This is a genomic window from Clostridium sulfidigenes (assembly GCF_000732635.1).
Lineage (GTDB): Bacteria > Bacillota > Clostridia > Clostridiales > Clostridiaceae > Clostridium_J > Clostridium_J sulfidigenes.
Window position 1 is genome coordinate 57,672 of sequence record NZ_JPMD01000028.1, and the last position, 97,388, is coordinate 155,059.

Here is a 97,388-nt window from a genome sequence, read left to right on the forward strand (position 1 = left end):
TTTAACATTAATTCTCATTTCATCCCATAGATTCCTTTATTTTGCCTCTTTCAATTCTCTACAATCCTTATGATGAATTATATTTTTCTCCCAGGCTCCTTTTCGATACATTATATACCCCAAAATACATATTATAAGATTGCTAAAACTCATAGAAAACCATATGCCTACAGAACCTATATTTGTAAAATTTTTGAATAGTAATATCATAGGAAGTCTCACAAACCAAAGTCTTCCCACTTCCATCTCCATAGAATATCTAGTATGACCCGATCCCTGAAATACCCCTTGCAATACACTGAATATACCCATAAGTGGCATAGACCATGCTATATATTGCAAATATGTTATCCCCTCTGAAATTACCATCATGTCGTCCTTAGACTGCATAAAGAAACCTATAATTTGTTTGTCAAAAGCTAATAAGACAATTAATCCTAAGACAGAAAAACTGATAGTAAGCTTTATGGCTTTTACAAAGGCTTCCTTGGCTCTTTTTAGTTGGTTACACCCTAGATTTTGACCTATAATAGACGTAAGGGCTGCTCCGATTCCCATGGCTGGTTGAATTACAAGAGATGTAATTCTATTTACCATAGCAAAAGCTGCTAGTGTAGCTGTGCCATAGGATACTATAAAACCATTTAAAGCCATAAATCCTAAGGCTGAACCAGATTGTCCAATAGAAGATGGAAGGGCAACTGATATGATTTTCTTAATTATTTCTCTATCAAATCTAAAGTTCTTAAAAGAAGGTCTTACCTTAGATGATCTTCTCATCAATACATAAATTCCAGCTATTGCTAAAACAGCCTTTGACAATAGAGTTGCTATAGCTGCTCCTGCGATTCCCATATTAAATGTAAATATAAATATTGGATCTAAAATCATATTGAGAACTGCACTAATTGCACTAAGGACAGTTGGAAATACTGTATTTCCCTCTGCATTCATTATGGAGTTAAAGTTAAAAAATAAAAACATAAAAGGCATATCTAAGAAGGTAATTCTTAGATATATTATACTATTTCTTGCTAATTCACCTGTTCCCCCCATTACTCTTACAACAAAGGGAGATATTATATATCCTACTATAGCAAATAGTATTGAAGATAAAAAAGATACTACCAAAAGCTGACTTGCATACTTATTAGCCTCTTCATATTTATCAGCTCCTATAAACTGAGAAATGATAGATGTACCTGCTATAGATAAGCCCATTCCGATAGATATAAATAAAAAATTAACTGGCCAAACAAATCCTGTGGCTGCAAATTCTACTGATCCAATTTTACTTACCCATAGTCCATCTACTAAATTATATAGTGTTTGTATTAAATTATTTATCATAATAGGAATTGCTAAGACACCTATTACTTTGTATAAGTTATCATTCAAAATAAAACTTCTTTTATTCTTAACCATGGTCCCTCCTAAATCACATTTAAATTTCTTATTACTACAATATATATTATATACCATTGATACTATTAATTTCTATAAAAAACTTAGGATGTCGAAATATATTTTTTTCTAAATAAAACAGTGTATATTTTATGACTTTAAATTCATCATCAATATACACTGTTCATTTATTTTTATTTATATTATATTACATATTATAAAATAAATTTTGTGAAGGATACTCAGCATCGCAAGTAACATCTATACCCAGTTTTCTAAATATTTGCTCGTCACCAGTACTTAGAATAGTAGTAGAGTGAGCTTGACACCCTTTAAGCTTTATAAGTTTTTCTAAAGCAACTTGAGCCATAGGATTAGTAGCAGCACAAATGCTAAGGGCAATCAGTATTTCTTCTGAATTTAAAGATGTATTATTACTTCCTAAAGCATTGGTTTTCAAACTTTTTATAGGTTCTAATACCACTGGTGAAATTAAATGAATCTCATCAGATATGTTAGCTAGGTACTTTACTGCATTTAAAATAGCAGCTGAAGATGCATCCATTAGCTCTGAACTTCTACCTGTTAAAACAGTACCATCTTCAAGTTCTAAGGCTACCACAGGACAAGCATCATTTTTGTTTGCTTCTAATTTAAGCTTACTAGAATATTCTCTAGCAGGAATGACTACTTTTCTATCCTCTGGTTTAAGATTTAAACTTTCCATAATTATTTTAATTCTTTGGAAAACCTCTGCATCTACATATCCTTTTTTATATTCAACACTAGTTTTAAAGTATCTTCTAATTATCTCCTGTATAGAAGCTTCCTTAACAACTTCATCATCAGTAATTCCAAATCCTACTCTATTAACTCCCATATCTGTTGGTGATTTATATATAGATTCTTTTCCAGTTATCTTCTCAATAATCCTCTTTATAACTGGGAACATCTCAATGTCTCTATTATAGTTTACTGCAACCTCATTGTATGCATCAAAGTGAAAAGAGTCTATCATATTTACATCTTTAAGGTCAACAGTAGCTGCTTCATAGGCAATATTTAAAGGATGTTTCAAAGGCACATTCCATACAGGGAAAGTTTCGAATTTAGAATATCCAACAGCATTTCCTCTTTTATTCTCATGGTATAATTGATTTAAACAAGTAGCCAATTTCCCGCTTCCTGGTCCTGGTGCTGTTACTACTACTATTGGCTTAGTAGTTTCTATATATGGATTCCTTCCATAGCCCTCGTCGCTTACGATAGTTTCAACCTCTGTAGGATAACCTTTAATAGCTTCATGCTTATAAACTTTAATACCTCTACGTTCCAATTTATTTATAAAGATATTAGTAGCTGGTTGACCACTATAACGAGTTATAACCACACTATTTACCTGTAAATCATATCCTCTAAGATCATCAATTAATCTTAGTACATCCATGTCATATGTAATTCCAAAATCGCCTCTTATCTTATTTCTTTCAATATCACCAGCATATACACATATAATTATTTCTGCCTTTTCTCTAAGCTTATGAAGTAACTTTATTTTTGCATTTTCATCAAAGCCTGGCAAAACTCTTTTAGCATGCATATCAAATAATAGTTTTCCTCCAAATTCTAGATAAAGCTTATCATAATTATTTACTCTCTCTAAAATATATTTTGATTGTTCTTCCAGATATTTTTCATGATCAAATCCAATTTTCATCTTTACACCTCATCCTAATAATAAAACATTCATATTATTATTACATATTTTCATCATTAGTAAAACCTAAATTAAAAATTTTTAATTTTTTTGTTAATTCTAAATTTGATGTTTATGATTTATTTCTGGATTTTATGCTTTTAAAATTTCTGCTTTTAACTCCTCCATTAATTCCTTTACTGTAACTATACTTTTTATCCTATGGGCATTGTCTCCACAAAATACTAAAGCTTCATCCATATTTCCCTTAACACCATTTATTAGTGCTTCACTAATGCAATAAGGAGTTTCTTTTGGATTACAATGAGATATACATCTATAGCATTTTTCCACCTTCAATTTCCCTTTAAAAGTATTCTCTACAAATGGATTACATATAGCTCTTCCTGGTAACCCTACAGGGCTATCTACTATAACTATATCATCTTCTTTTGAATCAACATAAGCCTTCTTAAAATTTTCTGATGCATCACATTCTACTGTTGCTACAAATCTAGTTGCCATTTGAACTCCATCTGCACCTAGTTTTAGGTATTTAGCTATATCTTTTCCATCGTATATACCTCCAGCCACTACTACTGGAATTTCCTTATTATACTTTTCTCCATAAATTTTAGTTTCATTAATTATATCTACTACTTCTTTATCAAAGGCTTCTTCAGTCATATTTATATTTTCTTTTTTAAATCCTAAATGTCCTCCTGCTCTTGGTCCTTCAACTATAACCATGTCAGGGGCTACTTTATCATGTCTATCCCAAAGCTTCAAAATAACTTTGGCTGACTTTAAAGAAGATACTATTGGTGCAACTTTTACTGAAAAACCTTTAATTAACTTTGGTAATTCCATTGGTATTCCAGCTCCTGAGATTATAATATCTGCACCACCTTCTATGGCTGCCTTAACATGCTCTTTATAATTATTCATAGCGACCATTATATTAACTCCAATAACTCCTCCATCAGTAGCTTTTTTTGCTAATAAAATTTGTTTTTTTAATGCTCTAATGTTAGCAGCTAAATTATTACTTTCAAAGTCCTCTTCATCATATCCTACTTGTGCTGCAGATATAACTCCGATTCCTCCTTCATTAGTCACTGCTGATGCAAGTTTTGATCTAGAAACTCCTATCCCCATTCCACCTTGAATTATAGGCATAGGTACAAATATATTTCCTATCTTAAGACCTTTTATATTCATAAAAACACTACCTTTCAAATTAAGATATTTTACTTTGAATTTCAAATACTTTGATAATCAAAGTTTATTTTATTATAAGCCATTTTAATAATTGATGCAATAAGTATCCTAGTGGAATATATATAATTAACTCATTCTTCATAAAAAATCTACTATTATATTTATAAAGGATTACAAAAATAAAAGAACTATAACATAAAATCATATGTATAGTTCTTATTCTTAATATTTTTCTTTATTTATTGAATTTTACCTTTTAAAATACTATTTATCTTTTTAGAAGTATCATCTATAAACTTATCCATTTCCTCTTCATTAAGATATATAAAATTCTCCTTAGTTTCTTCATTATCTCCTAAATAATATTCTGTTATATAGTTAACTTGCTTCATTAAAGCCCCTTTAGGAAAATAATCTATATAATCCGGTACCTCGTCTATATTTTTGAATATAGTATGAAAAATAAAATTAGGATTTTTTTCTAAGTATAAAAAATCTAATCCATACCAATCCTTTTTTATGGTCCAAATAAAACTTGCATCCTCTTTTAATTTCTTATTATATAAAGCATTTTTCTTTTTTTCATTGAAAAACTTAGACCATTCAATATCTGTAAGCAAGTGTATATAATATCCAAGGACATAAGAATATTTTGAGTATTCCATCAAATTATTTTTTATATACTTATCAAAAAACCTCTCTGCATCTATATTATTTTCTTCATTAATCCAATGAGTAATTTTTTTTGGTGGATTGAAGCTACTCCAATCTTCATTCGGAACTCCAGAATCTGGACCAACATTTCCAAGTATAAATGCTATAGAATCTAAATCATCCATATTCTTCAATATATTTTCTGCAATTCTAAGATGAGCTATCCAAGTTGCCATTAAACCCCTCCTTCTTGTACTATCCTATGACCTCTTGTTCATTAACTATAGTTTTTTTAGACTTTTTGGCTATAGCCATCATAAGACCTAAAGCTATTGATAAAAAAGCCGAAGCAACTACTCTATACTGTGGTGGCATTAAAAATACAAGGGTATGACATGGAATCCAGAAAAATGGAATTGTTTTTAACATACTAAACCCTATGAGCATATTAAAATCAATTTCTTTAACCAAATCATTTATAGTTACCTTTTTCATCCCTCTATATTTAACATCAATATATAAATCACAAAACTTATGAAATAAAAACATAAAGGGTGCAAAAGTAATATTCATCATAGCACTTGTTAAAAATGCATGTCCAAACTTTGAGCCATGGAAAGGTAATCTGCCTATATCTTGTGCAGCTAACACTCCTTCTGAATATAGTGTAAAGGCTAAAGTTATCATCATTCCAATTATTCCCCATATAATTGCTTTAAAAATTAATCCTTTAGTCTTTTGCCACTGTCCATGTAAAATTCTAGCTCCCAACATGTCTCCCATGGTAGCTAAAACAAAGAATTTAAAAAAGCCACTTATATATGGATATGCTTGTGTCATAGCCATAAATACTTCTCTAGTTGTTGGAACTACTAAAACTGCAGCCCATAAAAGTAATAAACCTCCCCATAAGTAATCCCCTAATTTCATTTGATTATTCTCCCCTTTTCTACTGTATCTTTAAAATTTGTTATTTAATAAATATTATAACGTTTTCAATTCCATTTATCTACAATAAATTTTCATTTTTCAGAAACTTTTTATAAGTTGAAAATCTAGCTTAGTTATGTTACTGCATTATTACACTTATACCTATATTTTATATATCGCTTCATTGAAGTATATTTAATTCTTTAATATAAAAATAAAATCTATAGGTGAATGGATTGAACAATCAAAATTTCACAGTGTTAGCTTGCTTACTAGAATCACATCGGATGTAGGAACAATATCTTCAACAATATTAGATACTATTCCTAGCATTATATCTTTGCTTATAACCTTTATAGCTTCCTTTTCTACTCTTATTTATTTTGCTCCATCCGTAGCAATTGTAGCAGTAATAATAGGTCCTATATTGCTTTTAATTAGTCGATCCTTTGGTAGAAAACTAAAAAAATTATATAAAGAAATACAAGAAGAAGATATAAAATATCTCTCTTTCATTCAAGAATCCATTCAAAACTTAATGATAGTTAAAACCTCTTGTATGGAGAAACTTAATGTAGGTAAACTTCATCTAATACAAAAAAACAAATATGAGTTAGCTATGAAAAATACTAAACTTAGTGTTCTTTCAGGAATATCCATGGGATTTTGTTCTACCATTGCTTATTTCTCTATATTTTGCTGGGGTGCTTTAAACATTTCAAAAGGATTAGAACCCTATTGAACTTTTACCGCTATGATACAACTCTACAGTAATATTCAAAGTCCTATTTCTTGACTTGCTAACACTTTCCCAGTCCTTTTATAATTTCATAATTGTAATATATAAGTTTAAATATTACGGAAATTATAAATAAATGTAAATAATTATTTATAATTATTTACATTCCATTTTTTATATGGTACACTATATTTAAATTGTTAGATAATAATAATTATTAAATAATAACTTACTTTTAATGGTAATGTTATAGAATAAGAAAGTGGGGAATAAAGATGGGAAATCTAAAAGGAACTAAAACAGAAGCTAATTTAGCAACAGCATTCGCAGGAGAATCTCAAGCTAGAAATAAATATACTTTTTATGCTTCAAAGGCTAAAAAAGAAGGATATGAGCAAATCGCCGCTCTTTTCACTGAAACTGCAAATAATGAAAAAGAACATGCAAAAATATGGTTCAAACTTCTTCATGATGGCATAGGTGATACTATGGAAAACCTTAAAGATGCAGCTGCTGGTGAAAACTATGAGTGGACTGATATGTATGCTACTTTTGCAAAAGAAGCTAGAGAAGAAGGCTTTGATAAAATTGCAAACTTATTTGAAGGTGTAGGTAAAATTGAAAAAGAGCATGAAGAAAGATATTTAGCTTTATTAAAAAATATTGAAGACGGAAAAGTATTTGAAAAAGAAGAAAAAGTGGTATGGCAATGCGCTAACTGCGGATTCATCTATGAAGGAGAAAAAGCACCAAATGCATGTCCTGTTTGTGCACATCCTCAAAGCTACTTCCAATTATTAGCTAAAAACTATTAATATTAAAATAAGAAGGGTATTGAATCAAGAATTAATTCTAGATTCAATACCCTTGTTTAATATGTTTTATTCTATATTAAAGTCTTATTCTATAGGCATTAACTTTTGATATATTTCACTTCTATACCTCTTATCTAAAAGCATTATGGTACCCTTATCTTCTTCAGTTCTAATAACCCTTCCCATAGCCTGTATAACTTTGTTCATTCCTGGAAATGTATACGCATAGTGAAATCCTGGTTCCCCTATTTCGTTAAAATATTCTTCTATTAATTTTCTTTCAAAGGATATTTTAGGTAATCCAACTCCCACTATAATTGCTCCCTTAAGTCTATCCCCAATTAAATCTATTCCTTCTGAAAATACTCCTCCTAGAACTACAAAACCTATAGTTCTCTCCTTACTATTTTTATCTACATCCATCAAAGAAAATCTTTCCAAGAATTCTTCTCTTTCTTCCTCTGTCATAACACTTTCTTGTAAGTATATATTATGTTCACTAAAATTCTTACAGTAAACTTCATATACTTTTGTCATATATTCATAGGAAGGAAAAAATACTAAAAAGTTTCCCTCATAATTATTTAGAGTTTCATTGATATATTTACAGATTGGGTAATAACTTTTATCTCTGTACTTGTATCTAGTATCAATGTCATATTTTAGAATCAAATTTCTATTTTCTGGTGGAAAGGGAGACTGAAGTTTTATGCTATAACTTTTATCATCTCCACCTAGTAGATTTTTAAAATAATTCATTGGAGACAGAGTGGCTGAAAAAAATATATTACTTATATTACCTTTTATACACTGTTTTATCACATTGCTTGGGTTTAAACAGAATATTTTTATCCGGATATCCATATCTTCATTATTACAGTATAGTACAAAATCCTCTGAAAATAACTCTCCAATTCTAATAAAATCTAAGAAAGAAAAATATACATTTAAAAATATTTCATCTATGGTTTCACCACTGTGTTCTTTTAAATAATTTTCACCTTCTGTTGCAAAAAGCCTGAAAAGAACTAGCATTTCTCCAGGGCCTTCATCTATTATTATATTGCCCTTTTCACCTATTGTATATTCCTTTAGTTTCTTAATTATTTTATTTATTATACCTATTAGTTTTTTATTTTTATATTTAAATTCTTTTTTTAATTCTTTCAAATCACTTTCTTTTATCTCAGCAGAATACATTTCTCTTCCACGGTCTACTAAATTATGTGCCTCATCAATAAGAAATATATATGGTGTATCATCAAATGCCATTCGCTTTATCATAGCTTTAGGATCAAAGAAATAGTTATAATCACCTATTATAAAATCACACCAAGCAATTAAGTCTAAGGAAAGTTCAAAAGGGCATACTTTAAATTGCCTGCTGTACTCCTCAATAATCTGTTGATTAAAAACTTCATTGTTTTCTATCATAGCTAATATGGCGTCATTAACTCGATCAAAATGTCCCTTTGCATATTCACAGGCATCGCCATTACATATTCTTTCCTCTAGAAAACAAATCTTATCTTTTGCAGTAATAGTTAATGTTCTAAGCCTCATACCAGAGCCTCTTAATATGTCTAAGGTATTTTCAGCCACTCCTTTAGTAATATTTTTTGCTGTAAGATATATAAGCTTAACTGAATTATTTATAGTAAAAGACTTTATTGCAGGAAAAATTGTTGAAATAGTCTTTCCTGTCCCTGTAGGTGCTTCAATATAAATATCTTTTTTCTCTTTAATAGTTCTATATATATTTATAGCTAGTTCCCTTTGACCCTTCCTATAATTTTCAAAAGGAAAATCTAACTTTTCAATAGAGTTATTTCTTAGCTCTATCCAACTACTTTGAAGATGAATCCACCTTGTATACCTGCCCATCACTTCATTGAAAAATTCCTTTAGTTCTTCCCTTAAAAAAGTTTTTGAAAAGGTCTTTGTATGCAAACTTTCTCTGTGACAATATATAAGATCTATATCTATTTCACTTAGGTTTTCTTCTTCACAATAGATGTGCCCATATAGTTTTCCTTGGGCCCAGTGAAGAAAGTTTTCATTTTCTTCAAGGGTAAGTAAGTCCTTCATGGTAGTCTTTATCTCTATTATTTTTACTCTAGTATTATTATCTTCCTGTGAACTAGTAATAATAACGCCATCGGCTCTACCTTCTAAAATAATGTTTATTTCTTTATAGGATAACTCTTTTGATAGATACATCTCATTAATATAGATCTTCTCTTCAGATTCATCACATTGCTCTTTAAGTTCCTTTTGTATGACTTTGTGAAGCCTAGTTCCCTCTTGAGCTGATGCAATACCACCTATTCTATCATCAATATCCCCTTGTCTATAAATAAACTCTATTAAATTTCTAACAGATATTCTCATATTATTTTCTATCATATTCTTCTCCTAATAGGTAGATCCATGATTAAACCTAGGAATTACTTATTTTGCTTCTGGGTTTCCATCTCTTCAAAAATTTCATTTAAATATTCCCATCTTTCTAATAGAAAGTTCAATTCCTCTTTTAATCTATTTTGATCTTCCAACAACTGTTGTAGCTTTACGAAATCACTTCCACACTGATTTATCTCAGCCTCAATTAATGTAATATTTTCTTCTTTTTTTTCAATATCATCATCTATGGTATCAAATTCTTTCTGCTCTTTAAATGTAAATTTTAATTTAGTTGACTTTTCTTTACGATTTTTATTTTCATCATATTTCTTTTCTTTGTTAGTACTTGATGTAGCAACTTCTTCTTCAGCCTTTATATCCCTATACTCTTTATAATCACTATAATTTCCTACAAGCTCTAAAATCTTTCCTTGTCCTTCAAAGCTAAAAATTCTATTGGCAATTCTATCTAGGAAGTATCTATCGTGGGATATAGCTATTACCGTACCATTAAATCTATCCAAATAGTCTTCTAGGATTGTTAAAGTCTGAATATCTAAATCATTGGTTGGCTCATCTAAAAATAATACATTAGGTGCTTCCATTAGTATTCTTAAAAGATATAATCTTCTCTTCTCTCCACCAGACAATTTAGATATAAAACTATGCTGCATGGTTCCATCAAATAAAAAGTTCTCTAACATTTGAGAAGCAGTAATTTTACTTCCATCATTTGTAGTTATATACTCAGCTATTTCTTTAATATACTCGATGACTCTCATAGTTCCATCTAATTCTATATTTTCTTGGGTAAAATATCCTATCTTAACAGTTTCACCTTGTGTAACTTCTCCCTTATCAGGCTTAATCTTCCACTTATAATATTCAATAAAGTAGATTTACCCATACCATTATTCCCTATAACTCCTACTCTCTCTTCCTTAGTAAAGATATGACTAAAATCCTTTATAATTACCTTATCTCCAAAGTCCTTGCTTATATTATCAAGCTCTAATATCTTCTTTCCTAACCTTGAACCAGCTGTATTTAATTCCATTCTATCTTCATCCATCTTATAGGATGTTTCTTTTAACTCTTCAAACCTATCAATCCTTGCCTTTTGCTTAGTAGATCTAGCTTTAGCTCCTCTTTTTATCCAAGCTAACTCTTTTCTGTAGAGATTCTGTCTTTTACTTTCAAGAGCCTCCATAAGCTGCATTCTCTCTGCTTTTTTCTCTAAAAATACAGAATAATTTCCTTGATAAGAATAAAGCTCTCCCCTATCTAGTTCAAAGATCCTATTAGTAATTCTATCTAAGAAGTATCTATCGTGGGTTATCATTATAACCCCACCTTTTCTTTTTTGTAATAGCTCCTCCATATAATCAATTATTTCATTATCCATGTGGTTAGTAGGTTCATCCAATATTAAAAGATCACAAGGAGTTATTAGCACATTACAAAGCCCTACTCTCTTTCTTTGCCCTCCAGAAAGCTTTCCCATTTTAGCATCAAAATCCGTTATACCTAACTTTGTTAGTAATGCTTTTGCCTCGCTTTCTATTTGCCAACCTCCTAATGCGTCAATTTTACTAGTAAGCTTAAATAACTGTTGTTGCAGCTTTGAGTTATCACTATTGGTTTTTAGTTCTTCTAATACATGTTCATACTCTCTTAGTACTTCCATTATTTCCCCAGCACCATTAAAAACATGATCAATAATCCTATCCTCTGGATTAAACTCAATATGTTGAGGTAAATAAGATATGTTCAGTCCATTCATCTTTGTAATTGTACCAGAATCCTCTTGTTCTATTCCTGCAATTATTTTTAATAATGTAGACTTTCCAGCTCCATTTACACCAATTATTCCAACTTTATCTTCTGATGTTATGGTTAGTTTCACATCTGTTAATAATGGTTTTTCACTATAACTCTTATATATATTTTCAAGTGTTATTAAATTCATATGTATCATCCTCTATTCTTAGCTATGTTTAATTATTTATTTTCTTTTTATAATATCTTCTATTTATAAAACCTTTCCTATGGACATTATACCTAATCGAGAAAGAAATAAAAACCTCTAGATACTATTATTATCTAAAGGTTTTTACTTAATATTTAATATTTATAGGGACTTTATACTATATCGCTAATCAAATTTATCCTAAAAAATATAACTTTCATAAAATAAAACTATAAGAAATATGTTATACCGCTACATCTTCAGGCTCTTCTTTCTTTTTTTCACCTATAGTAGATAAATTAATTCCTAATCCTTTTTGTATTATTCTAATAATTGGAAGAGAAATTAAACCATCTACAACGTGATGAATTATAGTTCCTATTCCTGTTACAACAATTGATAAAACTATATTACCTGTAAATATAAGTACTACTAATCCTTCAAAAATTCCATGTATTGGTGCTGTAAAAGCTACAACTTTACCATAAGACATTTTTTTCATAATCATTTTAGCTCCAATGTATCCTACTACTATATGAGATGATGCTCTCATTGCCACAATTGGATCTCCTATAGCAAATAAAAAACCTACCACTGAACCAATTCCAACTACTACAGCCTCAAAAGGTCCTAAGAACATAGCAATAAACATAGGTACGTGTGATGCCAAAGTTGCAGAGAATGGTGGTATATATACCCTAAGAAAAGGCCCAAATATTACTGGTATTATAATAGACATAGCTATTAATAATGAACTAATTACCATCTTTTTTAGATTTGTTTTCATTTTTATCCTCCTACCTATACTGTATATACATTAGTATATATCATAAAGTTACAGTTGTAAATAGAAAGTATCCATTATAAAAAAACAATGGATACTTTCTATTTAAATCAGTTATAAATTTGACCTTTTTTTTCTTTTAACGCTAATAATAACTTATCACATGTTACAGGTATGCTATACATTCTAACTCCTACTGCATCATATATGGCATTTAATATAGCTGGAGCTGTAGGTATCATTACAGGCTCTCCTATTCCTTTAGCTCCATAAGGACCTGATTCCTCAAATTCCTCCACAAAATAAGTATCTATATGTGGTACATCTTTACTGGTTGGTATTATATAATTTGAAAAATTTCTATTTTTTATAGAACCTTTTTCTATTTCTATTTCTTCCATAAGTGCATAACCTATTCCCATGGCAACTCCGCCTTGTGCCTGACCTTCTGACGAAGCTGGATTTATTATTTTTCCTGCGTCATTTACAGCTATAACTTCAATTATGTCAACCTTGCCAGTTTCATCGTCTACTTCAATAGTAACTTTTTGTGCTCCAAAGGTATAAGGCCAATAAGGATTACCTTCACCAGTTTCCATATCAATTTGTGAAGTTTCTGCTTTAAAATAACCTTCTGTCTTTACTGGAATTCCCTTTTCTTTCATTTGCTTATAAAGGAGCTTTATTTCTTCTTTATTAATACAGTTATCGTTTGATCTACTTAAACCTTTATTAAAATTACTTCTAAGTTTTTTACAAGCATCATATACAGCATTTCCTGTATTGTAAGTTTGTCTACTTGCTGCTGCAGTACCACTATCTTTTACAAAACTAGTGTTATCATACATTACTTTAATTAGATTTTTATCTATTTTTAATGTTTCTGTAGCAATTTGCCACATCACACTTATACCACCAGAACCTACATCTGAAACTTCCACATATACTACAATTTCACCATCTTCCCTAAGTTCTGCTGTTGCTCTTGATTCATCAGGAAACCCATTTCCATACCCAGTACCATAAAATATAGTAGCATACCCTACACCACGGTTCTTCATATCAATTTCACACCTTCTTTTAAATTTCTACTCCATCAAGGTCTGCAAGCTTTTCTATACATTTTTTAAGACCTACACTTGATTTTAATACTTGACCTGTAGCAGTTTTATCTCCTACTTTTAAAGCATTTATATATCTAAATTTTAGTGGGTGAATCCCAATCTTTTCAGCTAACATATCCATCTGACTTTCTGTAGCAATAGGACATTGTGTTGCTCCAAATCCTCTCATTGCCCCACTATATGGATTATTGGTATATATAGCCATGGCTCTTATATCTACATTCTTTATATTATATGGACCGGTAGCATGTACTGCAGCCTTTCTTAATACATTTATCCCCCATGAAGCATATGCACCAGTATCCCCATAGATTCTAGCTTTTAATGCACAAAGTTTACCATCTTCTCTCACTCCTGTTTTCAAAAGAATTTTCATAGGGTGTCTTTTACTATGGGATATAGTAGATTCTTCTCTATCATAAACTACCTTAACTGGTTTTTCAGTCAAATAAGCTGCAATTGCCGCGTGACATTGTGGATTAATATCTTCTCTACCTCCAAAGGCTCCACCAATAGTCATATTTCTAATTCTAACCTTTTCTTCCTCAATATTTAAGCACCTAGCTACCTCTTCTCTATCATAATGTGGATATTGAGTTGCAACATATACTTCTACCACTCCCTCTTCATCAACTCTGCTTACAGATGCCTCAGGCTGTAGAAAAGCATGTTCTACCATAGGAGTATTATACCAGTTCTCTACTATATATTTAGCTTCCTCAAATCCATCATCAATATTCCCTTTTTTTATCTTTAAATCATAAAGTAAATTACTTTCTTCACCTAAAATTGGAGCATCTTCTTTTAAAGCATCCTCAATATTAAAAATGCCCTTAAACTCTTCATACTCTATTTTCACATTATTTAAAGCGTCTTTTAAAGCTTCCTTATTTTTAGCAACTATTATAATTATGGGATCCCCTACTCTTTTAATTATATCTTTCACAAGAGTAGGAATATCCTTAAATACAACACCATGACTTATAGCTCCTGGTATCATAGTATAATCTATGACCATTTCCACATCTTCCATGGCTCTTATTTCTTCCATATTTATACTTTTAACTTTTCCATAGGGAATTGTACTTCTTTTTACTCCAGCATATAACATACCTTCAAATTCTAAATCGTCAGGATAAATCGATTTACCTAGTACTTTATTGTATACATCTGGCCTTATAAGTCCTCTTCCAACAGACTCCATTGCAACCTCTCCTCTAATTATTTTTCAACTTGCTTTGAGCTAAAATTATGCCTTGAACTATTTTGTCATAACCTGTACACCTGCAAAGGTTTCCTGAAATACTTTCCCTTATTTCCTCTTCAGTTGCATCTATGTTTTTATCTAGTATAGCTTTAGCACTTAGTATCATTCCTGGAGTACAATATCCGCATTGAACTGCTCCTACCTCCATAAAAGCTTCTTGAATGGGATGTATTCTGTTATTACTAATACCTTCTATAGTAATTATTTCGCAACCATCTAAAGTTGCCGCTAGTAAGAGGCAAGAATTCACGATTTTACCATCTAGAATAACAGTGCAAGCACCACACTCTCCTTCTCCACACCCTTCCTTTGTTCCTTTTAGCTTAATTTCGTCCCTTATAAAATCTATTAGTCTCATCATACTATTTATATTTCTTTTATATTTAATTCCATTTATTTTTATATTTACTTCTACCACAACATACCTCTTTTCTATAATTTAAAATTATATCTACTTCTGTAAAGCGTTATCTAAGGCTCTTTTAAATACACCTTTAATTGCCTCCCTTTTAAAAGGCATAGTTTTCCTACCCTCAATGCTTTTCTCTACTATACCTTCTAAATATTCTAAAGCTTCTTCAGAATATAGCCATTTAATATCTTTTCCCAAAGACCTTTCTTCTAACTCTTTAGCCCTAAAGGGATATCTTCCAACTGCTCCAAGACATATATTTATAGCACAAATCCTATCTTTTTTTATTTCTAAATTTACAGCAGCACTTACTCTTGAAATGGCTAAAGAATTTCTTTTACCTAACTTGTAATAGCCACTTATGTTTTGTGTTTTAGGTATAATAATATGAGTTAATATTTCATTTTCTTTTAATCTCTCTTCTTTATAATTTTCAAAATATTCTTCACAACTTACTCTTCTTATTGCTTCTTCTGATTCTATAAGTAATATTCCTCCTAAACTAATTATACAAGGTATTATATCAGCTGCTGATCCTCCATTAGCAATGTTACCTCCAACCGTGGCTACATTTCTAATTTGTGGTGATCCCATAGACATACTACAATTTAAAAGTAAATTACAGTAATCCTTTATAATATTATTTTCAATTAAATCACTAAAAGTCACCATAGCACCAATATATATTTCATCCTTATCATCTACTATTTTTTTCAAATCTGAAATTTTTTCTAAGGAAACTATGGATTCGCACTTTACTTTATTTCTTTTAAAGTCTAGAACTAAGTCTGTTCCCCCAGCTAACAGTTTAAGATTAGAATGATCTTTCATATATTCTTTAACTTCTTCTATAGTTTTAGGACTGTAAATTTTCAACACTTTTACTCTATACCCCCATTCATATATGTTTATTCAATTTATTCATTTTATTCAAATTTATTACATATAATTTCTTAAAAAATCTTCTATATTAAATATATAGAAGACTTATTTTACTGTAATGATATTATTTTATTTTGTTTTGTTGCATGCCGTTAATATCATCTCTTCTGCAACTTGAAAATAATCATCTAAATCAAATTTCCCTTCGTCGATTAAGTACTGTAATGAAGCCCCTAACATTAAGGATACCATTACAAAAGGAATATTTTTCATAGTTTTATCATCAATTCCTTCTTGTTCTTCTTTAGAAAAAGTCTCTTCTATACTCTTTCTCCAGATATTAAAGGTATTTTGAAATATAGTCCTTATCTCTTCATTTACAGTTCCTTGAACCCAATAATCAATTTGGGCATATTCCATCTTTTTATTTATTAAAATATCATCTTTTTTCTGTTCAAAGAACCCTTGAATATTTTCAGTAACAGTTTTAGCTTCAGTATCTATATAGTTCTTACGACCCTTAGAAAACTCCTCTTGTATGCTATTAAGTAATGCTACCATAATATCATTCTTAGTAGAGAAGTGATAGTGTAGGTTAGCTTGGCTCATATTAGCCTCCTTAGCAATTATATGCATACGAGTTCCACTAATTTTTTCCTTAGATACTACTTCAAGTGCCGCTTTAAGTATCCTCTTATCCACATCTTTTTCCATGATTAACCTTCTTTCTCACTTAACCCTAATTTCATCTAAAAGTATATAGTTTTTAATTTACCTATATGGCTCATCTATAATCTTTCCAGCCACATACCTTTTAATGATATTTTTAGGATTTCCTGTGTATATAAATTTTTGTAATCTTTCTTGTATTGATAGTTTTTTGAAACTTTTTAATGAACTATCATCTATAACTAATGCATCAAATTCGTAACCTTTTTCAAAGCTACCAACCTTTCCAAAGAAACTTCCACTTCCCTTAGTTGCTAAATAAAACAATTCAGCTGTATTTAGTGGTGCTTCTTTTTTACCACTTTCAAGCCATTTAATGTTTGATGCTTGTGCACTGTCTACCATTACGTTGCACATAGACAAGCTATGTCCTCCGGATATGTCAGAAGCAAGTCCAATTGGTATTCCTTCATTTATAAATTTTCTAATTGGAGCTATACCACTTGCTAAATTGGAGTTTGAATTTGGACTATGAGCTACAAACACTTTATTTTGCTTAAGCATTTCTATTTCTTCATCTTCAAGTAATACGCAGTGAGCCATAATTGTTGGTTGATTACCAAGAAGCCCTGCATCTTTATAAATACTGGCATAATTTTTATACTCTGGATGCAAGGATTTTACAAATTCTATTTCATCTTTATTTTCACTTAAGTGTGACTGTACTGGTATTTTATATTTTTCAGCTAAGTCACCTAATCCTCTTAATAATTTCGTAGTACAAGTTGGGACAAATCTAGGAGTTATAATTGGTTTTACACGTTCATACTTATCCCCATATTCATTTATAAAGTTTTCCGTATCTTCAATAGATTTCACTGAATCTTCTCTTAAAAATTCTGGACAATTTCTATCCATATTTACCTTTCCTACATAAGCACCGAGTCCTGAATGGTTTAAGATATCCATTAAGAGCTTTGTTGAATCTAGATGTACTGTGGTAAATATACAACTTCTAGTAGTTCCATTTTTCCAAAGTTCTCTTGCTAAACTAGTGTATACATCTTTTGCATAGGTTGTATCCCAGTACTTTTCTTCCTCTGGAAAAGTATATGTCTCTAACCATGGCATTAATTCCTTGTCTAATCCTAACCCTAAATTAGGAAATTGAGGTCCATGAAGGTGCAAATCAACAAAACCAGGAATAATTAATTTATCTCCATAATCTATTACTGATGCGTTTTTAAGTTCTTCTGGTAATACTTCATATACTCCCTTTATTATCTTATTCACTAGTACCACATACCCATTTTCGATTATTTCATATTCTCCAAAGTTTTTGGTAAAAATAATGTTTCCTTTTATTGCTTTAATCTGGCTCATCACATTCCTCCTTAATTAAATTATCATATTCAAACTATAATTTAATCTTTCTACCTAGTGAACTCTTTTTCTTCTTATTTCTTATAAAATGTATCTTCTAGAGGTAAAGTAGTTCGGAATTTATGATCTAGCATATAGTAAGCTCCTTGAATTGCCGGCGCTGTTGGGATAGATGTTATTTCTCCTATCCCTTTTGCCCCATAGGCTAAATCACTAGTATTCTTTTCTATTATTATAGGTAATATCTTAGGAACTGCTGGAGCTCTAAATAAACCTAAAGTTCCAAATTTAGCTATAGGTATGCAATTATTAAGTGGATAATCCTCTGTTAAAGCATATCCTAAACTCATAACAACCCCCCCCTCAATTTGTCCTTCCACGTTTATAGGATTGATTGCTCTTCCTACATCATGAGCAGCAACTATCTCTTTAAGTTTACCATTTTTATCAAGTATTGCAAGTTGTGTTGCATACCCATAGGCTACATGACTAACAGGATTTTCCTTTGGAGAATTTATCGGGTCTGTTATTCCCCTGTATTCTCCATAAAATTCTCTATCATTTAAAAAATTCAAAACCTTATCTGTATTATTTAAGAGCCATTTTCTAATGATACTACGATCTATGCAACTTTCTTTTGCATAGTTTATTAATTTTTCTTCACTATATTGCTTCATCACTTCTTCCATAAACTTCATCGTAGCAATCCTAACAGCCTCTCCTGTAAACAATGTCTGTCTTGAAGCTGTAGTTGTTCCTGAATTAGGTGAATCAAAGGTATCAGGAAAACCTATTGCAACTTTATTGGGTGATAATCCAGTAATTTCACAAATTATCTGTGTCATTATAGTACCTATGCCTTGCCCTATACAAGCTGCACTAGTTCTCACATTGATAACTCCATCTTTTATGACTAGGTTACACCTACCTATATCAGGAAGTCCAACTCCTATTCCACTATTTTTCATACAGCAAGCAATTCCTACAATTTCATTGTCATAATATTTATCTTTTACAGCTAGTAACGTTTCTTTAATTGCTGTACCTGAATCAGCTATCTGACCATTAGGAAGTATATCTCCTGGTTCTACAGCATTTCTATATCTAATTTCCCAGCTTGATATACCAACCTTTTCAGCTAAAAGATTTAAATTACACTCCCCTGCAAATACAGATTGAGTTACCCCAAATCCTCTAAAAGCTCCTGCAGGTGGATTATTAGTATAAACTGCTGTGCCAGTGATATCAACATTATCACATCTGTATGGCCCTGCAGCATGGGTACATGCCCTTTGCAATACTGGTCCTCCTAAAGATGCATATGCTCCAGTATCGGCAACTATATTAGCTATAAAAGCTGTTAATTTTCCTTCTTCATCACATGCTGTAGTTACTTTAATCTCCATAGCATGTCTTTTAGGGTGAATCATTATGCTTTCTTTTCTACTTAAGGTAATCTTCACTGGCATTTTTATAATATATGCTAGTAAAGCTGCATGATGTTGAACACTCATATCCTCTTTTCCACCAAAGCCACCTCCAACATATTTACTAATACACCTTATTTTTTTCTTAGGCAACCCTAATAGTTCTGATATTTCTCTTTGCTCATCATAAATTCCTTGGGAGCCAGTATAAATCAGCACTCCATCTCCATCCGGCATTGCCAAGGCACTTTCCGGTTCCAAAAAAGCATGCTCTGTGAATGGAGTTGAATAAGAATTAGTAACTATATATTTAGAGTTTTTTAATGCATCCTCAATATTACCTCTTCTAACTCTTTCATTTCTATATATATTTCCTTCAGGATGAATTCTTGGAGCATCATATTTCATAGCCACTTCAGGTTTCGTTAGTGGTACAAGCTCTTCATATTCTACTTCTATAAGCTGTAAAATTTCCTTTAAAGCCTTTTTTGATTTTGCAGCCACTAGTGCTATAGCATCTCCCACGTATCTAGTTTCTTCTCCCACTGCTATTAAAGCTGGCCAATCTTTTGAAATATGTCCAATATATCTATTCCCAGGTATATCCTTTGCTGTTAAAATGGTTATAACATTAGGATGATTTAGAGCTTTATCTATATTAATTTTTTTAACCAGTGCTCTTGGATATTTTGTTCTTAATGCGGAACCATATACAAGCCCATCAACCTTCATATCATCAACATATATAGCAGTTCCCAAAATTTTATCCATAGCATCAATTCTTGTTAACGATTTTCCTATAGAACCGTTTCGTTCTAAATCAAAATTTAGTTTTCCCTGCAGAAAAATTTGTGCTGCTAATTCAATTGCTTCTATTATCTTTACATAGCCTGTGCATCTGCATACATTTCCTTTAATAGCTGCTTTTATCTCATCTTTAGATGGATTTAAATTTCTATTAAATAATCCCTTAGCACTAATCACCATGCCTGGAATACAAAATCCACACTGAACTGCACCAACCTTTGAAAAAGACCATGAAAATACTTGTTTTTCGAATTCTGATAAACCCTCAACAGTTTGTACTTCTTTGCCATTAATTTTTTCAAGAGTATTTATGCACGCCCTTCCTTGAACTCCATTTATTAAAACCATACAAGCTCCACAAGCACCTTCTCCACATCCATTTTTAACTGATGTTAAATTTGCTTCTTCCCTTAAGTATTCAAGCAAGTTCATATTTTCTTCAAATGAAATATTTTTTCCGTTTAGCACAAACTCATACATAAATTCCCTCCTAATAATTTACTAATGTATAAATTCACCAACATATTATATAGCTGAATAGGACCCATCAAATATAATATAAACTCAGGGTCCTAGCATATTTAAATTATAATGTATGCTTGATTACAAGGCTATAAAATTTACTTTTATTTCTTATAAGTTTTTAACTTTTTCATTAAATTTCTCTATTAATTTATCTAATTCTGGTGCCATTTTATGAAGTCTTCCCCAATAATTATCATAGTCATACCATTGAGCATTTAATTCATTTAATTCATATTGCTGTTGTTCTATCCATGTATAATATTTCAAATTATGAATTCTCTTCTTAGCCGCATAAGTTAGCTCTTCCATAGAATCTGTTTTTATACCTATAATACTTCTGTTGTAATCAACCATAGCATCCTTTTCTTCATATTTATGACCCCTATTTTTTTCCATTTCTTCAAGTCTAGATTGATACATTTCTGCTGAGTCTGTAAGAACAGTTAATACCATATCATTTTCGTCAAGCTCATAGTACTTTGCAAATTTTATTGCAGATATTATATTGGCTGCTCCAGAAATACCTATCCATGTAAGCTTTTCTATAACTTCTTCTGACACTCCAATGGATCTTAAATATTGTTGACCAACCGGTTCATTGAATAGTCTAAACATAGCTAAGCTATCATTGTCATCTATAGCGATAACCATATCTGTATTTTTTACATTATGAATCCAAGGTACATGCTTATCTCCTATACCTTCAATTCTATGATCACCAAAACCATTATTTAAAAGTGTTGGACATTGAAGGGCTTCCCCAACTGCAAGTTTAGCTCCTGGATATTTATCTTTAATGAAATCTCCGCTTCCTAAGGTACCTGCTGAACCTGAAGTTAAGCAAATACCAGCTACTTTTCCATTATCTCCTTTTTCATGTTCTATTATGGAAACCATGGCATTACCAGTTACTTCATAATGCCAAAGATGATTTCCAAGTTCGCCAAATTGATTAAATATAACAACATTATCTCTAGTTCTTCTGAGTTCCCAAGTCTTATCATAGATCTCTTTAACATTACTTTCACATCCTGGAGTTGCAATTACTTCTCCAGCTATGCTCTTTAGCCAATTAAAACGCTCTTTACTCATATTCTGAGGTAGAATAGCGATTGATTTACACCCTAGTAATGTTGAGTTATAAGCCCCTCCTCGGCAGTAATTTCCAGTTGATGGCCAAACAGCTTCATGAAACTTTGGATCAAATTGCCCTGTTACTAGTCTTGGTACAAGACAAGCATAGCTTGCTCCAACTTTATGAGCTCCTATAGGAAAAAACTTTCCTGACATAGCAAAAATCCTAGCTTTAACTCCTGATATTTCTTGTGGTATTTCTATATAATTAGGTAATGTGTTATATAAACCGCATTCTTTAATTGGCTGATTATACCAAGATATTCTAAATAAGTTGATTGGATCAATATCCCAAAGGCCAGTTTCGGCAAGTTTATTTTTAATCTCTTCTGGTATTTTATTTGGATCCTTCATTTGAGCAATAGTAGGAATAATTATATTTCTCTCTTTTGCACTCTCTGCTGTTTTTAGAATTTGATCCTCATTAACTTCTAAATCTATTAATTTATGCATTTTATATCCTCCTCAAAATCTTTATAAAGGAATTCATTATCATTTAGGACAAACATTTTAAATATTCAATCAATTTATTCATATCCGGCTTTATTAAAGCTGGCTTATTAACTGCTTGTTGAGCTGATTTTATATCCTTAAGACCACTACCAGAAACTACAATAATCACCGTTTCATCTTCTCTTATTTGGTCTAGTTCAACTAATTTTTTAAGTCCAGCAAAACTAGTTACTCCTGCTGGTTCCCCAAATACTCCAGTCTGCCTTGCTAAGGTTGTTATTGCACTTAAAATTTCTTCATCACTGACATCAATAGCAATCCCATTGCTTTCCTCAAGAGCATTTAAAGCTTTATATCCATTTCTCGGAACTCCTACAGATATACTATCTGCAATAGTTACTGGTGGTATATAACTAAATGCTCTTATTCCATTTCTATAAGCTCTATTAACTGGATTAGCTCCTTCTGCTTGTACTGATACCATTGTTGGAAGCCGATCTATTAAACCTAGTTCATAAAATTCCTTAAACCCTTTCCATACACTAGATATGGAACATCCATCCCCCACAGACATAATTACTTTGTCTGGCACCTTAAAGTTTAATTGCTCGCATATTTCAAAAGCAGCAGTTTTTTTCCCTTCTGCTAAGTAAGGATTTATGGCACAACTTCTGTTATACCAACCAAAATGATTCACAGCTTCTAAACAAAATCCAAATGCTACATCATAATCACCATCTACTAAAATTACATCACTTCCAAATACTAGAAGCTGTGTTAGTTTTGCCTCTGGAATGTTTTTAGGAACAAATATATAGTTTTTTATTCCCATACAAGCTGCAAATCCTGAAAGAGAAGAAGCTGCATTGCCTGTAGATGCTGCACACATAATATCTTTTTTTAGTTCTATTGCTTTGGCCACACCAATAGCTGTAGCTCTATCCTTAAAAGATGCTGTAGGATTCCTACCTTCATCCTTTACATATACATTCTTTATATTTAATAACTTTTCTAATCTATTGGCTTTATAAAGTGGTGTTCCTCCTATTTGTAAAGGTGCCATACCTTCTCTAGATTCCAGAGGAAGAATAGGAATATATCTCCAAACATTCTTATCTTCATTTCCCTTTAGATGTTCCTTAGTTAATTCCCTTTTAACTAAGTCCATATTATAAACTACATCTAGTGTTCCTTCTATGCCACAGTCTGGGCAGTGATACATTACTTCTTCTCCAACTTTCTTACCACATTTAGAACATACTAATCCCTTAACTTTTTCCATAATCCCACCTCAGTTTTATTGACTTAACCTCTAAAAATCCTTTCTCCTTCCGTCCAATGAGTAAGTGCGACTAACCAAATCATAGATTTGGAGTTGTATTAAATGAAACTCCTTCTCCTTCGTCGAATGAGTAAGTGCGACTAACCAAATCATAGATTTGGAGTCTTACTTACAGTATTCTTTTACGTAGGTAATTGGAATTAAAGCATACATAGCTGCACATTTTACAAGTTCATCTTTCCAGGTTAATTCATTTGGTGCATGAGCTTGATCTTCATGGCCTGGACCAAAACCAACACAAGGTATACCATACCTTCCCATTATAGATACTGCATTAGTCGAAAATGTCCACTTATCTACTAATGGATCTTCCTTAAACAACCCTTTATAAGAATCGATTAAAGTTTTACAAGCTGGATGTGATTCTTCAAGAACCCAAGTTGGAAAATAGCACTCTGTTGGATAGATAAGTCCTGTATAGGCAGGTCTTTCATAGGTATACATTTCTACTTTAGCCTTAGCCTCTTTTACTGAAGGTAATTCTCTTATTTGATCTAAAGCGTATTCCCAAGTCTCCCCATTAGTAAGTCTTCTGTCTATGGAAACAGTACAACCATCAGCTACTGCACATCTAGAAGGTGAAGAAAAGAATATTTCTGAAACTGTTAAAGTTCCTTTTCCTAAGAATGGATCATCTATTAATCTTTTATTTAACTCTTTTAATTCATTAAGAATAGGACCCATTTTGAATATCGCATTATCTCCTCTTTCTGGTGCTGAACCATGACAACTAATTCCATGAGTTGTCACTTTTATTTCCATTCGCCCTCTGTGCCCTCTATAAATATTAGTTGAAGTTGGTTCTGTTATTACTACAAACTCTGGTTTTATCTTGTCTTCATTTATAATATATTGCCAGCATAATCCATCACAATCTTCTTCCTGTACAGTACCTGTAACTATTAGAGTGTAATCATCTTCTAAATTTAAATCTTTGATTATCTTACCCGCATAAACCATTGAAGCCATTCCACCTTCTTGATCTGAACCACCTCTACCATAAATAACTTCATCATCTTCATAACCCTCATATGGATCATTAGTCCAATTATTTATATCTCCAATTCCAACAGTATCAATATGAGCATCCATAGCAATTACATGTTTTCCATGTCCTATATACCCTAGTACATTTCCCATCTGGTCTATTTCTACTTTGTCAAAACCTACTTTTTCCATTTCCTCTTTAATTCTTAAAACTACTCGCTTTTCATCACAACTTTCACTAGGAATAGATATCATGTCTCTTAGGAACCCTGTCATATCAGCCTTATAGTTTTCTGCTAACTTTAGAATTTCTTCTTGGCATGTAATTTTTGACATATTTAAATCCTCCTTTAAATATAAATATATTTTATTTTTCAACCATTATTTCAATAATTTAAATACTTACTAACTAATTAATTAGTTAATTCAAATAAAAACCTATATAATTCAATACAATTAACCTGCATTATAATCTAATTTATTGGTATTACTAAATAAGTTTAGTAATACCAATAAACTAGAAAATTTTATTTAGTTTGCTACAGATAAAAAGGGTTTAATAGATTGAAAGTATAATATTCCTTCTAGAACTGATCCACCTATAGTTCTTGACTTATCAGAAATAGTATTGCAATTACTGATCTCATCATGCCTTGGATCTACATCTGCAATTTTTAACCCCTTTGTAATATAAGTGTTATCTCTAATAATGCCTCTTAGCACTCCATCAATTTTAGCTTTTACTTCTAAATCATCTATTAGTGCTATAGTTTCATTAGCTTTAACTATATCTCCTATTTGTCTTATATTCTTAATTTTTCCTTCATAAGAACTATAAATTACTCTTTCCTTTGCATAACCACATATAGATCCTGGTACTCCTGTATCCTCTAAAGCATATCCATCAAATATTAATCTTCCCAAACTATGTCCTCTCATGGTCTCTACTACTACATTTACATCTATACCTGCTTTAAATCCAGGGCCTAATGCAATGGTTATAGGTGCCATATCTATAGTGGTACCTAAATTTTTTTTCGCTAAAATTGCATCAACTACAGCAATAGGCCTAACCGTTTCAATGAGCTTTCCATATCTATCAACAGCTACCGGAATATATCCCATATCCCAAGCTTCTAGTATTTCATCATAGGTTCTAACAAGAACACCCTTCATACCTTCAATTGTTGTTTCACCATCAAATACTGCCTCACTAAAAGATACATTTCTTCTAATACTAGAAGGTATCTCTATCTCAAGTACTAGAACTTTAAATCCACTTCTATGAAGTTTTTGTATAGTACCTGAGGCAATATCGCCTCCACCTCTTACAATTATTCTATTATTTATCACCAAATCGTCCCCTTGCTTAATGATAATTTGATTGTAATAATTCTATATAATCCTTTTCTGTATCAATATCCCAAAGAAAATATTCTTCATCTACTTCCACAAAAAATATATTATCCTCATGATTTTTTAAAATAGTTTTTCCGCCCAAATCTCCATTAAGTGCTAAAAGCTCATTTCGATACTTCCATGGAAATATTACAGGATTTCCTCTTCTACCTTTATAAATTGGTACAATAAACTTATCTTGATTTTTTTCAAATTCTTCGATAAGTTTATTTATAAGACTCTCATTTAAAAAAGGTTGATCCCCTGTAATAAAAGCATATCCAGATATTTTAGATGCAGCTTTCAACCCAAGTTTTATAGATTGACTTTGTCCCATATATGCCTGGGAGTTTTTAACTACTTTTAAATCTCTAGTCTGAGCTAACTCTGCTATTGTTTCATTGCCAGTTACTACAATTTTATCTTCTAAATTACTTTTATTTACTGCATCTAAAACATATTCTATTAGATATTTACCCTTATACTTTAATAGTAATTTATACCTTCCCATCCTAGTACTACGGCCTGATGCCATAACAATCCCAGTTACCACATTGAATCCCCCTTAAAGCTTTTCTGTAGATTCTTCATATATAACCCTATATGTTTTATTTAATAAACTTCCAATAAGTATTCCGTCTAATAACTTTAATTCTTTATTTTTTATTGTTATATATTCTATTAGATTTTCTAACTTCTTAAAGTCCTCTTCTTCTACCTTATTTATAAATAAAATTCTTCTACCTTTGGAGTTTTTAAATAATCCTTCTTTTTTAAATATTAAAGCTAGCAAATCTTCTTCATTTATACTATCTCCTACACTTTTATTTATAAGTTTTAAAAACTTATCAATCCTATGAATATTTCCATCATGGATTTTTAAATTTAAGGCTTCTCCGCTTAAAACTCCTATTGTTGTACTAGTAAAATTACTTACTACTGGCTCATCTTCCTTCCAAGCTTTTAAAGTTTTTTCTTTTGCTCCATCAGATTCTATTAAAATATAATCATAATTGTTAAGTATATTAGAAATACTTTTATCATCAATTCCAATGACTTTATTTTCTCCATTAACACTAGAACCATAAACATGAATTTCACCATCTGGTTCCTTTGTTTTACTTATATTCCCACAGTATACATATACTATATTTCCATTTAGAATATACTTACTTTCTTCATCAATATGATCTCCAAAGCTGTCCTTTAGAATTAAACAATTGTATTGATTTCTTTTAGGTAGATATATTTTAGTTGTTGTTGTTATAAGAACTCTTCCTCTTTTTTTCAACTCCTCGGCTAGGATAAACATAAGAGTGGTCTTTCCTCCAGCTCCTACTATAGATATTTTTTCTCCTTTAGTAACAGTAAGAACCTTTAAAATGTCCACCCTTTTTCACTCCTTTTTAAAACCTCTTCCAAACCTCAGTTGCTAGTTCTCTACTTCTAGCCCTAATTCTTTCCTCATCTAAATTAACCAGTTTTCTATTCATCATTATAATCTTCCCATTTACAATAGTGGTTTCAACATGTCTTCCACTTATTCCAAATAGAATATGACTATCTATATTATCTTTATATATAGGTGTTGGAGGATTATAGTCAACAATTATAACGTCAGCTAATGCACCTTCTTTTATAATTCCTATGGAATTATCTATAAATCTTTCAGTTATAACTCTATTTCCTTTGAAAAGCATTTGTGGTAATTCTACCCAAGCTACTGTTGAGTCCTTAGCTTCATGCCTTTGAATAGTACTTCCAGTTTTATAAGACTCTAAAATATCAGAGGTGTATCCATCTGTTCCCAACCCCAACAATATTTGTTTTTTAGCCATTTTTAAGATTTGCGATGTTCCCACTGCATTACCCATATTAGATTGAGGATTATTAACTACTATGGAATTCTTTTCTTTCAGCATATCCATTTCCTCATCAGTTATGTGTACACAATGAATAGCCATAGTTTTATCAGAAAGAACACCTCTTTTATACCATCTTTCAATTACGCCTACACCATACTTTTCCATAGAATCTTGTACATCTTCAATTCCCTCAGCACAATGTACATGGAATCCTGTATTTAAACCCTCTATAGCTGTTAGGCATCTCTCTACAGTATTTTCACTAATAGTCATAGATGCATGAAGTCCAAATAATCCCTTTATCATATCATCCTTTTCTCTATTACAATACTTTATAAATTCAATATTTTCTTCAATACTTTGCTTTACTACGTTCTCCCCATCTCTATCAGAAGTTTCATAACTCAGATTACTTCTAATACCTACCTCCTTAGCTGCATCTGCAATAGTAAATAAACTCCCACTTAAACCATATGGACTGGAATGATGATCAAAGGAAGTTGTTACACCATTTTTAATTTGATCTATCATTGGAACTATTGCACTATAGTATACATCCTCTAGAGTTAACTTTTTATCTAATCTCCACCATAATCCCTTCAATATATCTAAAAAACATTTTGCTGGAGGACTATCATTAGAAATTCCTCTAGCAAAGGTACTGTAATAATGCATATGTGTATTTATAAAACCCGGCATTATTAATTTCCCTCTTGCATCAATGAATTTATAGTCTAGATATTTTTCTTTTAATTTTTTTGTAATTCCTACTTCTACAATTTTATCTTTTTCTATAACTATACATCCATCATCTATAATTGTGTTTAAATCATCTCTGGTTACAACTATCCCATTACCTACTAGTAGCATTCACACTCCCCCTATGGATTAAATAATTTAACCTTAATTAAATACTTCTAGATTATATATTCATACCTGTTTACACAAGTTTCTATAATAGATTTCATTTCCTTTGAGATTGATTCTGAGTTATTTTCTTCAATACACCAATTATAAATTTCACCTTTTTCATCCCTAACTTTAAAAATACCTTTAATAGAATCTATTACACAGAAACCTGAATTGCTACTGTTTTCAAAATCTTCCTCACTCCAAAATATAGTAATTTTATCTTTGTAAGGATTACCTTTATATGGACAAAACACTCCACAATTTCCACATTCATTACACATACCATCTAAATGTATAATTTGATGACCTTCTATAGGACCTTCTTTAATATCAATAAACACATTTGCTCTATTAGGACAAACATCTACGCATATTTCACAAATATTATTGCATTTAAGACATCTTATAGCCTCTTCCTTAGAAGGTATTGATTCAAGTAGTACACCTTTTCTTTCATAAGATTTCTTAAGTTCATATCCACAAGTATTTTCCTCAGCCCTAATGAAATCACAAGGCATATTTTCTTTTTTTAAAATGTCCCTAGTTATAATTTTCCCATGAGACAATGCTTCTACTATAGTACCTGGACCACTTTTAGCATCTCCGGCTATATATACGTTAGATATATTAGTTTCACATTTACTGTTTACTTCAGGAAGTCCTTTAGAATTTATATCTATACCAAGACTTTTAAATAATTCTGAATCTATTTTTTCTCCAACAGCTGCTATAACTGTAGTTGCATTTATACTTTCATATTTTCCTAAGGAAATTGGACTTTTTCTACCTGATTTATCTTGTTCTCCTAAAATCATTCTTTCACAAACAAGAATATTATCTTCTAACGCTACAGGGGATAATAACTCTTTAAATTCAATACCTTCTTCAATAGCTAATTTAATTTCTTCTCTACTAGCAGGCATTAAATCTTTAGTTCTCCTATATATAATAGTTACCTTTTCAACTCCATTAACTCTTTTGGCAGCACGAGATACATCCATGGCTACGTCCCCTCCACCAATAACACATACATGGGTTCCTAGTTTTATATCCTCACTGTTTTCTTTAAAACCCTCTAAGAATTCAATAGAATTTAAGATTCTATCATTACCTCTTTTAAGTGAAATACTTGCTGGCTTCCAAGCTCCAGTTGCTAGGACAACATAATGAAAATTTTTCCTTAGAACATTTAAATCAACTTCTTCAGCTACATTAAAATTTATCTTAACTCCATGGCTTTTTACCATTTTAAAATCCTGTTCTAAAGCTAAATTATCTATTCTAAAACTTGGAATTACATAATTTATAATTCCATATGGTTTATCTCTTTTTTCAAATACTTCTACACTAATACCATTTCTTCTAAGGTACATCGCTGTAGATAAACCTGCTACCCCAGCTCCTATGATAGCTACCTTTTTATGATTTTTAATTGCACCTGGTTTTATATTCTTTGTATATAGTTCTTCAGCATTATCCACGGCTATTTTTTTCATTCTTCTAATTTCTAGGGAACTATCATAATCTAGTCTCGTACATTTATTTTGACAGTTATGATTACATAAAGTTCCTGTTATAGCTGGGGCTGCATTATCACTAACTATTACTTTAAAAGCTTCATCATATTTTCCTTCTCCCACAAGCTCTATATACTTTGGAATCTGTTGTTCAATGGGACAGCCTTCACTACAAGGTGCAATTGTACAATTATATATGGGTAAGTCCTTATATAGTTTTCTAATTTTAACTACCCTTGCTTTCTTAAGGTGATGCTTATCATCAATTGATTCCTTTGCTAGTTTTTTTAGCAATTGCATGTCAATTGTTGACTTTCTATTAGAAATAAGTGGTTCTACCTTTTCAGCTATCTGTTTAATTCTTTCATAACCACCTGGCTTTAATATTGTAGTAGCAAAAGTTATTGGACATATTCCTGTTTCAAATATCTTATCTACATTAAAGAATTCAGCTCCACCAGAATATGAAATATATAATTTTCCTTCAAATTCCTCTGAAAGATTACTTGCTAAATTAATAGCTAAAGGATATAAAGATCTACCTGACATGTACATCTCTTCTCCTGGTAGTTCTTCATTTAATATCCTTACTGGAAGAGTATTTGTAAGTTTTACTCCAATCTCCATACTTTCCATTTCAGCTACGGCTTTTAATTTTTTTATCATTTTTATTCCATCATTGTATTGCAGATCATTTTTAAAATGATGTGAATTTAGTTTTATATATTCATAACCCATTTTATTAAGAATTTTTCTTACAAATGCTTCACCAAGCAATGTAGGATTCATCTTTACAAAAGTATGAAGATGTTTTTCTTTTAATAAATAAATAGCAATTCTTTCTATTTCTTGTGGAGGACATCCATGTAGAGTTGATAGCGTAATTGAATTGCACACCCTTGAAGGAATTTCATATAAATCTTCAATTGAAAATCTATAAAATTTTTCTATATTATTCTCCAATACTTGAATAGATTCCTTCCATATTTTTGTATTTTGTGAATTTTTCAAATTTTCTATGTAGGAATCTATTTTATCTGATTTTATTCCATCAAAATCATATCCTACACTCATGTTAAAAACAAAGTCTCTTTCTACACTTAAGTTAAGTTCCTTCATTAAAACATGTAATATAATCCAAGCTTTCACATATTCCTCAAAAGCTTCTTCTACAGTTAGTTCTGTAGACCACTCTACGTTATAGCATTCATCCTCAGCATTAATACATGGCTTTAACACTGGAAGATCTTCTCCATCAATAATCTGGACTGTCTTTAACTCAATAAATCTACTACCAGTAAGATATGCTGCTATAATATTTTGAGCTAATTGTGAACTAGGACCTGCTGCTGGTCCAATTGGTAGGCCTAACTTCTCTCCTAAAAAAGGGATAGTGTTATTAGGGATTCCATAGTAAAACTTATCTTTATGAATTCCAAAAATACTATCTTTAGTTTTTAGTTCAGTAAAAATCCAGTTAATGAGTTTTTCAAAACTTATTGGGCGTATTTTGTCACTCATATTTACTCCCCCCTATAATTCATAAGTTACTTAAAAGCATTTATACCCTTAAGTAAATACTTAATTTAATTAATCTATTTACTCTTTATTTTTCTATAAATCTCGGCTTATCTTCTTCCAGCAATTTCTCAAAAACAGATATAGGATCCTTAACTTTACTTAAGAACATCATGGCAGCAATAATATATGGTTTATATCCAGCTTCACGATATAGTAATTCACGGTAACGATTAAATACAGATTCTCCTACTTCTCCAATTTCACAACTTACTCCTGTTATATCTGCTGGTAAACAATGAAGATATAATGCTTTACCATCCTTAGTAAGCTCCATCATTTTTTCATTGCATTCCCAATCCTTATATCTAGCATTTTCTTTCAACAATTCTTTTTCAAGTTCATCAATACCTGCTATATCCCTCTTTGAATATAGTTCTGTACGTTTTTCCATAGCTTCAAATGGTGCCCAGCTCTTTGGATAAACTATATCTGCGTTTTCGAAGGCTTCTTTCATAGAATTAGTCTTTGTAAAGCTTCCACCATTTTTCTCTACATTTACCTTAGCAACTTCTTCTACTTCAGGAAGTACATCATATCCTTCTGGATGTGCTAATACAACTTCCATTCCCATTCTTGTCATAAGTCCAATAACTCCTTGCGGAACCGAGAGTGGTTTTCCATAAGAAGGTGAATAAGCCCAAGTCATAGCTAATTTTTTACCTTTTAAATTTTCCACTCCACCAAAATAGTGAATCAAGTGTAATAAATCTGCCATACATTGAGTTGGATGGTCTATATCACATTGTAAATTAATCAGAGTTGGACGTTGTTCTAATACTCCATCAGTGTAACCTTCCTGAACAGCATTAGAAACTTCTTTCATATAAGCATTACCCTTTCCTATAAACATATCATCTCTAATTCCAATTATGTCTGCCATAAAAGAAATCATATTTGCAGTTTCACGGACAGTTTCTCCATGAGCAATTTGAGATTTTCCTTCATCGAGATCTTGTACCTCTAGCCCTAATAAATTACACGCACTAGCAAAACTAAATCTAGTTCTAGTAGAATTGTCTCTAAATACCGAAATACCTAATCCACTATCAAATATTTTCGTCGATATATTATTTTCTCTCATTGTACGAAGAATATCAGCAACAACAAATACTGATTCTAATTCTTCGTTACTTTTTTCCCATGTTAAGAAAAAATCATTATTATACATCTCCCTGAAATCTAGTTTTTTAAGTCTCTCCATAAGGGTTTTAATATTCTCCACAAAATCCACTCCTCAATTTATTAATCTCCTATTCCAAAATAAATTTATACTTATATTTTTCAAATTCGTCACAATTTACCTTTACTGACTAATTAATCAAATTATAACTCCCATTACATTTAATGTCAATATTCAAACCAGATAATTAAAACTATTCTATTTATTTCATGTAAATTTATTGCATTTTATCCTCTTAATTGGTAAAATTTAAATAATTTAAATTTATTCATTTCAAGCTTAAATTATTTTATTATCTTAATATTTATTCATATCCTTATTATACTTATTCATAAACTATAGTTAAGTATATATTTTTTTCTTTATTTTTTATATTAACTGGTTAGTAAAATATTTATAGCACTTCATGCATTATGCATAAGATATAATTATAAATTTAGAGGGGGAATTAAATTGCAAACAACTAACGCTCCAAAGAAATCGCTTCTTAGAATTAAACTAGATGACAAACCACCTATGAAACAAACTTTAATTCTTGCATTTCAAGCAATTTTTGCATGTTTCAGTGGTATAGTAGCAGTTCCACTAGTAGTAGCTGGTGCACTAGGATTAAAAATATCTGATACATCATTTCTGGTTTCATGTGCCCTATTTGCTTCTGGTCTTACAACACTTATTCAAGCTAAAGGTATTGGACCCATAGGAAGCAAGCTTCCATTTATCATGGGTACCTCCTTTGCTTTTGTAAGTCCGGCTATTGCCATCGGTAGCACTTATAACGGCAATATGACTTTAGGTATTGCTACCATATGTACAGCTACAATGGTAGGTGCCTTACTAGAAGTAATTCTAAGCTTTTTTATTAACCATGTTAAAAAAATTTTTCCACCACTTGTTACTGGTACTGTTGTTACTATGATAGGTATCACTATCATTCCTGTTGGAATTGATTGGTTAGCTGGAGGCTCTGGAAACCCAAACTATGGAGATCCTAAATTTTTATTGCTTGGTGCTATTGTCCTAATTATTATTATAATTACCAATCAATCTAAAAATACTTTTATAAGTTCTTGCTCAATATTTATAGGTATATTATGTGGATATTTATTAGCTATTCCTTTCAACTTATTAGATACTACTCCAATATCTGCTGCATCTTGGATTTCTATTCCTAGACCTCTTAAATTCGGAATTAAATTCTCTATACCAGCGATTATTAGTTTTTTAGCTGTTTATCTAGCAACTACTGTAGAAACTGTAGGTGATACTCTAGCTATTGGCGAGGCATGTGAAATTGAGGTTTCTAACAACCAACTTTCTGGAGGTGTACTTTGTGATGGCCTTGGATCAATTCTAGCTGGATTTTTTAACTCTACTGCAAATACATCCTTTAGCCAATGTACTGGCCTTATAAATGTTACAGGAGTTGCTAGTAGGTTTGTTATAATTATAGCTGGAATAATATTATCTATAATGGGTTTGATACCAAAATTTGCTTCTTTAATATCAATTATGCCTAGTCCAGTTCTTGGAGCTGCTGGTATAGTTATGTTCGGTTCTATTGCTTGTTCTGGTATTAAAATTCTAGGCAAAGTTGATATGACTAGAAGGAACATTTTTGTAATTGGTATATCTTTTGCTTTAGGTGTAGGTGTCATTGTTAGACCTGAAGCTCTTAGTATGTTCCCAGAATCCTTACAAATAATCTTTGGTTCTGGTGTAACAACTGCAACTATATTTGCTGTAATATTAAATTTAATCTTACCTAGTGATAAGCCTCAAAAACCTGTTATTAAAACTAAATCTGGTATGTCTTTAAGCAAATAACTACTTTGTATTCCCGAAATCTATATAAGAGATATAGAAAGTTGATCACTACTCTCTATATCTCTTATTTTTCCACAAAAAATTCCAGCCTAAATATAAACTGGAATTTTTTCTATTCAATTTATTTCTTAAGGGATTTTTTTGTAGCATTAAATATTTTTTGATATCCTGTACATCTACATAAATGTCCAGATATTTCTCTTTTTATTTCTTCATCAGTATAATCTTCACCACTATTTACCAACGCTGTAGTTGTAAGTACTAATCCTGGAGTACAGAATCCACATTGAATTGCACCTTCTTCTATAAATGCCTTTTGCACCTTTGATAAGTTTCCATTTTCTGATACACCCTCTATGGTTAAAATTTCTTTTTTATCAGCCCAAATAGCCATATAAATACATGAATCTATAGGTATTCCATCCACTAGTACTGTACAAGCTCCACATTCTCCAACTGAACATCCTTGCTTTACCCCTGTAAATTGAAGTCTATTTCTCAATACATCTAACAAAGATTCTCGCACATCTACTTCTAAATTATAATTTTTTCCATTTACTTTTACTGATATCTTTTTATAATTCTTATCAATCATAATAAAATCCCACCTTATTTAGTTACTTCATAAATACCTCGTACTGTTAATTCTTTTATTAAATGCTCCCTATAAGCCTTTGATGCTCTCCATGAGTCTCTAGCACTTGCTGATTTTACTGCATATTGTGCAATATTATTAATATTTTCTTCTGAATATTCTAAACCAAGGGCATACTTCTCTGCATCCTTACATCTTATAGGAGTAGGCGCAGCTACCCCTAACGCTATTCTTAAATCTTTAAATTTATTTTCCTTCATACTAGCTACAACACATACACCTAGCATAGAAATATCCATTGCCTTTCGATTACTATACTTAATATATGTTCCTCTTACTCCCTCATAGTCTTTTTTTTCAATAAAAATGCTTATTAGAATTTCATCTTTTCTTATATTAACCTTTCCAGGACCTTCGTAGAATTCCTCTATTGGAACTATTCTCTCTCCCTTAAAACTTCTAAGTCTTAATTTAGCATTAAATGCAAATAAACTTGGTGCACTATCTGCTGAAACAGCTCCATTACATACATTCCCTCCAATAGTGGCCATATTTCTTATTTGTGGTCCTCCCATAGATACAGCACCTTGCCCTAAAGCAGGAATAAAATCTTTTATAATTTTATTTCTATATATATTGGTAAAGCAAGTAGTGGAGCCAATTTCTATGGTGTCATTTTCTAGAACCTTTATGAAGTCTAATTCTTTTAAGTTTTTTAGACTTAAAAGTTCTACTTCTTTCATATCACCATGATGCAATTTAATTAAAACATCAGTTCCACCAGATATTATTTTTAAATTATTATTTTCATGAAGAATTTTTACTGCCTCTTCTACACTTCTAGGCTCTTGTATATTCTTAATATCAAACATTTTTATCTTTAATAGAGATTTAACACTCTACTAAAATTCACCTCCTTCTATATTTATATAGTCTACTAACTATACAATCTGCACTCTTACATTTAAGGTAAATCCTATATTAAGCCCTCTTCCTTAAATTTTTCAAATACTCTTTGTGGATTCATTGGTATTCTATTAAAAGCAACACCAGTTGCATCTAAAACTGCATTTCTTATAGCTGGGGCTGGAGAAAGTGTTGTATTTTCACCTAGAGATTTTTGCCCAAAACTTCCTGCATCATCTGGAATTTCTACAAATGCTGAACCAATATTAGGCGTGTCTAAAATAGTTTGTAATTTATAGTCTAAAAGATTGTTATTAAGAGCTCTTCCAGTCTTCTCATCAAATATCATTTGCTCTGATAAAGCATATCCCAGTGCCATACTTACACCACCGTGAACTTGCCCTTCTGCTAGCATTGGATTAATTATTGTTCCAGAATCATGAATATTATATATTTCTACTACGGTTATTTGACCAGTTTTTATGTCTACTTCAACCTCTGCAAAGGTTGCTCCATAAGCAACTACATTAGTCCTTATATTAACAGAAGTGTCGCTAGTTATAGGAGAACTGTAAATCCTATCATAAAATGATTCTAACGCTATATGCTCAAGAGAACAGACAACTATACCCGTTGTTTTTTCAACTACATTACAATCAACTATATCCATTACCTCTGGATTGAGGCCATTTTTTCTGCTAGCAAACTGAAGAACTTTACTCTTTACCTCCATAGCAGCTTTTTTCACTGCAGCACCTGTAACAAAAGTTTGTCTTGATGCATAAGCACCTGTATCAAATGGAGTAATATCAGTATCTTGATTTGAAATTACATGAACCATATCAATTGGAATTCCTAAAACCTCTGAAGTCATTTGTGCAAATATAGTATCACTACCTTGACCAATTTCTGTAGCCCCAATTTGCAACTGTACTGAACCATCTTGATTCATCACAATCCTTGCACCTGCTGCTTCTAGAGCTACAGGATAAGTACCTGCAAAATAACTAAAACAAGCCATTCCTACTCCATGTCTTAAACTACCTATTTGATTTTTATATAGCTTTTTCTTTTCATTCCAATTTATTAATTCCATTCCCTTTTCAAGACACTGTGATAGTCCCATGGAACGCACCACATTTTTGGAGGATGGATCTACATGATTTTGCTTCACCAAATTTTTCAATCTGAATTCCACAGGATCTATATTTAGTTCTCTAGCAATATCATCTAAATGACTTTCTAGAGCAAATGAAATTTGTGGAACTCCATATCCTCTCATAGCTCCTGCTACCGGCATATTAGTATATACAGTTTTAGGCTCATATTTTATAGCATTAAAATTATATAATGGTCTAAATTTACTCCCACAGCTCATGGTCACTGAATGTCCATGAGATGCATATGCTCCATTATTTACTAAGTTCTTTATATCTATTGCTAGTAACTTACCTTCCTTAGTAACTCCAGTTTTAAATGTAAATCGCATAGCATGACGAACCCTTGTGTCTATAAAACATTCTTCTCTAGTTAATGCATATCTAACTGGTCTTCCATTAACCGCAAGTGTCATTGCTGCAGTTAATGGCTCTATAACAACATCTTGCTTATTTCCAAATCCACCACCTATATATGGCTTTATAACCCTTATTCTTCCCCATGGCATCCCTAGTGCCTGTCCTACTATCCTTCTTACAATATGTGGTATTTGAGTAGAAGTTACTATCACAATTCTTCCATCTGACTCCATATAAGCATACGCACTATGATTTTCCAGATGACAATGTTGTACAGTACTAGTATTAAATTTACCTGTAAATACTTTGTCAGCTTCTTTTAGCTCTATTTCTACGTCTCCTACTTCATTGCCAAAAGAGCTAATAATATTATTTTGTCTTTCTTCATGTATTATTGGGGCACCTTCTTTTATAGCTTCTTCCTGATCCATTACAAATGGCAACACTTCATATTCTACATCTATAAGTTTTATAGCTTTTAGAGCTATTATTTCATCTATGGCTACAACTGCCGCCACTGGTTCTCCACAAAAGCGAACTTTATCAGTAATGATTAATCTATCTTCTACATCTCTATGTGCTTCATCAAAGGTCCAAGGGTGTCCAGCCGTTGCAAATTTTATTTTTGGTAAATCTTGATAAGTAATTACTGCTTCAACACCATCTAAATTTTTTGCTTTAGAAACATCAATACTTCTTATTTTTGCATGGGCATAAGGACTTCTAAGCACCTTTCCTATTAGCATTTCCCTTTCAAAATAGTCATCAGCATACTTAGCCTTCCCTGTAACCTTTGCCACACCATCTAATCTAGATACACTACTACCTATTACCTTATAATTCATAATTCTCTTTAGCAAGATTATAATCCTACTAAAGCACCTCCCTTTATTTTTACTGATTAATTAGTCACAAAAATATATAACTATACAAGCTTTTTAGTGTTTTCTATAACTTTAACTCTCTAGCTACGTAATTTCCTTTTTCATTACCTACCAATTTTCCATCCTTTATAATAAATCTTCCCCTTGAAATAGTCGTAATTACTTTACCTTTTACATCTAGTCCTTCATATAAATTGTAGTCACAATTGGAATGAGAGTATTTTATTTTATGCCTATCTAAAGGGTCAAATATTACAACATCAGCATCTGATCCTGGGAGTAACGTTCCTTTTTTAGGATATAAACCATGAATCTTTGCTGGATTCTTTGTAAATTTATCAATTATTTTATCACCAAACATTGTATACAATAAATTAAAAGAATATTCTATTCCCCCTATTCCCATAGGAATTAAATCTAAAGTTTCTTTTGCTTTTTCATTAGATTTAAACGGACAATGATCAGTACCTATTACACTAACATCATCTATATTTTTTCTTAATTCATCAATTTCTTCTAAAGACCTAAGAGGTGGTGTTAAGGTATATAGAAAACCATCCTTTAATAAATAATTATCTTTAGATAAATAAAAATATTGAGGGCAGCTTTCTATAAATAAATTTTTATTTATTAAACTTTTATATAAGTCCATAATTCGACTTAAAGATTCTCCTGAACTAAGGTGTACAATATACATATATCCATCCATATTCTTAGTCATTTCAGCTAAAGTTAAAACTTCTGTAGTCTCACATAATGTGGGTCTATTTTCTTCATGGGATCTTACTGGAAACTTTCCCTCTCTGATTAACTCTTCATTTTCACTATGAGATATAAGTATAACCTTCATTCTTTTCGAAATTTTCAGTAAATTGCTGATGGTTCTTAATCCAGTTTTTCTATTACTGGAACTATAAGTAGTAAAGAATTTTATGCTACAAATTCCCCTCTTTTTAATCTCCTCAATAAATAGTTCTTCATTATCCTGAAAATTTGCAATAGTACTATGAAATCCATAATCTACAACAGAAACCTTTGCTTTTCTTTTTCTGTCTACAAAAGCTTTTTCTAACTCTTCAATATTTTTTACTGGATCTAAAAAATCTATAAATGTAGTAATTCCGCCATATGCAGCTACTATAGAACCATTGTAAAAATCATCAGCAGAAACCTGATTACCCACCTTAAGCTGAAAATGTACATGAGGATCTATAAATCCTGGTAATACATAATTTCCTTTTGCATCATAAATATCTTTTGATAAGAAAATATCCTTTGACAGGTTTTTAATAATTCCATTATCAATGTACAAATTTCCTCTAATAAATTCCCCTTCCACATATATATTTCCATTGACTATGGCTAAATCATAACAATTCACAATATCAACCCCATATATTTACTCTATAATAATATTTTACCATTATATTCTTTTATTTACCATAAAATATTGTTGTGCTAATAGAAATTATTGATATGAAATATTAAATTAAATTCTCTAATATGGCTCTTGATAAACAGAGTTCTAAGCTTCAGAGGAAGTATTCACTCCCATGGAAGCTTAGAACTCCCAGGGACGTAGCGGCTCTTTGCTACCGCCTCGAAGAAGATGGAGTATTAGAGCTGGTAGTCATCGGATAAATATTTATTGTAATAGATTACATTTTTTAAAAATCCCACTATACAAATCTTTAAAAAAGTATTATACTGTTAGTGATTTGATGAATTATTGAAAATATTTTGTATATTTTCAATGTTAAACTTATTTAGTAAGGGGGTATTTTTTAAGTGTGTTGTAACTTAGAAAAAAATCAAATGTTTAAGGAATTAGAAGACTTTATTAATTCCTTACCTGTCAAAGATGGAGCTTTAATAGAGGTTTTGCATAAAGCTCAGCATATCTTTGGATATCTACCTAAGGAAGTTCAAACTTTCGTCGCTGATAAACTAAATTTACCTATATCTAAAGTTTATGGTGTTGTAACATTTTACTCATTTTTCACTACTGAACCTCGTGGTAAGAATGTAATAAATGTGTGCATGGGTACTGCATGTTTTGTTCGTGGTGCTGGAGATGTTCTTAAAGAATTTGAAAAAGAACTAGGTATTAAATCTGGACAAACTACAGAAGACATGAAATTTACACTAGGTTCTTTAAGATGTGTTGGTGCTTGTGGTCTAGCTCCTGTTTTAACTGTAAATGATAAGGTTTACGGTCACTGTACTCCAGACCAAGTAAAAAGTATATTAGCTGAATATGAGTAGAATTAGGAGGTAACAAAGTTGAATAAAATAAATTCCTTTGAAGAATTAAACAAAATTTATCAGGAATACAAATCATCCCTTGATATTAGAAAAGCAACTGGTATCGATGGCTTTGTTTGTGAAAAAAATAACTATAAAAAAGAAATACTTATTTGCGGAGGAACTGGGTGTAAGTCTGCACAAAGTGATTTAATTAAAGATAACCTTGAAAAAGAAATTAGTAAGTTAGGTTTGGAAGATGAAGTATACGTTTCCATAACTGGTTGTTTTGGTTTCTGTGAAAAAGGTCCTATAGTAAAAGTTACTCCAGATGATGTGTTTTATGTTCACGTAACTCCTGAGGATGCTGAAGAAATCATAAATGAACATATTGTTAATGGAAATGTTGTACAAAGATTACTTTACGAAGAACCAACTATAAAAGAAAAAGTTAAGACTCAAGATGAAATGACTTTCTATAAGAAGCAAGTTAGAATAGCTCTAAGAAATTGTGGATTAATAAACCCTGAAAATATTGATGAATATATTGCTGAAAAAGGATATCTAGCTCTTGGAAAATGTCTAACAGAATGCACTCCTGATGACGTAATAAATGTTATATTGAAATCTGGACTAAGAGGAAGAGGCGGCGGCGGCTTTCCTACCGGAAAGAAGTGGCAATTTGCAAAAGGCTATGATGCTGATCAAAAATATATTATTTGTAATGCCGATGAAGGTGATCCAGGTGCATTCATGGATCGTTCGATTTTAGAAGGAGATCCAAATAGTGTTCTTGAAGCTATGGCTATAGCTGGTTATGCTATAGGTGCTACTAAAGGTAATATATATATTAGAGCTGAGTATCCACTAGCAATTCAAAGACTTAGAATTGCTATAAATCAAGCTAGAGAATATGGACTCCTTGGTGAAAATATACTAAATTCAGGCTTTGATTTTGATATTGAAATTAAATACGGAGCTGGTGCCTTTGTATGTGGTGAAGAAACTGCTCTTATTCATTCAATAGAAGGTAACCGTGGAGAACCAACAAATAAACCACCATTCCCTGCTGAATCTGGACTTTGGAATAAGCCAACTTGCGTTAATAACGTTGAAACTTTAGCGAATATTCCAGCTATTATTAATAATGGTGCAGATTGGTTTAGTTCAATCGGCACTAAATCTTCCGCTGGTACTAAGGTTTTTGCTCTTGCTGGTAAAATTAATAACGTTGGTCTTGTAGAAGTGCCTATGGGAACAACTTTAAGAGAAATTCTTTTTGAAGTAGGTGGAGGAATTAAATTTGATAAAGAATTCAAAGCTGTTCAAACAGGAGGACCTTCTGGTGGATGTATTCCTAAAGAATTTTTAGATACTCCTATTGACTTTGATTCTTTAAGTGCTATCGGTTCTATGATGGGATCTGGTGGAATGATAGTAATGGATGAAGATAACTGTATGGTTGATATAGCTAAATTCTATTTAGAATTTACAAAAGAGGAGTCTTGTGGTAAATGTACACCTTGTAGGATTGGTAACACTCGATTACTTGAAATTCTTGAAAGAATATCAAAGGGCGAAGGTGATTTAAGTGATCTGGATAAGCTTCAAGAGCTTAGTAACACTATAAAAGATACTTCACTTTGTGCTTTAGGACAAACTTCTCCTAACCCTATTCTTAGTACAATGAAATATTTCTATGATGAATATAGAAGTCACGTTGTAGATAAGATTTGTCCAGCAGGAGTTTGTAAGGACCTTATGAAATTTGTTATTACTGATAGATGTATTGGCTGTACTAAATGTGCAAGACAATGTCCAGTTGGCTGTATCGAAGGGAAAGTTAAAACTAAGCATGTAATTGACCATAGCAAATGTATTAAATGTGGTGCATGTAAATCTAGCTGTCCAGTTGATGCAATAGATCTAGTTTAATAATTTAAAAGAGGTGAAAGTATTGAGTTTAGTTACACTTAAAATAAATAATAAAGAAATATCAGTGGAGCAAGGAACCACAATTCTTGATGCTGCACGTAAGCTTAATATAAAAATTCCTACCCTTTGCTACCTAAATCTTCATGATAAAAAGACAACTAATAAACCTGGTTCTTGTAGAGTTTGTGTAGTTGAAGTGGAAGGAAGAAAAAATTTAGCACCATCTTGTTGTACAGCTGTTGCTCCAGGTATGGTTGTTAATACTAGTACTCCAAGAGTAATAGCAGCAAGAAAAACTATAATTGAACTTTTATTATCAGACCATTCTATGGATTGCTTAACCTGTCAAAAAAATTTAAATTGTGAACTCCAAGAGCTTGCTAGTACTTATGGAGTAACTAATTTAAAATATACTGGTTCAAAATCTGTAGCTGTAAAAGAACTTAAAAATCCATCTATAGTAAGAGATACTTCTAAATGTATTTTATGTAGAAGATGCGAAGCTGTTTGTAGCCAAGTTCAAAAGGTTGGTGCAATTGGACCAATAAATAGAGGTTTTAATACCACTATAAGCACTGCATTCTTTGAAGAGCTAAATAATAGCGCTTGTACTTTATGTGGTCAATGTATAAATGTCTGTCCTACTGGGGCATTAATGGAAAAAGATAATACTATTGATGTATTAAACGCTATAGGAAATAAAGATAAATTTGTAGTAGTTCAAACTGCTCCGGCTGTTCGTGCAGCACTTGGAGAAGAATTTGGTATTAAAGAAGGTGCTGTTACTGGTAAGATGGTTGAAGCGCTAAGAGAACTTGGTTTTGATAAGGTTTATGATACTGATTTTGCTGCAGATTTAACTATTATGGAAGAAGCTACAGAATTTTTAGGAAGGTATAAGAGTGGTGAAAATCTTCCTATGATTACTAGTTGTTGTCCTGGATGGATTAATTTCATAGAAAAACATTATGGAAACCTATTAAATCTTCCATCAACATGCAAATCTCCTCAACAAATGTGGGGCGCTATTGCAAAAACATACCTTGCTGAAAAACTGGGTATACCATCGGAAAAACTTTATGTTGTATCTGTAATGCCATGTGTTGCCAAAAAATCCGAAGCTAACAGAGAAGAATTTGTCAATGAAAATAATAATCCAGATATCGATGTAGTTATAACCACAAGAGAATTAGCTAAAATGATTAAACGCTCTGGATTAGAATTTGCTTCTCTACCTTCCTCTGATTTTGATACTATTATGGGTGAATCTACTGGTGCTGGAGTTATTTTCGGAACTAGTGGTGGCGTTATGGAGGCTGCTTTACGTACTGCTTATGAATGGATTACAAATAGCACTTTAGAAGAACTTGATTTTAAATCTGTTAGAGGCCTTGAAGGAATCAAAGAAGCTTCATTAGTTATTGATGGTAACAAAATTAATATAGCTATTGTAAATGGACTTGCAAATGCAAAGAATTTGTTAGATAATATAGAAGATACATCTAAAAAATATCACTTCATTGAAGTTATGGCATGTCCAGGAGGATGTATAAACGGTGGTGGTCAACCATATTCTAATGAGCAATATTCATTAATAGAAAAAAGAATGAATGCTCTTTATAGTGAGGATGCTAATAAGGTTATAAGAAAATCTCATGAAAACCCTGAGATAATAAAGCTTTATGATGAATTCCTTGGAAAACCTAATGGAGAAAAATCTCACCATTTACTTCATACTCACTATATAAATAGATAAACACCTTAATTTAGTTATTAGTTATTAGTCCCTAACTAATATAAATATAAACATAAAAATGATGGTATAAATAACTTATTTATACCATCATTTTTATATAGTTCCTTATTTACAATTATAAAAATTAAAAACATATAAAGTAATATTATCCTAAGTTATAAAAGAATGTTACAAATACTGGAACTAAAGAACTTAATATAACTCCATTTATAAATGCTATTACAGCTATTTCTGGATTTGTTGCTTTAGCTATAAGTGGTAATGTTGTATCCATAGAAGTAGCTCCTGCAGGTGCTATGGCTGTGTAGCCATTCAGTTTTTTAGCTAATATTGGAATTAAAATAACTGTTATCATCTCACGGAATACATTTGTTAAAAATGCTATAGCTCCTAAAGTATCTCCACCCATTTCTTTAAGCATTACTCCTGATAAGCTATACCATCCAAATCCTGAACCTATAGCTAAGCTCTCATTAAGAGCCATATTAAATAGGAATCCTACTAAAAGTCCTCCTAGTAAACTACCTACAATTCCTCCAAATGGTACTAACAAAACCTTAAATCCTGCCTTTTTTAGATCTTTAAATATGGTCTTGTTGCCACCTACATCTATACCAACTAAAAAGATTAAAACAAATAATGAAATGGATGCAAGATTATCAATACTACTCATTATTTCTGGTGGAAACACAAAATAACCACAACCCATTCCAACTAATATAGATACTATTATTATGTACGTCATATTACTTGTCCTCCCCACATGCCTCATTTAAAAGCTCACTACACTCTTCAATTACAACATTTTCATCTTCTACAATCTCTGCATTTAAGATTGATTCTTCCTTGGGTAATTGATTTTCTTTAGGCATAAACTTTTCTGATAAAATATACACAAGTACTATACTTACACCTATTGTAGCTACTGCAAATAAAAAAGACTTTAACCCTATGGTCGGAAGATTTTTTATTATGCCCTTATCCGCTCCTATAGAAGCTCCCATAGAAAATAATAAGAATATTACACCAAGTTGTTGTAATTTACCATTTATAATTTTCCCCTTCTCACCTAATTTTAGAAAGTACCCTACAATGGCACCGAGTATTAATGCAATTAAAATTTCCATATGTCCCCCTCCTCTACCACGTTATTATATCATAGATTTGGAAACAGTTACATTATATTTAGATTATTTTTATTATATTTAACTTTATACCTTTATACATGAAATTATTTGTAATAATAATGATAAATATATTTAATCTTGAATATATATAGGAATATATTAAAAATTGATAAATAAGGAGTTATAATATGAAGAACATCTTTATGCCCTACTATATTAACGGTGATACTATTAGAGATATGTATAAAATTGCTATAAATCGATATGAAAACATTGAAATAAGTGGAAAAAGAGAAGAAACTACAATTCAAGCTACTCTACCATTGTCCGAACTAACTTGTGGAAAAATCATTCAAGGTTCAGCTACAGTGACTTTATCTAAAAGTACTCAAAGAAAATCAATAGATGAAATAGAGAATTCATCTATTAATCTATTTATAAATCTAGAAACTTTATTAAATCGAAACAATGCAATCAAATCTTTAAAAATATATAGTGACCTGAATACAATTTCTCCTGGAGATATTGTAGAATTACAGTGTACTATAGAAAAATCAGATAGCACTTTAGAACTTTTAAGAAATACACTAGAATTACTTGAGTTTCAACAAATAACTTCTGATATAGATAATACCTCTATGATTAATTGGATAAAAAGAAATATAAAATCTTTAACAGAAGATAAAGTATTAAAATATCCTGCCTCCCTTCCTTTTGATTCTAATTCTTTAGTCATTACTTCTGTTTGTAGTAAACATGCATCTATGGACATAGAGTGTTATATTGGTAGACCTTGCACAATTGTTGGTGAAATAGCAAGTTATGACTATCCCCAGTCAAATCATAATATTATTGATAGTAACCCTTTAGTATCTAAATTATTATGGGATTTTATTACATCTCATAGCAACTATAAAGACTTTGTTTCTCATTTAAACTATAATAATGAATTTCCTTCTGATAAGAAAGTGTTGGAAATTGTACCTTTTATAATTTATATGTAATAAATATCCTGTTTTAGTAATATTTGTAGATTATACTAATATTAATAATTATATCTATTAATATTAGGGGGATTTATATGGACAAGTATTTTAAACTTACTGAAAACGGAACTAACGTAAAGCGTGAAATTGTTGCTGGAATTACCACTTTTCTAACAATGGCTTACATTATTGCTGTAAATCCTAATTTCCTTAGTACAGCTATGGGTGATGGTACTGCTGGAGCACTTGTAACTGCTACATGTCTAGCTGCGGGACTTACTACTATACTCATGGGACTATATGCTAATGCACCTTTTGCACTGGCATCTGGTATGGGACTTAACGCCTTCTTCGCATTTACAGTATGCGGTGCCATGGGTGTTCCATGGCAAGTGGCACTTACTGCTGTTTTTGTAGAAGGTATAATTTTCATTATACTTTCTGTAACTAGAGTGCGTGAAGCTGTAGTTAATTGTATCCCACTTACAATGAAGTACGCTGTTACTGCTGGTATTGGACTTTTTATTGCTTTTATAGGTTTAACAGGTGCCGGTATTGTAGTGTCTAATGAAGCTACCCTTGTATCTCTAGGTTCTATGATAGCTCCTGGTGCTATAATCGCAGTTATTGGCATTCTTATTATAGCTATTTTGAACTCTAAAAATATCAAAGGAGCTATGCTTTGGTCCATTCTGATTTGTTCTATAATTGGTTGGATATATGCAGTTATAAATCCTGAAGGAGCTACCGCCGCTGGCATATATCTTCCAAATGGATTATTCAAATATGAATCTATCAAATCAATTGCCTTCAAGCTTGACTTCTCTGTATTCACTAATAGCTCAGCTATTCTTAATTTTATAACAATTTGTCTTACTTTCTTATTCGTAGACTTCTTTGATACTGTTGGTACATTAGTTGGAGTATGTTCTAAGGCTAATATGCTAGATAAAGATGGTAATGTGCCGATGGCAAAGAAAGCTCTACTTGTAGATGCTATAGGAACCACCTTTGGTTCTTTAGTTGGAGTTTCAACCGTTACTACTTATGTAGAAAGCGCAGCTGGAGTTAGTGAAGGTGGAAGAACTGGGTTAACAGCTGTTACTACAGGTATTCTATTCTTATTGGCAATGTTTCTATCTCCAATATTTATAGCTATACCAGGTTGTGCTACAGCTCCTTGCTTAATTTGGATTGGTTTTATGATGCTAGAAAGTGTTATGAAAATAGACTTTACCGATTTTACTCAAGGCTTCCCTGCATTCATTACTATAGCCTCAATGCCATTATGTTATAGTATCGGTGATGGTCTTACCCTTGGAATTCTTTCATATACATTAATAAACTTATTAAATAACATATTTGGTAAGAAAGAAACTAAAAAACCAATCTCAATAGTAATGTATATTCTATCCATCATATTTATACTAAAACTTATATTTATGTAATTTATGTTTTAGTTATCATTAATTTAAAAAGGTAATCACCGAAAATTTTTCAGTGATTACCTTTTGTTTATATCTATATATCCATAAGATTTCTTCTATAATTCATATATAATCTTCTTAGGATTCTCATATCTTCATCTACAATTAATTGTAACTCAGATAATTCCTTATAATTTTTATCATTAATTGCTTCTCTCATTTGAGTAAATAAGCTTCTACTTACATAATTATCTTTCATAAGTTTTTCTCTTAGCTTATTTATTTCACTCCATTTTTCAAGATCATACTCCATAAAATCATCGCCATTAGATCTTCTAATGTTTCTAATTTCATTAGAATAGTTTGGAAGAATTCTATGCTCTAACTCAGTAGTCCATCTTTCAAGTACAGCTTCCTTATATCCTTTAATTACTTTATTAGTTATTACTCCATCTTTAGTTAAAACATGTACTCTCGATTCATCATCAAAAGCTAATAAATTTTCATATACAGTACTTGGAGCCTTACCAAAATACTCTTCTCTTTCTTCCTCTGTATAGAATTCAAATACATCTTCTTCACTTCTATAACATCTGCCTTCCTCTAGGTAAGAAGTTTTTTCCCCTGGTTTTTTAGAAAGTTCTGCTAAAAGTTCTTCTCTACTTTTATTATTTGTAACTACATAGCTTATTCCATCTACCATAGATATTATAACTGAAGATAATACTAAATAAATATTTGTATTAGGATTTGGTGATCTCAACTCAAACCTAGTAGCCATTGGATTAATTGCATCTCTCACTAGTCCAACAAGAATAGTTCTATTTCTTGAAGGCACATCTTTAGTAAATCCTAAGGAAGTTACTATACATACTGGTGCTTCAAAGCCTGGTTTTAATCTTTGTAATGCATCATAATTTGAAGAAACAAAGGGGTTTATTACTTCATAATTCTTTAATACTCCCATTATTGCTCCATATCCTACTTCACTTAAAAAGTCTTTTTCAGCATAACTGTGGAACAAATTCATCATCTTACCATTTTTAAGCTTTAAAGTAACGCCTACATGTAAATGTTCTCCATTTCCTGCTACCTCTTCAATTGGTTTAGCTTGGAATGTGACTTCAAGACCATTTTTTCTAAAAGTTTCTTTTATTAAACCTCTTACCAAAAGTTCATTATCACAAGTTTGAAGGGCTGTAGAAAACTTCCAATCCACTTCTAATTGTTCCATTATGTGAGTTAGAACTCCAGACTCAGATAGTTTAGCTTTAACTCCCCCTACTTCTTTATGACCCATTTCTGGTTCTAGTCCATATTTAGCTAATAAATCTAAAGATTTTTCCAGTGCTGTTCTTACAGGACCCTTAGTTCTCTTCCAGTACTGCTCCTTTAATACTTGGGAAGTGGATAATTCTTCTATTTCAGCTAATTCATTTGGAGTATTTACCCAAAACTCTAATTCTGTAGCTGCTGTAATACTTACGTCCTCTATTTCATCATAGTTTATGTCAAAGTTAGTTAAAAATTGTGGATTTTCTTCAAATAACTTCATCATAGAAGCTCTAAAGTGATCTACAGAATTTTTTAGTATGTACCTAGAATCTACGGCAACATCTTCATGGTATAAGTGACATGGCATTCTAATAGTTCCTACTGGTTTATTTGTTTCTTCATCTATATAATCATAATTATAATCTACATACCAATTACAAGTTAAATCAACCTTCATATCTACCTTTGCATTATTAAGGGTAGCTATTCCCGGTAATATTACAGATGATCCATCAGTCTGGACAGCTGTACCATGTAAAAATGTCTCAATATCTTCTATGAAATTTTTAACAGGAATTTTTTCGTCTGTATCATTACCTAAAAAGTCAATACCAACTAGAGAAACAAATCTTATTTCCTTATGCTGCTGAAGTATTTTTAGTAACTCCTCTTTATTTTGTTTATTAGTAGGTATTACAAATAATAAACTCATATAATATAAGCCCCCTTTTATAATTGTGTTCAATATTTGCATTATAGCATAATATAAAAACATTGAATATAATTAATTTTGTTAACAATAAGTTAATATATATAGTTTTTTTTCGACCTTTTATTAAAAATATATTAATTTTTTACTTTTTGTTAATATATAATCCTTTACATCGCAAGTTAAACCTTTTCACTTTACGTAAAATATATAATTAACCCAGTATAAAATTTACCTAAATATTTTAATGTTTATAATATTTTTTTTCATTCAAATTATTCTTTCTATTAATTATACAATTTATATAAATTATAGAACTCTAAAATTACTCAGTATATTGACATAACTTTAATAGAATTATACTATTAATTTATTGGCTAAAGTTGACTAAATTTAGTAAATATATAGTTTATATTAGAAATTAAGGAGAATACATTTATGAAATTATTATTTTTCGATACTGAAACTACTAGTATAAAACCTGGTAATATATGTCAATTATCATATATTACTGTTGATACTAGCACAAAACCTCAAACAACAGTAGGTAAAAATTATTTCTTTACTGTAGAAGAAATGAGTGAAAGTGCTCAAGCTATACATGGCTTTTCTTTAGAAAAACTCTACGAACTGAGTAATGGAAAATATTTCGAAGATACTTATGAGGAATTTATAGATGATTTTATCAATAGTGATATAATTATTGGACACAATGTTCAATTTGATATTAAATTTTTAAAAAGCGAACTAGAATTTTTAGATATTCCTTTTAATCCTAAAGGTTCATTTTGTACTATGTCATATTATAAAGAAATATGTAAAGCTACTAATTCTAGAGGCTTATTAAAAAATCCTTCTCTTGGAGAAGTGATAAACTTTTTAAACCTTAAGGAAGATTTTCTTCAAAATAAATGTACTTCTCTATTTGGTGAGACATCTAGCTATCATGATGCAAGATTTGACACAACTTGTACTTATATGTTAGTAATTCAAGGAATAAAAACTGGATTAATTCCTCCAAAATTTTTTACTAATATGTTACAATTTAAGTAATACTGTGAAGTAAAACTTTTATTTTAGGAGTGATTTAAATGATAGCTATTAAAAATGTTACTATCCACACTATGGCGGAAGATGAAATTATTAAAAATGGTGTTATATTAATTGATAATGGCAAAATATGCAACCTTGGTTCAACCATAGCAATTCCTGAAAACATAGAAATTATCGATGGGAAAAATGGCTTTTTAATGCCAGGTATTATTGATGCTCATTGTCATATTGGAATGTGGGAAGATGGATTAGGATTTGAAGGTAGTGATGGAAATGAAACTACTGATCCAGTTACACCTCATCTTAGAGCTATAGATGCAATAAATCCTGTGGACAAATGTTTTCAAGAAGCATTAGACGCTGGTATTACAACTGTGGCAACTGGTCCTGGAAGTGCTAATGTAATAGGTGGAACCTTTGCAACTATGAAAACTTATGGAAAAACTATAGATGATATGGTTATTAATGAGTGTACTGCTATGAAATCTGCCTTTGGAGAAAACCCTAAGCGAGTTTATAGTGGTAAAAAAGTTACTCCAAGTACTAGAATGGCTACTGCAGCTATCCTTCGTGAAAATTTAATAAAAGCTAAAAATTATGTAGAAAAACAAGAAGCCTTTAAAAATGGTAGTGCTAAAGCTCCAGACTTTGACATGAAGTTAGAAGCCTTAGCAAAGGTCATTAGAAAGGAAATTCCATTGAAATCTCATGCTCATAGAGCTGATGATATTCTTACTGCTATTAGAATAGCTAGAGAATTTGATTTAGACCTTTCTTTAGAGCATTGTACTGAAGGACATTTAATAACCGAAAGCCTTAAAGATGAACATATAAAATCTATAATTATAGGTCCAAGCTTATCTGATAGAAGTAAAGTAGAACTGAAAAATTTAACATTTAAAACTCCTATGATTTTAAACAAAGCTGGAATAAAAGTTTCCATTATGACTGATCACCCTGTAATTCCACTTCAATATATATCTCTATGTGCTGCCCTTGCTGCTAGAGAAGGAATGGATGAAGAAGAGGCTTTAAGATCTATTACCATAAATCCAGCTCGTGCAATAAATGCAGATCATAGAGTTGGTAGTATTGAAATAGGAAAAGATGCAGACATTATAATATATAATGGACATCCTTTTGATCTTAGAAATACTGTTAAACTTGTAATGATTGATGGTAAAGTAGTTAAAAATCAACTTTAATTTAATTAATTATTAATTTATGTAAATAAGTAAAATATAACAGAATATTATTAGGGGCATTCCTTATTTAGAATATACCTAGTTACATTGATATGTAGCTAGGTATATTTTATTATTACATATTCTACCTTTTATCTTTACAATTCTACCATAACTTACATTTACAAATTTTAGGTTAATTTGTGGACTTTAGTTTTAAATTTTGTATAATACTAATTACAGCATGAAACAATCTTTTTATAGATAAAACATTATTCTTTAATCATTTTATATTGTATATATCAAATTCTATTTTATAAAAAAGTATATACAAATTTTAAGGAGGTAAGATTATTGATAGATAACATTAAAAAGAATTTAATCATTATTCCTTTAAGTATTTTAGTATTATCAATTGTAGCTTTAATTTTATTGAATATAGGTGCAGCTACAATCCCCTATAAAGCATATTCAGATTTTTTACTGGATTTAGAAAGTAATAATATATCTAAAGTATCCATGTCTCAAACACCTAAAATTACTGTTATAGATAAATTGGGAAATAAATATTCTACAGATAATCCTAATAGTAATACTCTTAAAGAAACTCTTTTAAAAGAAGGTATTACAGTTGAAAGTTCTTCTACTTTACCAACAAATCAACGTATAGCAGTTATATTCCTCAGCCTTTCTGCTGTAACTACTATATTTTTGGCTATAAAAAGGAATAGTTCTGGTGGAACAATGACTTCTATTACTGCAATTGATGGACAAAGTGTTTCTAAGGATAAATTTAGCTTTAATTCTGTAGCCGGCAATGATGAGGCTAAAGAAAGTTTAAAGGATATAGTAGATTTTCTTAAAAATCCAGAAAAATATGCTTCTTACGGCGCAAGAATGCCTAAAGGTGTAATTCTTTATGGAGATCCCGGAACTGGGAAAACTCTATTAGCAAAAGCTATAGCTGGTGAAGCTAATGTTCCTTTCTATGCTGTATCTGGTTCAGACTTTGTTCAGATGTATGTTGGAGTAGGTGCAAGTAGAATTAGAAATTTATTCAAGAAAGCTAAGACTCATGGTAAAGCTGTTATTTTTATTGATGAAATCGATGCTATAGGTAAAAAGCGTAGTTCTAATAAATCTGGTAATTCTGATGAAAAGGATCAAACCTTAAATGCTCTTCTAACTGAGATGTCGGGATTTAAAGAAAGTGAAGGTATTGTAGTTATAGCAGCTACTAATAGACTTGATATATTAGATGAAGCTCTTTTAAGACCTGGTAGATTCGATAGGCATATAGAGGTGTCTCTTCCAGATATTAATGCAAGAGAAAAAATATTAAATCTTCACTTTAAAAATAAACCAGTAAGTGATATGAACATAAGAGATATCGCACATAATACAGCCTATTTTTCTGGTGCTAAATTGGAAAATTTGGTAAACGAAGCTGCTATAATTGCATGCAAAGAAGATGCTCCATATATCACTGGTGAACATATGGATAAAGCCTTTTCAATAGTAGTAGCTGGTCATGAAAAATTAGATAAAGAATCTCTTAAAGAAGAAGATATGAAAATTACTGCTTATCATGAAGTTGGACATGCATTGATTTCCCACTTAAAAGTTCCAGAAGAAAAAATCTCTAAAATAACTATAATCCCTACTTCTAAGGGTGCAGGTGGATACACTTTAACTATAGGTGAAGATAACACCTACCATAATCTAGATTATTTAAAAAGAAAAATCATGGTTTTATTGGGTGGAAGAGCTGCGGAAGAAATTATCTTTGGTGAAGAAAAAATAACTACTGGAGCCTTCAATGATTTAAAGAAAACTACCAATATAGTTAATAATATGGTATGTGAATATGGTATGGGAAAATCTCTAGGTCTTTTAAGACTTTCAGAAATGCAAGGAATACCTACTGATTATTATACTACAGTAGTATTGGAAGAGTGTAAATCTGTACTGGATGAATTGTATGAAGAAGTTAAAAACACCTTAAATAATAATTTAGATTTATTAGTTAAGCTATCTGAAGAACTACTTTTAAAAGAAACTCTATATACTGATGACATTCTTAATGTAATATATGGTAAAACAAGCTAATCTATGTACAATATTCTTTGAAACCTAGGGGTAATTCCTTAGGTTTTTATTTTAATGCTAATTATTGGTATATCATTAGAATACTTGTACTTTTATATATAAAAAGGCATGAAACCATTTTAATTTTTTAGGTTTCATACCTTTTATATTTTATATAGGTAATATTACATGTTATATACCAGATAAGTTTTACCTGAAATTAAAACTTATCTAGTTATATATCCTTTAAAATGCTATTGTAGCTTAGATAGTTCTACTGCTAGTTTTGCTCCAACCTTAGCATTATTAAATACTAATTGAATGTTAGATTCTAAACTTGATCCACCTGTAATCTCTTTAACTTTAGAAAGTAAGAATGGTGTACTCTCTTTTCCTACTATTCCTTTCTCTTCCGCTTCCTTAACAGCTGTTTCTATAGCATTATTAATTGTATCATAATCCATCTCAAACTCTTCTGGTATTGGGTTTGCAACAACCATACCACCCTCTAAACCTAAATCCCATTTAGCCTTTAATGCTTTTGCAAGTATTTCTTCACTATCCACTTTATAGTCTACTTTAAATCCAGATTTTCTTGTGTAGAATGCCGGTAATTCTTCTGTTTGGAATCCTACTACAGGTACTCCCTTAGTTTCTAGGTATTCACGAGTTAACCCTATATCAAGAATAGATTTACATCCAGCACATACTACAGCTACGTCAGTCATAGCTAATTCTTCAAGGTCAGCTGATATATCCATAGTCTGTGCAGCACCTCTATGAACTCCTCCAATTCCACCTGTAGCAAATACCTTAATTCCAGCAAGTGCTGCAATAATCATTGTAGATGCAACTGTAGTAGCTCCATTTAGTTTATTAGCAACTATAAAAGGTATATCCCTTCTGCTAGTTTTTATTACTCCAGAAGTTTTTCCTAAAAATTCAACTTCTTCAGTTGTTAATCCAACTTTTAATTTCCCTTCAAGAATAGCTATAGTTGCTGGGATTGCTCCATTTTCTCTAATTATGCTTTCCACTTTTAATGCAGTTTCTACATTTTTAGGGTAAGGCATTCCATGAGATATTATAGTTGATTCTAAAGCAACTACTGGCTTTCCTTCCATTAATGCTGCTTTTACCTCTGGGTTTATATCTAAATATTTTTCTAACATTATTTAATCTCCTCCAATTTTTTATTTATATTTTCCAAAGACATATTTGGATTAATAGTATCTTTATGAGTAATTGCAAGTGAAGAACAAGCTGAAGCAACCTTCAAAGTATGTATTAAATCAAAATTATTCATACTTGAGTATACTAATCCAGCAACAAAAGCATCCCCTGCACCATTAGCATTAACAACTTTAACTTTGGGTGGAGTAAATAATCCTTTACTTATCCCATCATTATAATATACTCCTTCTTCACCTAGACTTATAAATACATTTTTTACACCTAAGTTTAAAAAGTAATCACTAACTTTTTCTACCTCATCCATAGTACTAATTTTCATTCCAGATAAAATCTCAGCTTCAATTTTATTAGGTTTTATTGTATGAAACTTATGAATGATGTCCTTTACCTTAACTGCCTTAGATGATGATACTGTATCTAAGAAAAATTTTGTATTTTTAAAGTTATTAACTACATACTCTATTACTTCCTTAGGAATATTAGTGTCTATAATACATATTCTAGAACTTTCAATTACTGATTTTTTAGTTTTAATAAATTCTATTGTCATCTTATCATAGATATCCATGGATGAAATTGCTACCTTCATATCTCCTGAATAATCAAGAACAGACATATATACAGATGTAGATTCTCCATCTAATTTAAGGCTATGTTCTAAATCTAAACCAATTTCTCTGCCTTCATCTATAATCTTACGACCATAAATATCATTACCAATAACAGAAATTAGTTTTGTAGAAACTTCTAATCTACACAAATTTTCACCTATATTCCTACCAACCCCACCTAAAGAAAATTTTATATTTCCAGGGTTAGAATCATTAAGTCTTAACTCATCATTAGAAAATCCTACTATATCTATATTAGTTCCTCCTATTATAGACACAAAATTTTCTTTACTCATTACATATCCTCTACCTGAGATGTATCCTTTTTTTATAAGGTTTCCTATATGTACTCCTACAGATGACCTAGTAATCTTAAGAATATCTGCTATTTCATTTTGAGATATTAAGGGGTTATCCTTTATAAGATTTAATATTTCTTCTTCTCTATTTGTCATCATTTTCTCCTCTTAATATTTGCTTATTTTATAAAGATTTGCTTACTTGATTTTAGCATACTATAAAAATTAATGCAATAATATTTTATCCAAAAATTTTAATGCAATAAATTTATATTTATTTTTTCTCACTATAATATTCCTTAGAATTTGTAATTTATTACGAGTATGGAATTATATTATCTAAATTTATGTAAGTAATACCTTAATATTAGACAATGTATGCATTATTTTCTATTTAATTTTTAATTTATCCCCTATAGTTTTAATTATTCTTAAATCATATAAACAATTCAATATATTGCACCATAAAGATTTTCGAGTTATAATAAAGTTTGTACTATAGGAGTCATTAATACAATGTCTTTATAATTTATACTATAGGAATGGAGGAATATTATGGGACTATTAACTTTTAAACGAGGCATTCATCCGCCTCACGGAAAACATTTTTCAGAAAAAAAAAGAAATTGAAACCTATCTTCCAAAGGGTGATTTAGTGTTCCCTATGAGCCAACATATAGGGGCTCCATGTGAACCTATTGTAAAAAAGGGAGATAAAGTTGTAGTTGGACAAAAAATTGGTGCAAGCACATCTTTTGTTTCATCTAATATCTATTCTAGTGTATCTGGAATAGTTAAAAATGTAACACCTATGCTTACGTCAAGTGGTTCAAAGGTTATGAGCGTTATTATTGAAAACGATAATATCTATGAAGAAATAGCCTATACACCACACGAAAATTATAAGAATTTATCTAAAAATGAGCTATTAGAGATAATTCAAGAAGCTGGTATTGTAGGTCTTGGAGGTGCATGCTTTCCAACTCATGTTAAGCTAAATCCACCAAAAGAATGCAATATTGATACTATTGTTATCAATGCAGCTGAATGCGAACCTTACTTAACTTGTGACCATCAGTTAATGCTACAATATTCTAATGAGATAGCTGAAGGTTTAGAGATCCTTTCTCAAATGTTTCCTGAAGTAAAAATCTTCTTAGGTATTGAGAACAACAAAAGTGATGCTATTACAATAATGAAAGCGGTTGTAGAACCTATTAAAAATGTTGAAATAGCAGAACTTAAAACTAAGTATCCACAAGGTGCAGAAAAACAGTTAATCTATTCTGTTACTAAAAGAGAAGTTCCAACTGGAAAACTACCTGCAGATGCTGGTTGCATAGTTCAAAACGTAGCTACTATTTTTGCTATTAGAGAAGCAGTTATTCTTGGTAAACCACTTACTGAAAGAATAGTTACTGTTACTGGAGGTGCAATAAAGACTCCAAAAAACCTAAGAGTTAAATTTGGTACAAGCTTGAGAGAACTTGTTGATTATTGTGATGGATTTAACGAAGAGCCTATTAAAGTTCTTAGCGGTGGTCCAATGATGGGAACTGCACTATTTACTTTAGACATTCCTGCAATAAAAGGTACTTCTGGCATACTTTGCTTAACAAAATCAGAAGCTGTGCCTACTGTTGAATCAAACTGTATCAGATGTGGAAAATGTGTTAATGCATGTCCAATGTTCTTGCTTCCAAATAAACTTAATGCTCAAGTTGTAAGAGGCGATTATGAGAACTTTGAAAAGTTTGGTGGACTTAACTGCATTGAATGTGGTGCTTGTAGCTATTCTTGCCCTGCTAAGAGAAATTTAACTCAAACTTGCAAAGAGGGTAAAAAAAGAGTTATAGCTAATAAAAAGAAAAAGTAGAGGTGAACATAATGTCTGGAAATTTATATAACGTATCAGTATCGCCACATATCAAATCTAAGGAAACAGTATCAACTGTAATGAGAGATGTACTAATCGCTTTAGTACCAGCTACTGTAGCAGGTATTTATTTCTTTGGGAAAGAAGCAGCCTTAGTTATGATAACAGCTATTGTTTCTGCAATGCTAAGCGAATACTTATTTAATAAAATAACTAAAAGACCAAATTCATTAAAAGATTTAAGTGCAGTTATTACTGGATTACTACTTGCTTTTAACTTGCCTCCTACACTTCCTCTTTGGATGGTTGCTGTTGGTAGTGCATTTGCTATCATTGTTGTTAAATGTTTTTTTGGCGGTCTTGGTCAAAATATTATGAACCCAGCCCTTGCTGGAAGAGCATTCTTGCTTGCTGCATATCCTAGTCAAATGACTGAATGGACTATAGATGGTGCAACTAAAGCTACTCCACTTGCTATACTTCGTAATGGTGGTGGATTACTTCCTGATACTCTAGATGCATTCCTTGGTACTAACTTAGCTGGATGTATCGGAGAAGTTTCTGCTTTCGCCCTACTTCTTGGTGGAGCTTATCTATTATATAGAAAAGTTATAACATGGCACATTCCTGCTACGTATATTGGTACAGTTTTTGTAATAACTACAGTATTAGGTAGAGATGGATTTATGCAGGGAAATGGAATATATGAAATATTCATAGGTGGATTAATGCTTGGTGCTATATTCATGGCTACTGATTATACTACATCTCCTATGACTAGAAAAGGTCAAATCATATTTGGTGTTGGTTGTGGTTTATTAACATCATTAATTCGTTTATACGGTGGTTATGCAGAAGGTGTTTCTTACTCAATCTTAATAATGAACTTATTAGTTCCAATGATTGATAAATGGACGAATCCACGTGTGTTCGGAGGTGCAAAATAATGAAAGAAAATTTAAAATTAGGAGGAATTCTGCTTGCAATTACTGCAATTGCTGGTCTAATCCTTGCCTTTGCTTATGATATTACTAGAGCACCAATTGAAGCTAAAGCTAAAGAGGACCAAGCTGCTGCTATGAAAGTTGTCTTAGAAGCAGAAGAATTTTCAGAATTAAAAGATGGTATTGCCGATGAAAACGTAACAGGTATTTTTCAAGCTAAGACTAGTGGAAGTGATGCTGGTTATGTATTTCAAGTTAACTCATCAGGCTATGGTGGGAAAATTGAATTAATGGTTGGTATCGATGCTGAAGGAGCTGTTTCTGGTATTACGATTTTAAGTCATACTGAAACTCCTGGACTTGGTTCTAAAGCAAAGGATGATCCTTCTTTCGCAGCACAATACAAAGGTCTTTCTTCTGAAAAGGAACTTACTGTCGGTTCAGATATTCAAGCAATTACTGGTGCAACAATTACTTCTAAAGCAGTAACTACTGGTGTAAACACTGCTATAAATTACTACAATACTAACTTGAAAGGAGCAAAGTAGAATGAAAGAATTAGTTAATAGATTAAAAACAGGTATTATTACCGAAAATCCAGTTTTCATACAAGTACTAGCTATGTGTCCTACTCTTGCTGTTACAAGTAGTGTAAAGAATGCGGCAGGTATGGCTCTTGCTGCAACAGTAGTATTAATAGGCTCAAATGCTGTTATCTCTTTGATTAGAAAACTCGTTCCTGATAAAATCAGAATACCAGCTTATATCGTAGTTATCGCTACCTTCGTTACTTTAATACAGTTCTTATTACAGGCTTATATTCCTGACTTATATAAATCTCTTGGAATATTCTTACCTCTTATAGTAGTTAACTGTGTTATCTTAGGTAGAGCTGAAGCATATGCATCAAAAAATAAAGTAATACCTTCAATTTTTGATGCTATTGGAATGGGACTTGGGTTTGGACTTGCTATAGTTGTATTAGCAACCTTTAGAGAAGTTCTTGGTAATGGAACATTCTACGGAATGCAATTCCTACCAAAATCATATGTTCCAGCTATGGTTATGACATCTGCTCCTGGAGCTTTCATAACTCTTGGTATACTTTTAGCATGCTTGAATCAATATAAGATTTCAAAAGCTAAAAAATCTGAAACTACAAAATAAGGAAGGTGAAATTTAATGAAAGAATTATTTACTATATTTATAGGAGCCCTTTTAGTTAACAACGTAATATTAGGGCAGTTTCTAGGTATATGTTCCTTCCTTGGAGTTTCTCAAAAGACAGAAACTGCTAAAGGTATGGGTGCAGCTGTTACCTTTGTAATGTTACTAGCTACTCTTATTACCTTCGTGGTAAATAAGTTAATTTTAGTTCCATTTAAAATGGAATATCTATCAACATTAGCTTTTATCCTTGTTATTGCAGCATTAGTACAATTTGTTGAGATTGTTATTAAGAAAATCCAACCTGGTCTTTATAGATCTCTAGGTATCTTCTTACCTCTTATCACAACTAACTGTGCAGTACTTGGTGTTGCTGTTACAAACATAGATAAACAGTATGGATTAGCTCAATCATTATCTAATACTATTGGGGCAGCTCTTGGATATGTACTAGCTATAGTAATACTTGCAGGTTTAAGAGAGAGAATGGAAGATAATACTGATATGCCTGCTGCTTTTAGAGGGTTACCAATTTCTCTAATAACTGCTGGATTAATGGCTATTGCTTTCTATGGATTCAGTGGTTTAGTTTAAAGGAGGGAATTTAAATGGATTTATCAAATTTAGTATATCCAGTAATCAGCCTAGGTGGCCTTGGCTTAGTATTTGGAGCGCTATTAGGATATGCAAACAGTAAATTTAAAGTAGAAGTTGATGAAAGAATCCCTCTAGTGAGAGAATGTTTACCTGGTGCAAACTGTGGTGGATGTGGATTTGCTGGATGTGATGCTTATGCAGAAGCTGTAGTTATGGGTACAGCTGCAACTAACAAATGTAGCCCCGGAGGTGCTGAGGCAGTTGAAAAGATATCTTCAATTCTTGGAGTTGAAGCATCAACAGCTGAACCAATGGTAGCTTTTGTAAGATGCAAAGGAACTTCTGATGTTGCAAGAGAAAAATATAACTATGTAGGAATTCTAGATTGTAACCAAGCTTCCGTAGCCCCTGGTGGTGGTTCTAAAGCTTGTGAATTTGGATGCTTAGGTCTTGGTTCTTGTGTAAAGGCTTGTGAATTCGGTGCACTATCCATAATTAATGGTGTAGCTTCTATAGATGAAGAAAAATGTGTAGCTTGTGGTGCTTGTATATCAGCTTGTCCAAAAACATTAATTCATCTTGTACCTAAAAAATCTAAGGTTAGAATAGACTGTAATAACAAAAATAAAGGTAAAGAAGTTATGGATGTTTGTGATGTAGGATGTATCGGTTGTGGTATCTGTATGAAAAACTGCCCTAAAGATGCAATCGAGATAGTAAATAATATTCCAGTATTTGATTACACAAAATGTGTTAGTTGTGGAATATGTGCAAATAAATGTCCAAAGAACTCCATATTAAACCTTAGAAAACCTGCATTAAAAAAAGAAGCAGTACCATCTCCTGCTAAGGCAGCTAGTGAAGCTACTTCTTCTGAAAATAACAATGCTACAGTATAAATAAATTTAATTTTATGTTATAATATAGAAGGCTTTTTAGCCTTCTATATTTATTTGGAGGTGATTTCGTGCAAGAAGAAGGTATTATAAAGAAAATTAATGGAGATATAGCTACTGTTGCTTTTGTAAAAAAAGGTGGTTGTGGTGGTGGATGTTCCTCTTGTAAATCTGGATGTCCTAAAGATACTATATTGGTAGAATTAAAAAATACAGAACACGCTACTGTTGGTGAAAGAGTTTTAGTATCAATGGATAATAAGGTTTTTAGCAACATGACATTTTGGGCCTATGCCTTCCCTACCATTATTACAGTAATTACTCTTATAATATGTCTATACATATTTAATAAGCTTAATTTAGCTAATTCTGAAGTATATTCAGTGTTACTGGCTTTAGTAGCCATGGTAATTTCTTATGTACTTAGTTCTAAACTAAACAAAAAACAAGATAAGTATTCTTTTAAGATGATTAAAAAGTTAAATTAAACTTTTTAAAATGTGATGAAAGTTATATTAATAAAGATATATTTTACTATATAAAGTTAATAATATTCACATATAGATCATACAAAATCAATTATAACCATTAGGAGGTATAAAGATGAACATAGCATCAATGATTGATCATACTATTTTAAAAGCTGAAACAACCAAGGATCAGGTTATAAAAATTTGCAAAGAAGCAAAGGAATATAAATTCAAGTCAGTATGTGTAAATTCTTGTTATACTGAGTTAGTAGCAAAGGAACTAAAAGACTCTGGAGTACTTGTGTGCACAGTGGTAGGTTTCCCTCTAGGAGCTATGGATACTAAATCTAAGGCTTTCGAAACAGCTAGAGCTATCGAACTTGGAGCAAATGAAATAGACATGGTTATCAACGTAGGAGCTTTAAAGGATAAGGATTACGATTTTGTGAGAAATGATATAAAAGAAATTGTTGATACCGCTAAAGGAAAGGCTATAGTTAAAGTTATTTTAGAAACTTGCCTATTAACCGAAGAAGAAAAAATCAAGGCTTGTGAATTATCACAAGAAGCAGGTGCAGACTTTGTAAAAACTTCAACTGGATTTAGTACAGGTGGAGCAACTCCTGAAGATATTGCTCTAATGAGAAAGGTTGTTGGACCTAATATGGGCGTAAAAGCCTCTGGTGGTGTTCGTACTACTGAAGATGCCCTGAAGGTTATAAATGCTGGTGCAAATAGAATTGGTGCCAGTGCATCTATAGCAATCGTAGATAATTTATGTAATTCAGATTCTGACTATTAGAATTTATTTTCATTTTACAAATTAATTAAAATACATTTTACAAATAGGTAAACTTCTGTAAATTCTAGAAGTTTATCTATTTATTTTTCGACTTTTTTGTTAAGTTCTTGTTAAGAACATTAATTTTGTTAAAGCTTTGTCGTATATATTGAAATTAGTCACAAAATGTTTAAAATTAAGACATGATAGAAAATTTAATCAATTCTATCAAATATTTTTATAGGGGGATATAAAAATGAAATTTTTAACAGGACTATTCAAATTTTTACCAATCTTTGTATTGGCAGGTCTAATGATGATGAAGGTTAACGTACTTACGGCAGCTCCAATTGCAACAATAGTTGCTTGCTTTGTAGCCTACATCACAGAAAAAATTAAAATGAATGAACTTATTGATGCTGCTGTAAACAATGTAAAGGAGCTCATACTTGTATTCTTTATATTAATGTTTGCTTATGCAATGGCAAGTGCCTTTATGTCAACAGGAGTTGGTGCTTCTATCGTTAATGTAGCTCTATCTCTTGGGTTGAATGCAAGAACTGTTGCTGTAACCGGATTCATAGTTACTTGCGTACTATCAGTTGCTACCGGAACTTCTTGGGGAACTTTCGCAGCATGTGCACCTATCTTCTTATGGCTTAACCATATAGTTGGAGGAGATATCCTTCTTACTACATCTGCTATCGCTGGTGGTGCTTGTTTTGGTGATAATATTGGTCTTATCTCTGATACAACAGTTGTAAGCTCTGGTATTCAAGATGTAGAGGTTATAGACAGAGTTAGAACTCAAGGTGTTTGGTCTCTCTCTTGTATGATAATCACTGCAATTATTATCTTTGTAGTAAGCCTAGCAATGAAATTACCTACTGATGTAGCTAATGCAAAGTTAGCTATTGATGCTATTCCACCAGAAGCATGGTCTGCTATTGAGGCTCAAAAACCAGCAGCTGTTGAACTTTTAAATCAAGTTAAAACCGGAGTTCCTGTATACATGGTAATTCCTCTAATACTTGTTATAGTTGCTGCTGTTATGGGTATTCCTACTCTACTTTGCCTATTCTTAGGAATTGGTTCATCATACATCTTCGGTTCCTTTGCAGGAACTGTAGAAAGCTTACCTGCTTTCTTATCTTTAGTTCAAGATGGATTTGGTGAGGCTGGTTCTTGGGTTATTGTAATGATGATGTGGGTTGGTGCCTTCGGTGGTGTAATGGCTAAAATGGATGCTTTTGCCCCACTATCAGCTCTTGTTTTAAAAATATCTGGAAACGTAAGACAACTAATGTTCTGGAATGGTGTTTTATGTTTAGGTGGTAACGCTGCTCTTTCTGATGAAATGGCTCAAATAGTAACTATCGGACCTATCATTAAAGAATTAGTTGATAAAAATGTTGAAGGAAGCCAAGAGGATATGTACAAACTATATCTTAGAAATGCAACCTTTGGTGATGCACTTGGAGTATTCGGATCTCAATTAATTCCTTGGCACGTATACATTGGTTTCTATGTAGGAATTGCTTCTTCAGTATATCCATTACACAAATTTGTAGCTACAGATATAATTAAATATAACTTTATGGCTTTTGTAGCTGTATTTTCAATCCTACTACTTACCCTTACTGGATGGGACAGATTTATTCCTAAATTTGGTCTACCAACAGAACCTGCTGTTAGATTAAAAAAGAAATAAATATATAACACTGATAATGAAGCAATTCTATATTATCAGTAAATAATTCTTAAAACATGCTATTGATATCATAAGATGTTAATAGCATATTTTTTTCATAATATTTGTTATTTTTTTAACACACATATCTAAATATTCTATAATACTTCAAGTTATAAATACTAAAATGTAAATTTTATTTATAATATTATTTATATACTAAATTTTTTGAAATTATTTTTAGTAAACATTTACATGGGATATATGCAAATATTTTTATCTTCAATATTATTTCTACCTATTTCTACTTTTTAATTTATCGTTTTCATTAATTAACTCAATATTTTTAATTTTTTTATAAAAAGTTCTAAAATTTATGTATTTTTTCTGGAAAAACACTTGATATTTTTTTGAAAAGGTTTTAAACTAGTAATGTGAAAATAATGGTTAAAAAAATAACTATATTTTCATCTTAATTAATTTATAGGGGGATCATAAATGAAATTTTTAAAAGGATTTTTAAAGTTTGTACCAATCTTTGTATTGGCAGGTCTAATGATGCTTAAGGTTAATGTACTTACGGCAGCACCTATAGCAACAATAGTTGCTTGCCTTGTAGCCTACATCACAGAAAAAATTAAACTGAATGAACTTATCGATGCTTCCATCGAAAATGTAAAGGAGCTTATTTTAGTATTCTTTATACTAATGTTTGCCTACGCAATGGCAAATGCATTTATGTCAACTGGAGTTGGTGCTTCTATAGTTAATATAGCATTATCTCTTGGAGTAAATGCAAGAAGTGTTGCTGTATGTGGCTTCTTAGTAACTGGTATACTTTCCGTTGCTACTGGTACCTCTTGGGGAACCTTTGCTGCATGTGCTCCTATCTTCTTGTGGCTAAACCACATATTAGGAGGAAATATTCTTCTTACTACAGCTTCAATAGCTGGTGGTGCTTGTTTTGGAGACAATATTGGTCTTATCTCTGATACTACAGTTGTAAGTTCTGGTATTCAAAAGGTTGAGATACTTGAAAGAGTAAAATCTCAAGTTGTTTGGTCTGTCCTTTGTCTTGTTGTGTCTGCAATTATTATTTATGGTATGAGTGTAGCACTGAAACTGCCTACAGAAGCTGCTAATACTGCACTAGCAATTGAGTCTATTCCAGCAGAGGCATGGTCTGCTATTGAAGCTCAAAAGCCTGCAGCTGTTGAACTTTTAAATCAAGTTAAAAATGGAGTACCTGTCTATATGGTAATTCCGCTATTACTTGTTATAGGTGTCGCTGTTACGGGTGTACCTACTCTACTTTGTTTGTTCCTAGGAATTATTTCTTCTTATATCCTTGGTTCCTTTGCAGGAACAGTAGAAAGCCTACCAGTTTTCTTAGGATTAGTTCAAAGTGGATTTAGCGAGGCTGGTTCTTGGGTTATAGTAATGATGATGTGGGTTGGTGCCTTTGGTGGTATCATGGCTAAAATGGATGCCTTTGCTCCACTATCAGCTATTGTTTTAAAAATATCTAAAAATGTAAAACAGTTAATGTTCTGGAATGGTGTTTTAAGTATAGGTGGTAATGCTGCTCTTTCTGATGAAATGGCTCAAATAGTAACTATTGGACCTATTATTAAAGAATTAGTTGATAAAAATGTTGAAGGAAGCGAAGAAGATCTTTATAAACTTCGTCTTAGAAATGCCACCTTCTCAAGTTCATTAGGTGTTTTCGGATCTCAATTAATTCCTTGGCATGTATACATTGGATTCTATGTAGGAATACTTTCTTCAGTATATCCATTACATACATTTATAGCTACAGATATTATTAAATATAATGTCATGGCTTTTGTAACCGTAATTTCATTACTTCTTCTTACTATTACCGGATGGGATAGATTTATTCCTAAGTTTGGTTTACCAAGAGAACCTAAAGTTAAACTTAAGAATCAAACTTCTGAGGTCAATTCTGATAAAGAAATTTGTGCATAATAAATATAAAAAATCTCACAATAGTTAATAATTATTGTGAGATTTTTTATATATCATAGTTATACAAATTAATGTTCATTCCAAAAACTTCATATTTATTTACTAATAATAACCATAAAACCCTTTACACATAATAACAATTATTCTTTTATAATACATATATTAGCAAATACTCCTAACATTCTACATTAAATTATTTAATTTATGCGTTTTTTCTGAAAAATACTTGATATTTTTGAGAAAACGTTTTAAACTAATTTTATAGTAAGACTAGTTAAATAAATAACTAGTTTTTCTAGTAAATTTTTTATAGGGGGATATAAAAATGAAATTTTTAAAAGCAACCTTTAAGTTTGTACCAATATTTGTATTGGCTGGACTTATGATGATGAAGGTAGACGTGCTTACAGCTGCACCAATAGCAACTATATTTGCATGTATTGTAGCCTACATCACAGAAAAAGTAAAATTTAGTGAGCTTATCGATGCAGCAGTCGATAATGTAAAGGAACTTATTTTAGTATTTTTTATACTAATGTTTGCTTATGCAATGGCAAACGCTTTCATGTCAACAGGAGTTGGTGCTTCTATAGTTAATATGGCCCTAACTCTTGGATTAAATGCAAGAACTGTAGCTGTATGTGGCTTCTTAGTAACTTGCATACTGTCAGTTGCTACTGGAACTTCTTGGGGAACATTTGCTGCATGTGCTCCTATTTTCTTATGGCTTAACCATATAGTTGGAGGAAATATTCTTCTTACTACAGCTTCTATAGCTGGTGGTGCTTGCTTTGGTGATAATATCGGTCTTATCTCTGATACAACAGTTGTAAGTTCTGGTATTCAAAAGGTTGAAGTTATTGATAGAATTAGAACTCAAGGGATTTGGTCAATAGCATGTGCGATTATAACTGCAATTATTATATTCGGTGTTAGTTTATATATGAAACTACCTACAGATGTAGCTAATGCAAAATTAGCTATTGATGCTATTCCACCAGAAGCTTGGTCTGCTATTGAGGCTGAAAAACCAGCAGCTGTAGAACTTTTAAATCAAGTTAAAACTGGAGTACCTTTCTATATGGTAATTCCTCTAATACTTGTTATAATTGTTGCTGTTATGGGAGTTCCTACTTTACTTTGCTTATTCTTAGGAATTGCTTCTTCATTTATCTTTGGTACATTTGCAGGAACTGTAGAAAGCTTACCTTCTTTCTTAGGTTTAGTTGAAAGCGGATTTGGTGAGGCTGGTTCTTGGGTTATTGTAATGATGATGTGGGTTGGTGCCTTCGGTGGTGTAATGGCTAAAATGGATGCTTTTGCTCCAATATCAGCTCTTGTTCTAAAAATATCTGGAAATGTAAGACAATTAATGTTCTGGAATGGTGTTTTATGCATAGGTGGTAACGCTGCCCTTGCTGATGAGATGGCTCAAATAGTAACTATCGGACCTATCATTAAAGAATTAGTTGATAAAAACGTTGAAGGAAGCCAAGAGGATATGTACAAACTATATCTTAGAAATGCAACCTTTGGTGATGCTCTTGGAGTATTTGGATCTCAATTAATTCCTTGGCACGTATACATTGGTTTCTATGTAGGAATCGCTTCTTCAGTATATCCATTACACAAATTTGTAGCTACAGATATAATTAAATATAACTTTATGGCTTTTGTAGCTGTATTTTCAATCCTACTACTTACTCTAACTGGATTGGATAGACTTATTCCTAAGTTTGGTCTACCAAGTGAACCTGCTGTTAAACTTAAAAAAGGAAATAACAATTTAAATGCTGATAAAAATGCAGCAATATAAATAAATTAAAAAGATAACCTTATAAATTAAGGTTATCTTTTTTCATTTAATTATAAATTATATATGTTTATAATCACAGATAATTTATCTCTTATTACTTTCTCATCTCTTCTTCAAATATTTTATCATATTCTGCAACAACTTTATCAAATTCAGCTTCATCTTCAACCATTTCATATGAAGCTGTGGCACCTTCTCCAATTACCTTATATACATAAGCTTCCTCTTCTTCTTCAAGTGGTGCTAAAATAACATAGTGCTCTCCATCTATAGTTAAATCTTCAACTATTTCTAGTTCTACCTTTTCCATTGTTTCAGAGTCAGTAAGTGTTATTATATTCATTTCTTCCATTTTCATGTCCTCCTAAATTCTTTCAAATAAATCTTATTTCATTATATAGCATATAAACCTATAAAACAATGCCATATTAAAAATATAAAACTTAATCGTATTACTATCTAATTTGTACTATTTATTAGTAGACATGTATATATTATTTTTACATAAATTTTAAATATAAAATCTAGTATCTGGGTCTATGAGATTATCTTTTATTTCTACACCAAATAATCCATTTATTAAAGTAGCACTTTCAATATGGTGGGCATCCTGCACATCTCTATTTAAAATTTGTACTTGATCTATAGTACTCTTTTGTGATGGTTTAATTTCATTATTCTTTTTATTTTTCTTATTCGATTTACTCATGTTATTTCACCTTCCTTTCTTATATAATACAAATTATTTAAGACAAAGGATGGTTAATCATTTTTTGCATTATAGGCAGTCAAAACTTGATTGAACTCTTTACCTGCTCCTATAGAAGCATATTCAACCATACCATTTTCTCTACTTACAACCTTATATGCACAAGCTTCATCTGAATCCTTGGGACCTGCAATTACATATTCATTTTTACCTACATTAACCACATCAATAAATTCTAATTCTACTATTCTTCCATCTTCCCCTGAAACTTTTATACACTTATTATTGCTCATCTTATAACCTCCAACTATTTTTAAATCTTTAGTAAAAATATATAAATTTTAAGTTATACATTTTTAGCTTTTAACCCCACTTTATTTTTAAAATATATTACCTATTTATAAGATGTGCATAATACAAAAAATTATTTATGTTTTAAATTTTATTTTTTTAAGGTATCTAATCTATCCTTTATACGTTTTTCATACCCCATTGATGTTGGAGTATAATATTTTTTCTTAAGTAACTCCTTAGGCATATATTGCTGTCTAACATAATGATTTTCATAATCATGAGGATACTTATATCTTGATCCTTCATTTAAAACATTAGATCCGCTATAATTACTACCTCGAAGATGTAAAGGAACTCTGCCTATCTCTTCCTTTTCAATGTCTTCAAGAGCTAAATTAATAGCATTATAAGATGCATTACTTTTAGGTGCTCCAGCTAAATATATAGTTGCCTGAGCTAGAGGTATTCTAGCTTCTGGCATTCCTATAAACTTCACTGCATTTAGAGCCGCATTAGCTATTAAAAGCGCATATGGATCTGCATTGCCTATATCTTCTGATGCTGATATTACAAGTCTTCTAGCTATGAATTCAGGATCTTCACCACCTGATAGCATTCGAGCAAGATAATGCACTGAAGCATCAGGATCACTTCCTCTAATACTCTTTATAAAGGCAGATATTATATCATAATGATAATCTCCACTTTTATCATAAGTAACTTGTTTTTTTTGCATACATTCTTCTACTACATCTTGAGTTATATGTATTATACCATCTTCCCTTTTATTAGTAGTTAAAACAGCTAATTCTAAAGCATTTAATGCTCTTCTCCCATCACCACCAGCATTATTACATATAAACTCTTCTGCTTCTTTATATAACTTTATATTAATACTTCCATAGCCAAACTTTTTATCTTTAAGTGCTCTATTTAATAATGACACTATATTTTCCTTTGATAAAAGCTCTAATTTAAAAATCATTGATCTAGATAAAAGTGCTTTATTAACTTCGAAAAAGGGGTTTTCTGTTGTAGCACCAACTAAGGTTACTATTCCCTTTTCTACATGAGGTAATAAACTATCTTGTTGGGTTTTATTAAACCTATGTATTTCGTCTATGAAAAGTATAGTTTTCTTTCCACTCATAGAAATTTCTCTTGTTGCTTCATCTATTACATTCTTTATATCTTTAATTCCAGAAGTTACCGCATTTAACTCAACATAGTTACACTTTGTAGTTTTAGCAATAATTTTTGCTAGACTTGTTTTTCCAACTCCAGGAGGTCCATAAAATATTAAAGATGTAATTCTATCACCTTTAATGCTTCTATATAATAGTTTATCCTTGGCTAATATATGGTCTTGCCCTACAAATTCATCTAAATTACTAGGTTTAAGTCTTTGTGCTAAAGGTTCATTACTATTTAAATCTATATTATTTTTTTTTTTCTTTTGTTTCTTCTAAATCAAATAATGAGATATTATATTCTCTTTCCATTTACATCATCCTTCAATAAATACTTATCATATCATTTAAAACTAAAATTCATTCTATAATATATTAAATATAACATAAAGCCTTCCAGAATAAAATCTTTAACTCTGGAAGGCTATTATCTCTATTAAAAGTCATTAAGGTAATAATCTGCATATTTGATATAGTAATCTAGTATTATAATTAATAATTATAATACTAATTATTAATTATAGTAAGTTTTTGCTTTTCTTTTCATTGTAATCATCTAAACACTTTTTAACCCCTGCAGATAACGCTAAAAGGGCAAGTAAGTTAGGGAATACCATTAATCCATTAAAAGTATCTGCAAGCTCCCAAACTAAATCAACTTTCATACCAGCACCTAAGAATATAAATATCATTACTAATATTCTATAAGGGGTTATTCCTTTATCACCAAATAAGAATTTTATATTAGCTTCCCCAAAGAAATACCATCCAATAATTGTAGAGAAGGCAAAGAAGAATAATGCTACTGATATAAATATTCCTCCAAATTCTCCACCCATACCATTAGCAAAAGCAGTCTGAGTTAATATTATTCCTGTTTCTCCACTATCCAAAGCTCCAGTAGTCAGTATTACAAAAGCTGTTAAAGTTAATATAATAAAGGTATCTATAAATACTCCCATCATAGCTACTAACCCTTGTTCTGACGGATGATTAACCTTTGCAACTGCATGAGCATGTGGAGTTGAACCCATTCCTGCTTCATTTGAAAATAATCCCCTAGCAACACCATATCTAACTGCTTGTTTAATAGTTACTCCTACAACTCCACCAGCTATAGCTTGAGGATTAAATGCTCCAACTACAATCATTTTTAAAGCAGGTAATATATTTGCATAGTTCATTACTATTATAAATAAACTACCTATAATATATAATAGTGCCATTACTGGAACAATTTTTTCTGTAAAGGATGCTATACGAGAAACACCACCTATAAAAATAACACCAGCTAATACAGCGACTACCACACCTACTATTCTAGCATCAACACCAAAGGATTCTTTAAAAGCACTTCCTATGGAGTTTGCTTGTACCATATTTCCAATAAAACCAAGAGCAAGTATAATAGTTATTGCAAAAAACACAGATAGTACCTTTGCTATTTTTTTATTCTTTAATCCATTTTTAATGTAATAAGCTGGACCACCAGTAACTTGTCCATTTACTACAGTCTTGTATTGCTGAGCTAAAGTTGCTTCTGCGAATATAGTTCCCATTCCGAAGAATGCACTAACCCACATCCAAAAAATTGCTCCAGGTCCACCCATTGCAATAGCTGTAGCAGCTCCGGCTAAATTTCCTGTACCTACTTGCGCAGCGATTGAAGTAGCTAAAGCTTGAAATGAAGACATTCCATCTGCTCCTGCTTTTTTGCCAAATTTTATTTTACCAAAAACAAGTTTAACACTTTCACCAAATTTTACAACTTGAACAAACTTTAATTTAAATGTAAAATAAATTCCTGTTCCACATAGTAAAAAAATCAATACATAGTTCCAAATAACTCCGTTGATACTCTTAACTATCTCTAGTAAATTATCCATAATATCCTCCCCATGATGTTACAGTTTACTACCTTATATTCATTGTAAGTTTATTTTGTGAATTTTTCAACAATTTCGAACAACCTTGTATATTGGAATATGTAATGATACTATTTGATATTTAAATAGATAAGATTTAAATTATCATATAATCTTATAAAATATTAAAAATAAATAAAAAAACAATGAAAAGCATTAGGCTCCTTCCCATTGTTTTTTTTGGTGCAGATGGCGGGATTTGAACCCGCACGAGAATTCTCTCACTACCCCCTCAAGATAGCGTGTCTGCCGTTCCACCACATCTGCATAATAATATAATTTTACTTAATTATTATATCATCATCTATTACTAGATTCAACAACTAAAATCAACTTAGTTTAAATCAATTTAATAAATAAACCCAATTTAATTTATAATAAATTAAATTGGGTTTACTACTATAATTATTGCAATATATGCTTTACTCTGCCTTTTGACCTAAATTGTATAGATATTTATATATTCTATGATTAAATTTAACCTTTTGAACATAACTTTTAGTTTCCTTAAATGGAATCTTATGAAGTTTTTTTCCATCGCTAGAATATTTCTCATCCTCAAGCCACTTAGTAACATTTCCAGGACCACCATTGTAAGCAGCTAATACAAGAATATAGTCCCCGTTAAAATCCTCACTCAATTTTTTCAAATACCAAGTTCCCATTCTTATATTAATCTCAGGATCTGCTATTATTTCTTCATTAAAGTTACTTAATTCTAGTTTTTCTGCAATCCACTTTCCCGTATCTGGCATTATCTGCATTAATCCTATTGCTCCCTTTGATGAGCTTGCATCTACTGCAAATTTACTTTCTGTATTAATTACTGCTGCTACTAAATTCGGATCTACATTGTACATCTCACTATATTCAATAATACTTTTTTCATACTCTAATGGAAAAAAGCCTTTTAATATAACTTTAAAATTAACAATAATAATTACAGCTATAACTATTATCAATATATTCTTCCTGGTCCTTTTATTAGATTTATAAGTCATTTTTCCCCCTAATCTATTTAAGCTTGCTTATTACTTTCATCACTTTAATCCTAGTTTCTTGCAGATTTCCACTATTATCAATGATAAAGTCTGCAAACTTACATTTTTCTTTTGTACTCATTTGATTATTTATTCTTATAGTTGCTTCTTCCATTGAAAAATTATCTCGTCTCATAACTCTCTCTAACTGTATTTCTTCGCTGGCAATAACAACTATTATCTTATCCATATAAGTATGAAGTTTACTTTCTATTAATGTAGGTGCATCAACTATGCACATTTCTTCTCCTATATCATTATATTTATTTATTTCACTAAATATATCATGAAAAATATGAGGCATTATTATATTTTCATATTGAGCTTTTTTATTTTTATCAGAAAATATTAGATTTCCCATTTTACGCCTTAGAAACTCACCATTTTCATCAAAATATTCATCACCAAAAACTCTTCTTACTTCTAATAAAATATTAGGATGATTCACAAGTACTTTTCTAGAAATTTTATCTGCATCAATAACCGGAATATTATTTTCCCTAAAAATCATACTTATGGTACTTTTTCCACAACCAATGCCCCCTGTTAAACCTACTCTTAATATATTATTTTGCTTCATACCAAGTGTCTCCTATAGAAATATCTACATCTAGGGGAACTTTAAGATCTAGTACATTCTCCATTTCCTTCTTAACTATATCCTTTACTAAGTCAAGTTCATCCTTATATACATTAAGTATAAGTTCATCATGAACTTGTAAAATTAATCTACTCCTAAGTTGTTTTAATTTAAGCTCATTAGCAACATTCACCATGGCAATCTTTATAATATCTGCTGCACTACCTTGAATAGGTGCATTCATAGCTAATCTTTTTCCTAAAGCTTTTACAATTTTATTAGAAGATTTTACTTCTGGAATATATCTTTTTCTATGAAGAAGTGTTGTTACATAAGAATTTTCTTCTGCTTCTTCAATTACTCTATCCATATACTTTTGTACATTCCCATATCTCTCAAGGTATGTATCAATATACTTTTTAGCCTCTCCTCGTGTTATCCCTAAATCTTGAGCCAAGCTGAAATCACCTATTCCGTAAACAATTCCAAAGTTAACAGCCTTTGCATTACTTCTCATTGTCTTAGTTACATTTTCAATTGGCACATTGAATACTTCTGATGCTGTAGAAGTATGGATATCTAAACTATTTCTAAAAGCTTTTATCATATTTTCATCTTCAGAAATATGCGCAAGAACTCTAAGTTCAATTTGTGAATAATCCGCCGACAAAATTACTGAATCTTCATTGTGTGGTATGAAAACTTTTCTTATTGATCTTCCATTCTCATTTTTGATTGGTATATTCTGAAGGTTAGGTTCTGTACTAGATAATCTGCCAGTAGTAGTTACAGTTTGAGTAAAGTTGGAATGTATCCTTCCATCTTCATCTATTACATTTTTAAGTCCCTCTATATAGGTAGAGTATAGTTTTGTAATTTGTCTAAAATATAAAATTTTATTTATTATCTCATGTTTATCCTTTAAAGCATCGAGTACTTCCGCATTGGTGGAATAACCTGTTTTAGTTTTCTTTATTACTGGTAGGTCTAGTTTTTCAAATAATATTTTTCCAAGCTGCTTAGGAGAATTTATATTAAATTCTTCCCCTGCCAAATGGTATACCTCTTTTGTAAGAGTATCAATCTCTCCACTAAATTTAGTTCCTAGATTCTCCAATTCTTTTCTATTGATATTAAACCCTTCATATTCCATATATGATATAACCTTAGTAAGCGGTTGTTCTACTTTAAACAGTAGTTCTTCCATATCTTCTTTTTCAATTTCCTCTTTTAGGATTGTATATATTTTCTCAAGAGCTACAATTTCATTGGCTTTAAGGGAGTCTTCATCTCCGTCAAATGTCTTTCCTAGCCTTTCTTCGTAAAGTGTTTTTATGGAATACTCTGATTTTGATGAATCTAATAAGTAAGCTGCTATTTCCACATCAAAATTTACTAGGTCTAAATCAATACCAAGCTTTAAAAAAGCAGTATATCCATATTTAATACCATGGGTAATTTTTTCAAGGCTAGAATTATGAAAAATTATCTTCATTGCATTTATAAAGCCTTTTCTATCTTCTTCTAGCAATTTATCACAATAAAGTAGATACACCTGACCTTCTGACAATATTCCTATGGTCTTTACCATAATTTTGGCAAAATTACTTGTATCCTCCACATATAACTTTACAAAAACCCTATTTTTTATATTAGGTATAACATCATTCAAATCTTTAATTTCATTTATAACTTTATAATCAACAACTTCTAATCTTTGATTTTCAGGAGTTTCAGAACTATCTTGTGAAAGATTTTCAAATTTATTAAGAAGAGATTTAAATTGTAATTTTAGACACATATCTCTAACTTCACAATTGTTAAAGTTTCCTTTAGTTCTTAACTGCTCCATAGGTATTTCTACAGGAACTTTAGTAATAATTGTAGCTAACTTTTTACTAAAAATTGCTTGTTCACTATACTCTTGAAGAGACTCTTTGAGTTTTTTACCACTGATATTAGATATATTCATCAAAACATCTTCTATGCTACCATATTCCTTAATTAACTTAAATGCAGTCTTCTCACCTATCCCCGGAACTCCTGGAATATTATCTGATTTATCTCCCATTAGGCCCTTCACATCTATATATTGAGTAGGTGTTACCCCAAAATCTTCAATAAATCTTTCTTTATTATATATCTCTTTTTCTGTAATTCCTTTTTTATTTATAACTACATTAACGTTATCTGTAGCTAGTTGAAGAGCATCTTTATCTCCTGTTACCACATAAACTTCCATACCTTCTTCTTCTGCTAAAACAGATATAGTACCTATTAAATCATCTGCCTCATATCCCTCTAACTCAAATACGCTTATTCCCATCTTGGATAATATTTCTCTTATTATAGGAAATTGCATGGAAAGCTCTGGAGGTGTTTTCTTCCTTCCTGCTTTATAATCTTCATATTCCTTATGTCTAAATGTATTAGAAGATTTATCAAAGGCAGCTACAATATAATCTGGATTTATATCTTCTTTAATTTTAAGAAGCATATTTAAAAACCCATATACTCCATTAGTATAAACGCCTTCTTTTGTTGTAAGTTCTGGTATAGCATAAAATGCTCTATATAGTAAGCTATTTCCATCTAAAACAGCTAAGCTTTCTCTATTAATTTTAATCACATCCATTCAAATTATTTAATCACTTTTATTGAATTCCTTCATTTTTTCTTATTATCCCCTATATTATTCTTTACTTTTTTGAGCCTAAAGTCAAGTAAATAAACAGGATTCTTTTGATAAATGATTATATCATTACTTCATGTTATTAACAATAAAACTTGTAATTTTTAAATATAAGTTTTCATTCATCTTCATTATAAGTATAATATAGATTTTATTTAATAAAATCTAATTTAATAAACCTTCTAAGATATAGATTAAATCTATATCTTAGAAGGTTTATTAAATGCAAAAATATATTTCTAAATACAACTAAGTATTTATATAAACAAATAAATAATAACTAATCAAAAAATTGCTGGTAAATAATTCTTAACTTTAAATCTTGATATCTTCATCATATTTAAGGCTAATTCAATAATTAAAAGTGAACCAGCACAAGTCATTTCTGCAATAGATGTATTTTTACCCTTACATTGTTTTTCAACTTCTAAAATATACTTAAATCTAATTCATGGGATAATTTTTCTAGAATCTTGATTCCACCTATGCTATTTCCCTGAGCATCAAGAGCAGGACCTACAACTCCGATTCCCATCCTTCTAGGTACTGCAGCCATTATTCCTCCACCAACTCCACTCTTTGCTGGAATTCCTATATGTACAGCAAACTTTCCAGATGCATCATACATGCCACAAGTAACCATTATGGTTTTAACTATTCTGCATGCCTCTCTGGATATAACTCTTTCATTATTTATAAGAACTCCATCATTGGCAAGCATAGCTCCTATCCTAGCTATATCTTTGCAAGTTATCTCCATAGAACAAGCTTTAAAGTAGACATCTAAAATTTCCTCTACATCTCCTTCTATTATACCATTACCCTTCATGTAATAAGCTAATGCTCTGTTTCTATTTCCTGTTTTCTTTTCACTCTCATACACATTGTAATTTATACCTATCTCATCATTTCCAGTTATTTTTCTAGTAAAGTTAAGTATTCTATTTATTTTTTCATCAGCTGTTTCTCCATTAATTAAAGACACTGTTGCAATTGCTCCTGCGTTTATCATAGGATTCAATGGTTGTTTTTGTTCATGAGTTTCCAAGTTAGTTATAGAATTAAATCCTGATTCTGTAGGCTCCATTCCCACTTTAGTGAAAACGTATTCTGTACCATTATCTAGGATTGCTAACATTAGGGTTATTACTTTAGACATACTTTGTATTGTGAATTTAATATCCCAATCACCTGCAAAATATTCTTCACCACCTAAATTGGTAACCCAAATACCTAGAGCTTCTGGATTAGCTTTTGCAAGTTCTGGTATATATGAAGCCACTTCACCTTTACTTGTCCATTTTCTACAATCTTCAATTATATTTTCCAAGATCCTCTTCATTATCATGTCTCCCCTCTGATTTAATTACTTACAGTTTTATTATATTAATCAAGTAACTATTTTTCAATACTTAAGTATTAACTTCTACACCATCCTTATCTAAGATAAAAATACTATTGTAATCCTTAGGATATTGTGGTAAAATACTAAATGTACTAGCCGGTGTGATGGAATTGGCAGACGTGCGGGACTCAAAATCCCGTGGTGGCAACACCGTACCGGTTCGACCCCGGTCACCGGCACCAGTAAAAAACCTCTTGATTAATCAAGAGGTTTTTTTATATTATAAACTTATTTTAGCAAATGATATCATGAAATATTTAAACTGAAATATAATAATAATATAAAGTACTATTATTGGGAGTATCTATGATTAATTCAAGAGATTGTAGTTTATATTACGATGAAAATGTATCTAATTTTCTTGTTCAATATAAAAATAAAGATGAGTTTAAAAAACAAATAGATAAAATATCCTATGCTTGTGGTGATGTAATTACAGATAATCTAGCTGTAGTAGCAGTATCCCATTTAGAAATGAATAGATTGTTAAAAGAAGTTCCCCAAATTATTTTTTTCGATTTTAGAAAAATGTTTGTATTAGGTGAAACTTCAAAATCTACTTCTCCTCCTTCTGTGGGTAACATAAATTCCATATTAATAAATCCTTATCTGAACTTAACTGGCAGAGGAGTTCTAATAGGTGTTGTAGATACAGGTATAGATTATCTTAATCAAGAATTCATTAGAGAAGATGATACCTCAAGAATAATTAGCCTATGGGATCAAACTATCTCAAACAATAGTTCTAGCACCTATATGGGTACTACTTATTCTAATGATCAAATTAATGCAGCAATTAAAGCTTATAGAAACAACGAAGACCCTTATACTATTGTACCATCTAAAGATACTATTGGACATGGTACACAGGTTGCAGGTATTATAGGTGCCAGAGGTAATAACTCTGACATAAGAGGTATAGCTAATGACAGTGACTTTGTAATCGTAAAGCTCTTTGAATCTACTAATTTTAGAAAAGCCCTATTAGAAAATGGTGTAGAGTATACCCCAGTATATAATGCCAGTGAAATCGTATCTGGAATCGAATATTTAAAAAATGTTGCTGTTGAACTTAAAAGACCTATGGTCATATATTTAGGTATAGGTTCTACAGAAAGTAGCCACGATGGAAATAGCTTGATTTCTAGATATGTGTCCTCTATAGGTACTATTAGAGGAATATGTATCGTTGCTGGCGTCGGAAATGAAGGAGCTGCTCAAACCCATGCTACTGGTTATATTAAAAATAAAACTGACCCCTCATCCCTAGAGCTTAGAATAACAAAAGAAATGAAATTTTTCACATTTAACATATGGGTTAAAAAGCCAAACAGAGCTTCTTTGGTCATAGTATCTCCTACTGGTGAAAGCTCTAGCCTATTAAAATCTAAAGATGTTAATGAACAGAATACTAAATTTGTATTTCTAAACACTAGATCAAGAGTACTATATTTTAATCCTGAACATTTTACTGGCCATGAAGTTATACATGTAGAATTTTATGACATAAAACCTGGCATATGGACCTTTAGGCTAATAGGAGAATATTTAATTGATGGACGATATGATATTTGGCTACAGCCTCATAGTACTTTACCTAGTGGTACCGAATTTCTTCAACCTAACCCATTAAATACACTAACCGAACCATCAACAGCTGTTAATACTGTTACTGTTTCTTATTATGGTGAAAATAATGCTTTAATTTCCACTTCTGGAAGAGGTTTTAATACCAACAACCTAATCAATCCTGATATAGCTACTTTAGGCACAAATATTTTAACAACAAAAGTTACTGGTGGCACTACCACCATGTCTGGTAGTTCTGCTGCAACTGCTATAGTTGCAGGAGCCTGTGCAATATTATTAGAATGGGGAATTATTAATGGTAATGATCAAACTATGTATTCTCAAAAAATTAGAAGCTATCTAATGCATGGTGCAGCTAGGAGCAGTTATTACCGTTTTCCTAATCAGGAATTAGGATATGGATATTTAGACCTATTAGGTGTTTTTAACTTTATAAGTAGATCCTATTCTACAAATATATCTCTTAACAGAGCGAACACTTGCGATGAATATAATAAAAGTGATGATTATATTGTATATACTACTAATAATATGTTTATAAGAATTCCAAAATGTATTGTAGGTGATTTTATATGAAGCGACATTTAGATGTTCCAGATAACATTTTTCATGATATAAATTACGATCATTATATTGTTCAGTATCAAGGAAATATTCAACAAGACATCACTCAAGAGCCGAGTCACTATTTAACTATAATTAATGATAGGTATGCAATCATATCTCTGCCTAACAACGTAGAAATATCTGTTGGTGACCCTGAATACCCATCCATTGTATATGTAAAACCAGTTGAAATGTATACCCTTCAACAGATTACCCCTACTGAGGCCTCTCAAGTAGGTTTCTTACAGTTGGATCTCCCCTTAACCTTAAATGGCAGTGGTGTAAATATAGCAATTCTTGATACAGGTATAGATTACTTAAGCGAAGAATTTATGAGGGATAATGGAGAAACTAGAATAGAATGTATTTGGGATCAAACAATACCTTCTAATGGCAAAACTTTAGATTACTTTATTCCATACGGTACTGTATATGAAAAAGATGATATTCAATCTGCTATACAAGCAGCTAGAGAAGGGAAATCCCCCTATGATATAGTACCAACCATAGATGAAATTGGTCATGGTACAAATATGGCTGGGATAATTGGAGCCACTGGTAAAAATCCTCAGTTAAAGGGTGTAGTCCCAAATTGCGATTTTGTAATTGTAAAACTAATCGAAGATTATTCCTATAAATCACAATTTAATGTTAAAGTTCCCCTTTATAATATAACTACTATTTTTGCAGCCCTAGAATTTTTATATAGATATTCTTTAACTTCATCTAAACCAATGGTCATCCTTTTTCCTCTTGGTACAAATTTAGGTAACCATTATGGAACTGGAATCTTAGAGCAGTATATAGAGTCTTTAAGCCAAAATAGTGGACTTGTAGTTGTTGTTCCAACTGGGAATCAAAGAGATAAAGGATGCCATGCTTCTGGAATATTATCCGAACCTGGAGAACTTCATATAGTAGAAGTTGATGTATCTCCAGAGCAAAATAGTTTATGGATGGATATTTGGGTAGATTCACCTAACATCATGTCAGTAGAAATTATATCTCCCTCTGGTGAAAGCACTGGTGTTATTGGGGCCGTAATTAATAGTACAGAATATTATGATTATATATTCGAAAAGACTTCAGTTAAGGTTAATTACTATTTACCTGAAGATATTACTGGTGATGAATTAATTCGAATTAGATTTTATGACATACAATCTGGCATATGGAAACTTAGATTGATTACAAATACTGTATTAAAAGGTAACTTTAATGCTTGGATTCCAGAAGAAGGCTTAACTGTTGGTGGTACTCACTTTAGCCATGCAGATCCCTTTGGAACATCTACTAATCCAAGCAATTCCCCTTATGTAATCTCTGTTGCAGCTTATAATCAAAATAATAATTATCTTCTAAACTACTCCGGTGCAGGTTTTAACGACCTTAAATTTAATTACGTTGATATAGCAGCTGGTGGTGTAAATGCTATAGCCGTAGCTCCTAACAACGAAATTGCAACAGTTAATGGCACCTGTGTAGCTGCTTCTGTTGTTGCTGGTGCTTGTGCCATGTTATTTGAATGGGGATTTACTAGACTTAATGATCCCTACATGTATTCTCAAAGTATAAAAACCTATATTGCAAGAGGCGCTGTACAACGTCTTGGTGATATATATCCTAATCCTCAATGGGGCTATGGATTATTAAATATACTTCAAATGTTTCAAAATATGATTTAACTATACTGGTAAAACCCTAATCATAAAACATACTATGATTAGGGTTTTGTAACTTTTCTTCTTTAAAACTCTTTTTTAACACATACTCACTTTAACATTTTTACCCATATCACTAAGTATCTTTTCTAATTCTCTTATTATTCCTAATTTTATAGTATAGCTAATATGACTGTTGGAATCATCATGAACAGGATTTATTGCATTCCCTATAAAAAAATTTATATCAGTTGATTCTTCAAATAAAATTTTGGCTATCATAGAAGCTCCGTCTATTTTATTCCTTAAATCTAAGGATATATTTGATGTAATACTATATTGTTTGGCAATTTTTAAAACTTTTTCCAAAGTTATAACTCCTTCTGTAACTAAATCTACTCCTTCAATACACGCAGTTGACGGTATTTCCTCATTGCATGTATTATTGTTTATTACAATAGGTTTATTTAAATATCTACTTGCTATCTTAGCCGTAGTTCCTCCACAAATTATCTTCTTACCTTTTCTTGAAAAAAAAAAGTTTTAATACCTTATTATCATCTTCTTTATGCTCTGGTGGACCTATCATAAGATTTACTACTTTTCTCTCACAAATTTTAAACACAGCAACGGTTATATCATCATCTGGGGAATTTAAATATAAATCCATAGATGCATTTGCTATGGTTGCTGCCATCCTTTGTGGTGACATTTCTGGAGTGTACCATCTCTGAACGTATTCTATAACACTTTCTCTTCTCCACCCATTTTTTGTAGTTCTTCCGAGACCAGCACTTGTAACTCCATCAGTTAAAAGTATTATCATATCTCCTATATAAAGCTTAATATTGCTTTCATATATTTCTTTTTCATATATAACTTTGCACATTGAATCATATACAACGTTTTTCCCTTCTCTAATTAAAATTACCGACGGATTATCAAATTGTGCTAAATATGCATCACCTCGTTGATAAATTTGAAGTATAGTAAAAGTTGAATATGCCATATTTCTAACCTTGCAAACTGGTAAGCTTTTAGCTATTGTATATACGCTTTCCTCTATAGACATATTACTAGCCATCATGGTGCCTAATATCTTTGATGTTAAAGTTGCTAGTATATTAGCCTTAATACCACTTCCCAACCCATCTGACAATACAAATGTGGTCTTATCTTTACCTTTTATTGTAGTATAAAAATCTCCAGAGATAGATTCACCATGTTTGTTAAAGCTTGCAAATCCGCTTTCCAAAAACAAATTAGTCATAATCCTCTTCCTCCATAAGTATTGCTTCTTTAAGGTCTGTAAGTGCTACTTGAGTTTCAGCGGCTGTTTCTCCAAGTAATGATGCAATCTCATGTACAATACACATATGCTTTTCAACAATTTTATCAGTTATCTCTGCTCTAAGTGTCTTTTCTTTAATCAATTTCTCTCTTTTTAGTTTTAGTTTAGTTATATCCTTCATTATACAAATAACAATTCCGCTATTTTTATCATATATAAAATTCTGTTTAACAAACTTACCGTATTCAGGTAAGTAAACATTTTCATTTGCTACATTCTCTTCTTTGCTAATTACCTTTATAAAATCAAATTCATCTAAAATTCTAGATACTGAAAAACCAATAATATCTCTGGAATTTTGAATTTCAAATATATCACAAGCTGATTTATTAATCTGTTGAACTTTTAAATTAGTATCTACAGTAAGAATAGCATTAGGTGTAACACTTATAATCTTATCAGAAAAAGATTCTGCTTTTTCCTTCATATAGGGTAAACACATACTTATTTCTGCTTTTCCTAAAATTACTGCTATTGCTTTTTCTCTACAAGTTGAATACCCACAAGTTCCACAGTTCAATTCATCCTCAATACTGTTTTTCCCCATTTTTCTTAATATACTGCTAATCTCCCTATCACTAGGAGATTGAACAACTACTTGTTCATCTGTAATTCTTCTACTTGTATCAATACTATATTTCAAATCAAAATCAGTAGGATTACATTCATTCAATGCTATACTTTCTACCTTATTCATTGAAGATATGCGTAAGGCTTTGTTATGAGATGATGCTGGTCCATTTATACAACTACCACTACACGCACTCATTTCAATAAAACAATTATCTAGATTATTATTAATTATTTCTTTTAGGGTTTCTATGCAACTATCTAGACCATCAATAGCAATATATCTATACTCAGAACTTTTATTCATTGTATTCAAAATTCCTCCAGTTATGGGGAATAATCTTGAAACATAAGTGTTTTTATCTATGTTTATATTATCTTCAAATTTTAATCCTTCTTCATTTATCCAAATATCTAATTCTTCAAAAGTAATGGTTATATCATTGTATTCTTCTCCACTTCCACATTCTTCTTTTTTAGATATGCATGGACCAATAAACACAACAATAGCATCCTTTATATTACTTTTCAATAACTTACTATGAGCTTGCACTGGTGAAATTACAGGTGCTAAATACTTTATCGCTTCTGGATAATGCTTCTGAACTAATTTAACAACCGTAGGACAACATGAAGATATAATTATATTTTTCCAATGATTTTTAATCAAATTTTCATATTCACTTTTGACTATGTATGCTCCTTCCGCCGTTTCAAAAGCATTACTAAATCCAAGCTTTCTTAGCACATTAGCAAATTGTGAAAACTGAGTAACGTTGTAATTTGAAATATAAGAAGGCGCTATACTAGCAATGACCTGTTTCCCCTCCCTGATCAAATTCTTTATAGTTAATACATCATTACGAACTTCTTTGGCATTCTGAGGGCAAACAACCATACAATTACCACATAAAATACAATCTCTTTCAATAATCTGAGCTTGATGATTTTTTACCTCTATAGCTTTAACAGGACAATTTCTAATGCATTTATAACAGTTCTTACAATTAGCTTTTTTAAATTTCAGTATACCCATGGAAAATCTATCCCCTATCATAAAATAAATAATGTAAACTATTTAACAATATCAATTTGATAAAGTTTTAACAACTCAATTGTATAGCCGAATAGTATAATTGTCAATTCTAACTAAGACTCAAATTCCAAGTGCTAAAATATATTCTATAATTTTATTTTCTTAGTGTATATATGTATAAAGTATATTGTTTTCCATAAAAAAAGATATGCTTAACATATCTTTTTGATTAAATTAACACTATTATATCCACATATTATTTGTAAGTTTTTCAATTTCTTTCTTAAGTTTTTCCGTCTCTTTATTATTAATAATATATTTATCATTAACTAAATCCATACAATCTCCCTCTTTAACGCCCTTTGGTAAATACATAATTGGTATATTTACCATTTCCATATCTTCCTTTTCACATACAGCGTACTCTTCTTCAAACCTATCTATAATTATCATAACCTTCCTCCTTTTATACTATTATTAATAATAAACATAATTTTTATAATTAAATGGTAAATATTTACAATACAAATATTGCATTTTTATTTATACATATTATACCTAGTATTTTTTCTTATTAGTAGTAATAATTACACCTTAACTTTCATAATTTATAAGGAATAGAGGGGTTGATATTTTGAAAAAGAAATTTTTAATTTTATTTATTATTATAATAACAATAACCACTGGCTGTACAAAGGTAAATTCATCACTAAATAAAGAAAAAACATATCTTGATTATTATACTCAAGAACTAGTAACCAATCTTAATAAATCAGAGCCAACACGTATTTCTGTATTTTATAAAGAATTTTTTAAAGAATTTGATTTTCCTTCTACAGAATCTAAAGATATTGTTAGTTTTTTAAATTCCTTAGATGAAAGCTATTTCATAAAAAAACCTAATGATTTACCTGAATCTTATAAATATAAAGTATATATTGAATTCCCAAATAAAAAATATGGCATAACTATATTTAACGAAAAATATATATCTATCTATGATTGGGATGGTAAATATGAAGTTGATTACTTAAATATTACTGAAGTGCCAATTTCCTATAACTTATATGGCATTTGTAAGTACTTTACAGAAGAATAGTTAGCAATAAATGAAAATATAAAAGGCAGAAGAATATTTCTTCTACCTTATATATTTTATCCGATGACTACCAGCTCTAATTAAATTAGATATCTAATAAAAATGCCTCATAAGCTCTGCAAGTTTCATATATGTCTGCTTTACTTGCAATTTCCCATGGCGCGTGCATATTGTGTAGAGCTACACCTGAATCTATAACTTCCATTCCATATTCAGCAAGAATGTATGCTATAGTACCACCGCCACCTTGGTCAACTTTTCCAAGTTCTGATGTTTGCCAATAAACATTATGCTTATCCATTACTCTTCTTAATTGAGCAATAAATTCTGGATTTGCATCATTACATCCACCTTTTCCTCTTGCTCCAGTATATTTATTGAATACCACACCCTTACCGAAGAATGCGTTATTTTGCTTTTCACTTACTGATGGATAATTTGGATCAAACGCTGCACTTACGTCTGAAGAAAGCATTTTAGAATTTGCAAGTGCTCTTCTAACTTTAAGTTCACTATAATCTTCAACAAGGTTTACAAGTTCTGCTACAGTGTTTTCAAAGAATCTTGACTGCATTCCTGTAGCACCTTGACTTCCAACCTCTTCTTTATCTACTAGTAATGTGATACAAGTTTTATCTGTATTCTTAATTTTCATCATTGCTTCAAAAGAAGTATATGCACATATTCTATCGTCATGACCATAGGCCATAACCATTGAGCTATCTAAACCATAACTTCTAGCTCTTCCTGCTGGAACAACCTCTAGCTCTGCTGATACAAAGTCTTCCTCTATAATTCCGTATTTTTCATTAAGAAGTCTTAATATGTTAAGTTTAACTCTATTTTTAGCTTCTTTATCTTCTACTGGTATAGATCCAACACATACATTTAGACTTTCGCCTTCGATTCCTTTAGCTAATGTCTTAGCCATTTGATCTGCAGATAAGTGAACTAATAAATCTGATATTCCTACTACTGGCTCCCTATCATCTTCACCTATAACTATGTTTACTACACTTCCATCTTTTTTAATCACAACACCATGAATTGCTAGAGGTATAGTAACCCACTGATATTTTTTAATTCCTCCATAGTAATGAGTTTTAAGCATTGCAAAATCTGAATCTTCATATAATGGATTTTGCTTTAGATCAAGTCTTGGTGAGTCAACATGTGCTCCTAATATTTTAAAACCTTTTTCTATAGGTTCTGTTCCTATTAAGAATAATGCAAGAGTTTTTCCCATGCAATTTGCATAAACTTTATCTCCAGCTTTAAGCTTTCTTCCTTCAGCTATGCACTGATTTATATCTAAATATCCATCTTTTTCTGCCATTTCTATGAATTCAGTAACACATTCTCTTTCAGTTTTACACTTTGACATAAAATCTATATATCTATCTGATAATTCGAATGCCTTATCAAGGTCTTCCTTTCCGTATTTATCCCAGACCAATTCATATTTCTTTTCTAATTTTTTTAAATCTTCCACTAAAATCCCTCCCAATAAAATCATAGTCATATAATTATACTTTTATATTAACTCAACTCAAATTGATTTACAATTCAAATTTGTGAAAATTTCAAATGTATACTATATTTAAATTTATTACAGTAAACTTTATAAGTAAGTGCCTAATACAACTTAAAATTTTTATAAAATTATTCTTTAAATTATATTTTTTGCACTAAAACTCTTAAGGATTTTGACTATCCATGATTCTCTTTTCAATTGTTTCTACCGCAGTACAATTTGATGTGGCATTATATCTAAAATTAGCTGCTGCAGCTTCGATTATAACTGCTATGTTACGCCCTGGCTTTAAAGGTAATACTATTTTCTCTACCTCAACCCCTAGTATCTCCATATACTCTTTATCTACTCCAAGTCTTTCATATTTATCATTTACGTCCCAGTTAACTAAAGAAATAACTAAGTTGATATTTTTTTGAGAAACTATACAGCTACTACCATAAATTGCTGATAAATCAATAATCCCCATACCTCTAACTTCAAGCATTCCTGTAGTTATATAAGGACAAGAACCATATAACTTTCCATCTATTTCTTTAATATCTACTGCATCATCAGCTCCAAGCCTATGACCTCTTTTAATAAGCTCCAATGCTGCTTCACTTTTTCCTATTCCACTTTCTCCTATAATCAATATGCCAATTCCATACACATCTACTAAAACACCATGGAGCCTAGTTTCTGGAGCTAACTCTGAGTCTAAAAAATTACTAACCCTATTAATGAATTTTGTAGTCTTATCAATACTTCTGAGAACAGTAACATTTTTATTTCTTGCTTCTTCTAAAAATTCATCATGTACTTTTAATCCACTTGTAATTATTACTCCAGGTATTGGGAAAGAAAAGTATTTTTTTATTCTACGTATCCTTACTTCTGGATCAAGACACTTTAGATAACTCCACTCAGTTTTACCTACAACTTGAATTCTCTTATTATCGAAATAATCATAGAAACCAGCAAATTGTAATCCAGGCCTATTTATCTCACTTACCACAATATTAGATTCTAAATCTCCTTCTACTAAAACCTCTAAATTATAGTTGTTAACTAAATCTAAAACTTGTACTCCCATCTTACGCCTCCCCTACCTCATATCTTGCATTTATAATTATTGTTTACTTAAATTCTATTTTACTAATTATTATGTTTTGGGTCTACAGGTTTATATCCACTAATCTGAGCCTTAAAATTTCTTTTAACATTATCTATATACCTTCTTCTCAAAACTTGCTGTCTATTTTTTTCAGCTTCTGTTAAACCAGATTCTTGGCTCTTTTTATATAAAAAGTTTATTTCCTCAATAACTTCTTCTATTTTCATATTATCAATATTTATATATTCTTTATTCATTTTTCCTCCTAATAGTCTATTATACGATTATATAGTAACTTCCCCCAAATAATTACTATGATGTGAATTATAGTATTGTTTATAGGTATTTTTTTAATTATTTTAAATTTCTGTTTGTTGCATGTCGCAAAGTGTATTATTATATTTACTTCGATATCCGAGAAATGGCTTTAAGTCATCTTCATATATTTACTTATAAGTTTTTTATGATATATTTATCGCTTTTATGGTGATTTTTGTAAAACTTAATATGAATTTGACTATTAATAATCATTAACATTATGCTATATCTCTGTTAAAATAAAAATATAAAGTTTAAGGATGTGATGGTATGTTATTAAAATTTAAATTCCTAAATCAAAAAATTAAATCTTTTAAACTACTACTACATGTACTGCTTAGATTTAAGAGACCTACAGATAATATTGTTGTAATATGCTCTCAACATTTAGATGAATATATCGTAGAATATCAAAAGATGAGTAATAATTCTAATAATGATAAAAAACATAAGAAATTAGCCTAATGCACTTCCACATTTATCATGTTTTGACATCTTAAAATATCATCATAATGTTTATTAATATAATTATAATTTATGTCTGTATTGTCTATATATAGTTTAAATGAAATATCACAGTTAAGGGTATTAAAAAAATATTTACCTATAGTTTCCATAGGGTTAAACATATTATTCCATGAACTGCCCCCATTAAATATAAATATACCCTGTTTTCGTTCTTTTGTATTTTGTTTAAAAATAAACTTTTTACTCCAGAGCACTTGACACCTATCTATCAATGATTTTAATGGTGATGGAAACATACCAAAATACATAGGAGATGCTAAAATGATTATATCACATTCTTGTATATGTTTATAAATATCAGTCATAGAATCTTTAATTGAGCACTCCCCTAATACTTTACTACAATATTTACAATCAATACATGGATTAATATTCATATCATAACAATTAATATGCTTTATTTCCACGTTGGGATTAATACCTTCCAAAATTGAATCTACTATTTTATTTGTGTGACCTTCTTTATTGGGAGAACCATTTATTATAATTATTTTTTTCATAATTAATTATAACTCCATAATTAATTCATCAATATCTACAGGTAAAACTTCTCTATAAAATGCAACTAAAAAATTCATTGAGCCATAATCCTCTTCTGAAAGCTCATAAGACAACATTTCATAATCTAAATCATACTCCTCTGAAATTTCATCTACTATGTCATTAATATTATCTATTGCAGTATCATTTAAATAAGGTAGAAAATACTCTTCATACCATTGTTCTCCTTCTCTTTTTTCTTCACAATCTTCATTGGCAAATTCTCTAGCTCCTTCAATTTCTAACTCGTCAAATTCGTAAGAAAATTTAATTATGAAGCAGTGATCATGCTTTTTTATTTCTGTAATATTTTCTAAAGCATTATCCTCTAAAATCTCTATAATCTCTTGTTTATTCATAGTATAGTACTCCTTTATTTTTATTTATTATATTTCTACTACATTTACTTAATTTCTGCATTTCTAAGTCTCTATATGCAAGATTTCTTTAATTCACTAAATTTATAAATTAATATTTGTTTATGTATTTCTTTATATTATATACTTTCACTTATTACATAATAAAGCTTAAATTTTACCTTTATTATATAATAATCTAAATTTTAGTATAAATCTATATTAAAGTTTTTAAATAGCCTATTTAAAGTTATTTATAATAACTTTAAATTCACAAAATAAATAAGAACTGTTAAAAGGTTATATTTATAAATAACCTTTTAACAGTTCCATCTATTTTCACATTACCAATAAATAACTTTTATTCTTTACCTTCCACTAATTCATACATTTCATCAGCTTTTTCCATATAAAGAATTCCTTCTAAATGATCCATCTCATGACAAAAAACTCTTGCCATAAAATCTTCTACTTCATACTTTATAAGTTTACCATTTTCATTTAATGCTTCAACTATCATTTTTGTAGGTCTTTCAACCAATCCTTCATATCCCACATAGCTAAGACATCCCTCATAATCCCTAGCTGTTTCTTTAGATACTTTAATAGCTTTAGGATTAATCAGTATTAAAGGCGAAGAATTATCAGGCGTTAAGTCAATTAATATAACTCTTTTATTTACAGCAATTTGTGGAGCTGCAAGTCCAATACCTTCAACCGTTGATAATGTATCCTTTAAATCTTGAATTAAATCTCTTATTTCTTCATTTATCTCAACTACAGTATCACTAACCCTTTTTAAATGTTCATCTCCATATTGAACTATCTTCTTTACTGCCATCTTAAGTTACCCCTTTCATATTCTTTCATAAGTATATTAAAACATATTTTTATATATTTTTCATCCTATGTTTTTAGTATCTTACTAAAATACTAAGAAAAATAACCTACATAATAGCATATTAAAATTATCAAAGAAATACATCCCCTTAGTATATGATGTTTTAAATTCAGCTTATTAAATAATTTATATCCATGAATTACTGCAGCTACATGTATTGATATCAATCCTAACAAAAGTATGTATAACATATTACTTCCACTTTTAAACTGTGTAATAGAAGCAAGTAAAATAGCTATACTTCCTGTAATCATCAATAAGTTAGGGAAAATACTTTCTCTACTTTCTTTGATGGCCATAGCACAAGCAAACATAGATAATCCACCATAGATTATTATTAAAATTAAGGATATAAGTTTAAAAGTCATAGCCATATTACTCCTCCTATTCTGAATTTTTTCATTTATAATTCATACAATTATTTTAGATGTTCTTCAAACCAATTTGTTATTTCTGTAATTCTTCTTATTCTATGCTTTGGTTTTCCACTTCTGCTAAGCTCATGGTTTTCTCCTCTAAACATGCAAAGTCTAGCTTCAACTCCATGATATTTCAAAGCTGTGAACATCTGTATACCTTCAGCTAACCAACATCTATAGTCTTCTTCTGAATGTATAAATAAAGTTGGTGTCTTAACTTTATCTGCATATTTAAGCGGTGAATGATACCATAATTTATCCTCATCGCTCCATGGAGTTCCACCATTTTGATCATCTACAAAATAGAACCCTATATCTGTAGTGCAAAACTTAGAAATCCAGTTAGATATACTTCTTTGAGATGCTGCAGCTTTAAATCTATCAGTATGACCAATTATCCAGTTAGTCATAAATCCTCCATAAGATCCACCAGTTACCCCTACATTGTTTACATCAATATTTTTATACCTCTCTAAAACTATATCTGTAAAAGTCATTATATCATGGTAATCAATAGTTCCATATTTCCCTCTAATGTCTGCATAAGCTCTCCCATGACCATCACTCCCCCTTGGGTTACAAAAGAATACAAAGTACCCCATATTAGCCCAAAGTTGCATCTCATGATAAAAAACTTCACCATATACAGTTTTAGGTCCACCATGAATATCTAAAATAGCAGGATATTTTTTATTTTCTTCAAAGTCTACAGGTTTTAATACCCATCCTTCTATTACAACACCTGGTTCTGTTTCAACCTCAACTCTTTCTGGTTTCGAGATTTTTAATTCATCATGAATCCACTGATTAAATTTTGAAATTTCACACTCACTACCATCTTTTAAAGAATATATTTCTTGTAATTTTTGATTTCTAAGGCCTATAAATAATATATTACCATTCTTAACATCAAAACAATCTATAGACCCTTTATTAAAACTTATTTTTTCTATATTTCCATCTATATTGATTCTATTTATATAAGAACTATCTATTTCTGTAGTTATAAAATATAAGTATTTACTATCTCTTACAATAGATTTTCCTCCTCCATATCTACAATCTGAACCTACAGAGTTCCATGTACTTTTATCAAAATCTGGAGTTAATAAGGTTTTAATCTTAGTATTTATATCTATTAGGTAGAATCTACCATCCTCATTAATTCCATATTCTTGCATATCACTTCCAAGTACTATTAATTTCTCTTCATCCATGAAATTTACATAGCTATAAGAAAATTTTTCTTCTCCGTTAATTAAAGAAAGCTCATCTAATTTAATATTATAAATATATAGCTCATCATTAATTGCTGCCTTATCTTTATAGGAGCTTGCAGCAAATACTACCTTACTTTTATCTTCACTTAATTCTAATGACATAACCGAAGTATACTCATCAGTTATTAAGTTTATCTCCTCTGTACTTACTACGTATTTATATAATCCACTTCTCTTTTTATTAGTGAATCCACCACCATTGCTCCAAAATGGAATCTCATCTAAAACTTCATAGTCCTTCTCTTCTTTTCTAGACTTTAATTCCTCAACTTTTTCAGCGTCAGAAAGTCCAATTAAACTTTTTCTCCCAACTTTATGAATCCCTGTAAAAAGGAATGTATCTTCATCCACCTCAACTATAGTTTCAACCAACATAGGGATTTTAAAAGCCTTAACAGCTTCTCCACCACGGATACTTAACTTGTAGAATTGAGTAAATTCATCACCATCTTCAAGTTTTTTTTTATCCTTACTATCCCTTACTCCTTGAAATAATATAGTCTCATTATCTTGGAGCCATATATAACTTCTTTCTTTATTAAAAGCAGTCAATTGATGATACTTATTCAAAGTTAAATCATAAAGCCACAAATTAGAATCATATGTGTTATCCTCTAAATTACAATTAGACACTACAAAACAAGCAGTATCTCCCTTTGGTGAAAAGTTTAGAGATGATAAAAAATTATATTTTGTAAAATCTTCTAGTTGAATGTTTTTCATGACGCTCCCCTCCAATTACATATTAAAATAATTATACCATATTTTAACTTCATTGTAATTATTATAATATGACTTATTGACATACTTCACTATTTTTTTCTTAAGCTAAACCAATTAATCATTGTACAGCTTTACTCCTTGCAGAACAATAAAACAAATATCTTTTTTAAATTTCTCTTACTTGATTTATATAGAATTCCATTATCAAAATTTTATAATACATATCACAAAAACATATGTACGTAACCCTATAATTAATATATAATGTATTTAACTACTGAGCAGATATTATAGCTTTAATAATTAGTAGTAAAACAGAAGATGACAGGTGAAAAAATGACAAAACAAACACATGAATCTGGTGGATTTTTAGTTGGAGTTATAACTATTTACCCAATGATCCTAAAGAACTTAAACAATTACTTATTAATTTATCAGTTACTATTGATAATTTTATATTTTCGTGCAGTAAATATTGGAGCACTATTTCCTGATATAGATCTTAAAAGTTCTTATATAAGCAAAAGATATCCATTAATTTCAAAATCCTTAGGTAAAAAATTTAAACACAGAGGTTTTACCCATAGTTTACTGTGTTTAATAGTATTATATATAGTTTATATTTTTTTTATTTACATAAGCAACTGGAATGTGGTAATAGAAATATTATGCTATGGTTTTTGGTTTGGGTATGCATCACATATATTTCTAGATTTATTTACTCACCAAGGGGTAGAATTATTATTTCCACTAAAAATTAATATTAATTTCCTTAATCTTAAAACTAATTCAATAGGTGAAAAAATCTTTAATAAAATATTAAAGATTTTATATTTACTACCATTATCATATTATATTTATAAAATTTATATTTATTTTCTACTATAACCTACTATGATTAAAGCTTGTATTATAATCTACTACATTCATAATTGCAGTAGCTATAGTACAAGCTTTAATATAATATTAAATATTTTCTACCATATCTTTTGAACCTTTTTCTGAAGGCTTTAGTTGAGAAATTATTATAGCTATAAATATAAGTATACATCCAACTAAGCCTCTAGCACCAATTCTTTCTCCTAAGAACATAGCACCTCCTAATGCACCAAATACAGATTCCATGCTAAGAAGTATAGCTGCATGTGACGGTTTTGCATTTTTTTGTGCTACTACTTGAAGAGTATAGGCAACTCCTACAGATAAAAGCCCACCATATAATATTGATACCATAGCTCCCGAAATCCCTACCATATTAATATCTTCAAATATAATAGCCATTACTAAACTTAAAATTGAACATGTAGCAAATTGTACACTTGATAACTTTAATGGATCTATTTTTTTAGTAAAGTTGTCAATTAATAAAATATGTACAGCCCATCCTACAGATCCTATTAGTACTAATAAATCACCATTTGATATAGAAAAATCTTCATTAATGCTTAATAGGTATAATCCAATAATTGCTATAACTATTCCTATCCAAGTACTTTTATTAACCTTTTGCTTTAAAAATAATCCTAATATAGGAACTATAACCATATAGAGTCCAGTAATAAAACCAGCCTTTCCAGCAGTTGTACCCATAACTCCCATTTGCTGAAGACTTGTTGCTATAAACAAGGCACAACCCGCAATTATCCCGGCTTTAACTGTAAGCTTTAAAGAATCTCTATCATTATTTTGGGTTTCCTCATTTTCTCTCTTTTTCTTATTTAAAAATAAAATTAACGGTATTAATGAAATACTTCCAAGGGCAAACCTAATACCATTATATGTAAAAGCCCCTACATGTTCTGCACCTACCTTTTGAGCTACAAATGCTAACCCCCATATTGCAGCTGTAAGTAGAAGTAAAATATTTGCCTTTAGTTGAGTCTTAGTCATAATAATCCCCTTTCAATTTAAACCTTTTTCATTATGAGAAAATTTATTTCTAATAATGAATAATCTATATGTTTTTTAACATATACTTATCATATTCTACAAATTTTTCATTATTCCTCTTTTAAATAAAATTTTATTAGTACTACAATTTTATTACTTAAATATGTGTTATTATTATATATTTAAGTGTATAATTACTATAAATAAACTTATGTGTGAATAATAACTATAGTAAGGAGGCGTTTAAATGAAATTTATAAAGAAGAATGGAAATGTTGTTTCCTTTGAACCATCAAAAATTAAAACTAGTGTTGAAAATGCTGGCTCTGATGTAGATATTCAACTTAACTCTAAAGAACTAGAACTAATTGTTTCAGATGTAGAGTCAATCTTAATATCTTTATCTAGAGAAATAACTACTGGTTATGAAGTAAGAAGTATTGTAGTAGAAGCATTAATTAAATATGGATATAAAAGCATAGCTAAGTCATATATGCTAAATATACTTTAATCCTAAATCAGTTATAAAAAGCACAGTAGTTAATTAAAATGTACCCTAAGTCAAGGACATTTTATAAAAAGACCCTAAGATAAAAGATGATTTCTGTATTGAACAGGAGTCATCTTTTTTAAGTTCCATTGGCATCTATACTTATTATGATAATCTATGTAATCCTCAATTTCACATAATAGATCTTCAAAGGTTTCACAATTTTTTAGATTTGTTTCATC

General features: G+C 30.7%; 83 protein-coding genes, 2 tRNA genes and 2 pseudogenes. 29 read left to right on the forward strand and 58 right to left on the reverse strand.

Features of this window, described 5'->3' with window-relative positions:
• Positions 1-36 precede the first annotated feature (36 nt).
• From IO99_RS11590 to IO99_RS11610, 5 genes are all read right to left on the reverse strand, one after another.
• On the reverse strand, positions 37-1,425 hold the full coding sequence (locus IO99_RS11590) for an MATE family efflux transporter (protein ID WP_035133576.1): 1,389 nt from the start codon (positions 1,423-1,425) through the stop codon (positions 37-39).
• A gap of 187 nt (positions 1,426-1,612) precedes the next feature.
• Positions 1,613-3,121 (reverse strand): DUF1846 domain-containing protein, encoded by a 1,509-nt coding sequence (locus IO99_RS11595; RefSeq protein ID WP_035133578.1) that lies wholly within the window; start codon positions 3,119-3,121, stop codon positions 1,613-1,615.
• Positions 3,122-3,253: 132 nt separating this feature from the next.
• On the reverse strand, positions 3,254-4,321 hold the full coding sequence (locus IO99_RS11600) for an NAD(P)H-dependent flavin oxidoreductase (RefSeq protein WP_035133580.1): 1,068 nt from the start codon (positions 4,319-4,321) through the stop codon (positions 3,254-3,256).
• Between the two features lie 239 nt (positions 4,322-4,560).
• Entirely contained in the window at positions 4,561-5,211 is a 651-nt protein-coding gene (locus tag IO99_RS11605; RefSeq protein ID WP_035133582.1) for a zinc dependent phospholipase C family protein, read from the reverse strand.
• A 19-nt stretch (positions 5,212-5,230) separates the two neighbouring features.
• Complete coding sequence (locus IO99_RS11610) at positions 5,231-5,905, reverse strand: hypothetical protein (protein ID WP_035133585.1); 675 nt, start codon at positions 5,903-5,905, stop codon at positions 5,231-5,233.
• Between the two features lie 265 nt (positions 5,906-6,170).
• On the opposite strand from IO99_RS11610, the gene IO99_RS11615 reads away from it, so the two are divergent.
• Both IO99_RS11615 and rbr read left to right on the forward strand, forming a co-directional pair.
• Positions 6,171-6,647, forward strand: a complete 477-nt coding sequence (locus tag IO99_RS11615) for an ABC transporter transmembrane domain-containing protein (protein ID WP_051824069.1) — start codon at positions 6,171-6,173, stop codon at positions 6,645-6,647.
• A 272-nt stretch (positions 6,648-6,919) separates the two neighbouring features.
• Positions 6,920-7,459 carry a rubrerythrin gene (rbr, locus tag IO99_RS11620; RefSeq protein WP_035133587.1) on the forward strand — a complete coding sequence of 180 codons (540 nt, stop codon included), beginning with the start codon at positions 6,920-6,922 and terminating at the stop codon, positions 7,457-7,459.
• A gap of 84 nt (positions 7,460-7,543) precedes the next feature.
• Here the strand turns inward: rbr and IO99_RS11625 are convergent, their stop codons facing one another.
• From IO99_RS11625 to ygeW, 19 genes and pseudogenes are all read right to left on the reverse strand, one after another.
• Positions 7,544-9,865 carry an ATP-dependent DNA helicase gene (locus tag IO99_RS11625; RefSeq protein ID WP_084178160.1) on the reverse strand — a complete coding sequence of 774 codons (2,322 nt, stop codon included), beginning with the start codon at positions 9,863-9,865 and terminating at the stop codon, positions 7,544-7,546.
• 41 nt (positions 9,866-9,906) lie between these two features.
• Positions 9,907-11,831: pseudogene (locus tag IO99_RS11630) on the reverse strand (ABC-F family ATP-binding cassette domain-containing protein).
• Between the two features lie 244 nt (positions 11,832-12,075).
• On the reverse strand, positions 12,076-12,618 hold the full coding sequence (locus IO99_RS11635) for a hypothetical protein (protein WP_035133589.1): 543 nt from the start codon (positions 12,616-12,618) through the stop codon (positions 12,076-12,078).
• A gap of 107 nt (positions 12,619-12,725) precedes the next feature.
• Positions 12,726-13,676, reverse strand: a complete 951-nt coding sequence (locus tag IO99_RS19665; protein WP_035133591.1) for a xanthine dehydrogenase family protein molybdopterin-binding subunit — start codon at positions 13,674-13,676, stop codon at positions 12,726-12,728.
• Between the two features lie 19 nt (positions 13,677-13,695).
• Positions 13,696-14,943 (reverse strand): xanthine dehydrogenase family protein molybdopterin-binding subunit, encoded by a 1,248-nt coding sequence (locus IO99_RS19670; RefSeq protein WP_035133593.1) that lies wholly within the window; start codon positions 14,941-14,943, stop codon positions 13,696-13,698.
• A gap of 13 nt (positions 14,944-14,956) precedes the next feature.
• Positions 14,957-15,424, reverse strand: a complete 468-nt coding sequence (locus tag IO99_RS11650) for a (2Fe-2S)-binding protein (protein WP_035133595.1) — start codon at positions 15,422-15,424, stop codon at positions 14,957-14,959.
• A gap of 33 nt (positions 15,425-15,457) precedes the next feature.
• On the reverse strand, positions 15,458-16,297 hold the full coding sequence (locus tag IO99_RS11655; protein ID WP_035133597.1) for an FAD binding domain-containing protein: 840 nt from the start codon (positions 16,295-16,297) through the stop codon (positions 15,458-15,460).
• Positions 16,298-16,429: 132 nt separating this feature from the next.
• A complete protein-coding gene (locus tag IO99_RS11660; RefSeq protein ID WP_035133599.1) occupies positions 16,430-17,014 on the reverse strand; it encodes a TetR/AcrR family transcriptional regulator in 585 nt (194 codons plus the stop codon).
• Between the two features lie 57 nt (positions 17,015-17,071).
• A complete protein-coding gene (gene guaD / locus IO99_RS11665; protein ID WP_035133601.1) occupies positions 17,072-18,352 on the reverse strand; it encodes a guanine deaminase in 1,281 nt (426 codons plus the stop codon).
• 74 nt (positions 18,353-18,426) lie between these two features.
• Positions 18,427-21,066: a selenium-dependent xanthine dehydrogenase gene (xdh, locus tag IO99_RS11670; protein ID WP_035133604.1), complete on the reverse strand. Its 2,640-nt coding sequence runs from the start codon at positions 21,064-21,066 to the stop codon at positions 18,427-18,429.
• A 153-nt stretch (positions 21,067-21,219) separates the two neighbouring features.
• Positions 21,220-22,698, reverse strand: a complete 1,479-nt coding sequence (locus IO99_RS11675; RefSeq protein ID WP_035133606.1) for a pyridoxal-phosphate dependent enzyme — start codon at positions 22,696-22,698, stop codon at positions 21,220-21,222.
• Between the two features lie 43 nt (positions 22,699-22,741).
• A complete protein-coding gene (gene thrC / locus IO99_RS11680) occupies positions 22,742-23,980 on the reverse strand; it encodes a threonine synthase (protein WP_035133609.1) in 1,239 nt (412 codons plus the stop codon).
• Positions 23,981-24,145: 165 nt separating this feature from the next.
• Positions 24,146-25,363: a YgeY family selenium metabolism-linked hydrolase gene (locus IO99_RS11685; protein ID WP_035133611.1), complete on the reverse strand. Its 1,218-nt coding sequence runs from the start codon at positions 25,361-25,363 to the stop codon at positions 24,146-24,148.
• A 195-nt stretch (positions 25,364-25,558) separates the two neighbouring features.
• A complete protein-coding gene (yqeB, locus tag IO99_RS11690; protein WP_084178161.1) occupies positions 25,559-26,380 on the reverse strand; it encodes a selenium-dependent molybdenum cofactor biosynthesis protein YqeB in 822 nt (273 codons plus the stop codon).
• Positions 26,381-26,396: 16 nt separating this feature from the next.
• Positions 26,397-26,978 (reverse strand): molybdenum cofactor cytidylyltransferase, encoded by a 582-nt coding sequence (mocA, locus tag IO99_RS11695; RefSeq protein ID WP_035133615.1) that lies wholly within the window; start codon positions 26,976-26,978, stop codon positions 26,397-26,399.
• 12 nt (positions 26,979-26,990) lie between these two features.
• Complete coding sequence (gene yqeC, locus IO99_RS11700; RefSeq protein WP_035133616.1) at positions 26,991-27,815, reverse strand: selenium cofactor biosynthesis protein YqeC; 825 nt, start codon at positions 27,813-27,815, stop codon at positions 26,991-26,993.
• Between the two features lie 16 nt (positions 27,816-27,831).
• Positions 27,832-29,160, reverse strand: coding sequence for a putative aminohydrolase SsnA (gene ssnA, locus IO99_RS11705; RefSeq protein ID WP_035133618.1), 1,329 nt, complete (start codon positions 29,158-29,160; stop codon positions 27,832-27,834).
• 47 nt (positions 29,161-29,207) lie between these two features.
• Positions 29,208-32,240 carry a putative selenate reductase subunit YgfK gene (gene ygfK, locus IO99_RS11710; RefSeq protein WP_035133620.1) on the reverse strand — a complete coding sequence of 1,011 codons (3,033 nt, stop codon included), beginning with the start codon at positions 32,238-32,240 and terminating at the stop codon, positions 29,208-29,210.
• A gap of 85 nt (positions 32,241-32,325) precedes the next feature.
• The gene (gene ygeW, locus IO99_RS11715) at positions 32,326-33,522 is read right to left on the reverse strand and encodes a knotted carbamoyltransferase YgeW (protein WP_035133622.1); all 1,197 of its coding nucleotides are present in this window, start codon (positions 33,520-33,522) and stop codon (positions 32,326-32,328) included.
• 411 nt (positions 33,523-33,933) lie between these two features.
• Between ygeW and IO99_RS11720 the strand changes: the two genes are divergently transcribed.
• Positions 33,934-35,307 carry a uracil-xanthine permease family protein gene (locus tag IO99_RS11720; RefSeq protein WP_035133623.1) on the forward strand — a complete coding sequence of 458 codons (1,374 nt, stop codon included), beginning with the start codon at positions 33,934-33,936 and terminating at the stop codon, positions 35,305-35,307.
• Positions 35,308-35,428: 121 nt separating this feature from the next.
• Here IO99_RS11720 and xdhC read toward each other — a convergent pair whose 3' ends face one another.
• The 4 genes from xdhC to IO99_RS11740 form a co-directional block, all read right to left on the reverse strand.
• Complete coding sequence (xdhC, locus tag IO99_RS11725; RefSeq protein WP_035133625.1) at positions 35,429-35,902, reverse strand: xanthine dehydrogenase subunit XdhC; 474 nt, start codon at positions 35,900-35,902, stop codon at positions 35,429-35,431.
• A gap of 14 nt (positions 35,903-35,916) precedes the next feature.
• On the reverse strand, positions 35,917-36,774 hold the full coding sequence (xdhB, locus tag IO99_RS11730; RefSeq protein WP_035133626.1) for a xanthine dehydrogenase subunit XdhB: 858 nt from the start codon (positions 36,772-36,774) through the stop codon (positions 35,917-35,919).
• Between the two features lie 104 nt (positions 36,775-36,878).
• On the reverse strand, positions 36,879-39,170 hold the full coding sequence (gene xdhA / locus IO99_RS11735; RefSeq protein WP_035133731.1) for a xanthine dehydrogenase molybdenum-binding subunit XdhA: 2,292 nt from the start codon (positions 39,168-39,170) through the stop codon (positions 36,879-36,881).
• Positions 39,171-39,273: 103 nt separating this feature from the next.
• A complete protein-coding gene (locus IO99_RS11740) occupies positions 39,274-40,590 on the reverse strand; it encodes an amidohydrolase family protein (protein WP_035133628.1) in 1,317 nt (438 codons plus the stop codon).
• Positions 40,591-40,997: 407 nt separating this feature from the next.
• On the opposite strand from IO99_RS11740, the gene nuoE reads away from it, so the two are divergent.
• The 3 genes from nuoE to IO99_RS11755 are packed head-to-tail and all read left to right on the forward strand — an operon-like array spanning position 40,998 to position 45,144.
• On the forward strand, positions 40,998-41,474 hold the full coding sequence (gene nuoE / locus IO99_RS11745) for an NADH-quinone oxidoreductase subunit NuoE (RefSeq protein ID WP_035133630.1): 477 nt from the start codon (positions 40,998-41,000) through the stop codon (positions 41,472-41,474).
• Between the two features lie 18 nt (positions 41,475-41,492).
• Positions 41,493-43,388, forward strand: coding sequence for an NADH-quinone oxidoreductase subunit NuoF (locus IO99_RS11750; RefSeq protein WP_035133632.1), 1,896 nt, complete (start codon positions 41,493-41,495; stop codon positions 43,386-43,388).
• A 22-nt stretch (positions 43,389-43,410) separates the two neighbouring features.
• The gene (locus tag IO99_RS11755) at positions 43,411-45,144 is read left to right on the forward strand and encodes an NADH-dependent [FeFe] hydrogenase, group A6 (RefSeq protein ID WP_035133635.1); all 1,734 of its coding nucleotides are present in this window, start codon (positions 43,411-43,413) and stop codon (positions 45,142-45,144) included.
• Between the two features lie 145 nt (positions 45,145-45,289).
• Here IO99_RS11755 and IO99_RS11760 read toward each other — a convergent pair whose 3' ends face one another.
• A complete protein-coding gene (locus tag IO99_RS11760; protein WP_035133637.1) occupies positions 45,290-45,889 on the reverse strand; it encodes a LysO family transporter in 600 nt (199 codons plus the stop codon).
• A 1-nt stretch (position 45,890) separates the two neighbouring features.
• Positions 45,891-46,271, reverse strand: a complete 381-nt coding sequence (locus IO99_RS11765; RefSeq protein ID WP_084178162.1) for a LysO family transporter — start codon at positions 46,269-46,271, stop codon at positions 45,891-45,893.
• Positions 46,272-46,459: 188 nt separating this feature from the next.
• On the opposite strand from IO99_RS11765, the gene IO99_RS11770 reads away from it, so the two are divergent.
• Positions 46,460-47,275 carry a hypothetical protein gene (locus IO99_RS11770; RefSeq protein ID WP_035133639.1) on the forward strand — a complete coding sequence of 272 codons (816 nt, stop codon included), beginning with the start codon at positions 46,460-46,462 and terminating at the stop codon, positions 47,273-47,275.
• Positions 47,276-47,352: 77 nt separating this feature from the next.
• A complete protein-coding gene (locus IO99_RS11775) occupies positions 47,353-48,705 on the forward strand; it encodes an NCS2 family permease (RefSeq protein ID WP_035133642.1) in 1,353 nt (450 codons plus the stop codon).
• Between the two features lie 73 nt (positions 48,706-48,778).
• On the opposite strand, the gene IO99_RS11780 is transcribed toward IO99_RS11775, so the two are convergent.
• Complete coding sequence (locus IO99_RS11780; protein WP_035133645.1) at positions 48,779-50,671, reverse strand: type I glutamate--ammonia ligase; 1,893 nt, start codon at positions 50,669-50,671, stop codon at positions 48,779-48,781.
• Between the two features lie 435 nt (positions 50,672-51,106).
• On the opposite strand from IO99_RS11780, the gene IO99_RS11785 reads away from it, so the two are divergent.
• The 3 genes from IO99_RS11785 (at position 51,107) to IO99_RS11795 (ending at position 55,014) form a co-directional block, all read left to right on the forward strand.
• On the forward strand, positions 51,107-51,721 hold the full coding sequence (locus IO99_RS11785) for a 3'-5' exonuclease (RefSeq protein WP_035133647.1): 615 nt from the start codon (positions 51,107-51,109) through the stop codon (positions 51,719-51,721).
• A 38-nt stretch (positions 51,722-51,759) separates the two neighbouring features.
• Positions 51,760-52,926 carry an amidohydrolase gene (locus IO99_RS11790; protein ID WP_035133650.1) on the forward strand — a complete coding sequence of 389 codons (1,167 nt, stop codon included), beginning with the start codon at positions 51,760-51,762 and terminating at the stop codon, positions 52,924-52,926.
• Positions 52,927-53,262: 336 nt separating this feature from the next.
• Positions 53,263-55,014 (forward strand): ATP-dependent metallopeptidase FtsH/Yme1/Tma family protein, encoded by a 1,752-nt coding sequence (locus tag IO99_RS11795; RefSeq protein ID WP_035133736.1) that lies wholly within the window; start codon positions 53,263-53,265, stop codon positions 55,012-55,014.
• A gap of 233 nt (positions 55,015-55,247) precedes the next feature.
• Here IO99_RS11795 and IO99_RS11800 read toward each other — a convergent pair whose 3' ends face one another.
• On the reverse strand, positions 55,248-56,165 hold the full coding sequence (locus IO99_RS11800; protein ID WP_035133652.1) for a pseudouridine-5'-phosphate glycosidase: 918 nt from the start codon (positions 56,163-56,165) through the stop codon (positions 55,248-55,250).
• The gene (locus IO99_RS11805) at positions 56,165-57,253 is read right to left on the reverse strand and encodes a PfkB family carbohydrate kinase (RefSeq protein WP_035133655.1); all 1,089 of its coding nucleotides are present in this window, start codon (positions 57,251-57,253) and stop codon (positions 56,165-56,167) included. Before IO99_RS11805 ends, IO99_RS11800 begins: the two co-directional genes overlap by 1 nt.
• Positions 57,254-57,652: 399 nt before the next feature.
• On the opposite strand from IO99_RS11805, the pseudogene rsxC reads away from it, so the two are divergent.
• From rsxC to IO99_RS11860, 11 genes and pseudogenes are all read left to right on the forward strand, one after another.
• Positions 57,653-58,973 (forward strand): annotated as a pseudogene (rsxC, locus tag IO99_RS11810) (electron transport complex subunit RsxC).
• 11 nt (positions 58,974-58,984) lie between these two features.
• Positions 58,985-59,920, forward strand: coding sequence for an RnfABCDGE type electron transport complex subunit D (locus IO99_RS11815; RefSeq protein ID WP_035133656.1), 936 nt, complete (start codon positions 58,985-58,987; stop codon positions 59,918-59,920).
• Complete coding sequence (locus tag IO99_RS11820; RefSeq protein ID WP_035133658.1) at positions 59,920-60,465, forward strand: RnfABCDGE type electron transport complex subunit G; 546 nt, start codon at positions 59,920-59,922, stop codon at positions 60,463-60,465. The genes IO99_RS11815 and IO99_RS11820 overlap by 1 nt, the downstream gene beginning before the upstream one ends.
• A gap of 1 nt (position 60,466) precedes the next feature.
• Entirely contained in the window at positions 60,467-61,084 is a 618-nt protein-coding gene (gene rsxE, locus IO99_RS11825) for an electron transport complex subunit RsxE (RefSeq protein WP_035133661.1), read from the forward strand.
• A gap of 15 nt (positions 61,085-61,099) precedes the next feature.
• Complete coding sequence (locus tag IO99_RS11830; RefSeq protein ID WP_035133663.1) at positions 61,100-61,678, forward strand: electron transport complex protein RnfA; 579 nt, start codon at positions 61,100-61,102, stop codon at positions 61,676-61,678.
• Between the two features lie 14 nt (positions 61,679-61,692).
• Complete coding sequence (rnfB, locus tag IO99_RS11835; RefSeq protein ID WP_035133664.1) at positions 61,693-62,580, forward strand: RnfABCDGE type electron transport complex subunit B; 888 nt, start codon at positions 61,693-61,695, stop codon at positions 62,578-62,580.
• Positions 62,581-62,648: 68 nt separating this feature from the next.
• Entirely contained in the window at positions 62,649-63,065 is a 417-nt protein-coding gene (locus tag IO99_RS11840; RefSeq protein WP_035133667.1) for a SoxR reducing system RseC family protein, read from the forward strand.
• A gap of 115 nt (positions 63,066-63,180) precedes the next feature.
• Complete coding sequence (deoC, locus tag IO99_RS11845; RefSeq protein WP_035133669.1) at positions 63,181-63,849, forward strand: deoxyribose-phosphate aldolase; 669 nt, start codon at positions 63,181-63,183, stop codon at positions 63,847-63,849.
• A 235-nt stretch (positions 63,850-64,084) separates the two neighbouring features.
• On the forward strand, positions 64,085-65,539 hold the full coding sequence (locus IO99_RS11850) for a Na+/H+ antiporter NhaC family protein (RefSeq protein ID WP_035133671.1): 1,455 nt from the start codon (positions 64,085-64,087) through the stop codon (positions 65,537-65,539).
• 477 nt (positions 65,540-66,016) lie between these two features.
• Positions 66,017-67,507 carry a Na+/H+ antiporter NhaC family protein gene (locus tag IO99_RS11855; protein WP_035133673.1) on the forward strand — a complete coding sequence of 497 codons (1,491 nt, stop codon included), beginning with the start codon at positions 66,017-66,019 and terminating at the stop codon, positions 67,505-67,507.
• A gap of 325 nt (positions 67,508-67,832) precedes the next feature.
• Entirely contained in the window at positions 67,833-69,323 is a 1,491-nt protein-coding gene (locus tag IO99_RS11860; protein WP_035133675.1) for a Na+/H+ antiporter NhaC family protein, read from the forward strand.
• Positions 69,324-69,417: 94 nt separating this feature from the next.
• Here the strand turns inward: IO99_RS11860 and IO99_RS11865 are convergent, their stop codons facing one another.
• From IO99_RS11865 to glsA, 11 genes are all read right to left on the reverse strand, one after another.
• Positions 69,418-69,675 carry a DUF1292 domain-containing protein gene (locus IO99_RS11865; RefSeq protein ID WP_035133677.1) on the reverse strand — a complete coding sequence of 86 codons (258 nt, stop codon included), beginning with the start codon at positions 69,673-69,675 and terminating at the stop codon, positions 69,418-69,420.
• Between the two features lie 159 nt (positions 69,676-69,834).
• A complete protein-coding gene (locus tag IO99_RS11870) occupies positions 69,835-70,032 on the reverse strand; it encodes a hypothetical protein (RefSeq protein WP_035133679.1) in 198 nt (65 codons plus the stop codon).
• A 53-nt stretch (positions 70,033-70,085) separates the two neighbouring features.
• Positions 70,086-70,325, reverse strand: coding sequence for a DUF1292 domain-containing protein (locus IO99_RS11875; protein WP_035133681.1), 240 nt, complete (start codon positions 70,323-70,325; stop codon positions 70,086-70,088).
• 149 nt (positions 70,326-70,474) lie between these two features.
• Positions 70,475-71,764, reverse strand: a complete 1,290-nt coding sequence (locus IO99_RS11880) for a replication-associated recombination protein A (protein WP_035133683.1) — start codon at positions 71,762-71,764, stop codon at positions 70,475-70,477.
• 270 nt (positions 71,765-72,034) lie between these two features.
• A complete protein-coding gene (locus IO99_RS11885; RefSeq protein WP_035133685.1) occupies positions 72,035-73,402 on the reverse strand; it encodes an alanine/glycine:cation symporter family protein in 1,368 nt (455 codons plus the stop codon).
• A 220-nt stretch (positions 73,403-73,622) separates the two neighbouring features.
• Positions 73,623-73,708 (reverse strand) — tRNA-Leu (locus IO99_RS11890).
• A gap of 155 nt (positions 73,709-73,863) precedes the next feature.
• A complete protein-coding gene (locus IO99_RS11895; protein WP_035133687.1) occupies positions 73,864-74,442 on the reverse strand; it encodes a lytic transglycosylase domain-containing protein in 579 nt (192 codons plus the stop codon).
• A 13-nt stretch (positions 74,443-74,455) separates the two neighbouring features.
• Positions 74,456-75,061 carry a dephospho-CoA kinase gene (gene coaE / locus IO99_RS11900; protein ID WP_084178163.1) on the reverse strand — a complete coding sequence of 202 codons (606 nt, stop codon included), beginning with the start codon at positions 75,059-75,061 and terminating at the stop codon, positions 74,456-74,458.
• A complete protein-coding gene (gene polA / locus IO99_RS11905) occupies positions 75,048-77,681 on the reverse strand; it encodes a DNA polymerase I (RefSeq protein ID WP_035133740.1) in 2,634 nt (877 codons plus the stop codon). Before polA ends, coaE begins: the two co-directional genes overlap by 14 nt.
• A 356-nt stretch (positions 77,682-78,037) precedes the next feature.
• Positions 78,038-78,202: a DUF554 family protein gene (locus IO99_RS19835; RefSeq protein ID WP_423219426.1), complete on the reverse strand. Its 165-nt coding sequence runs from the start codon at positions 78,200-78,202 to the stop codon at positions 78,038-78,040.
• Complete coding sequence (glsA, locus tag IO99_RS11910) at positions 78,181-79,095, reverse strand: glutaminase A (protein ID WP_035133689.1); 915 nt, start codon at positions 79,093-79,095, stop codon at positions 78,181-78,183. Before glsA ends, IO99_RS19835 begins: the two co-directional genes overlap by 22 nt.
• Positions 79,096-79,253: 158 nt before the next feature.
• On the opposite strand from glsA, the gene IO99_RS11915 reads away from it, so the two are divergent.
• The 3 genes from IO99_RS11915 to IO99_RS11925 all read left to right on the forward strand — a co-directional run bounded on the left by IO99_RS11915 (position 79,254) and on the right by IO99_RS11925 (position 83,039).
• A tRNA-Leu gene (locus IO99_RS11915) sits at positions 79,254-79,340 on the forward strand.
• Between the two features lie 124 nt (positions 79,341-79,464).
• Positions 79,465-81,324 carry a S8 family peptidase gene (locus IO99_RS11920; protein WP_035133691.1) on the forward strand — a complete coding sequence of 620 codons (1,860 nt, stop codon included), beginning with the start codon at positions 79,465-79,467 and terminating at the stop codon, positions 81,322-81,324.
• Positions 81,321-83,039 carry a S8 family peptidase gene (locus IO99_RS11925; RefSeq protein WP_035133693.1) on the forward strand — a complete coding sequence of 573 codons (1,719 nt, stop codon included), beginning with the start codon at positions 81,321-81,323 and terminating at the stop codon, positions 83,037-83,039. The genes IO99_RS11920 and IO99_RS11925 overlap by 4 nt, the downstream gene beginning before the upstream one ends.
• A gap of 75 nt (positions 83,040-83,114) precedes the next feature.
• On the opposite strand, the gene IO99_RS18445 is transcribed toward IO99_RS11925, so the two are convergent.
• The 4 genes from IO99_RS18445 to IO99_RS11940 form a co-directional block, all read right to left on the reverse strand.
• Positions 83,115-83,384, reverse strand: coding sequence for a hypothetical protein (locus IO99_RS18445; RefSeq protein WP_051824072.1), 270 nt, complete (start codon positions 83,382-83,384; stop codon positions 83,115-83,117).
• A 148-nt stretch (positions 83,385-83,532) separates the two neighbouring features.
• Positions 83,533-84,285, reverse strand: coding sequence for a SpoIIE family protein phosphatase (locus IO99_RS18450; RefSeq protein WP_051824073.1), 753 nt, complete (start codon positions 84,283-84,285; stop codon positions 83,533-83,535).
• On the reverse strand, positions 84,278-85,972 hold the full coding sequence (locus IO99_RS11935) for a [Fe-Fe] hydrogenase large subunit C-terminal domain-containing protein (protein ID WP_035133695.1): 1,695 nt from the start codon (positions 85,970-85,972) through the stop codon (positions 84,278-84,280). The genes IO99_RS18450 and IO99_RS11935 overlap by 8 nt, the downstream gene beginning before the upstream one ends.
• Positions 85,973-86,215: 243 nt before the next feature.
• Positions 86,216-86,425 (reverse strand): DUF3006 domain-containing protein, encoded by a 210-nt coding sequence (locus tag IO99_RS11940; protein WP_035133698.1) that lies wholly within the window; start codon positions 86,423-86,425, stop codon positions 86,216-86,218.
• Between the two features lie 181 nt (positions 86,426-86,606).
• Between IO99_RS11940 and IO99_RS18455 the strand changes: the two genes are divergently transcribed.
• Complete coding sequence (locus IO99_RS18455) at positions 86,607-87,071, forward strand: DUF4883 family protein (protein ID WP_051824074.1); 465 nt, start codon at positions 86,607-86,609, stop codon at positions 87,069-87,071.
• A gap of 85 nt (positions 87,072-87,156) precedes the next feature.
• On the opposite strand, the gene IO99_RS11950 is transcribed toward IO99_RS18455, so the two are convergent.
• The 3 genes from IO99_RS11950 to IO99_RS11960 form a co-directional block, all read right to left on the reverse strand.
• Positions 87,157-88,563, reverse strand: a complete 1,407-nt coding sequence (locus IO99_RS11950) for an aminopeptidase (RefSeq protein ID WP_035133699.1) — start codon at positions 88,561-88,563, stop codon at positions 87,157-87,159.
• A gap of 205 nt (positions 88,564-88,768) precedes the next feature.
• Positions 88,769-89,680 (reverse strand): HPr(Ser) kinase/phosphatase, encoded by a 912-nt coding sequence (gene hprK / locus IO99_RS11955; protein WP_035133701.1) that lies wholly within the window; start codon positions 89,678-89,680, stop codon positions 88,769-88,771.
• Positions 89,681-89,742: 62 nt separating this feature from the next.
• Positions 89,743-89,943, reverse strand: coding sequence for a DUF896 domain-containing protein (locus IO99_RS11960; protein WP_035133744.1), 201 nt, complete (start codon positions 89,941-89,943; stop codon positions 89,743-89,745).
• Positions 89,944-90,289: 346 nt separating this feature from the next.
• Between IO99_RS11960 and IO99_RS11965 the strand changes: the two genes are divergently transcribed.
• Complete coding sequence (locus IO99_RS11965; protein WP_035133703.1) at positions 90,290-90,484, forward strand: aspartyl-phosphate phosphatase Spo0E family protein; 195 nt, start codon at positions 90,290-90,292, stop codon at positions 90,482-90,484.
• Here the strand turns inward: IO99_RS11965 and IO99_RS11970 are convergent.
• From IO99_RS11970 to IO99_RS11990, 5 genes are all read right to left on the reverse strand, one after another.
• Positions 90,481-91,047: a flavodoxin family protein gene (locus IO99_RS11970; protein ID WP_035133705.1), complete on the reverse strand. Its 567-nt coding sequence runs from the start codon at positions 91,045-91,047 to the stop codon at positions 90,481-90,483. The two genes, IO99_RS11965 and IO99_RS11970, sit on opposite strands and share 4 nt — an antisense overlap.
• A gap of 6 nt (positions 91,048-91,053) precedes the next feature.
• Positions 91,054-91,446 (reverse strand): hypothetical protein, encoded by a 393-nt coding sequence (locus tag IO99_RS11975; RefSeq protein ID WP_035133707.1) that lies wholly within the window; start codon positions 91,444-91,446, stop codon positions 91,054-91,056.
• A 358-nt stretch (positions 91,447-91,804) separates the two neighbouring features.
• A complete protein-coding gene (gene def, locus IO99_RS11980) occupies positions 91,805-92,284 on the reverse strand; it encodes a peptide deformylase (protein WP_035133709.1) in 480 nt (159 codons plus the stop codon).
• Between the two features lie 92 nt (positions 92,285-92,376).
• Entirely contained in the window at positions 92,377-92,718 is a 342-nt protein-coding gene (locus IO99_RS11985) for a hypothetical protein (protein WP_035133711.1), read from the reverse strand.
• 44 nt (positions 92,719-92,762) lie between these two features.
• Positions 92,763-94,766, reverse strand: a complete 2,004-nt coding sequence (locus IO99_RS11990; protein ID WP_035133713.1) for a S9 family peptidase — start codon at positions 94,764-94,766, stop codon at positions 92,763-92,765.
• 336 nt (positions 94,767-95,102) lie between these two features.
• Between IO99_RS11990 and IO99_RS19840 the strand changes: the two genes are divergently transcribed.
• Positions 95,103-95,654, forward strand: a complete 552-nt coding sequence (locus IO99_RS19840; protein WP_035133716.1) for a metal-dependent hydrolase — start codon at positions 95,103-95,105, stop codon at positions 95,652-95,654.
• A gap of 78 nt (positions 95,655-95,732) precedes the next feature.
• Here IO99_RS19840 and IO99_RS12000 read toward each other — a convergent pair whose 3' ends face one another.
• A complete protein-coding gene (locus tag IO99_RS12000; protein WP_035133718.1) occupies positions 95,733-96,656 on the reverse strand; it encodes a DMT family transporter in 924 nt (307 codons plus the stop codon).
• A 247-nt stretch (positions 96,657-96,903) separates the two neighbouring features.
• Here IO99_RS12000 and IO99_RS12005 point away from each other — a divergent pair, with 247 nt between their 5' ends.
• On the forward strand, positions 96,904-97,167 hold the full coding sequence (locus IO99_RS12005; protein WP_035133720.1) for an ATP cone domain-containing protein: 264 nt from the start codon (positions 96,904-96,906) through the stop codon (positions 97,165-97,167).
• 74 nt (positions 97,168-97,241) lie between these two features.
• Here the strand turns inward: IO99_RS12005 and IO99_RS18745 are convergent.
• A partial coding sequence (locus IO99_RS18745) for an IS3 family transposase (protein WP_156964345.1) occupies positions 97,242-97,388 on the reverse strand: 147 nt, incomplete at its 5' end.

What these genes read in the sequence shown, in the direction of transcription:
- IO99_RS11590 (WP_035133576.1), bottom strand. Translation starts at nt 1,425, where the DNA reads ATGGTTAAGAATAAAAGAAGTTTTATTTTGAATGATAACTTATACAAA.
- IO99_RS11595 (WP_035133578.1), bottom strand. Translation starts at nt 3,121, where the DNA reads ATGAAAATTGGATTTGATCATGAAAAATATCTGGAAGAACAATCAAAA.
- IO99_RS11600 (WP_035133580.1), bottom strand. Translation starts at nt 4,321, where the DNA reads ATGAATATAAAAGGTCTTAAGATAGGAAATATATTTGTACCTATGCCT.
- IO99_RS11605 (WP_035133582.1), bottom strand. Translation starts at nt 5,211, where the DNA reads ATGGCAACTTGGATAGCTCATCTTAGAATTGCAGAAAATATATTGAAG.
- IO99_RS11610 (WP_035133585.1), bottom strand. Translation starts at nt 5,905, where the DNA reads ATGAAATTAGGGGATTACTTATGGGGAGGTTTATTACTTTTATGGGCT.
- rbr (WP_035133587.1), top strand. Translation starts at nt 6,920, where the DNA reads ATGGGAAATCTAAAAGGAACTAAAACAGAAGCTAATTTAGCAACAGCA.
- IO99_RS11625 (WP_084178160.1), bottom strand. Translation starts at nt 9,865, where the DNA reads ATGATAGAAAATAATATGAGAATATCTGTTAGAAATTTAATAGAGTTT.
- IO99_RS11635 (WP_035133589.1), bottom strand. Translation starts at nt 12,618, where the DNA reads ATGAAAACAAATCTAAAAAAGATGGTAATTAGTTCATTATTAATAGCT.
- IO99_RS19665 (WP_035133591.1), bottom strand. Translation starts at nt 13,676, where the DNA reads ATGAAGAACCGTGGTGTAGGGTATGCTACTATATTTTATGGTACTGGG.
- IO99_RS19670 (WP_035133593.1), bottom strand. Translation starts at nt 14,943, where the DNA reads ATGGAGTCTGTTGGAAGAGGACTTATAAGGCCAGATGTATACAATAAA.
- IO99_RS11660 (WP_035133599.1), bottom strand. Translation starts at nt 17,014, where the DNA reads ATGGAAAAAGATGTGGATAAGAGGATACTTAAAGCGGCACTTGAAGTA.
- guaD (WP_035133601.1), bottom strand. Translation starts at nt 18,352, where the DNA reads ATGAGCCAGATTAAAGCAATAAAAGGAAACATTATTTTTACCAAAAAC.
- xdh (WP_035133604.1), bottom strand. Translation starts at nt 21,066, where the DNA reads ATGTATGAGTTTGTGCTAAACGGAAAAAATATTTCATTTGAAGAAAAT.
- IO99_RS11675 (WP_035133606.1), bottom strand. Translation starts at nt 22,698, where the DNA reads ATGCATAAATTAATAGATTTAGAAGTTAATGAGGATCAAATTCTAAAA.
- thrC (WP_035133609.1), bottom strand. Translation starts at nt 23,980, where the DNA reads ATGGAAAAAGTTAAGGGATTAGTATGTTCTAAATGTGGTAAGAAAGTT.
- IO99_RS11685 (WP_035133611.1), bottom strand. Translation starts at nt 25,363, where the DNA reads ATGTCAAAAATTACATGCCAAGAAGAAATTCTAAAGTTAGCAGAAAAC.
- ssnA (WP_035133618.1), bottom strand. Translation starts at nt 29,160, where the DNA reads ATGCTACTAGTAGGTAATGGGATAGTTGTAACCAGAGATGATTTAAAC.
- ygfK (WP_035133620.1), bottom strand. Translation starts at nt 32,240, where the DNA reads ATGAGTGACAAAATACGCCCAATAAGTTTTGAAAAACTCATTAACTGG.
- xdhC (WP_035133625.1), bottom strand. Translation starts at nt 35,902, where the DNA reads ATGATTGATAAGAATTATAAAAAGATATCAGTAAAAGTAAATGGAAAA.
- xdhB (WP_035133626.1), bottom strand. Translation starts at nt 36,774, where the DNA reads ATGTTTGATATTAAGAATATACAAGAGCCTAGAAGTGTAGAAGAGGCA.
- xdhA (WP_035133731.1), bottom strand. Translation starts at nt 39,170, where the DNA reads ATGAATTATAAGGTAATAGGTAGTAGTGTATCTAGATTAGATGGTGTG.
- IO99_RS11760 (WP_035133637.1), bottom strand. Translation starts at nt 45,889, where the DNA reads ATGACGTACATAATAATAGTATCTATATTAGTTGGAATGGGTTGTGGT.
- IO99_RS11765 (WP_084178162.1), bottom strand. Translation starts at nt 46,271, where the DNA reads ATGGAAATTTTAATTGCATTAATACTCGGTGCCATTGTAGGGTACTTT.
- IO99_RS11770 (WP_035133639.1), top strand. Translation starts at nt 46,460, where the DNA reads ATGAAGAACATCTTTATGCCCTACTATATTAACGGTGATACTATTAGA.
- IO99_RS11775 (WP_035133642.1), top strand. Translation starts at nt 47,353, where the DNA reads ATGGACAAGTATTTTAAACTTACTGAAAACGGAACTAACGTAAAGCGT.
- IO99_RS11780 (WP_035133645.1), bottom strand. Translation starts at nt 50,671, where the DNA reads ATGAGTTTATTATTTGTAATACCTACTAATAAACAAAATAAAGAGGAG.
- IO99_RS11785 (WP_035133647.1), top strand. Translation starts at nt 51,107, where the DNA reads ATGAAATTATTATTTTTCGATACTGAAACTACTAGTATAAAACCTGGT.
- IO99_RS11790 (WP_035133650.1), top strand. Translation starts at nt 51,760, where the DNA reads ATGATAGCTATTAAAAATGTTACTATCCACACTATGGCGGAAGATGAA.
- IO99_RS11800 (WP_035133652.1), bottom strand. Translation starts at nt 56,165, where the DNA reads ATGTTAGAAAAATATTTAGATATAAACCCAGAGGTAAAAGCAGCATTA.
- IO99_RS11805 (WP_035133655.1), bottom strand. Translation starts at nt 57,253, where the DNA reads ATGACAAATAGAGAAGAAGAAATATTAAATCTTATAAAGGATAACCCC.
- IO99_RS11815 (WP_035133656.1), top strand. Translation starts at nt 58,985, where the DNA reads ATGTCTGGAAATTTATATAACGTATCAGTATCGCCACATATCAAATCT.
- IO99_RS11820 (WP_035133658.1), top strand. Translation starts at nt 59,920, where the DNA reads ATGAAAGAAAATTTAAAATTAGGAGGAATTCTGCTTGCAATTACTGCA.
- rsxE (WP_035133661.1), top strand. Translation starts at nt 60,467, where the DNA reads ATGAAAGAATTAGTTAATAGATTAAAAACAGGTATTATTACCGAAAAT.
- IO99_RS11830 (WP_035133663.1), top strand. Translation starts at nt 61,100, where the DNA reads ATGAAAGAATTATTTACTATATTTATAGGAGCCCTTTTAGTTAACAAC.
- rnfB (WP_035133664.1), top strand. Translation starts at nt 61,693, where the DNA reads ATGGATTTATCAAATTTAGTATATCCAGTAATCAGCCTAGGTGGCCTT.
- deoC (WP_035133669.1), top strand. Translation starts at nt 63,181, where the DNA reads ATGAACATAGCATCAATGATTGATCATACTATTTTAAAAGCTGAAACA.
- IO99_RS11850 (WP_035133671.1), top strand. Translation starts at nt 64,085, where the DNA reads ATGAAATTTTTAACAGGACTATTCAAATTTTTACCAATCTTTGTATTG.
- IO99_RS11855 (WP_035133673.1), top strand. Translation starts at nt 66,017, where the DNA reads ATGAAATTTTTAAAAGGATTTTTAAAGTTTGTACCAATCTTTGTATTG.
- IO99_RS11860 (WP_035133675.1), top strand. Translation starts at nt 67,833, where the DNA reads ATGAAATTTTTAAAAGCAACCTTTAAGTTTGTACCAATATTTGTATTG.
- IO99_RS11865 (WP_035133677.1), bottom strand. Translation starts at nt 69,675, where the DNA reads ATGGAAGAAATGAATATAATAACACTTACTGACTCTGAAACAATGGAA.
- IO99_RS11870 (WP_035133679.1), bottom strand. Translation starts at nt 70,032, where the DNA reads ATGAGTAAATCGAATAAGAAAAATAAAAAGAATAATGAAATTAAACCA.
- IO99_RS11875 (WP_035133681.1), bottom strand. Translation starts at nt 70,325, where the DNA reads ATGAGCAATAATAAGTGTATAAAAGTTTCAGGGGAAGATGGAAGAATA.
- IO99_RS11885 (WP_035133685.1), bottom strand. Translation starts at nt 73,402, where the DNA reads ATGGATAATTTACTAGAGATAGTTAAGAGTATCAACGGAGTTATTTGG.
- IO99_RS11895 (WP_035133687.1), bottom strand. Translation starts at nt 74,442, where the DNA reads ATGACTTATAAATCTAATAAAAGGACCAGGAAGAATATATTGATAATA.
- coaE (WP_084178163.1), bottom strand. Translation starts at nt 75,061, where the DNA reads ATGAAGCAAAATAATATATTAAGAGTAGGTTTAACAGGGGGCATTGGT.
- glsA (WP_035133689.1), bottom strand. Translation starts at nt 79,095, where the DNA reads ATGAAGAGGATCTTGGAAAATATAATTGAAGATTGTAGAAAATGGACA.
- IO99_RS11920 (WP_035133691.1), top strand. Translation starts at nt 79,465, where the DNA reads ATGATTAATTCAAGAGATTGTAGTTTATATTACGATGAAAATGTATCT.
- IO99_RS11925 (WP_035133693.1), top strand. Translation starts at nt 81,321, where the DNA reads ATGAAGCGACATTTAGATGTTCCAGATAACATTTTTCATGATATAAAT.
- IO99_RS18450 (WP_051824073.1), bottom strand. Translation starts at nt 84,285, where the DNA reads ATGACTAATTTGTTTTTGGAAAGCGGATTTGCAAGCTTTAACAAACAT.
- IO99_RS11935 (WP_035133695.1), bottom strand. Translation starts at nt 85,972, where the DNA reads ATGGGTATACTGAAATTTAAAAAAGCTAATTGTAAGAACTGTTATAAA.
- IO99_RS11940 (WP_035133698.1), bottom strand. Translation starts at nt 86,425, where the DNA reads ATGATAATTATAGATAGGTTTGAAGAAGAGTACGCTGTATGTGAAAAG.
- hprK (WP_035133701.1), bottom strand. Translation starts at nt 89,680, where the DNA reads ATGGGAGTACAAGTTTTAGATTTAGTTAACAACTATAATTTAGAGGTT.
- IO99_RS11965 (WP_035133703.1), top strand. Translation starts at nt 90,290, where the DNA reads ATGTTATTAAAATTTAAATTCCTAAATCAAAAAATTAAATCTTTTAAA.
- IO99_RS11970 (WP_035133705.1), bottom strand. Translation starts at nt 91,047, where the DNA reads ATGAAAAAAATAATTATAATAAATGGTTCTCCCAATAAAGAAGGTCAC.
- IO99_RS11975 (WP_035133707.1), bottom strand. Translation starts at nt 91,446, where the DNA reads ATGAATAAACAAGAGATTATAGAGATTTTAGAGGATAATGCTTTAGAA.
- def (WP_035133709.1), bottom strand. Translation starts at nt 92,284, where the DNA reads ATGGCAGTAAAGAAGATAGTTCAATATGGAGATGAACATTTAAAAAGG.
- IO99_RS11985 (WP_035133711.1), bottom strand. Translation starts at nt 92,718, where the DNA reads ATGGCTATGACTTTTAAACTTATATCCTTAATTTTAATAATAATCTAT.
- IO99_RS11990 (WP_035133713.1), bottom strand. Translation starts at nt 94,766, where the DNA reads ATGAAAAACATTCAACTAGAAGATTTTACAAAATATAATTTTTTATCA.
- IO99_RS19840 (WP_035133716.1), top strand. Translation starts at nt 95,103, where the DNA reads ATGACAAAACAAACACATGAATCTGGTGGATTTTTAGTTGGAGTTATA.
- IO99_RS12000 (WP_035133718.1), bottom strand. Translation starts at nt 96,656, where the DNA reads ATGACTAAGACTCAACTAAAGGCAAATATTTTACTTCTACTTACAGCT.
- IO99_RS12005 (WP_035133720.1), top strand. Translation starts at nt 96,904, where the DNA reads ATGAAATTTATAAAGAAGAATGGAAATGTTGTTTCCTTTGAACCATCA.